Raw genomic sequence first — 115,343 nt, 5'->3', positions numbered from 1 at the left:
GCCATGGTAGCTGGCGGCCTTGTCACCGCTCAGGGTTTCCACGGCGGCCAGCATGCCGCCCTGGAACTGGTAGTAGTCGTTGGAGTCGAGCAAATCGTGCTCGCGATTGTCCTGGTTCTGCAACACCGCCTGCACCTGGCTCAAACGCTGGGCAAATTGCTCGCGGGCTGCGGTGCCTTCATCGGAGCCACCGTAGGCGTAGCCACCCCAGTTCAGGTAGACCTCGGCCAAGTCCTCGCGGCTCTGCCACAGGCGCCCGTCAATCGCGCCCTGCACGCCTGCGCCATAGGCGCCCGGCTTGGCGCCAAAGATGCGCCAGCCGGCCTGCTTGGCCGCTGCTGCTTCATCCAGGCCCGACTCAAGCAGCGCTTGGCGTTCACTGCGAACCTTGGCGGCCAGCGGGTTCATGTCGTCGGGTTCATCCAGGGCCGCTACCGCCTGCACCGCCGCATCGAACAGGCGGATCAGGTTGGCAAACGCATCGCGAAAGAACCCGGACACGCGCAGGGTCACATCCACACGCGGGCGGTCCAATAAGCTGATTGGCAGGATCTCGAAATCGTCCACCCGCTGGCTGCCGGTGGCCCATACCGGGCGCACGCCCATCAGCGCCATGGCCTGGGCAATATCGTCACCGCCAGTGCGCATCGTGGCAGTGCCCCACACCGACAGGCCGAGCTGACGCAGGTGGTCGCCGTGGTCTTGCAGGTGCCGCTCAAGAATCAGGTTGGCCGACTGGAACCCGATGCGCCAGGCCGTGGTGGTTGGCAGGTTGCGCACGTCCACGGTAAAGAAGTTACGCCCCGTCGGCAGCACATCGAGCCGCCCGCGACTCGGCGCGCCACTGGGCCCCGCCGGGACAAAGCGCCCACTCAAGGCATCGAGCAAACCACGCATCTCTGCGGGGCCGCAGGCATCCAGGCGTGGCGCGACGACAATGCGCAGGCTTTCGATCACCGACTTCACCTCGTGCCAGCCGGGCTCTTCCAACTGCTCGATAGGCCCTTCCAATGCCTGCTCGATCAAGCGCGCTGCGTACAACTCCAGACGTTCACGGGTATCCCCGGCGGTGCGCCACAGCTGATCGTCAATCTTCTGCAACACAAACGGGCGCCGCCCCGTCCAGGGCTCGGCCAATGCGCAATCGAGCGGATCAAACCCCAGCTCGAAAGCCTTGGCCAACACCCGCAACAGGCTCGACTGCGGGCCCCGGCCATCGCCCCGGGGAATGCGCAGCAGCGCCAGCAAGGTGTCGATACGCAAACGGCCTTCGGGCGACTCACCAAAGATATGCAGGCCGTCGCGGATCTGCGATTCCTTCAAGTCGCACAGGTAGGTATCCAGGCGCGGCAGCCACACCGCCGCGTCCGCCTCACTGCCCAATTCCAACTCCTGGTCGATACGGGTTTCGCGCACCAGCTTGAGGATGTCTTTTTGCAGCTCCTGGGCACGGCGCGGGTCGAGCAATTGCGCTTCGTAATACTCATCGGCCAGCAACTCAAGGTCACGCAGCGGGCCGTAGGTTTCGGCGCGGGTCAGCGGTGGCATCAGGTGGTCGATGATCACCGCCTGGGTGCGCCGCTTGGCCTGGGCGCCCTCACCCGGGTCGTTGACGATAAACGGGTAGATATTCGGCAGCGGCCCCAGCAGTGCATCCGGCCAGCAGTGCTCCGACAGGCCCACGCCTTTACCAGGCAGCCATTCCAGGTTGCCGTGCTTGCCCACATGGATCACGCCGTGGGCGCCGTAGGTATGGCGTAGCCAGAAATAGAACGCCAGGTAGCCATGGGGCGGTACCAGGTCCGGGTCGTGGTACACGGCGCTGGCATCTACCTGGTAACCCCTGGCCGGCTGGATGCCGACGAAGGTCAGGCCCAGGCGCAGGCCGGCGATCATCATGCGGCCATCGCGGCACATCGGATCGTTTTGCGGGGCGCCCCAACGCTCCAGCACAGCCTGGCGATTGGAGGCCGGCAAGCGATCGAACATCGCCTGGTATTCCACAAGGCCCAGGCTTTGATGGCAGGGGCGCAGGTCGAGGCTGTCGAGGTCGTTGGTGACGCCGCCGAGCAGTTCATGGATCAGCGCGGTGCCGCTGTCGGGCAGCACGTCCGCCACCGGATAGCCTTCGGCTTGCAAGGCGCGCAGGATATTCAGCGCCGCCGCCGGGGTGTCCAGGCCCACGCCGTTGCCGATGCGACCGTCGCGGGTCGGGTAGTTGGCCAGGATCAACGCAATCCGTTTCTGGGCATTGGGCACCCGCGCCAACTCGACCCAGCGGCGTGCCAGCTCAGCGACAAAATCCATGCGCTCGGGCGCTGCGCGATAGCACACCACATCCGACTGGCTGCGCTCGCTGCGCCAGGCCAGATCCTTGAAACTGATCGGCCGGCTGATGATGCGCCCGTCCAGCTCCGGCAAGGCTATATGCATCGCCAGGTCGCGGGGCCCCAGGCCTTGTTCGCTGGCCTGCCAGCCGGGTTGGTTGTCCTGGGCGCAGATCGCCTGGATCACCGGGATATTGCGGCGAAACGGGCGCAAATGTGGCGCTTCCGGGCTCGATTGGGCAAAGCCGGTGGTGTTCAGAATTACCGCGGCTTGCACATCATCCAGCAGGTCCTCGACCACCGTGAGGCAGCCGGGCTCTTTCAAACTGGCCACCGCAATCGGCAACGGGTTGAGGCCCGCCGCTTGTAAGCGCTGGCAGAACACATCGATAAAACCGGTATTGGCCGCCTGTAAATGGGAGCGGTAGAACAGCACCGCAGCCACGGGCCAGTCGGCCTGCCAATCGGCCTGCCAGTCATTGAGACGGGCATTGGCGGTGTGCGGGTGATAGATCGCCGTGCGCGGCAGCGCTTGCGGCTCGGCCCAGGCATAGTCGCGGCCCAGGTGGGCACTGGCCAGGCAGTGATAAAAATCCAGGGCATTGCCCAGGCCACCTTGGCGCAGGAAGTGCCACAGGCGCTCGCGGTGTTCGGCCGCAACGGTGCTCAGGCCGCTGAGTTCCGGGTCTGGGCGGTCGTCACCCGGCACCAGGATCAGGGTGACGCCGCGTTCGGCCAACTCCACCAGGCGCTCGATACCGTAGCGCCAATAGCCGATGCCGCCGTGCAATGACAGCAGGATGACCTTGGCGTGGCGCAATACCTCGTCGACGTACAGGTCGACCGAGGCATGGTTCTGCACCTGCATCGGGTTGGCCAGGCGCAGGCTGGGGTAATCCTCGGGCAATTGCTGGGCGGCTTCGGCGAGCAGCGCCAGGCTGGAATCGCCGCTGCACAGGATCACCAGTTCAGCGGGGGTCTGGCCAAGGTCGGCAATATTGTCGTCCGCGACGAAACCACCGGGTTGGGTCCTGAGCAGGTGCATGGTTAAACGCTGAGGGCAGCGCGCAATTGCGCTTCAAGGCCGGCGGCGTCCAGTTCCTGGCCGATCAGTACCAGGCGCGTGGTGCGTGCTTCGTCAGCGCCCCAGGCACGGTCGAAGTGCTTGTCAAAGCGCGTGCCCACGCCCTGGATCAGCAGGCGCATCGGTTTGTTGGGGATCGCGGCGAACCCTTTCACACGCAGGATGCCGTGCTGCACCACCAATTGGGTCAGGGCGTCGAGCAGCAGCGCCTCATCGGCTTGGGGCAAGTCGATGGAGATGGAGTCGAAGGCATCGTGATCGTGGTCGTCTTCACCTTCGTGGTGATGGTCGTGATGGCTGTGACGCCCGTCGATATGCTCCTCGGAACCGGCGCCCAGGCCGATCAGCACGTCCAGGGGCAGGCGACCGCTGCTGGCTTCGATGATCTTCACCGCGGGCGGCAGTTCTTCGGCGACTTCCAGGCGCACACGGGCCAGGTCTTCGGCGCTGATGAGGTCGGTTTTGTTGAGAATCACCAGGTCGGCGCTGGCCAACTGATCGGCGAACAGCTCGTGCAACGGCGATTCGTGGTCCAGGTTGGGGTCAAGTTTGCGCTGGGCGTCGACCTGGTCCGGGAAGGCGGCAAAGGTGCCGGCGGCCACGGCTGGGCTGTCGACCACGGTGATCACCGCGTCAACAGTGCAGGCGCTGCGGATTTCCGGCCACTGGAACGCTTGCACCAACGGCTTGGGCAGCGCCAGGCCCGAGGTTTCGATGAGGATATGGTCCAAGTCACCGCGACGGGCGACCAGTTCACGCATCACCGGGAAGAACTCTTCCTGCACGGTGCAGCACAGGCAACCGTTGGCCAGCTCGTAGACACGGCCATTGGCTTCTTCTTCGGTGCAACCGATAGAACACTGCTTGAGGATTTCACCGTCAATGCCCAGCTCGCCGAACTCGTTGACGATCACCGCAATGCGGCGGCCCTGGGCGTTGTCGAGCATATGGCGCAACAACGTGGTTTTGCCCGAGCCAAGGAAGCCGGTAACGATGGTGACGGGAAGTTTGGCCAGTGTTTTCATCGGATGCCCTTTGGGGCGGGCATACGGGACGACAGGCCCTGCGGCGGCGCGCAGCAGCGGATTTCGTCACCGGATCACCCCGCCCGGTTGAAGTGGAAAATCAGTCGCGAGGCAGGTCTCCTGGCTTGGGGTGTGCAGGTCTTGCGACCAACGCTGACTGCGCCTTCCCGCCCTATCGGCAGTGGCGTGGCAGTCAACTGAACCCTTCACAGTTGCGGGGGCAGCCGCGGCTTGAACCGCGTTCCCTTCTTAGCTTCGGCCTGGGCCGAAGAACCTCGAGGGTGCAAGGCTACAGGGGCTTGCAGCATTTGACTACCGTCCCCGGCCCATGCTCTCCTACACCTCTTGTTTCGGGTGCCCTTCACAGGGTGAAACGGGAAACCGGTGCGTCATAGTCCTATGACCAGTCCGGTGCTGCCCCCGCAACGGTAAGCGAGCGAAGCGTCATGGCCACTGTGCGTTTGCATGGGAAGGCGACGCTTTCAGGAGGACTCTTTGATGAGCCGCCCCTCGCAAGCCCGGAGACCGGCCCGAAAAAATCAGATAACAAACCCGCGGTGGGCGGGCGCTGTTCGAACCCTGCGTGCCTGGCGCGTGGGGTTTTCATGCGCTCGTTTCACCCTGACACTTCAAAGGGACGCGCCATGTCGATCATCAGCAGCACTTCGCACTCCGCCAGCAGCACCGCCACCCTCAGCCAACGCCTGACCGCCGCCATCGGTGCGTCGATCCTGGGCGCGTGCCTGGTGTATTTCGCCGGGTTCTCGCATATCGAGGCGGTGCACAACGCCGCCCACGATACCCGCCACAGCGCCGCGTTCCCGTGCCATTGAGAGCTGCCAACATGATCAAGCGTATTGCGCAAACCGCAGGGTTCACTGGGCTGTTGGCGGCCTTGCTGCTGACTCTGTTGCAAAGCTTCTGGGTCGCCCCGCTGATTCTGCAGGCAGAAAGCTTCGAAAAAGCCCCACCAGCCACCGAAGTGGTGCATGAGCACTCCGCTGGCGCCGCAGCCCACAGCCACGATGCCCAAGCCTGGGAGCCCGAAGATGGCTGGCAGCGCGTGCTGTCCACCACCGGCGGCAACCTGGTAGTGGCGGTGGGATTTGCACTGATGCTCGCCGGCCTCTACACGCTGCGCGCGCCGACCCGCACCGCCCAAGGACTGCTCTGGGGCCTGGCCGGCTACGCGACCTTTGTACTGGCGCCCACCCTGGGCCTGCCCCCGGAACTGCCCGGTACCGCGGCCGCTGACCTGACGCTGCGCCAGACCTGGTGGATCGGCACGGCAGCATCGACCGCCGCCGGCCTGGCGCTGATCGTGTTCGGTCGCAATTGGCTATTGAAAGGCCTTGGGCTGGCGATCCTTGCCATACCCCACTTTATCGGCGCGCCGCAACCGCAAGTGCATTCGATGCTGGCCCCGGAGGCGCTCGAAGCGCAGTTCAAGATCGCCTCGCAATTGACCAACGTGGCCTTCTGGCTGGCCCTGGGCCTGATCAGCGCCTGGTTGTTTCGCCGCAATCGCGACGACCAATACTCGGCATGATTCTGGTTGTCGGGCTTGGCTGCCAGCGCGGCTGTGAGGTTCACAGCCTGCTGGCACTGCTGGACAGCGCTCTGGCCGAGGCCGGCATTGAGCGCTCACGCGTGACCGCGTTGGCAAGCATTGACCGCAAACGCGATGAGCCTGGGCTGCTGGCGCTGGCCCAGCGGTTGAACCTGCCCTTGCAGTGCTTGAGTGCCGAACAACTGGTGGACTATGAGCATCGGCTGAGCCATCGCTCAGCGCTGGCCTTTGCCCATACCGGCTGTTACGGGGTGGCCGAAAGCGCCGCCCTGGCCCTGGCCGAGCACCTGTCCAATGGCCCCGCGCGCCTGCTGATCACCCGCCAGAAAAGCGCACAGGCCACCTTTGCATTGGCCTGCGCAGGTTAAAACCCCGATAATTGCCGTTCTCGATCATGAGCAATCTTCATGCTCGCCCGTTTTTCAACAGGACTTCTCCATGACCGTCTACTTTATCGGCGCCGGCCCCGGCGACCCGGAATTGATCACCGTCAAGGGCCAGCGGCTGATCCGCAGTTGCCCGGTGATCATCTACGCCGGCTCGCTGGTGCCCGCCGCCGTACTGGAAGGTCACCAGGCGCTCCAGGTGGTCAACAGCGCCGAACTGCACCTGGAACAGATCATCGAGCTGATCAAGACGGCCCATGCCCAAGGCCAGGATGTGGCGCGGGTGCACTCCGGCGACCCCAGCTTGTATGGGGCGATTGGCGAACAAATCCGCCATTTGCGTGAGCTGGGCATCCCGTTCCAGATCATTCCAGGAGTGACGGCTGTCGCGGCGTGCGCGGCCTTGCTGGAGACCGAACTGACCCTGCCGGACATCGCCCAAAGCGTGATCCTGACCCGTTACGCCGATAAAACCAGCATGCCCCCCGGTGAAGACTTCGACAGCCTGGCGCGGCATGGCACCACCATGGCCATTCATCTGGGGGTCAATCACCTGGAAAAGATCGTCGCCGAACTGCTGCCGCACTATGGCGCGGACTGCCCGATTGCCGTGGTGCACAGGGCGACCTGGCCGGATCAGGAGTGGGTGGTGGGTACGCTGAGTGACATTGCCGAGAAAGTCGCGGCCAAGGGGTTTCGGCGTACGGCATTGATCGTGGTGGGCCGGGTGTTGGCCAGTGACAGTTTCAGTGAGTCGTCGCTGTACCGCGCAGGGCATGCGCACCTCTATCGGCCCTGAAGAAACACATTTTGGCTAGAGAGCTTGCTGCCGTGACGATCCGACAGTCAGTGCATAACTCTGTAACGATCAACGGTAATCACGATGCGAAGCGAGCCGCTCTTGATCTGCTTTTGATCTTAGGCGCCCCGTTAAACCACGCTGGCCGAACGCAGGCTTGAATTCGTGGGTAACCCGGCAGGACGCCGGGTTAGCCGCCCCGCGCCATGGATGGCGCGTGGCGGCGGCCCACGGATTCAAGCCTGCGTTCGGGCACACCGAGCCTAGGCGAGGTGCCGAGTGGTGGGGCAAGAGCGTTTTGCTTACTTTTGCGCTGTTCAAAAGTGAGCCGCCGTCAGGGCGGAACCCCAGGTGGCCGTTACCGCAGCAATGGATATGTACACAATACAACTGGGTCGCCTGCCAGGCCGCCTTCGCGAGCAAGCCCGCTCCCACAGTTTGGATCGTGGGGCTTCAGGTGGATAGGCGTCGGCCGTGAGGCCGACATCGCAGGCAAGCCAGCACACACTTGATATATTTGTTAGATACATCTTATAACTAACTGAATTTCAAGCATAAAAAACGGCGCTCACGGGGCGCCGTTTCTTATGTTCGCAGTGAACACCTTACTCAATAGTAGGCGTTTTCTTTCTGCGTGTGGTCAGTCACATCTCGTACGCCCTTGAGCTCAGGAATACGTTCCAGCAGCGTGCGCTCGATGCCCTCACGCAAGGTCACGTCCGCCTGGCCACAGCCCTGGCAACCGCCGCCGAACTTCAGTACGGCGATACCGTCCTCCACCACGTCGATCAGGCTCACCTGGCCGCCGTGGCTGGCCAGCCCAGGGTTGATCTCGGTTTGCAGGTAGTAGTTGATGCGCTCATTGACCGGGCTGTCGGCATTGACGTTCGGCACCTTGGCGTTGGGCGCCTTGATGGTCAACTGGCCGCCCATACGGTCGGTGGCGTAGTCGACCACGGCGTCGTCAAGGAAGGCTTCGCTGAACGCGTCAATGTAGGCGGTGAAGCTCTTGAGCCCCAGGGCGGTGTCTTCAGGCTTCTCTTCGCCGGGCTTGCAGTAGGCAATGCAAGTCTCGGCGTACTGGGTGCCAGGCTGGGTGATAAAGACGCGGATGCCGATACCCGGGGTGTTCTGCTTGGACAGCAGGTCAGCCAGGTAATCGTGGGCGGCGTCGGTAATGGTTATGGCAGTCATGGAAACTCCTCACAGGCTTGCCCGCAGTTTACGCCAAATTATTACCCAGGTACAAAGTCCGAGTGTTTTTGTCGGGAAAGACCTGATCCTGCTGACCGAACCCGCTGGCGCTCCTATCGGTTTCTGCGAAAACCTATGCCTACCTATGTAGGCCACCTGCAAAACCGCGCTGAATATAGTGAATCCTCTTCGACCAAGGATTGTGAGGATTGCATGAACAACGCGTTGCAGAGTTTCTATTTCAACGGCTTGCCTGAACAGCAAGCGCACCTGGACCATCTGATTGAGTTCGTGACGGCGCACATTTCACGTTCAGTAACCGCCGCCGAGGTGTACTACTACCCTCCCCCGCATTCCGAGCTGAATCGTGAGTGCAAGGAAGCGTTTCGGGTCCTGGCAAAACTGGAAGCCGATGACGACTTTCAGCAGTTCCTGCGGGACAAGCCTGAACCGGATAATTCTCTGCTAGGCCGGGACTTTCTTTACGATCTGCTCTCCACCCTACTCAGCAGCGCCCGCTCGCCGGTACCCGACCCTCCCGAAACGTTCAGCATCGCCGACCGTTCGGTGATTCTGCGCCATGTGCCCACCTATTGGTACATCGACGTCGATGTGTTGCTGGATATCAACCGGCGCGTGGGTAATGGCCTTAAAAGTGACGGTTCGGTACGGTTCGACCTGGTGCTCAAGTATTACGCCATCCTCCCGTCCCATCCAAAAACCGGCGAACAATGGAAATCGGTTCTTTATGGCTTACAGGAACACTGCGCCCTGAAAAAACTCGGCCACGAAGGCAACATCAGCGATCTGCAGCATTTACTGGATGCGCCTGCTGACAAAAAGATCAAGTCTGTTATCCATGAGATCCAGACACATACCCGTAAATCACTGTTCCAATGCGTGCTGCCGCCGACCTTTTCCTCATCACAGCAGGCCATGCTCAGCACCACGCCGACAGTCTTGCTTGAGCAGATTCTCAACAGTCCGAGCAACCTGGCGCTGGCCGAGCGTATCGCCAAGGCGCTGGACTGGTACGGCAGCCAAAAGGCGCAAACCTGCCCACAACCGGTGCTGGTGAAGTTGCTGTGGCGCGCACTGTGGCTGACGATCATCCCCAACCCACGCTCGACGTTGGATAACGAATTGAAGTTATTCATCACGATGGGGGCGTCTTACAAGTCGATCCGCCAAGACCTGATCAGCCAGTATCACCACACCTTGTCGATCAGCACTGACGCGGCGCAACTGGCCATGTGCGTGGTCAGGGCCAATGTCGCCAGCGAAGTATGGGTGGCCGATATTCCCGATGACCTGCCCTACGCCGCCACCAGTACCTGGGTCAACTTCAGAAGCGGTTTTCTGCTGGCCGAAACACTTGCGCCCGGCTCATCGCGCCACATGAGCTTCGAGCAACTGCTCAACCTGACGGCGGAGCATTTTCGTGCCAGTGGCGATGACGTCAAGCAACAGGCTCTCGTCGCGGCGGCCAAGCTGGGCCCTACCGTGCAATGGGCGCAGGCCAACGGCCTGATTGCCAGCCGAAAGTCGGGCCACTCCCGCGAGGAGCTCGCTCAGGCCGTCACCGCGCTGGAACAGCATGAGTATGAGGTGTTCAACGCGGTCCAGAACCTTGCGCTCCATCTGCCCAGCCGTTGGCGCTCGGCGTCGGACGCGGAGTACGACAAAGCCTTCCGTGAAGCCCTTGAGCGCCCGAGAAACGCCTACAAGGTACTGATCCAGTCCCTGCTTGCCCATCTGGGCAGTTGGACCCTGGATGTGGACCGGGACGAAATCACGGTGTACTCATTGAGAGAGGCCCTGAACAAGGTGCCCATCGAATATGAAACCAAACGCAAGGCCGATGCCGTTCGCTACCGCACGGGTTTTATTCTGCGCATCGTCAAGGCTCGCGATCCTTTCAGCGCCCTCTACGTCGAGGTGTTCCCCCTCGCCGGCGTGATTCGTCGACGTGGCGATATCGATACCTTGCCGCTCAATGGCAAAGTGGTCGAACTGCGTGACGCCATGAGTTGGTGCAAATACAGATTGGCCACCGAAGTGCCCTTTGATCGCGAGGCCTACCGCGAGAACAAAGCGCCCAGGCGCGGCAAAAAAGCCGAGATGATCGTTGAACAAGTCGGCGAAACATTGCCTGGCATCGATTCGCACATATCGCGCCCCTCATCGTTCGCGCCCAACACGCTGTATGCGCCACGCAGTGAAGCGCTGGCGAGCATGATCGCCCGCGAGCTGTTTTTTTGCGACGAAGAAGCCCTGCTGGAAAAAACCCGCAAAGACACACGCGAAGTGGACATCGGCGCAGAGGTACTCGAAGATTTGGCGTTCTGGGGCAAGATATTTGTCCCGTTCTGGGCCGGTATCGAAGACATCGCCTCCGGCGATCCCCAGCGTATCAAATCCGGCGTCGCCAGCTTGTTCATCGACATCGTGGCTTTCGCATTGCCGGTGGGTCGGTATGTGGCCGGCTCTACCCGCCTGCTCATCCAGGCGGGCAAAACCGGGCTGCGCCTGGCGATGCCGAAACTGGCGAAACTCACGGGAAAACTGGTGATTGCCACCCTGCAGGAATTCAACCCCCTGGCCGCCCTGCCCAGCCTGCTCCGGCTGGCGCGCATGGGCATGCTCAAGTTGGGTCACAAACTGATGCGCCAGACGAAACGGGGCATCGCCCAACTGCGCGATGGGACAATCGCCGCCAGGCACATGCGTTCGGTCGATCCTGACAGTTGGAAGCCGCTGCTGGCTGGCGATCGACTGTTTACTGTCGACGGTTTTGCCAATATCCCGATGCGTAACGTCGGCAGTCTCGACGCGCCCGATTATCGCCTGATCGACGCCGCCTCAAATACCGCCTTCGGGCCACGTTATCGAGAGCCGATCACGGTCATCAGCAACAGCAGCCCGTTGATCCGTCGATACGCGGTCGACCCCGAGTTGATCAGGGGCCTGACGCCCGACGCTCGCGGCCTCTTCTCCCGAGCGGACTACAATCAAAAGTTCATCTGCAATATCGATGATAAGGGCAAGATCGCGGTGTACCAGGTACGCGACAATTCCTATGGGTTTATTCAGGAGACCGCCGCAGGCGCCGACAACAGCTTTTCGATCGTACTGGTCAATCCAAAGACCAACCGCGACTTATCGATCACGCTGTCCTCGGTCGAGCCCGGTCACTGGTACTCAAGCCAGATCAAACTGGCAGGCGGCGCGCCGGATGCACCCAACGTGGTAACGCCATCGATACTGTTGAAATGGACCGAGGCCAGCGAAGAGGCCCTGAAAAAAACCATGGACACCTTCGTCAGCACTTACAACCTGAACCCCACTGCATTTCGCCAGTTCGTCAACAGCCGCAACACCCTGACGCGCAGAGGCCAACAGATGCTGGACCGTGTGGGAACCGCCCGTTCCAGCGTGACCTACGACCACCTGGAGCGCTGGAGCAAGGTATCCCAACGTGAGCGCAACAGCCTCACCCTTGAAGGCTTCGCCGCCGACCACAACCTTGACCCGGTGGACTTTGCCGAGCATGTAAACCTGGACGGCAGCTACCGGGCGGCAGGCAAGGTGCTGGCCAAGTATGCCAGCGGCGGCGACTTCGATGTGCTGACGCCCGAGCACTTGAAAGCCTGGAACACACACTACAACGCCGCCAATTCACGGGTCTCGATGCTCTCGTTTGTCGAAGCCAAAAACCTCAACCCGGTGATATGGCGCAGTTACGTCAATGACAATGGCAGCATGACCCGCGCCGGTCGGGAGATGTGGCTGTTCGGACAAAGGAGCCCGCTGGACCAGCCGGTCGCCAGGAAACGGCCTGCACCGCCCCCTACCGCAGGCAGTTCAAAACGTCCGCGCCTAGAAGACAACACCCCACCCACGCGGCGCCGATCAACCTCGATCACAGGTTCTTTTGATCATAAAATCAACAACAACGCGGCAATTTTGCAAGATCCGACCGACATCAGGCGCAGCTTGACCCTCGAGCTTGAAGGCCCGCTGCACACCATCGAGATTACCGACGCCAACCGTTTTTTTGACGAGTTCACTGGCCTGCAACACGTCGAAGTCAAAGAAGCTGCGACCAAAAGTATCCGAGAATGGATCTCCAAAGAGGGCAGCCATCATCGCCGCCTTGATCGGCTGTTGGAGGTCAAGAAACTGGCAAATGGCCCGGAGCGCGGCCTGTCGGTGGTGGCCAAGACCGATATAAAGCGTTTCGATGTCCTTGGGCCGTACACCGGCAAGCTGCATCGGGATCAAGCCTCGATCAATGCCGAGATTCTCGAAAAAGGCGAGGCGGCCGTCGGTACGTATTTATTCCAGACCAACACCCAAGGCGCGACCATCAGCGGCCACGGCAACAGCAGTACGCTGAGCCTGATCAATGCGGTCAAGGTGCCGAACCTGCCCGATGTCGGCATTGAAAATGTCGGTGCCCTGTATGTAGGCAAGTACATGGTGTTTTTAATCGCCTGGCGAGATATCCCTGCCGGGACCGAGTTGCTGATGGATTACGGGAAAGCCTACTGGAAATACATGCGGCCCTGAGGCCCCAGCCCTAATGAGCTTGCCGAGAGGGTATCGCGTCATCAATGCCAAACCAGCGTTTGAGCCTGCGGTGCGTGCCCCTCTCCAACACGTGGTAGCTGGCGAATGCGCCCAGCGCAATGATGACGATACACACAGGCACCATGGTGTAGGGGTCTACCCCACGGTGCTCGATGGCCCAGCGTCCAGCGCATAGAACCAGGACATGAAGCAGGTACACCGAGTAGGAACAATCCCCCAGCATTTTTATACAGCGCGAGCCGCGCAAATACGGCTCCAGCGCCACACAACTGATCACCAGCACAGCGCTGGGCAGGCCCCATTCCAATGCACGGGGGACATCCGCGCCGTGATAGATCGCCGCCAGTGCCGCCATGATCCCCAGCAACGCCAACCACGGCCTGGCCCGGCACAGGCCGCGGCGATACAGCATGCCGATCGCCACGCCCATGAGAAACTCCAGGACAATATCATCATGGTAAAACCCATCAGCCAAATCGAAGGCGGGGCCGCTGAAGTACCACACCAGGTACAGCAACACCGCCACCACCCATAGCCGATAGGCTTCAGGCACTAGCAAGGCAACCGCAAACAGACAGTAGAACAGCATCTCGAAATTCAGCGTCCAGCCCACGTCCAGCAAGGGATAGACGCCATAGCCCGCGGGGTTTTGCGCCGGGATAAAGAGCATCGAAAGGAGTATATGGCCGAATTCGAGCTCAACGTCTGCAAACATCGAAGGCATGGCCGCCGCCAGCCCGGCCAACAGCACGGTATAGAACCAATAGGCCGGCGCAATCCTGGCTACGCGCATCAGCATGAAACGCCAAGGTGTCAGCGCTTTATCGGCAGTTGCGAGGAAAATCACCAAGCCGCTGATGACGAAGAACACATCCACGCCAGCGCCGCCCTTTTCGACTAACAGGTCCTCCAGCGCGTTGTGGGCCTCGAAGTTGAAAAACAGCTGCATGACGTGGTGCCCCACCACCAGCCATGCCGCCAACGCGCGTAGCAACTGCACTGAAATCAACATCGGCATCCCCTTTCCAGTCCGTAGGTAGATATCCGACTGCTTCAGCCCCCGCATGGAGAAATGACCGGATCAATAGCGGTAGTTATAGGTTCTCGTAGCGGTTCATGTCCAATACGCCCTCTTCCACCGGCGTGGTTTCGTGGATATATCGCGACAAGTCATGGAAGTACTGCCAGAACAGCGGGTGACTGCGACGTACACCCCAGCGATCGACGATTTTCTCGAAGCTCTTGGCGTCCTTGGCTTGCTCCATTTGCGCGACAAACTCAGGCACTTGCCGGGCGGGAATATTGAACATGAAGTTCGGGTAGCTGCTGAGCACACCCGGGTAGATGGTCACGGTATCCAGGCCTGGTTGATAGCGATACGCCTCTCCCAGCAGGAACGCCACGTTACTGTGGGCACGGTTGCGCAGCAGGCTGTAGACCTCGCGCTTGCCGCTGGCGGTTTCGATGCGCAGCATGGTGGCTTCGGGCAATTGCTCGATCACTTTGAGCCCTGCCGCCGGCCGTGAGGTCAGGCGGCTCAGGGCTTGTTCGGCATCCTGCAAGGCCGGGTCGATGCCGTCGCGGGAGCAGAACGCGCCGCTGCAGCGGTTGATCGGGTCGGGGCTGGCGTTCAAATGGCCGTAGCGGGTCAGCAACTGGTTGGCGAAGTCACGCTTGGGGTCCTTCTCGCTCAGGTGCAAACCACTGGCCTTGTCATCGTCAATCGCCTCGTAGTCCAGCCACAGCTTGAGCTTGCCGCTGTTCTGGTACCAGTCGTCCATGAAGTCTTCGCGGGTATCCGCTGGCATCAAGCGCAGGAAGTTCTGCTCGGCGCCGTTGCGGATCAGGTCGAAATACAGGCGAGTCTGGGCCTGGTGCGAGACGTTGCCGAACACATCGAAATTCACCGCCAACTGGTAATAGGTGCGCTCCAGCAGTGGGTAGTCGAACAACCACATCGTCTGCGGGACCTCGCCAATCAGGCCCTTGGTCACCGAGGCGCTGTCGAAATGGCGGAAAATGCTCAACAAGGCATTGTCATTGCCCGCCCACAATGTCGACCAGCTCGGCGCCGGCAGGTCTGCATAGTTGTCGCGGCGCAGGGCTTCGTACTGGTTGCGCTTGTCGCGATACGCCAGCCACAGGCTCAGTACACTGCCGACGTCGTCATTCTGCCCAGGCATGGCCAGCAACGGCGTGGCCTGGCCGCGATAACGGGCATCGGTGATGTACAGGTCGTGGTCGGGGTCCTGGAACAGCGTCCAGAAATTATCGCGGATCACGTCCGTGGCAATCTGCCCACGGCACACCGGCCCGCGAATGAAGGTACGCACGAAGTACTCGGCGTTATCGAGCATGAATTGGTAACGCGCTTTGGCCGGTATGGCTTCGAATGTCGCGAACGGGTTGGCACGGCTGCCAGGGCCGTAGCCTGGCAAGGCAGTGACCTGCCAGTCGCCGCCGTAGAACAGCGCCTTGATCCGCGCCATCTTCGCCGCGCTGAAGGGGTAAGTGATGTGGGTTTTATGCACGATCACACCCTGCACCGGCCACAGGCGGTAATACACCTGGGTGCCTGGGTCGTCGTTGGGGCGACGGGTGGCGATCAGGTCAATCGGCTGGCCACTGGGCGTGCGCGAACGCACCCACTGGAAGTAATGCCCCGGCTCGCCGTTCTCGAAATAGATATGCGCCAGGAACAAATGCTCGAACAGCCAGCGCGCCACCAGGCTTTCCCGGGCGCCCGGCTGGTTGAACAGGTTTTCCCACTGTTGCACTTGCAACGCTTCCCTGGCGCTCGGCGCCAGGCCCTGCTCGTCAATCGGCGCGCCGGAGGCCAGCCAGCGTTGCAGGGTCTGGTATTGCTGGTCGGTCAGGCCGGTGACGGCCAGCGGCATGCCTTCCTTGGGGTGAGCACCGGCATAGGCAGTGAACTCGCCGGGCGTTGCGCACATATTGTCGCGGTTGAGCCCAAGCACAATGTTCTCGGGCAGCTTGGCATTGGGCGCCAGCGGCGCGTTATGCCCCAGCTCCAGCATGCGCGCCATCAGCGCAGCCTGGCTGCCCTGGGCGTCCAGCACCGAATAGAAGCCCTTCTGCTGCCACGCCTGTTTGCCGAAGGCGTCATAAAACAAACGGGTGGTGGGCGTGGCCTGGCTGCGCTCACCGTCATACACCGGCATCTTGCTTGCGCCCCGCGCTGCGCCCTCGGCACTGCCCAGGTTGAGCTGGCAGGCGGAGTCATAGCAGGCATGGCAGGCCACGCATTTTTCAGTAAAGATCGGTTGGATGTCGCGGGTGTAGGAAATCGCCGAAGCGGGACCTGCCGCCTGAGCGCTGCTGGCTATCAAGGCCAGGACGGCGCTGACGATTAAACGAAGTGACATGTATCCGGTCCCGATTCAAGGCGTGCGGTGTTTGAAGTGGCGTGATTCTACCGGGCCATGCACCCCAGCAACATGAGCGATATTCATGCAAAAGCTCTACATGCTCCAAAAGCCCGCAGGTTTGTTATGATTCACGCCCTCCGAAATGCCTGACCAGAGTAGTCCCATGTCCGACCGAAGCGTTCGTCTGCAAGCCCTTCACCACGCCCTCAAGGAACGTATCCTGATCCTGGACGGTGGCATGGGCACGATGATCCAGAGCTATAAGCTCGAGGAGCAGGACTACCGTGGCAAACGCTTCGCCGATTGGCCGAGCGACGTCAAGGGCAACAACGACCTGCTGGTGCTCACCCGCCCCGACGTGATTGGCGGCATCGAGAAGGCCTACCTGGACGCTGGCGCCGACATTCTGGAAACCAACACCTTCAACGCCACGCGCATCTCCATGGCCGACTACGGCATGGAAGAACTGGCCTATGAACTGAACGTGGAAGGCGCACGCCTGGCGCGCAAAGTCGCCGACGCCAAGACCCACGAAAACCCGGCCAAGCCGCGCTTCGTGGCCGGCGTACTGGGCCCGACCAGCCGCACCTGCTCGCTGTCGCCCGACGTGAACAACCCCGGCTACCGCAACGTGACCTTCGATGAACTGGTCGAAAACTACACCGAGGCCACCCAGGGCCTGATCGAAGGCGGCGCCGACCTGATCCTGATCGAAACCATCTTCGACACCCTCAACGCCAAGGCCGCGATCTTCGCCGTGCAGGGCGTGTTCGAAGCCCTGGGTATCGAACTGCCGATCATGATTTCCGGCACCATCACCGACGCCTCCGGCCGTACCCTGTCAGGCCAGACCACCGAAGCATTCTGGAACTCCGTGGCCCACGCCAAGCCGATCTCGGTGGGCTTGAACTGCGCCCTGGGCGCCAGCGAATTGCGCCCCTACCTGGAAGAGTTGTCGAACAAGGCCAACACCCATGTGTCGGCGCACCCCAACGCCGGCCTACCCAACGAGTTCGGCGAGTACGATGAACTGCCGTCAGAAACCGCCAAGGTCATCGAAGAATTCGCCCAGAGCGGCTTCCTGAACATCGTCGGCGGTTGCTGCGGCACCACGCCAGGGCATATCGAAGCCATCGCCAAGGCCGTGGCCGGTTATGCACCGCGCCCGATCCCGGAGATTCCCAAAGCCTGCCGCCTGTCGGGCCTGGAGCCGTTCACCATCGACCGCAGTTCGTTGTTCGTCAACGTCGGCGAGCGCACCAACATTACCGGCTCGGCCAAGTTCGCCCGCCTGATCCGCGAAGACAACTACACCGAAGCCCTCGAAGTCGCCCTGCAGCAGGTGGAAGCCGGCGCCCAGGTGATCGACATCAACATGGACGAAGGCATGTTGGATTCGAAGAAGGCCATGGTGACCTTCCTCAATCTGATCGCCGGCGAGCCGGACATCTCCCGCGTACCGATCATGATCGACTCCTCCAAGTGGGAAGTGATCGAAGCGGGCCTCAAGTGCATCCAGGGCAAGGGCATCGTCAACTCCATCAGCATGAAGGAAGGCGTGGAGCAGTTCATTCACCACGCCAAGCTGTGCAAGCGCTATGGCGCGGCGGTGGTGGTGATGGCCTTCGACGAAGCCGGCCAGGCCGACACCGAAGCGCGCAAGAAAGAGATCTGCAAGCGCTCCTACGACATCCTGGTCAATGAAGTGGGCTTCCCGCCGGAAGACATCATCTTCGACCCGAACATCTTCGCGGTCGCCACCGGCATCGAAGAACACAACAACTACGCCGTCGACTTCATTAATGCCTGTGCCTATATCCGGGATGAACTGCCCTACGCGCTGACCTCCGGTGGCGTGTCCAACGTGTCGTTCTCGTTCCGCGGCAACAACCCGGTGCGCGAGGCGATCCACTCGGTGTTCCTGCTGTATGCGATCCGCGCGGGCCTGACCATGGGGATCGTCAACGCCGGCCAACTGGAGATCTACGACCAGATCCCGGCCGAGCTGCGCGATGCGGTGGAAGACGTAGTGCTCAACCGCACGCCGGAGGGCACCGACGCCCTGCTCGCCATTGCCGACAAGTACAAGGGCGACGGTAGCGTCAAGGAAGCCGAGACCGAAGAGTGGCGCGGCTGGGACGTCAACAAGCGTCTTGAACACGCGCTGGTCAAGGGCATCACCACGCACATCGTCGAAGACACCGAAGAGTCGCGCCTGTCGTTCGCGCGCCCGATCGAAGTGATCGAAGGCCCGTTGATGTCCGGCATGAACATCGTTGGCGATCTGTTTGGCGCAGGGAAGATGTTCCTGCCCCAGGTGGTGAAATCCGCCCGCGTGATGAAGCAGGCCGTGGCCCACTTGATTCCGTTCATCGAGCTGGAAAAAGGCGACAAGCCCGAAGCCAAGGGCAAGATCCTCATGGCCACGGTCAAGGGCGACGTGCATGACATCGGCAAGAACATTGTCGGCGTGGTGCTCGGTTGCAACGGCTATGACATCGTCGACCTGGGCGTGATGGTGCCAGCGGAGAAGATCTTGCAGGTAGCCAAGGAGCAGAAATGCGACATCATTGGCCTGTCCGGTCTGATCACCCCGTCCCTGGATGAAATGGTGCATGTGGCTCGCGAGATGCAGCGCCAGGATTTCCACCTGCCGCTGATGATCGGTGGCGCCACCACGTCCAAAGCGCACACGGCGGTGAAAATTGAGCCCAAGTACAGCAACGACGCAGTGATCTACGTCACCGACGCCTCCCGCGCCGTGGGCGTGGCCACGCAGTTGCTGTCCAAGGAGCTGAAGGCCGGTTTCGTCGAGAAAACCCGCCTGGAATACATCGACGTGCGTGAGCGCACCTCCAACCGCAGCGCGCGTACCGAGCGCTTGAGCTACGCCGCCGCCATCGCCAAGAAGCCACAGTTCGACTGGAGCGGCTACACGCCGGTGGTGCCGACCTTTACCGGCGCCAAGGTGCTGGACAATATCGACCTCAACGTGTTGGCCGAGTACATCGACTGGACACCGTTCTTTATCTCCTGGGACCTGGCCGGCAAATTCCCGCGCATCCTCACCGATGAAGTGGTGGGTGAAGCCGCCACCGCGCTGTACGAAGACGCCCGGGCCATGCTCAAGAAGCTGATCGACGAAAAACTCATCAGCGCCCGCGCCGTGTTTGGTTTCTGGCCGACCAACCAGGTGCAGGACGATGACCTGGAAGTCTACGGCGACGATGGCCAGCCGATTGCCCGGTTGCATCACCTGCGCCAACAGATCATCAAGACCGACGGCAAGCCGAACTTCTCCCTGGCTGACTTCGTCGCGCCTAAAGACAGCGGCGTGACCGACTACATCGGTGGTTTTATCACCACCGCCGGCATCGGCGCCGAAGAAGTCGCCAAGGCCTACCAGGACGCGGGCGACGACTACAACTCGATCATGGTCAAGGCCCTCGCTGACCGCCTGGCCGAAGCCTGCGCCGAATGGCTGCACCAGCAGGTGCGTAAAGAGCATTGGGGTTACGCCAAAGATGAGCAACTGGACAACGAAGCGCTGATCAAGGAGCAATACAGCGGCATCCGCCCTGCCCCCGGCTACCCGGCGTGCCCGGACCACACCGAGAAAGCCCAGCTGTTCCAACTGCTCGACCCCGAGGCCCGCGAAATGCAGGCCGGGCGCAGCGGAGTGTTCCTTACCGAGCACTACGCGATGTTCCCGGCGGCGGCGGTCAGTGGCTGGTACTTCGCCCACCCGCAGGCGCAGTACTTCGCCGTGGGCAAGGTCGACAAGGACCAGGTCACCAGCTACACCGCACGCAAAGGCCAGGACCTGGCCGTGACCGAGCGCTGGCTGGCGCCGAACCTGGGTTACGACAACTGACAGAGCGAGGCCGAACACGGTCAAAATGTGGGAGCGGGCTTGCTCGCGAAAGCAGAGTGTCAGTCACTGATAAGTTGACTGAAGCACCGCATTCGCGAGCAAGCCCGCTCCCACATTAGTCCTCAGCGAATGCTGGCCAGGCGTTGTATCTCCATGCGCGACAACTGCATCAACTTCAGGTTACGCGCGGTCGCCCGCTCCACCTCGAGCCGATTCAGCGCTTCTTCGTAGCGGCGCAGGCTCTGGGCATCGGCGCGCTCGGTGTGCTCGTCCTCCAGTGCTTCGTACTTCTGCGCAAGCTCCTTGTTTAGCGCATCAAACTGTTCGGGGTAGCGCTCTTGCAGGTACCGAGCCCAATGATCCTGGGCCACCAGATACTCGATGAACTCATCGGAGCCTTCCTGGGCGAGGATGCTGGCCTGGATCTGCGCGCGCCGTGTGCCCTCGATCGGGCGACCATAGGCCATGTACTCCGGTTGCCCCGGCAGTTCCAAACCGTCGGGCCAGCCACGGGTCAAGCCGATGCGATACCTCAAGCGCTCCTCGGCCCGGTCCAGGCCTGTGGCCGACGCTTCGGCCAGTTGATCGACCCGGTCGAGCCGGAACAACTGCCGCGATAAATCCAGCAGCGCTCGCCCTCGAAGATCAGGCCTTTGCAGCGGGATGCCGTGCAGGGCTCGGTACTCGAAGACCCGCACCTCCATCTGACTGAAGGTGAGGATACGCCCGTCAATACAGGTGCCATGGGTTTCAGCCTCGACGAACAACAGGCTGCGCAACTCGGCGTTTGTGGTGGCGGCCTCGATCACATCCCACACGCGCTGCGTCAGGCTGGCGCGGTTGAAGTTGAACTCCGAAGTCAGGCGCAGGCTCGATATCAACCAGAAAAACCGGTCATGGTCAGGGGCTTGCGCCAGCAGCACCCACAGCGCCGTGCGCTGTGTTATCTGCCCAGGGTTGGAACCTTCCAGCCAGGGCTCCAGCGAGGCATTGGCCACCGTGCGCTGCAGCTCGGGCACCGCCTCCACTGGCTCGACGGCAGCGCCCGGATCGCCACCGGAATCGCCGTCCGAGTCATCGGAATCGGGGTCGGAACCGGAGTCCGAATCGCTGTCGGAACCGGCGTCGAAGTGTTGATGCCAGGCATCAAGCTCTACGCGGTGAAACCCCATCAAATTGGTCAGTTGGTGCATTTTGGCGTACTGGTACAGTTCCTCCCGGGTAGCAAGCGTCAAGGTGTGGTTGCCCGACAAGTCGGTACCAGCCACCAACGCATCATGGGCGCCACTGAGCAGGCCGGGCGGTAAGCTGGTTAACACATTGCCGCTCAGGTCCATGCGGGTCAGGTGCGGGGCGGCCAACACCCCTTCAGGCCATGTCGACAGGCTGTTGTAGCTCAGGTCCAGCGTCTCAAGGCGACTGAACGCGCTGGCATCGAACGCCTCCAGGTCGTTGTGGCTCATGTCCAGCCAGCGCAAGCGCTCGGCGCCCGCCTGGGTGGGCAGAGCGGGTGCCTCTGTGAACAGGTTGGTGGCCAGTTCCAGCCGTTCAAGTTGCGTCATGCCTGCAACCGCATCAGGCAGTGCTGACAGTTGGTTACCGCTGAGTATCAGGCGGTTTGCCCGCGTGAAGGCGCCCAGAAATTCGTTACTGCCTTGGGCCGTCAGCCTGACGCCGGTTAAATCGAGCGTGCGGATATGGTCAAAGGCCAGGTTCAGCGCGGGCAGATCGCCGGTCCTCAGCGCCCTCAGGCTCAATGTGTCCCCCACCTCCCCGGTGCGTCCCGCCGTCACGCCTTGCTGCCAGGAAAAGCGGATAGACTCTGCCGCTCGCGTACGGGTGAACGCGACGGTGTCGCCATCGGCAATCCGTATTTCTCGACTGAATACCCAGCCATTCAAGGTTCGCGTGAGTGCCTCAAAGGTCCGCTGCCATTGACTGAGCAGCGTATCGAGTTGCGCGTCACTCATGCCGGATTGGCGCAACTGCTCGATCCTTGCCGCTCCTTGCTCATCGTTCAACATGGCATTCACACGGCGCAAGCGCACGACGAAGCTGAGGGGGTACCCAGGGTCTTCAGGTAGCTCCCGCCAAGGCAATAAATACCGGGACAACGACGCAGCCGTCTCCGGGGGCGGAAATGGCCAGGGCTCTTGAGCCAGGGCAAAACGGCTCAATGCGCCTTCTGGCAGCCCCCTCTGCCGCTCGATGCGGTTACGCGCCGCCGTCAATGCTGCCTCACCTTGCGTGCTCAGCGGGTTACCCGCCAGTTCAGTACGCAACAGCATATCCGCGTGGCTCAGGGCGCCTGGGGCCACACTCGTCATCGCGTTGTCACGTATGTCCAGGCAGGCTAACTGCGTAAGGTTTTCGGCACCGGTCGGCCATGCCTGTAACAGCGTTTCGCGCAGATTCAAGGCGGTCAGATTCGTCATCGCGCTGACATTCAAACGCCCCAGCCGGTTGTACTGCAGGTTCAACACCTGCAGATTCTTCATTCCATCAAATTGAGCCTGCACCGCTGGGGTCACCACGATATGGTTATCGGACAGGTTCAGGTGGGTCAGGGAAGGCAGCACGTCGGCGGCGACAGGCACGTCGCTGAGGTGGCTGTAGCGCACTTCCAGTTGCTCTACCCCGCCAAACGCGTGGACAAAGCCTTTGAGCTGGTCGGCGGGCACATCCTCGAGCCAGCTCAGCTTGAGCGTTTTCACATGGGAAAACGTACCGGCTGGCAACACCGGCAACTCGTCAATTTTATCGCTGCTCAACTCGGCAGCGGTAGGCAGGTCAAAGGCTGGCAGTTCGAACACCGAACCATCAAACGTATCGACCTGCCCGCTGAGCTCATCGTCGAGCTTGACCCCGTAGCGCTTACGCACGGCCCAGCTCCAGCTTTTCTCAAGCGCCGTCAGGATGCGCGCGTTATACCCCGCCTCCCAGTGCGCTACGCGAAACTTGTGCCTGACGCCCAGCAGCGTGGACGGCTGATAAAACTGCTTGAAGATACCCAGGTGTTCTTCGCGCAGTGCCTGGAGCGCATTCATGCGTGTTTGCGGGGTCTTCCAGGTGCTCATGAGCGCGTTGGTCACTCGCTCGGCGACCGTCTTTTCGCCCATCAGCAACGTCAGTTCTCCCTGGGCGAAACCTCTGACCATTTCATCCAGATTCACCAGGTGCGGACCCGCGGTGCCGGCGTAATTCTTGACGTGTTCGTAGGCCGGCTTGAATGCTTCATAGCTCAATTGCGACCAGTCCAGCGACAGCCCGCGCCACAGCCGCTCATACCCGGTGTAAAGGCTGTCCGGGAGTTTGAGGACCTTGGTTTGCGCCAGGTCCAGGCTCTCCAGCAGCGCCAGTTGCTGAACATAAGCCGGCCATTGCAACGTCACATTGGGCGCAACGACTTTCAACGTTTTGAGCTGGTTCAGCGGTGTTAGGTCCAGGCTGTCGAGGCGTGCGCTCTGATAGCCAAAGTAGCCGATCTCCAAGCGCTCAAGGCCGGTCAATGTTGCCAGCCTGGCGGGAAACTGCTCCGCCAGCTCCGACGCCCTGAAGGTCAGCTTCAAGTGCTTGAGGCCTTCCAGGCGCGCCAGCGAGAACGGCACGTTGGTCAACAACGGACGTGGCACGCGCTCAGCGCGCAAGCCTTGGGTGGCTTCGATGGACAGGCTTTCAAGCTTGGGAAAATAGCGCAGAAACTCGTCGATATTACCGTCATGCAAGGCGGCACCACTGACGTTCAACTCGCGCACATGGGAAAAATTCGCGGTCAGGGGCGGCAGCGGCGTATCCAGATTCAGCGACAAGACCTCGGCACCGGTCACCTTGCCGGCCAGCACGGCCTGGCGCCAACTGCGCTTGAGGGCCTGGGCGGCCAACAGGTGGTAATGGCGCTCGGCGGGCGCTGCGCGACTGATCCAGTCATCCAGTGTTGCCTGCATCTGGCGGTTTTCTTCAAACAACGCCCTGAGTCGCTCCGCAATCGCCCGGACGTCGTTGCCCGCCTGCCGCAGCTCAAGGATAAAGTCATCGACTTGGGCGTCGGTCAAATCCGGGTAGATCTTGCGGACTTCGCGGATAACCGCTTGACGATGGTCCGGCACGCGCCCACTGGCGTAATAGCCCTTGAGCACGCCGTTGACGCGCACAGGGGGTTTGAACCAGCGGGTCTTGGGTTCCAGCCACTCTACGGCTTGCATGCGATAGGCATCGGCCTGTTCGATGATTTTTGCCTGCAGCGCAGCGTGCTGGCTCACCTGCGGCACGCCCAGACTCTGGCGTGCATCATCAGGCAAGGCATGCATCAGCGAGGCGAAAAAATTATCGCCATGGCTGGGCAGGCTATTGAGGGCTTCACCGCGCTCATCGAAGGCTTGGTAGGCAGCCCCCTGTTTGACCAGGTACTTTTTCTCGCTCGCAGCCTCAGGCCCGGTGCTGTCTAGCAACGCACCGTCGACACGGCCATCACGCACTTGCAGGCGTAGCGTCGACGGCCAGCCCGGCAATGTCTGCAGGGTATGCAGCGCCAGCCGGCGCGTGTCCGCCGTGGCAATGGCTTCGCGGCGCAAGCCGGCATAGGCGCGCACCAGGCGCCCTTGGCGGGCATACCAGCGTGCTTCCTCCAGCATGTTCAAGGGCACGTGCGTTGCGCTATCGAACGCTGCCAGCTCGTCCGCCTGGGCGTGTTCGAGCACGGCGTGCGCCGCCGATTCACTGAGCCCGGGGCAATTACGCTGCAGCCGGCGCACACGCGGGTCCACCGCTTCGGTGCCGGTATAGATACTGTCAAAAATCGCCGGTTTGCGCTGGCGAGCATAGTCGGCCAGTTGCTTGCTGAATTCCAGCGTGCGCGCCTCGCTCACCCGCGCCGCCTCGGCGCCGAGCAGCTTCACGCGCTCGGACTCATCCAGGGCCTGCAGGATACGCTCGGGCAGTTCGCCGCCCAGGATATGCTCACGGCTGACCTTGATGGTCGCGCCAATGCGCGAACGCCCGGCGCCATATTTGACCGGTCTGGCCGTCAACGCCGGGCCGTCGATGACTTCCAGCGCGCGACCCTGGGGCCACCTCGGCATTTCCACAATCAAGGGCAGTGCATACAGGTACAGCTCATCAATGGGTTTGCTGCCCTCCAGTTGCTCGATCACGTCAGCGGCGGCGGTATCCGCCTTGAACAAGCGCATCGCTTCCAACAGCTCGGGCGGCGCGACCGTGCGCTCAACGTGCACTTTGCGCAGGGTGTTGTCGCTGACACCGCTGATATCCGCCAGCTTGAGCAATGCCTCGTCAGTGAAGCCTTCGGTGGCATGCCCGATACGCCGTAACAGCGTGAGGCGGTCCCATTCCAGCGGGCGCTCCAACGTGTGTTGCCAGGCCCCGTGGCCGTTATGCTCAAGGATCGGCTGGTAAGCCTGGGGATCGCTGGGGTGCTTGATCCGCCATTTGCGCAGCGACGTGTCGTACGTCTGCTCGTAAGCCTGGGCGCCGAGGCGGACATAGGTCTTGCCGTCTTTCACATATTGGCCCAGGGCATTGGGACTCAGCGTGTTCTCCAGCACCACCGGGCTGGCATAACGGTCCAGGCTGGCTCGCCACAGCCGGGTTCGACCATCGGGCAGCGTCACCTCGTTCAGCGTTTCGATCACAGGCTCCGCCTTGGCTGCCCGCCAACTGACCGCAGCGCCCACGCCGGCCATAATCGCGATCTGCGCGAGGTTTTCGGCGACGTCCACCAAGTGCGCCTTGGCCGCTTGCAAATCCCCTTCGCCCCACTCTACCGCGCCTTCGAGCGTCTCATAGAGCAACTGCCCGGCCATCACTCCCATCATCACCTCGCCGAGTACCGGCACGAACATCGAGGCGATGTTCAGCCCAAGCATGCCGATCTCCAGCAGGTGTGCGAGCTTGGCGTCACGCGCCTTGGCATCCACCTCAGCGGTGGGTACCGCGTGGGCGCGGGCGTCGGCGATCAACTGTTCGCGATGTTGCTCATAGAAATACTTCCAGGGGTCGATGTTCGCCGCCCAGATGCCCTTGCCGGCTCGGGTGCGTGTAGACGGCGCCAGATAGGGGTCGTTGTTGGGTTCCAGTTTGGCAGGCGCTTGGGGTGGCAACTCCTTGATGCCCGTGATGAACTGCGGCGTGGTGAAGTCCAGGAGTTTCTTCCATGGCGAGCGCCAGATGTCCGTCGGGGAGTCGGCGGCCTTCTGGGTGAACTGGCTGAAGTAGTAAGCCCGCTTTGCATAGGGCACGAACCGGCTGAAGAATGCCTGGTACGGCGTCGGCGCAGGGTCGGCGCGCTTGTCGGCATCGCGCTCGGTAAACAGGCGCTTGAACTCTTTTTCCATTTGCGCCCAGGTATAGCGCTTGAGCGGATGCACAGGGTCCTGGGGAACGTAGATGATCAGCTCATTGGGGTAGGTGTATTTCTTGCAGATCAAGAACACCATGCAGCCGGTCATCCTGAGCTTCATCAGGCCCAGGGTCCTGAACCACACTTGCTTGTCGCCCATCCACGGGTGAATTTCACCCTCGATCACCGACAGAATCATGCGCTGGTCGGCGGGCTGGATGTCTCCAGTCAACACGGCCTGCTCGGCGGCGGCCTTCAATGCAGCCTTCTGGCTGGCAATGAAGTGCTCGCGCAGGGTGACTTGTGCGGCGCCCTCCTGCGGGTAAAAAAACGACTGCAGATACGCTTGGTATTTGGCGCCGATGTCCAGGCTGCGGCACAGGCTGAGGAACTGGCTGACCTTGAGGTTGAGCGTCACCGAATGGTAGGTACCGGGTGTGCTGGTCGCCTCCATGAACCCCGAGGTCTTGTGGTACGCCCCTTCCTTGCACTCATAAGCTTCGAAGTTGTGCAGGGCCGCCTCCAGCATCGACAGCTTCAGGAACTGGAAGTCCGACACCTCGACTTCGAGAATTCCCACCGCCAGCGGCCGGCGCAGGCACAACAAGGTTTTATCGACGTCCACCTCCACCTGGTATTGGTCTTTCAACGCCTTGAGCAGCAAGGGCCTGGCGAAGGCGTCGATGTCCTGGAAGCTGGCCATGGTTTTGTCCAGCTGGGTCTGTGCGGTAAAGCTCGCCATGAAGCTGGCCGCCAATGCCTTGCGTTGCTCGGGCGAGGCTTTTTCGAGCCAGGCAGGCTGCGGCGTGGCGGCGTCCTTGAGCGCTTGCTTGCGCGCAGGTATGGCCTCGATCAGCCAGGAGGGGCTGGCGCGTTCGAGGAAGTCGCCGTGCAAGCTCTGCGTCGCGGCAGGCGAGGAAGGTTGGGTTACATCAGCCATCGGGTCACTCCTTTGATATGGAGTGCCAGAACACCATGCTGGGTGCCGCGCCAAGCGGTGCATATATGGCGCCCGGCGGCTCAAGCGCCGTCGGCGGTATCCCTATACCGTCTGTGCGGTGACGAAATTCGATTTGCTATGGCTGGCCCGCAGAACGGTGCCAACCACCCTCGAATTCAAACAGACAATGGATTTCGTCATGCCCAACCCCGCCCCGCCCCCTCCAATTGTTTTTGAGCAACTGCCTGCCCAGGCGGTCCACACCCGTTTCGCATCGCGTCCAGCCTTGTACTCGGTGGTATTCAACGCCCTGCGCAGGGGGATTCTGGAGCACTATCCAACGCTGCAACTGGACCTGCGCTCGGTCAAGCTCGCCACCCCCCATGCCGAGGGGCACTACACCTACCCCTCGTTGATGGAGTATGCGATCGCGCATGTGCTGAAACCACAGTTGATGGACCTGCATCCGCAGCGCGAGCTGCCGTACTACCTGACCCAGCAGCCCCCCAAGATACTCAAGCCACGGGCGCCGGCCCTCATCGACATGCAGGTCATCGCGCGCCTCCTCGATGAGCTGCCCGAGTCGCTGTACCTGCACTGGCAGCACGACCTGGCGGGCTACTGGAGCAGCGTCGACAGCCATGGCCGCAGTCGCTGGCAATGGCTGAGCGACTTTCTCCACGGTCAGATGACCGCCACCGCCGCACGCTCATCACATCTGGACGAAACCCAGCGCGACATGCTGGCGGTCGTCGCTGCCTGGCCGGTGTTGGCAGAGCGCCTGCCGCGCTCCACACCTGCCACCTATGTGTACTTCATCGAAAACACCTTCAACCGCGCCGGCCAAGAAGCGCTTCTGCTGACACCCGACCTGCTGTTGGTGCGCGATAAGCAGGTGCTGCTGTACAGCCTGGCCGGGCACATCGAGACCTTCGATTGCATCGATGCGTTCAGCCAATCCTGGGCGACGCGGATGCAAGCGCGCTTTACGTTCGACAGCATGACCTGGCGACGCAACGAACCGAACGGCAATGTATTCGACCAACAAGCGGGCCTGATCCTCAACCAGCAGCTGCAAGACCTCGCAACGCTGACGTTCCAGGGGCAAGACGAAATAACCCTGGGCCGGCGCCTGGAAACCCTCACCGACCCGGCGATTTTCTTTACCCCCGTGCCCGTCCCCCCCGCTCCATTTCTTCACCAGGTGAGCGCCCAATTGCCAGGTTGGCTCAGCCAGGCCGACAACGCTGACCGTTTTGCCTACCATCGCCACCTGCAGGACATGGCACTGGTGCTGCAACAGAGCGAGGGGCAATCCTTCAACCAGGGCATCGAAGACTTGCACAGCTTCAGCCGCGCCGCCTTGCGCAAACAGATGCAAGCTGATCATGGCGACTACGACCCCGACGACGTGGTGCTGGACTTCACGATCGGTGCCGGCTACCCAGGCGGCGCCGGTATTGTCGAGCATGTGCGCCTGTCACTGACCGAGCTGGCGGTAAAGAACCTGGCCGGCAAGCCCAGCGGCACGCTGGAAATACTGGCCAAGGGCGCCCAGGCCTTGCCGTCCTGGCTGACAGAGGACTATGTGCTGGGGGCCTCGGGATTGATCCAGCGCGTGGATATCGGCACGGCCTATCCGCAGAACATCAAGGACACGCTGTTGTCCGACACCGCCGATGCGCGCCGGCGAGAAGCGCTGTTTACCCGCGCGCTGAAGGTCAGGTTGCCGATGCAAGCGCTCGAACTCAAGATCCGTCGACAGCATGGCGTCAGCATCGCGGGTTATCGCTACGTAAAGGCGTTGATGGGTGAAAGCCCGTTGGAGCGTTTCGTTGACGGCCAGGAGATCGTCCTGCGCCCTCTGGCTCTGTGCCGCAAGCCCGGGGCCTCACCCGATGAAGTCAGCAATGCGTTTATCATCGAACCGCGCGATGCCAAAATTGGCCCGCACCTGCTGTACCAACCGCTGTACGCCGATGCGCTGCATGAGTACCCGACCCGCCAGGCGCTGCTGGATGCCCTCGCCAGCCCCGGCGCCTTGCAAGACAGCGTATTGACCTGGCTGAGCGACAAGGCGCGCCCGATCTACGATCACGGCGGTATCCGCGAACCCCACCTGATTCGCTTCCTGCCTGGCGACGAGCTCAGCGTGCTTGAAAAACCCGAGGCCGCTACCCTGGCGGTCGATGAGGGCGCGGGTGAATGGCTGCAATCGCAGGTCAACGGGCAACTGCTCAACCACCTGTTCGGCAGCACGGCGCGAGCGCTGGTGGACTTGGCGGACCGCGAGTCAGTGTCCAACAGTGAAAGCCGCTGGGCCCTTGTGATGGAAGGCGCCTGGTTGCTGTTCAATAGCCTGCTACTGCCGCTGGTGCGAGGACCGGCGATGCTGGCGGGTTGGTTGATGGTACTGGTCGGTAGCCTGGCGCAGGACCTGGCGGGCCTGGACAGCGATGACCCAACCACCCGTGAGGTGGCACTGATCGATCTACTGCTCAACACCGCGATGGTGCTGTTGCACGCTGCCTCGCCCTCGGCGCGGCCGTTGGCAGAACCTGGCGCACAAGACCACGCCCTGCATCTGCAAACCTGGCGCCGCCCGGTCGGCCTGCCACGCGTTCAGAGCACCGCGGTGGTGCGTCATGGCCCGGTCGCACTCCCCGGCGAGCCACCGGCCAGCGGCCATACCGCCCTGGACTTCAGCCGTTCGCTCGCCAGCCCCATGGCCAGTGCAACGTTACTCAAGGCGCTGGTCGAGGTGCATGTGCCCTGGCCCGCCATCTTACCCGCTGCGCAGCCAAGCGGTGCGTTGAAAGGGCTTTACCGCATCGACGGAGCCTGGCACGCCAGCGTCGGCGGGATGTTGTTTCAGGTGAGTGTGGTGCCGGGGTTTGGCGAGGTTTACCTGGTCCATCCGCAGCACCCACAGCGTCCGGGCTTCAGGTTGACCAGCGATGGCCAGGGGCATTGGCGTCTGGACCGACGAGCCAGGTTGAAGGGAGGGATGCCCAGAGAGAGTCTCAATAAGTGGCTGTCTGCACGTGAGCAACGAATACAGTCGTTAACGCAAGAATTCGCCGCGCTCCTTGTGGAAATGAACGCGTCAGTGAACGTTACCACCGGGTTTGAATCCGCCTTGAATACCGCCCGAGCCAATCTGGTCGACCAGGCAAAGCGCCTGAGGGATGACTGGCTACTGCTCGGCACCTCAACCGGCATCCCGCAACTGCACCTCAGGGTGACCCAACGGCATGCGGCCAGGCGCGTCAGTACGGCGCACGCCAGGGCCCAATGGGAAACGGCACTCGATAACTACCAGCAAAACGGCCGGGCATTGATCCCCTTGATGCAGCGAATCGAAGCCAAGGCCGATGAACTGATGCAAACCGATCGCACCAACCCCGCACACAAACCCGCACGAGATAAAGCCACAAGAATCATCTATAGCTACTGGAGTTCGGTCTTTGAATGCCTGGCGCAAAAAATGGCCGACACCCTGGCAAGCGACACCGGCGAAAACGCCAGCGAACTCGGTGAGCGCGCCAATCGTGAACTTGCTCAAAACATCACCCATGCCTACGACGAGTACATTGACACTAAAAAGCAGCAAGTAGAGGCGCTCAATCAAATGATTGAACCGGCTGAACACATCGAAACCCTTCTCAAGCAGGCTGATCCTGGGCAGCGCCGGCTGTTGCTGGAATATAATCCTTCCGATCAACACATCTCTTCAGTGGCCATCAAACAACATGTCATGCTGGTGTTCACCGATCTGGTGTTCAATCGCACCCATCGCCCTGTGAGGGTGATGGAGTTTCCTTTCATCCGTGTACTCACTGACGCCCAAATCGCCAGCCTCGTGCTTGCACATACCGAGATGCGCACTACCGCTGGCTATTCGACGGCGGAACAAATCGCTGTGCTAAAAGGCGTCCTAGAGCGCTATGAGCAGCTGGCGAACGCGGTCACCTCGTTGCACGACATGCGCTCCGGCTTTGTAAGGGAGGCTTACCGTGTTTCGTACCTGGCACATCTGAACGAGGCACGTTCGAGCCTGGAGGCGCAACTGGCCAACTTGATCCTGGCGCAAGAAAAGATTGCCCCGCAGCCTGCGCTCGATAAAGCCAAACGCCAAAAAGCCGCAACCCGACGGGTTATCAAAACCGCAGACAAGAAAAGCCTGGTGGGTGACGTGCGTGCGCAACAGCCCGATGAACCGGGCAATTATGTCGATATCACGGACCCGCTCACCAACACAATCATTGCCTCTTACCACGAACATGCCAGCGAAGGCGTGTGGAAAATCGTCGAGCCCGCCAGCGTGCCGACTAAAACGCCCGCGCCTGTGGTTCGATCCTTGAAGAGAATTAGAGCAGACGCACAAGCCATCAAAGACGAGCGGCAAGGTATTGATGAACGCATTCGCTACCAGCAACGAAAACTGCGCGACCCTGAGCAGCGGGAGGTCGTGAACCCCTATGATTGGGACGTGATGCTGAGTCAGCATGCGGCAAAATTCAAAGCGCTTGCCGAGGAGCTCAAAAACACGACTGACGAAAGCGCCATTGCCCTGCGCAAAAGTTACGATGACGAGGCAATAGCGGCCACTGAACAGGCTCGTCAACGCTGCGCAGAAGGCTACCTGTTACAGCGCCCCAAAGCCGCCAAAATCGACTATCTGTGGACCCACGGTTTTGTCGACATCAACCTGGTCAAAAAACGTGTGCCATTGAAGGCCGGTGACTACCTGACCGAATATGCCATACGTGACAAACGTAAAATCAAGGCCGGAATGAGGCAGGAAGACGCGGACCTGTGGTACGCGCATTTTCACTACTCCTCCGTCGAACAGCCCGTTTCAAAGCCTGATTTCGGGCACTTGAAGACCCCAGCGGAACGCCTATTCACGCGCAAGGAACTGATGGAGCAAGCCAGAGCCAATAACCGCTCTGTGATCAATCTGGAGAAAGCGTTGGTAGAGGCGCCGCTGGATCAGAAACTGTTCCTTGGCCTGGAAGTGTGAACGGTGCGAGGCACGTTCCGATAGGGTTGAACTATTCTCTGTAGGATGACCCGGCTCGCGAGGCAAGCATGGACGACCCAATCGACAATAAACCGCCGACCTTCTGGCAAATGCTGCACAGCGTCATGGCCGCAGCCTTTGGCGTGCAGAGCGGCAAGAACCGTGCGCGTGACTTCACCCACGGCAAGCCCAGCCACTTTGTGCTGCTGGGCATCCTGTTCACAGCGGTGTTTGCCTTGACCCTGTTTGGCATCGTCAAGCTGGTGCTGCACCTGGCCGGGGTTTAACGCAGCAACAGTTGCAGGCTGAACGGGTAACGGTAGGACGCAGGCTTGCCCACCGCTGATAATGCGCGGAAATTCACTGATGGCAGGGGGCCCGATAGCCGGCGTGCCTGGGCGGCGTCGATCAACTGAAACAACGCTTGCTGGCGGTTGCGACCGCCACGGGCACCGATATCGACCCCATTGGCTTCATCATGAATCAACACCATCGCCCAACCGCCCAAGGTGAAATGCCCCGCCACCAGGGTACTCAGGCGCCCATCAAGGCGTGCTGCGAGGATCTGCGGTGAGCTGTTGGCCGCACTGAACAACACGTCTTTGCCCGGTACGCGACCACTGTCTTGCAGGGCCTGCATGGCACCCAGCGCCATTTCATCATTGGCCGACCACACCAGTGCGGTTTGCGGGTAGCGCTTGAACAGCTGGCTGGCCTGCTCGAATGCGCGCTGGCGGCTCCACTCACCGTAGACCAACTGTCGCAGGCGCACTTCGGGGTGCTCGGCCAGGGCACGCTGCATGCCCTGCACGCGCAACTGTGCGACCGGCGTGGTCTTGGCGCCGGAAAACGCCAGCAGGTCAAGTGTGGTGCCCGCAGCGACCGGGCCGTGTTGGCGCAACAAGTCGGTGAGCATCAGGTAGCCCGCCTGCTCGTCGTCGGCAACCATCGTGCCGATCAAGCCGGTGTCGTTGTAGGCGTCCAGTAGCTGCACCTGGTCGGGCGTCAGCGCGTTGCTGACGATCAGTAACTTCACCCCGCTGCCCTGGGCCATGCGCATGATCTGCGGGGCGACGTACTGTTCATTGACCAGCACCAGGTAATCGGGCCGTTCAGTGCCCAGCAGTGCCTCCCGCGCATGGGCCAGGGTGACCTGGTTGTCACGCTCGGAATAGCGCACACGCAAATCCAGGCCGAGGTCCTTGGCGCCGGCCTGCATGAATTGCGCATAACTGACCCAGAAGGTTTCCGAAGACAAGCCAGGGTTGAGAAACACCACCGACGCAGCCTGGGCGATTGCCCCGTACGCCGACCCCAGCAACCACACACACGCCATCAGAACCTTCAACATGGTTGCCTGAACCTTGAATATTGATCGCCATGATAGTGGCAATTAGATATTCAATCGAGGCTCAATCCACGTGCTGCTTTTACTGGTGGCTGACCCAGAACACCGCGGTTCCAACCACCAGGATAATCAGGAACAAGATTGCCCAGGCGTCCACGGTACTGTCGGGTTTGCGGGCTTTGGTGGAATTACTCATCGCATCGCCTCTTGTCGGTTTTATAGGTGACTGCACTCAGACTCGATCACAGTAAAGACCACACTTGTCCCTATGACAAATGTGGGTATGACGATAACGGTTCTCATTAGTCAGTTTGGTTATTTACATATACCCAAACATCACTTTTGCGCATATACGCAAACTGTTATCGTGCGCCGGCTCCGTTGGGAGTGCGCGGCCGTGCGCGCAGATTTGCCGAGAACAGGACCTATATGTACGTATACGACGAATACGATCAGCGCATCATCGAGGACCGCGTCAAGCAGTTCCGTGATCAGACCCGACGCTACTTAGCAGGTGAACTGAGCGAAGAAGAGTTCCGCCCTCTGCGCCTGCAAAATGGCCTTTATGTGCAGCGCTTTGCGCCGATGCTGCGGGTGGCCGTGCCCTATGGCCAACTGACGTCGCGCCAGACGCGCATGATGGCCAAGATTGCCCGCGACTTCGACAAAGGCTATGCCCACATCAGCACCCGCCAGAACGTGCAGTTCAACTGGCCGGCGCTGGAAGATGTGCCGGATATCCTGGCTGAACTGGCCACTGTGCAGATGCACGCCATTCAGACCAGCGGTAACTGCCTGCGCAACGTGACCACCGACCAATTTGCCGGCGTCGCCGCCGATGAGCTGATCGACCCACGGCCATGGTGCGAGATCGTGCGCCAGTGGACCACCTTCCACCCCGAATTCGCCTACCTGCCGCGCAAGTTCAAGATCGCCATCAATGGCTCGACCTCGGACCGTGCGGCCATCGAAGTGCACGACATCGGCCTGGAGCCGGTGTACAACGCCGCCGGTGAGCTGGGCTTTCGTGTATTGGTCGGCGGTGGCCTGGGCCGTACCCCGGTGGTCGGCGCGTTCATCAACGAGTTCCTGCCGTGGCAGGACCTGTTGAGCTACCTCGACGCCATCCTGCGGGTCTACAACCGTTACGGCCGTCGCGACAACAAGTACAAGGCCCGGATCAAGATCCTGGTCAAGGCGCTGACCCCTGAGGTGTTTGCCCAGAAGGTCGATGCCGAAATGGAACACCTGCGCGGCGGCCAGACCACCCTGACCGAAGCCGAAGTACACCGCGTCGCCAAGCATTTCGTCGACCCTGAGTACAAGGCCCTGAGCAATCAGGACGCCGAGCTGGCCGCACTCGACCAGCAACACCCAGGCTTCGCCCGCTGGCGCACCCGCAACACCCTGGCGCACAAGAAGCCGGGCTATGTGGCAGTGACCCTGTCGCTCAAGCCCACCGGCGTAGCGCCAGGCGACATCACCGACAAGCAACTGGACGCGGTCGCCGACCTGGCCGAGCGCTACAGCTTCGGCCAACTGCGCACCTCCCACGAGCAGAACATCATCCTTGCGGACGTTGAACAGAGCCAATTGTTCACCCTGTGGGGCGAGCTGCGCGAAGGCGGGTTTGCCACGCCGAACATCGGCCTGCTGACCGACATCATCTGCTGCCCGGGCGGCGATTTCTGCTCCCTGGCCAACGCCAAGTCAATCCCGATTGCCGAGTCGATCCAGCGCCGTTTCGACGACCTGGACTACCTCTTCGACATCGGCGAGCTGGACCTGAACATCTCCGGTTGCATGAACGCTTGTGGTCACCACCACGTCGGCCACATCGGCATCCTGGGCGTGGACAAGAAAGGCGAAGAATTCTACCAAGTGTCCCTGGGTGGCAGCGCCAGCCGCGATGCGAGCCTGGGCAAGATCCTCGGCCCATCCTTCGCCCAGGAAGCCATGCCGGAGGTGATCGGCAAGCTGATCGACGTATACATCGAACAGCGTACCGAAGATGAGCGTTTCATCGACACCTACCAGCGCATCGGCATCGACCTGTTCAAGGAGCGCGTCTATGCAGCGAATCATTAAGAACAACGCCGTCGTCGACGAAACCTGGCACTTGCTGCCCAAGGACGCGAGCTTCGACGGCATCTCCAACTGCGACGACCTGATCGTGCCGCTGGCCCTGTGGCGCGAGCACGGCCACGCCCTCAAGGCCCGCGACGGCGGTTTGGGTGTGTGGCTGGACGCCGATGAAGAAGCCGAAGAAATCGGTGATGACGTGCAGCACTTCCAGGTCATCGCCCTGAACTTCCCGGCCTTCACCGACGGGCGCAACTACTCCAACGCCCGCCTGCTGCGTGACCGTTATGGTTACAAGGGTGAGCTGCGTGCCATTGGCGATGTGCTGCGTGACCAACTGTTCTACCTGCGCCGTTGCGGGTTCGATGCCTTCGCCTTGCGCGCCGACAAAGACCCGTACGAAGCACTGGAAAGCCTCAAGGACTTCTCGGTGACCTATCAAGCGGCCACCGATGAACCCCTGCCACTGTTCCGCCGCCGCTGACACCCTGTCCCTGTAGGAGCGAGGGGGACGCCTAGTTCTTGCTCGCGAAAAACCTGAACGATAACGCTGACATCCTGAATGAACGCGTTGTCCTCGCGTTCTTCGCGAGCAAGAACTAGGCGTCCCCCTCGCTCCTACAGTTCCATCGCCCGTCAATCCTTCGTGATCGACTCCCGCTTGACATTAAAGTTAACTTTAAGCTTAGCCTGAGGCCTCCCCTGCTCAGGAGTTAACCCATGTCACCGTTCGAACCGCTGCAACTGCCTAACGGCCAAGTCATCGCCAACCGCATCGCCAAGGCCGCGATGGAAGAGAACATGGCGGACCCGCATCAGGCACCGTCCCAAGCATTGAAGCAGCTGTACAAGACCTGGGCCGACGGCGAGCCCGGCCTGCTGCTCACCGGTAACGTGATGATCGACCGCCGCGCCATGACCGGCCCTGGTGGTGTCGCGCTGGAAAACGAGCAACACCTGGCCAGTTTTCGTGAATGGGCCAACGTAGCCCGCGCCAAGGGTGTGCACTTCTGGGTACAGCTCAGCCATCCGGGCCGCCAGACCATGGCCAACCTAGGTCAACAAGCGTTGGCACCCTCGGCTATCGCGCTGGATGTGGGCAGTTTTTCCAAGATGTTCGCCACACCCAAGGCCATGACCGAAGACGACATCCAGGACGTCATCAAGCGCTTCGCCACCAGCGCCCGCCTGGCCGAGCAAGCCGGGTTCACCGGGGCGCAGATCCACGGCGCCCATGGCTATTTGTTGAGCCAGTTCCTCTCACCCTTGAGCAACCATCGCACCGACCGTTGGGGCGGCTCCTTGGAAAACCGTGCCCGCCTGCTGCTGGAGGTCATCCGTGCCGTACGGGCCAGCGTCAGCCCTTCATTTTGTGTGTCGGTAAAGCTCAACTCGGCAGACTTTCAGCGTGGCGGCTTCGATGAAACCGATGCGCGCGCGGTGGTGGAGATGCTCAATACACTGCCGATTGATTTGCTTGAATTGTCCGGCGGCAGCTATGAAGCGCCGGCCATGCAAGGTGAGGCGCGGGACGGGCGCACCTTGGCCCGTGAAGCCTACTTTTTGGATTTCGCCACACAAATGGCGAGCATCGCCACCATGCCACTGATGGTGACCGGAGGTATTCGCCGCTTGCCGGTGGTCCAGCAAGTATTGGACAGCGGCATAGCCATGGCCGGCATCGCCACCGCCCTGACCCTGGAGCCGCAGTTGCTCAAGCAGTGGCGTGAAGGTCGCGACCTCAACCCACAACTGCGGCCCATGGAATGGAAGCGCAAACCCCTGGCCGCCCTCGCCACCCTCGCCGTGGTGCGCAACCAGATGCGCCGCCTGAGCCGCGGCCGCCTGCCCAACCCCAACGTCGCGCCCTGGCTGGCACTGGTGTGTGACCAGTGGTTTATCGCGCGGCGTACGCGGCAGTATCGCGCAAGCATGACGCAATCTTCACATTAAAGGCGGAGCATTCGCCGTGATTGAACTGTCCCCTACTGATCAGCAGTTTTTCAACCTCACTGACGATTGGAGTTCCTCATGGCGAAAATCAACTTGGCGCAGCAGTTGGCGACCACCCTGGAACAGGCAGGCATCAAGCGTATCTGGGGGCTGACCGGCGACAGCCTCAATGGCCTGACCGACGCCTTGCGCAGCATGGACAGCATCGAGTGGATGCATGTGCGCCACGAAGAGGTTGCCGCCTTCGCTGCCGGTGCCGAAGCGGCGGCCACTGGCGAATTGACGGTGTGCGCTGGCAGTTGCGGGCCGGGTAACCTGCATTTGATCAATGGGTTGTTCGACTGCCATCGCAACCATGTGCCGGTGCTGGCGATTGCCGCGCAAATTCCGTCCTCGGAGGTTGGCCTGAATTACTTTCAGGAAACCCATCCCCAGGAACTGTTCAAGGAGTGCAGCCACTTTATCGAACTGGTGAGCAACCCCGAGCAGATGCCTCAGGTGCTGCACCGTGCCATGCGTTCGGCGATCCTCAACCGAGGCGTGGCGGTGGTGGTGATACCAGGGGATGTGTCGCTGTTGGAAGTGGAAGATAAGCTCAAACCGTGGCCAGCCTTGCACGCACCGCGCACCGTGCCGGTTGAGCAGGACTTGCAGCGCCTCACCGACATGCTCCAGAACAGCGAGAAAGTTACCCTGCTGTGTGGCAGCGGCTGTGCCGGTGCCCACGATCAGGTAGTGGCGCTGGCCGACGCCCTCGGCGCGCCGGTGGTGCATGCACTGCGGGGCAAGGAGCATGTGGAGTGGGATAACCCGTTCGACGTCGGCATGACCGGCCTGATCGGTTTCAGCTCCGGTTACCACGCCATGCTCGATTGCGACACCTTGATCATGCTCGGCACCGACTTCCCCTATCGCCAGTTCTACCCCACCGACGCGAAGATCATCCAGGTGGACCGCAACCCGCAAGCCCTGGGGCGCCGTGCGACCTTGGACCTGGGCATCGCCGCCGACGTCAGTGAAACCATCGCCGCGCTGCTGCCACGCTTGACCCGCAAGACCGATCGCAGCTTCCTCGAAACCTCCCTGAAGCACTACGAAAAAGCCCGCCAAGGCCTGGATGACCTGGCGCAACCGTCCAAGGCTGGTAGGCCGATCCATCCCCAGTATGTGGCGCGCTTGCTCAGCGAGCTGGCCGATGATGATGCGATCTTCACCGCCGATGTCGGTTCACCCACCGTGTGGGCGGCGCGTTATCTGAAGATGAACGGCAAGCGCCGGCTGATCGGCTCGTTCAACCATGGCTCGATGGCCAACGCCATGCCTCAGGCTATCGGTGCGCAGGCGGCATTCCCTGGGCGGCAGGTGATCTCTATGTCTGGGGACGGTGGTTTCACTATGTTGATGGGGGATTTCATTTCCCTGGCGCAGCTGCAATTGCCGGTCAAACTGGTGGTGTTCAACAATTCGTCCCTGGGCTTTGTTGCCATGGAGATGAAGGCGGCGGGTTACCTGGACACTGGCACCGAGCTGAAAAACCCGGACTTCGCGGCCATGTCCAATGCCATGGGGATCTTGGGCATTCGGGTGGAGCAATCCGAAGACCTGGAGCCGGCCCTGCGCCGTGCGCTGGCCCATGATGGACCGGTGTTGGTGGATGTGGTGACCGCCACTCAGGAACTGGTGATGCCGCCGAGCATCAAGCTGGAACAGGCCAAGGGGTTCAGCCTGTATATGCTCAAGGCGGTGATGAGCGGGCGTGGGGATGAGGTCATAGAGCTGGCACGCACCAACTGGCTTCGATAAATCCATTGTGGGAGCGGGCTTGCTCGCGAAAGCGGTGTATCAGTCGATCATGTCTCTGCTGAACCGACGCCTTCGCGAGCAAGCCCGCTCCCACATTTAAGCGCATTGCCAAATCAAGCCTTCTGTTTTTCTACCCACTTGCCATAGGCATCGATGAACGCCTGCAGGAACGGCTTGGTTTTGTCCGACACCTTCCCCGCTTCATCGAACACACTGCCTGCCCCGCCCAGGTAGGCTTCCGGCTGCTGCATGCACCACACATCCAGGAACACCAGGGACTGGCGCAAATGGTGGTTGGCGCCAAAGCCGCCGATGGCACCCGGCGAGACACTGATGATCGCCCCGGGCTTGCCACTCCAGGCGCTTTGCCCGTATGGGCGCGAGCCCACGTCGATGGCGTTTTTCAAGGCGGCTGGCACAGAGCGGTTGTATTCGGGGGTGACGAACAGCACCGCGTCGGATGAACTCACTTGTTTGCGCAAAGTGCTGTAGGCTGCTGGCGGTGTTGCACCGTCGATGTCCTCGTTGTAGAGCGGCAAGTCGCCGATTTCAACCATGTTCAACTTGAGATTGGCAGGGGCCAGTTCGGCCAGGGCCAGCGCGACCTTGCGGTTGATCGACTCTTTTCTCAAGCTGCCCACCAGGACGGCAATCGTGTAGACCTTGCTCATTGAGGTTTCCCGACTTCTGAATAAAGGAGCTTGTAGTTATAGAGGCTTCGCGGCGCGTTCACCAGAGGGTTATGCGGATTCCCTCGACGTTTTCCTGGCAAGCGTTTGCGTAGGAAGCGTCTGAAAATATCAGCGAATAGTATTTTTTTCTTATAGGTAAACTACCCCGCTCCCTGACGGTCTACAGAACCGCAAATCGAGTGTTTATCTCCAGAGGTTCTAAACAGATGGCTGCAGTACTTGTTGGACAGTTTCATGCCAGAGACGCGGAAGGCCGCGTGTATTCGGTGCATGAGTTCCAGGAATCCAACCCGGCGCAAGGCGACCTGGCGGGATCGACACCCACCGTGACCTACAAGCTGGCCATTGGCGACCGTGTAGAAAAACTGGAAGGTGATGAATTCAAACTGATCCAGTCGGGCACCATTCTCGTGCGCGAGTCAGAAACCACGCTGGCATCGTAAGCGCTTGCCTTGTTCACCCGCTCAGTCCTGGCGACTGGGCTGGGAACGCTCATGGGTGGCGGATCTGCGTTACCTCTATGCCCTGCTCGTCTTGCTTGAGCGTCACCAGCAATTGGCCGCGCTCCCCTTGCACCGTATACATCGAGCGCTTGTAACCCGGCGCGTTGTACGCGGGGTAAGCCTCGACCTCCCTGACCAGGGTAATCCCCACTACTGCGCCCACCTGCTCGTCCACCTGTTGTTGGGTGCGGATAAAGGCTTGCAGTGCGAGATCGTCCGGCGTCGGTTCATCCAGATGATTGAAGAAGTAAGCCGCCAGGCCTCCCACGGTCACCAGGACCAGGAGTTGCTTGGCCGTTACCCCGAAGAACGTCGAGGGCAGAGGCATATGAGACCAGACCTGTTTTTTATTTTAAGTACCGGCAAACCGGCAGGGGTCGTTGCTGATCAGAGCGGTCATTCTAGTGGGGTCGTGGCTGAACGCCATAGCCCGGGACGACCCCGGCAGTCTTTTTTACGCACGAAGGCCTGCGCCATTGAATCCCCTGCGCACTGCACATAGACTCCGGCCATGCGTTTACGTCATATCGAAGTGATTCAGGCCATCTTGCAGACCGGCCACCTCGGCACCGCCGCCGAGTGGTTGCAACTCTCCGTGGGCGAAGTAGACGCCACCCTCAAGGACGCTGAGCAGCAACTGGGCTTTATGCTGTTCGCCAGCGTGCGCGGGCGCTTGCAAGCCACCCGGGAAACCTTGGAGTTGCAGGCGCAAATCACTGCTCTGTATGAAGCCCTGGAGCCGCTGCAACGCCTTGCCAGCCGTTTGAAACACCACCACGCGCCGCCCTTGCGCGCCCTCTGCACGCCGCCGCTGGCCAACCAACTGTTGCCCCAGAGCATTGCCGCGCTGCGTCGACGCTTCCAGGACATGCCGTGCAACCTGTCGAGCCAAACCACTGGCGAGATCATCAACAGCCTGCTGTTGCATGAAGCCGATGTGGGCCTGAGCCTGCATGACCCTGAGCATCCACAGATCCAAAGCACGGTGCTGGCCCAAGGCAAATTACAGTTGCTGGCCCCCCATGGCTGGCTCAAGCCCAAGCAAAAATACATTGCGCTGCAGGACCTAGCCGGCCAGGCGCTGATCGGCCTGGAAGGCCATGACCCGCTCAGCCGCTTGCTGGATGCCAAGCTGCAAGCCCTGCGACCACTGCCCGTGGTGCAGACGCGGGTGCAAACCTACCCGATGATGCGCGGCCTGGTGGAAGCCGGAGAAGGCTTGGCGATTGTCGACCCGTTCACCGCCTTCGGTGCGCAGGAGTCCGGGCTGGATACCTGCCCGTTATCACCGCCCATTCCGGTCAGCCTATACGCACTGACGTTGAAGAATGCCGCGTCCACACCCGCGCTGAATTCGCTGCTGGAAATCGTCGCGCAAAAAGCCCAGCCCCTGCTCGCGGGCTCGCCGGCACTGTAACGGGCTCCGCGCCCCTCCCTTCCTGGTACCGACACACGGCCTTAAAGAAACGACAGGAACCCCATCCTGTGCGCAAGGCACTCATCCAGCGCAAAGCTCAGGCTTTCTACCGGATGAACAGCGCAACCAAGGATTGATACCCATGCTCCCACTACCCAATGCACTGGCGCACTTGCCGCTGCTGCACCCTGCTGCCCTGACTCAAGCACCGCCCCTGCAGCCTGCGCCCCCAACGCAGTCCTTGCCGGTGGTGGGCTCCACCAACGATGTGGCCCCTGACGAGCTCGACAACCCGGCAGCCCTTAAACAAGCCTTCAGTGAGCGCTGTAACTGGCAGCTACTGGCAGACAACCTGAGTGAACTCCTCAAGGAACTCAACGACGCCTTCCCCGGCGACGTGTCGGACCGCCAACGAGGCGCGCTCGAAGCCCGGCTCGCCACGCATCTGGCAACCTCCACGCTACCGGTGTGCGAGGGCTCACGGTACTCGCGGCAACACAACCTGGCGCCCAACAGCCGGGTCAAGCTAGGTACATTCCTCAGCGGCAGCGGCGTGCCCGCACCCAAGACCCTTGAGGCGTTGCTGGCGCTTTATCAAGTGGCGACCAAGCAGGTGCAGACGTTTCCCCTGGGCAATTACGGTGGCGCCCTGTCGTGGCCGATCCCGCTGTCGGCGCAGGACCGACAAGCCCTCATTGACCTGTTGAACACACCAGACCCCGCGTTGCCAGAACTGCCATTGACCGACAAACAGGGGGTACTGGGCTACCTGTGCTCTGTCACTCACCTGTCGAGCAACGATTTCAAATTCCCGGCCAGCGCCATGGAAATGCTGCTGGGATCGACCAAGGCGCAAGCACTGGGCCAGTTCCTTCAAGCGCGACTGGGCGGCATCGCAACCAACACCAGCGTCAATGACTACTTGCTGGCAGCCATTGCACTGGGGCTGGACCCGCAAGCCCTGGGAACACCGGCCCGCAACAGCGTGAGTGGCTTTGATCTCGGCCAACGGGCGCTATGGAACCAGCCGCCCAACGTGGCGATCGAGGGCTTGAGCCGCCATCTGGTCAAGGAAGGTCGAGCGTCCAAGGCATCGGCCGACCTGGCAGCGCGCCTGTTGCTGGCACGTACCGCACCGCAGTATCTGGTCAAGGACATACCGCCCAACGTGACCTACGCCAGCGTGGCCTGGACTCAATTGGAGATCGCCGTGGCCAAGCTGGAGGTCGAATCGCCGGGACGTGCGTTCACCATGACCTACAGCGAGGTACTGGCAGCCGCCGAGACCACCGATGTCGGCGCAGCGCTGACGCAGACGATCCATCGCGAAGCCTTGCACAACTGGGGAATCGTCAACGGTTACTTGAAAGCGGACACCTCCCCCAGCGATACGCAGATGCGCGCCACGCAAACCGCCTTCAGCAATCAGCAACAATCGTTGCAGGCCACCGCCCAGGCACTGGAAACCCCCATTCCGATGCGTGAGGAGATGGGCATGCAATTGCTGCGGGAAAAATTTCCCGATGTGCCGGACGACGTCTTCAGGGCAAAGCACCTGACCAAGGCCCGACTGGTTCCAGGACGGCCAGGACGCTTCCCCGGTACCCACTCGATGCTGGATGTGGTCATGCAGGGGGCCAAGGTCGACAACAGTGACAGCGAGCATTGGGTCACCCAGGACAAGCGCATCCCCATCATGGCGTTCTGCGCGCTTTCCGATAGCGGCGTACTGTCGGTCGCAGACGCCTTTGACCAGCGCTACAAACCTGCAATGGAGGCACTGGAAAAAGGTCATGCGGGAATGACTCAGCACCTGATATCGACGTTACCACCGCAAGATCGGGAAAATTTCGAATATGGCCAGCTCGAATTTTTTCATACCAACGACTACTTCATAGAAGCCGATTTTTCGAGCAAAACCCTGATCAAGAAAGGCCATACGCTGGATGTGAAAATCACCCGCAACGGGCAGGTCAATATTTATCGGATCGACACCCGCGCCGGGAACATTACAAAACACAATTACCTCACGCATATTTATTCGCCGCCCTATTCCCGGCTCGATATGCGCGACGCAAACACCTTGCACAGGACCGTGCGCTTCAACCCGTTCGCAGACGAGCACGCCCAACGGTCCAAGGAAACGCCGGCACGCGTTGAAACACCGCAGGTGTTCGACTCCGAGCGCACCCGCTACATCGCCAAAGTGCTCACCCAACGTCTGGACCTGCACGGCGATGACCTGCTCCAGCACGCCCGCGGAAGCACTTCATACGATAGAACCAGCGCCGCCAACCAGGCCATCGGCGAGTTTTTTCTCAACATGATTCCTTTCAGGTCGGCGATTGTTAATTTCATGCAGGGCAATATCGGCGACGGCTTGATGGACCTCGGCCTCGATGTGATCGGCCTGGTGACACTGGGCGCCGGCAAAGCCGCTCAGGCCGGCAAAGTGCTGAGCAAGGGCGTGTTTGGGGTCAAAGGCGTCGCCAGAACTGCACGGTTCGTCGGCACCGTCGCGCTCGATGCGCTTAACCCATTGGGCGGCGCAGGCGATTTGCTCAAGGGTATCAGCCGCTGGGCCTGGTCCAAGGGCGCGAAAGCCTTCAATACGCTCAGGGGCGCCACCGGCAGCTACGACCTGCTCAAAGCCGCCAGTACCCAGCATGGCCTGGTTTGCACAGGTACCGCCAGGATTGCCGGGCATGACCTTGAAATGGGGGCGGTGTTCCAAGGTGGCAACTGGCACGCCTTTGATGCAGCAAAGGGCTTGCCCTATGGGCCGCCACTCCAGCATTTCCAACCCTCGGTGGTGGCTGCCAACGGCGAGCTCAAGGTGCTCAATATACCGTCGCTGCAGGGTTACGAGGCCACGGTCTCTGCGGACCTGCTGCAGGTCAAAGGCTTGCAGGGCAACGTCTACGTGGGCCCGAACAATAAAGAATATGTGAAGGTTGACGGCACGCTGTATGAGTCCAACCTGAAAGAGGGCCAGCGCTTTATAAGGCATCCGTCTGGAACCGGCGTCGACCTTCCAGTCAAGGAGGTGGGCGTTGCAGGTTGGGAACCGATTTCACGCGGTCACCGTTTGCTCGGAGGCGCCCCCACTACAACCCATTGGCGATTAGCCGACGACACGTTCGTCGTCCCCCTTGATGATGTAAAGATAACGCGTACGGGGGCTTCCCCCTACGCCGTCCACTACAAAGGCCGTGATCATACGGTGACGTTTGATACGCAGGTCGGCGCATGGAAACGCGAGATGTCGAATACTCACGTTCCCGGCAGCCAAGCGAACCCAGGCGCCTTGTATTTTTGGCGGGCCGGCAAGGGGAAATGGAGGCTGGGTAGTGTCGATGAGTTCAATCACGCCAAAAAAATCAAAACCCACAAACATATCTTTGTTAACGCGCCGTCTATTTCTCTGACGGTCCCCCATAACGCCAAGCCAATTCCCAAAGAGATTCACTACTTCTGGGCCGGCGGCCATATGAATCCTCACTTGCAGGACAACATAAGGATCAATGCGGTCAGCGCACCTGGCTATAAATCTATCGTTCATGTTGATGCGAACGACCAGAGGACGTTTGTCAAACTCAAAAATCAACTGGAGGCCAACAAGTCAGGCATTGAGGTCAGAAACCTTCATAAAGACGACGTTTTCCAACAGTTAAAGTCATCCGACATGTATGCCTATTTCCGCCAAGGCCAGGGAACCAACCTTGCTGCAGCCTCGGATGTGGCGCGCTATCCGATCATGAAGAAATACGGCGGCATTTACCTTGACACTGACGACAGCATTGTCACCACCGTCAAAGACACTGAATTGCGCGCGGCGCCCAACGACATTCTGTTAAACAGCCCCGTCGCCATTGAATTCACTGACTACAAAAATTTCTACAACACCAGCAACTTCGCCACCCAACCTGACAACCCCATCATCGACACCATTATCAGTGAGATGCGCACCCGCTTCGCTAATAACAAAGACTACTTCACCGCACACCGCCCCACCGTTCAACAAGGCGAGGCACCCAATGCTGAGTTCTACCAGTACGAGCGTAAAATTTTTGAGACGGTTGGCCCCGATATGTTTAACGACATACTCAAGGCGCGCAGGCCTGACATGTATGACCTTGGTTTTGATAGATTAAAAGAAGTCACACTGGTTGATAATAAACCCGTGCGCAACGGGCCGGCTATCAACATAGAAGCGGTCATACACGAGCAGTATAAAGCGCACGGCATCGTCCCACCGAGCGATACGCGAGACAAAATGAACGCGGTAAAAACCCATTACTTTCCGTTCGCCTTGGATTTTAAAATCAAAACCGGCAACGAACACTCTTGGATGTACACCTGAGCATTGAGATAGCGGGACGGGCCGGCATAAATGCCGCCTGGTCCCCGCCAGGGTCAACATCGTCAGCCGTTCATACCGCTTCGCGCTCCGATTTGAACAACCGATACCAGAAAATTGCGACCTCGCGGGTGTGCGGGTCGATCCCGCGATAACGCAACTGATCGATACCGCCCATCACATAGCCACAGCGCTCATACAGGCGACAGGCGCCGAGGTTGTTGTTCTGGGTCTCGAGCATCATGCCCGGCAGGTTTTTCTTGCGGGCCCAGAATTGCGCCACGTCCAGCAGTGACTTGGCCACGCCATGTCGGCGCGCCGGCAACGCCACGGCCAACTCGTCAACGTGGGCAAAGCCGTTCCAGTTGGTGCTGACCACGATATGCCCTACGGCACAGTCATCCAGGTACGCCATGAAGATCGAGCTGTCGGCGGCGTCACGGAAACTGGCGAACTCCTCTGGGTCGATGCCATAGCACTTGCGGTACGGCAGCACGCGGTCCACTGGCCATTGGTCAACGCGCTGGCCCATTTGCGGCACCCCATAGGCGCTGACTTCAAAGCTGAAATCATTGCCCCACACATAGGCGTCAAAACCTTCGTCGGCGACTCGCACACTGAGTCCTGGATACTTCGGGTTCATTACAGCTTGCATAACCTTCCTTAACCCTTGATGCAGTCGACGGTATAACGACGGCCACTGCCGTCATCTTCGTGTTGCAGCCCATGCACATCCGCGACAAAACCGGGGAAACTGCTATCGAACGTGCGGGCAAATGCCAGGTAATCGATGATCGAACGCGTTGACTCGGTGAAGCGTTCGCCAGGCATGATCAGTGGAATGCCCGGCGGGTAAGGCACCAGCATCACGGCGGCGATGCGTCCTGCCAAGGCATCGATAGAGACCGCCTCCACTTCGCCCCTGACCAACTGGTCGTAGGCGTCGGCAGGCTTCATCGCGATTTGCGGCAATACCGTATACATACGCTTGAGGTGCCTGGCCGTGGCATTGCTACGGTAACAGCTGTGCAACTGGTCGCAAAGGTCGCGCAGCCCCAGGCCTTGATAACGCGCCGGGCCTTGGGCATACACCGACGGCAAGCAACTGGCCAGGCTGACATTGGCATCGTAGCTACGCTTGAACTCCAGCAGCTCGGTGAGCAAGGTGCTCCATTTGCCTTTGGTAATGCCCATGGAAAACAGCACGAGGAACGAATACAGCCCAGTCTTCTCCACCACCAGCCCGCGCTCCCACAGGAACTTGCTGACCACTGCGGCGGGAATCCCGCACTCGCTCAAGGCTCCGCCGGCGTTGAGGCCAGGCATCACCAGCGTGACTTTGATCGGGTCCAGCAGCACGTAGTCTTCGACCACGTCGCCAAAGCCATGCCATTCATCCCCGGGGTGCAACAGCCAATCCACCGTGGCGACCCGGTCGATGCCTGCGACCGAGGGTGGTTGCCAGATGGAAAACCACCAGTCCTCGGCCGCGATATGTTGGCGCAAGTTAGCCAGGGCGCGACGAAAACTTAAGGCCTCGTCGAACATTTCCTGGAGCAGCGAGCGCCCGGCCGGGCCCTCCATCATCGCCGAGGCCACATCCAGCGACGCGATGATGCTGTATTGCGGCGAGGTGGAGATATGCATCATGAAGGCTTCATTGAAGCGGTCACGGTCCAGTTGCCGTGCGCCGCCGTCCTGCACGTGGATCATCGACGCCTGGCTGAAGGCGGCCAGCAATTTATGCGTACTGTGGGTGGTGAACACCAAGGGGCTGTCCGGCGTGCGCGAGGTGCCCATGCCATAGCGCCCGGCGAAGAACTCGTGAAAGGCGGCGTAGGCGTACCAGGCCTCATCGAAGTGCAGCACCTCGACACTGCTGCCCAACTGCTGCTTGATCAGTTCGGCGTTGTAGCACAGGCCGTCGTAGGTGGAGTTGGTCACCACCGCCAATTTCACTTTCGGTGGTCGCCCACGGGTCAAGGGGCTGGCGTCGATCTTGGCGCGGATCGACTCAGGGCTGAATTCGCTCAGGGGGATCGGGCCGATGATCCCCAGCTCGTTGCGCTCCGGGCACAGGTAGAGAGGGATCGCGCCGGTCATGATGATCGAATGCAGCACCGACTTGTGGCAATTGCGGTCCACCAGCACCAGGTCATCGCGCCCCACCATGGAATGCCAGACGATCTTGTTGGCGGTGGACGTGCCGTTGATCACGAAGAACGTATGGTCGGCGCCGAAGTTACGCGCAGCGCGGGCCTCGGCTTCGGCCAAGGGCCCGGTGTGATCGAGCAGCGAGCCCAGTTCGGGCACCGATACCGACAAGTCCGAGCGCAGGGTGTTCTCCCCAAAGAACTGATGAAACGCCTGCCCCACCGGGCTTTTGCGATAGGCCACGCCACCGCCATGGCCGGGGGTGTGCCAGGAATAATTGGAGTCGGCGGTGTGTTGCACCAAAGCCTTGAAGAACGGCGGTAACAGGCCATCCAGGTAAGTGCGTGCGGCGCGGGCGACTTGGCGCGCCAGAAACGGCACGGTGTCTTCGAACAGATAAAGGATGCCGCGCAGTTGGTTGAGCTCGCTCATGGCATCGGCAGGGGCGTTTTCCAGGGTGACTTGCTCGCCCAGCGCAAAGATCGGCAGGTTGGGTGCGCGCAGCCGCGCCAGGCGAATCAGCTCTACCATGTTTTGCAACAGATGGGTGTTTTCCCCGGCGCCTTCGGCGGCGATCAACATGCACGCCAGACCGTGATGGGTGGCGGCCACCAGTCGCCCCTCGGCGTAGTCCACCGCAGAAAAAATACTGAAGCCCTCCTGTTCCAACTCCCTGGCGATGCCTCGAACCCGGTCACCGGCAACGGTGTCGGCCTTGATGTCACGGTGCACGATCAGAACGGGGAACTTCAGGTCTTTATACATGAGCACTCTTACTCCGGAGGCTTTGCACAAGGGTAGAAGCTGGAAGCAAAAGTGGCGAATGAAGATTTCACAGGTGGTCGAGAGGTATCTCTAACTTCGGTACGGGGCTTAACCTGTGGCGAGGGAGCTTGCTCCCGTGACGGCCTGCCTGCCGACGCCTATCTGCCTGACACCCCACAATCCAAATGTGGGAGCTGGCTTGCCTGCGATGGCGGCCTCCCAGCCGATACCTATCTACCTGACACCCCGCTATCCAACTGTGGGAGCGGGCTTGCTCGCGAAGGCGGCCTAACAGGCGACGCAGTTATACCGGGTACATATCCATTCCTGCGGTAACGGCCGCTTAGGGTTCCGCCCTGACGGCGTCTTACTTTTGAAAAGCGCAAAAGTAAGCAAAACGCTCTTGCCCCACCACTCGGCACCTCGCTTAGGCTCGGTGTGCCCGTAATTCGCCAGTGATTTGGGGGGCCGCCGCCACGCGCCATCCATGGCGCGGGGCGGCTAAACCGGCATCCCTGCCGGTTTACCCCCCAAATCACTGTCGAATTACGGCCAGCGTGGTTTGACGGGGCGCTTGAGATCAAAAGCAGATCAAGATCAAGAGCGGCTCGCTTCGCATCGTGGTTACCGTCGGCTGTCAGGCCGCCATCGCAGGCAAGCCCACATTTGGATCGCGGGGCGTCAGATAGATAGGTGAACGCTGTTATTGCTGAGTGAGTTGCGTCCACAACGCCGGCGCGCCCGCCGCCTTGGCGATCGCCTCCAGCCGCGCCGCATGCTCGGCCAGGTCCTGCTCGCTGGCGCGGATGATCGGCGTCGGCTTGCGATCAGCCGGCAAGCGGCGGATTTCTGAAGGGCGGTTGCCCGAGCCCTCCGCCGAACCGCTGCCATCGGACGCATTACCGGCCAGGGACAGGCTGGTCTGCCCACCGGTCATGGTCAGGTAAACGTCGGCCAGAATCTCGGAGTCGAGCAAGGCGCCGTGGAGTTCACGGCCGGAGTTGTCGACGCCATAACGCTTGCACAAGGCGTCGAGGCTGTTACGTTGGCCCGGGTGACGCTCGCGGGCCATCATCAAGGTGTCGAGGATCGTGCAGTGCTGGGAGATGTCCGCACGGTCGGTCTGCCCCATCAGGGCAAATTCGTTGTTGATGAAACCGATGTCGAACGCCGCGTTATGAATGATCAACTGGGCGCCGTTGATGAACTCGAAGAACTCATCGGCCACTTCGGCAAAGCGCGGCTTGCCCTTGAGGAATTCATCGGTGATGCCGTGGACGCCAATCGCCCCTTCGTCACTGTCACGGTCCGGTTGCAGGTAGACGTGGAAGTGGCGGCCGGTAAGGCGGCGCCCCATCAGTTCGACACAACCGATTTCGATGATCCGGTGACCATCGGTCACCGGCATGCCGGTGGTTTCGGTATCGAGTACAACAGATCGGATGGCCATCAGGGTTCAGCTCTCAACGGTTCGGTACAGTTCAAGGGGCGGGATATTAGCACGCTCTGTAAACGAAGCGCCCCATGGCACCCAGCCACCGGTGAACACCCAACAGTTTTTTACAAGGTTTAGCAAACGTGCTGCTGATTCAGCTCTGCTTGTAGCCGCGCACTTCATCCACGCCACGGTTGGCCAACTGGTCGGCACGTTCGTTGCCTGGATGGCCAATATGCCCGCGTACCCATTTCCAGGTGATGTCGTGACGGTTGCACTGCTCATCGAGCAATTGCCACAGGTCGGCGTTCTTGACCGGCTCCTTGGCCGCCGTCTTCCAGCCGCGTTTTTTCCAGTTGACCATCCACTCGTTGATGCCCTTCATCACATATTGCGAGTCGGTCACCAGCAGTACGTTGCAGCGCCGCTTGAGTTCTTCGAGGCCGCGAATGGCGCCCATCAGTTCCATGCGGTTATTGGTGGTATTGGCTTCGCCGCCCCACAGTTCCTTCTCCACGCCCTTGCACACCAGCAAGGCGCCCCAGCCACCTGGGCCCGGGTTGCCCTTGCAGGCGCCATCGGTGAAGAGTTCTACGCTATCGGTCATCGGTTATTCGGCCTGAAATCAAAAAAAGGTTTACGGTTCGCTTTGTTCGCGGTTGACCTTGGCCAACGGCATCGGCACGAGCTTGCCGATCGGCTCGCGGCGTACTTGTTGCACCGGTCGCAGCCCGACCACGATCTTGCGTGCAACCAGTAAATAGAAGCCGCCACCCGACAGCTGCCAGGCCCCTGCGCGGCGTTCCCAACCGGCCAGGCGGCCCTGCCACTTGGCAGTCGCAAGCGGCGGACGATAGCACCCGAAGCGGCGTTTCTCCAGCGCGAAGCCCAGCAGGTTGAGCCAGTCGCCCACCCGTGAAGGCGCAATGCAACGCGCCTGGCGCAGCCCGTCATGGGCGAACACACGGCGCAGGCCCCAACTGCTCCAGGGGTTGATGCCGACAATCAGCAAATGGCCACCAGGGCGCACGCTGCTGGCCGCTTCGCGCAGCAAACCGTGGGGTGAGAGGCAAAAATCCAGGCCGTGCTGCAACACCACCACATCGGCGGCGTGCTCGCTCAAGGGCCAGGCCTGTTCCTCGCAGACGATTTCCACCCCCGGCAACGGCGCGCCCAGGCGCACATTGCGTTGCACCTGCGGCGCCGAGGGCGGCGTGTCGGCTGACGGCCCGTAATGCACCAGGTAGCCACCAAAGAACCGGCCCAGCTCGTCTTCGAGCATGCGCCGCTCTTCTTCCAGCAAAAACTGCCCAATCGGCCCGGACAACCATTCGCGGGCCGCGCTGATCAGGGCCAGCCACTCAGGATCGGCCTGGGCGAACGCTTTATCAGTCATTGCATTCTCCAACTCGCCTAGACGTTCTAAGATGCACCAATGTGTTCAGCTTGGCGAATCGAAGAATGATACAGATCAGTGCCCTACCCGCCTTCACCGACAACTACATCTGGTTGTTACAAGACCCCGCCACCCAGCGCTGCGCCGTGGTCGACCCCGGCGATGCCGCGCCAGTGCTGGCCTGGCTCAAGCAGAATGCGGCGTGGACCCTCAGCGACATCCTGGTCACCCACCATCACCATGATCATGTAGGCGGTGTCGAGCAACTGAAAAATGCCACCGGCGCCAAGGTCTACGGCCCGGCCAACGAAAAGATCCCGGCGCGGGATGTGGCCTTGCACGATAACGACCGTATCAGCGTGCTGGGCTGGGACTTCGACGTGTACGCGGTGCCAGGCCATACCCTGGGCCACATCGCCTTTTACCACCAAGGCGTATTGCTGTGTGGCGATACCTTGTTTGCTGCCGGCTGCGGCCGCCTCTTTGAGGGCACGCCCGAACAGATGTACAGCTCCCTGGAACGCCTGGCCGCCCTGCCCGCCGATACGCAGGTGTACTGCACCCACGAGTACACACAAAGTAACCTCAAGTTTGCCCAAGCCGTGGAGCCGCACAACGCCGACATCGCCGAACGCGTGGAAAATGTCGCCCAACTCCGCGCCCGTGGCGAGATGACGCTGCCATCCAACCTGGCCCTGGAAAAACGTACTAACCCATTTTTGCGCACCGCTGAAACATCCGTTAAACAAAAAGCGGACGAACGGAACGGCCGCGACAACCGCTCTGGGGCCGAGGTGTTTGCTAGCTTGAGGGCTTGGAAAGATAAGTTCTAACCAGATGCAATCTGATACGTAATTTCTGAATGGTTGACCGGAACCACAGCGCTTTCTAGAATCGCCCGACATTTTTGCCCGGAACTTACTTCCAGCCAATGTCGTCATCTATTCGTAAATCCATTTCTTCAGACGCATTGACCCGCCTGGCTCAAGCCGTGGCGGTGGCCGTTTCCGCAACTCTGGCGGGCTGCCAATCGACTCATTACGCTGCACAATCCACCGTGCAACCCAAACCGAATCTTGCTGCCAAGATCAAGCAAAAACCTATTTGGCTATCAGAGAAGCCTAGCCCCGAAGTGCCCCAGGATGTCTGGGAACGCATGCGTCGGGGCTTTCAATTGCAGGACGGTGTCGGCGTCAACCCGCGTATCGAGCAACAGCGCCTGTGGTTCGCCAGCAACCCGTCCTTTCTGGAGAATGCCGGCGAACGCGGCAGCCTCTATATTCATTACATCGTCGAACGCCTTGAAGAACGCAACATGCCCCTGGAGCTGGCGCTCCTGCCAGTGATTGAAAGTGCCTACAACCCAATGGCCTATTCGCGCAGCGATGCGGTCGGCTTGTGGCAGTTCATTCCCTCCACCGGGCGCTACTTCAACCTGCGCCAGACCCGCGCCTACGACGGCCGCCGCGACATCACCGCCTCCACCACCGCCGCCCTGGACTATCTGACGCGTCTGCATGACATGTTCAACGGCGACTGGCTGCTGGCCCTGGCGGCTTATAACGCCGGCGAAGGCACGGTCAGCCGGGCAATCGAGCGCAACGAAAAACTCGGCCTGCCCACCGATTACTGGAACCTGCCCCTGCCCCAGGAAACCAAGGACTATGTGCCCAAGTTCCTGGCCTTGTCCCAGGTGGTACTGGCGCCTGAAGCCTACGGCGTCAACCTGAACCCGATTGCCAACACGCCGTACTTCGAAGTGGTTGAAGTCAAGCAAAGCATGGACCTGTCACGGGTTGCCGCGCTGGCCGAGATCGACGAAGACGAGCTGTTCCAGCTCAACCCGGCCTTGAAACAACGCACCACCCTGGACGGCCCCCAGCATCTGCTGGTGCCGACCTCCAAGGCCCAGTTGCTGACCAGCACCCTTTCGACGATGAAGCCGGAAGAATTGCTGAGCATGCGCCCGAAAAAGCCGGTGTTCGACGAAGTCGAGACCAAGGCCGTTGCAGGGCGCACCCGCAACTACAAGGTACGCAGTGGCGACAACCTCACGCTGATCGCCAAGGCCAACAAGGTCGATGTGCATGACCTGCAGCGCTGGAACAAGCTCAACGGCCAGGCCCTCAAGGTCGGCCAGACCCTGGTGATGCAGGACACGCGCAAAGTTGCGGCGAAAAAACCGGTGCAGTACAAGGTCAAGAAAGGTGACTCGCTGTACATGGTGGCAAAGCGCTTCAACGTCGAGATGCAACATCTCAAGCGTTGGAACCCGCGCACCGGCCAGGCACTGAAGCCAGGCCAGATGCTGGTGGTTTCCGGGCCGCGCTAAGGCCTCAGGCATTGTGGGGAACCCATGTGGGAGCGGGCTTGCCCGCGAAGGCGGCCTTACAGCCGACCAGAACGTTGGGTCTGACCGGGTATATATCCGTTATTTAGGTAACGGCCACCTAGGGTTCCGCCCTGACGGCGGCTCACTTTTGAACAGCGCAAAAGTAAGCAAAACGCTCTTGCCCCACCACTCGGCACCTCGCCGGGGCTCGGTGTGCCCGAACGCAGGCTTGAATCCGTGGGCCGCCGCCACGCGCCATCCATGGCGCGGGGCGGCTAACCCGGCGTCCTGCCGGGTTACCCACGAATTCAAGCCTGCGTTCGGCCAGCGTGGTTTAACGGGGCGCCTGAGATCAAGATCACAAGCAGATCAAGAGCAAGAGCGGCTCGCTTCGCATAGTGGTTAGCGTTGAGCACTACAGCGTTGTGTAGAGACCGATGCACATGGGCCTATAGCCAATTTCAAGATGCTTTTTCCAACCGGAACAAGCTGTTACTGTACCGATCATAAAGCCCAAGCCGCCCGGATCGGATCTCTGACTTGAAGCGTCCCCTCCTTCTACTAATAAGCCTGGCCTTGAGCTTTGCGGCGAACGCGACGATCACCGAGAGCCACGGTTATGCGCAGTTCGGCACACTCAAGTACCCGGCCAAATTCACCCATTACGATTGGGTAAACCCTGCAGCGCCCAAAGGCGGGACATTGCGGGTGATGGCATTTGGCACCTTCGATACGCTCAACCCCTATACCTTCAAAGGTTCAAGCCCGGTTTCCACCGCCAACTTCCTGCAGTACGGCGTCAACGAGCTCAATGAACCCTTGATGGTGGGCACCGGGCAATACGCGCCGTCCGGCGATGAGCCCACCTCCAGCTATGGCCTGATTGCCCAATCGGTGGAATACAGCGAGGACCGCAGTTGGGTGGTGTTCAACCTGCGCCCCGAAGCGCGCTTTCACGACGGCAAGCCGATTACCGCCGATGATGTGGCGTTCTCCTATCGCACCCTGCTGACCGAAGGCCACCCGCAATACCGCACCAACCTGCAGGAAGTGGCCCGGGTCGACATTCTCAACCCACACCGTATCCGCTTTGTGTTCAAGCGTGCCGGCAACCCCTTGCTGATCCTGCGCCTGGGCGAGTTGCCGGTGCTGCCCCAGCACTATTGGAAAAACCGTGACTTCAAGGCCACCACTTTCGAACCGCCCCTGGGCAGTGGGCCTTACCGCATCACCAAGGTGGCGCCTGGGCGGCAACTGGTGTTTGAACGGGTCAAGGATTACTGGGGCAAAGACCTGCCGGTCAACCAGGGTTTCTATAACTACGACAAAGTCGAAGTGGAGTTCTATCGCGACAGCGACGTGGCCTTTGAAGCCTTCAAGGCCGGTGAATTCGATATTTATATCGAGCATCAGGCCAAGAACTGGGCCACAGGCTACAACTTCCCGGCGGTCAACCGCGGCGATGTGATCAAGGCGCAGATCGCCCATCAGATCCCCACCCAGAGCCAGGGCCTGTTCATGAATACTCGGCGACCGGCATTCAGCCAGGCCAAGGTCCGTGAAGCCCTGGGGTTGATGTTCGATTTTGAATGGACCAACCGCACGCTGTTCAGCAGCGCCTATAAGCGCTCGGTGAGCTATTACCCCAACAGTGAATTCTCGGCCACCGGCCTGCCCGTGGGCCATGAGTGGTTGATGCTCTCGCCCTACCGCGACCAACTGCCGGCCGCGCTGTTTACCCAGCCGTTCAACTTGCCGCACACCGACGGCCGCGGCATCCCCCGCGAAACCCTGCGCCAGGCTCTGGCCCTGCTCAGCGAGGCCGGCTGGAAACTGTCGGGGCAGCGCCTGCTGGACAAGGACGGGCAACCGCTGCGCCTGGAAATCCTGCTGGTCAACCCGAACCTTGAGCGCATCCTGCAACCTTATGTCGAAAATCTGACCCGCATCGGCGTCGACGCCCGCTTGCGCACCGTTGACCGCGCACAGTACAAACAGCGCCTCGATCAATTCGATTTCGACATGATTCTGATGACCCTCAACCAGACCTTGAGCCCCGGCCTTGAACAGTGGCAGTACTTCCACTCCAGCCAGGCCGCGATCAAGGGCAGCAAGAATTACGCCGGTATCGCCAACCCGGTGGTCGACCACCTGCTGGACCAACTGCTGGCGGCGCAGACCCGCGAAGAACAACTGGCCGCCGGCCGCGCCCTGGACCGTGTGCTGCTGTGGCAGCACTACAGCATTCCCAACTGGTACCTCAACTATCATCGCCTGGCGTACCGCAACCGGTTCGCCTTCGTCACCACGCCGCCCTATAGCCTGGGCCTGAGCGCGTGGTGGCTGAAAGCTTCGGAGAAAGCCCAATGATGTCCTTGCGTACTACCCTGCTCGCCAGCCTGTTGCTGTGCACCGCGGCGCACGCCGCGCCACAACATGCGCTGACCCTCTACAACGAGCCCCCCAAGTACCCCGCCGACTTCAAGCATTTTGACTACGTAAACCCCGACGCCCCCAAGGGCGGCACCTTCCGCGAATCGGCCATGGGCGGCTTCGACAGCCTCAACCCCTACATCAGCAAAGGCGTGCCAGCGGACAACCTGCCGCTGATCTACGACACCCTGGCCACGCAGAGCCTGGACGAACCCATCACCGAATACGGCCTAGTGGCTGGCAAAATCGAAAAAGCCCCGGACAACAGCTGGGTGCGCTTCTACCTGCGCCCCGAAGCGCGCTTCCATGACGGCCACCCGATCCGCGCCGAAGACGTCGTATTCACCTTCCAGACCCTGATCAAGGAAGGCAACCCGCTGTACCGCAACTACTACGCCGACGTCGATGAGGTGGTGGCCGAAGACCCGTTGCGCGTGCTGTTCAAGTTCAAGCGCACCAACAACCGCGAGTTGCCGTTGATCCTTGGGCAGTTGCCCGTGCTGCCCAAACATTGGTGGGCGAGCCGGGATTTCTCCAAGGGCAACCTGGAAATCCCCCTGGGCAGCGGGCCTTACCAGGTGGCGGAGGTCAAGCCGGGCCGCATGATTCGCTACGAGCGCGTCAAGGATTATTGGGCCAAGGACCTGCCGGTCAATAAGGGCTTCTATAACTTCGATACCCGCATCACCGATTACTACCGCGACAGCACCGTCTCCCTGGAAGCCTTGAAGGCCGGGCAGTTCGACTACTGGCTGGAGTTCAGCGCCAAGAACTGGGCCAATGCCTACAACATTCCAGCGGTGAAAGAAGGCCGCTTGATCAAGGAAGAAATCCCCAACGGCAACCCCACCGGCATGCAGGGTTTTGTGTTCAACATGCGCAAGCCGATGTTCCAGGACGTGCGGGTGCGCAAGGCCATCAGCCTGTTGCTGGATTTCGAATGGAGCAACAAGCAGCTGTTCAACGGTGCCTACACCCGTACCCGCAGCTATTTCGAAAACTCGGAAATGGCCGCCACCGGCTTACCCGGTCCGGACGAGCTGGCGATCCTTGAGCCGCTGCGTGACAAGATCCCTGGCGAAGTCTTCACCCAGGCCTTCGAACCGTCCCACACCGACGGCAGCGGCATGATTCGCACCCAACAGCGCGAGGCCTACCAACTGCTGCAAGAGGCAGGCTGGAAGATTGTCGACGACAAAATGGTCGACAGCACCGGCAAGCCCGTGACCATCGAGTTCCTGCTGGCCCAGACCGAGTTCGAGCGCATCCTGCTGCCGTTCAAGCGCAACCTGGCAGACCTGGGCATCGACCTGGTGATTCGTCGCGTGGACGTCTCGCAGTTCATCAACCGCCTGCGCTCGCGCGACTTCGACATGCTGGTGGGCAGCTTCCCGCAATCCACCTCGCCGGGTAACGAGCAGCGCGAGTTCTGGAAATCCTCCAGCGCCGACAAGCCCGGCAGCCGCAACTACATGGGCCTCAAGGACCCCGCCGTCGACCAGTTGGTGGAAGAGTTGATCGACGCCGGTTCGCGCCAGAGCCTGATCGCCCACGCCAGGGCGCTGGATCGTGTGCTGCAGTTCGGTTACTACGTGATCCCCAACTGGCACATCAAGACCTTCCGTGTTGCGTACTGGGACCACCTGGGCCACCCCAAGGTCTCGCCACGCTACGACGTCGGCACCGCAACCTGGTGGGCTAAACCCGACGTCAAACCGGCGGTATCCCTCGACACCACGCAGAACGCCGATGCGGCGAGCGGAGGCAATTGAATGCTGGCCTATATTGCTCGCCGCCTGTTACTGATCATCCCCACGCTGTTCGGGATCCTGCTGATCAACTTCGTCATCATCCAGGCCGCGCCCGGCGGCCCGGTGGAGCAAATGATCGCCAAGCTCGAAGGCTTCGACGGCGCCACCAGCCGCATTGCCGGCGGCGGGGCCGAAGTCGCGGTGGCCGGCTCCAGCTATCGTGGCGCCCAAGGCCTGGACCCGGCGCTGATCAAGGAAATCGAAAAGATGTACGGCTTCGACAAGTCGGCGCCGGAACGCTTGTGGATCATGGTCAAGAACTACGCCCAGCTGGACTTCGGTGACAGCTTTTTCCGCGACGCCAAGGTCATCGACCTGATCAAGGAGAAGATGCCGGTGTCCATTTCCCTGGGGTTATGGAGCACCCTGATCATGTACCTGGTGTCCATCCCCCTGGGGATCGCCAAGGCCACGCGCCACGGCAGCCATTTCGATGTGTGGACCAGCTCGGCGATCATCGTCGGCTATGCGATCCCGGCGTTCCTGTTCGCGATTTTGCTGATTGTGGTGTTTGCCGGTGGCAGTTATTTCGACTGGTTTCCCTTGCGCGGGCTCACCTCCAACAACTTCGACGAGTTGAGTTGGGGCGGCAAGATCCTCGATTACTTCTGGCACCTGGCGCTGCCCGTCACCGCCCTGGTGATCGGCAACTTCGCGACCATGACCCTGCTGACCAAGAACAGCTTTCTCGACGAGATCAACAAACAGTACGTGGTCACCGCCAAGGCCAAGGGCCTGACCAACCGCCGCGTGCTGTATGGCCACGTGTTCCGCAACGCCATGCTGTTGGTGATCGCCGGTTTCCCTTCGGCCTTCATTGGCATCTTCTTTACCGGCTCGTTGCTGGTGGAGGTGATCTTCTCCCTCGACGGCCTGGGCCTGATGAGCTTTGAAGCGGCGATCAACCGTGACTACCCGGTGGTGTTCGGCACGCTGTTTATCTTCACCCTGCTGGGGCTGATCGTGAAACTGATCGGCGACCTCACTTACACCCTGGTCGATCCGCGTATCGACTTTGCCAGCCGGGAGCATTGAGATGAACCTGTCCCCCCTCAATCGCCGCCGGTTCGAGCGGTTCAAGGCCAACAAGCGTGGCTGGTGGTCGCTGTGGCTGTTCCTGGTGTTGTTCGTGCTGAGCCTGGGCGCCGAGTTGATCGCCAACGACAAGCCCCTGGCAGTGCACTTCGACGGCGGCTGGTACTTCCCGGCGCTCAAGCGCTACCCGGAGACCACCTTCGGCGGTGAATTCCCGCTGGAAGCCAACTACAAGAGCCCGTACATCCAGGAACTGCTCAAGGCCAAGGACGCCTGGACCCTGTGGGCGCCGATTCCGTTCAGCTACCAGAGCATCAATTACGACCTGAAAGTGCCGGCCCCGGCGCCGCCGTCCTCGGTCAACCTGCTGGGCACCGATGACCAGGGGCGCGATGTGCTGGCGCGGGTGATCTACGGCTTTCGCGTGTCAGTGCTCTTCGCCCTGACCCTGACCATCCTCAGCTCGATCATCGGCGTGATTGCCGGCGCCTTGCAGGGCTTTTATGGCGGCTGGGTCGACCTGGCCGGGCAGCGTTTCCTGGAAATCTGGTCCGGCTTGCCGGTGCTCTACCTGCTGATCATCCTGGCCAGCTTCGTGCAGCCCAACTTCTGGTGGCTGCTGGGGATCATGTTGCTGTTTTCGTGGATGAGCCTGGTGGATGTGGTGCGCGCCGAGTTCCTGCGTGGGCGCAACCTGGAGTACGTGCGAGCGGCGCGGGCGCTGGGCATGCAGAACGGCGCGATCATGTTTCGCCACATCCTGCCCAATGCGATGGTCTCGACCATGACCTTCCTGCCCTTCATCCTCACCGGCGCCATTGGCACCCTCACCGCCCTGGACTTTCTCGGCTTCGGGCTGCCGGCAGGTTCGCCGTCGCTGGGTGAGCTGGTGGCCCAGGGCAAATCCAACCTGCAAGCGCCGTGGCTGGGCATGAGTGCCTTTGCGGTGCTGGCGATCATGTTGAGCTTGTTGGTGTTTATCGGCGAGTCCGCTCGCGATGCGTTCGACCCGAGGAAATGAGATGAATCCGGACAATCTGATCGAAATCCGCGACCTCAGTGTCGAGTTCGTCACCGGCGAGCATCATCACCGCGTGGTCAACCACGTCAGTTTCGACATCAAGCGCGGCGAAACCCTGGCGCTGGTGGGTGAAAGCGGTTCGGGTAAATCGGTCACCGCCCATTCGATCCTGCGCCTGCTGCCCTACCCGTTGGCCAGGCATCCGTCTGGCACCATCGAATATTCCGGGCAAGACCTGCTGACGCTCAAAGAGAAGACCCTGCGGCATATACGCGGCAATCGTATTGCGATGATCTTCCAGGAGCCGATGACCTCGTTGAACCCGCTGCACTCCATCGAAAAACAGATCAACGAAGTGCTCGGGCTGCACAAGGGCCTGACTGGCAAGGTCGCCACCCAGCGCACGTTGGAGTTGCTGGAACTGGTGGGCATCCCCGAGCCCCACAAACGCCTCAAGGCGTTGCCCCATGAGCTGTCCGGCGGCCAGCGCCAGCGGGTGATGATCGCCATGGCCTTGGCCAACGAGCCTGAGCTGTTGATTGCAGACGAGCCGACCACCGCCCTCGACGTCACCGTACAGTTGAAGATTCTGGAATTGCTCAAGGAGCTGCAGGCGCGGCTGGGCATGGCGCTGTTGCTGATCAGCCACGACCTCAACCTGGTACGGCGTATCGCTCACCGCGTTTGCGTGATGCAGCAAGGTTGCATCGTGGAACAGGCCGATTGCGAGACGCTGTTCCAGTCGCCCCAGCATCCCTACACCCAGGAATTGCTCGCGGCGGAGCCCAGTGGCGGTCCGGCCAACAACACGGTCGGCCCACCGCTGCTGGAAGTGGACGACCTGAAAGTCTGGTTTCCGATCAAAAAAGGCTTTTTGCGCAACACCGTGGATTACGTCAAGGCCGTGGACGGCATCAACTTCAGCCTGCCCCAGGGGCAAACCCTGGGCATCGTGGGTGAAAGTGGCTCGGGCAAATCCACCCTGGGCCTGGCGATTTTGCGCCTGATCGGCAGCCAGGGCGGGATTCGCTTCGAAGGCCAGCAACTGGACCGCCTCAGTCAACAGCAGGTGCGCCCGTTGCGCCGGGAAATGCAGGTGGTGTTCCAAGACCCGTTCGGCAGCCTGAGCCCGCGCATGTGCGTCAGCGAGATCGTTGGCGAAGGCCTGCGCATCCACAAGATGGGCACGCCCGCCGAGCAGGAAGCGGCGATTATCGCGGCGCTCAAGGAAGTGGGCCTGGACCCCGAATCCCGGCATCGCTACCCCCATGAATTCTCCGGTGGCCAGCGCCAACGCATCGCCATTGCCCGAGCGCTGGTGCTCAAGCCGCGCCTGATCCTGCTGGACGAACCCACCTCGGCCCTGGACCGCACGGTACAACGCCAGGTGGTAGAGTTGCTGCGCGGCTTGCAGGCCAAGTACAACCTGACCTACCTGTTTATCAGCCATGACCTGGCGGTGGTGAAGGCACTGAGTCACCAATTGATGGTGGTCAAGCAAGGCCAGGTGGTGGAGCAAGGCGACGCCCGGGCTATTTTTGCCGACCCGCAGCATGCCTATACCCGGCAGTTGCTCAAGGCGGCTTTTCTGGTACCGGCCTGACGTAACGCGGATGCAAATGCAGGAGTACTAACGCTATGTCGCCGAGCCCTATCGCCCGCCCCGCAGACACGCCGCGCTTCTGGCGCGACGAACGCCTGCCGTTCATCGAAGCGCGCACCATCGCCGACGGGCGCAAGGTCACCTACATCCGGCACGCCCACGAGCATTTTTCCATCGGCGCGATCACCACCGGCTGCAGCTATTACCACTACGGCGCGCACACCTTCGACATCAGCGCCGGCACCGTGGTGCTGATGAACCCCGGCGATGTGCATGCATGCAACCCCATCCATGACCAGCCCTGGTCCTACCACATGCTGTACCTCGACACGCCTTGGCTGACCGACCTGCAATACCAGTTGGGGTTCAGTACCGACCAGGGCTACCGGCCCTTCGACACGCCCCATACCCGCGACACCGCGCTGTACCACGGCTTGCTAGACCTGTACCGCACACTGGTGGATGAACAGGCCGAGTTGCTGCAAAAACAGAGCGCGCTGGTGAGTTACTTCACCGAGGTACAACAGCGCCTGAACCCTTCGTTGGCGCCGGTGCGCGAGGTCAATCACAAACTGGAACGCGCCGCCGACTACATCCGCGCCCACTGCACACAAGCCTTGAAACTCGAAGACATCTGCCAGGCCGCCGACTTGTCGCCGTCTTACCTGATCCGCGCGTTCAAACAGTATTACGGCTTGACGCCCCACGCCTACATGGTCAACCGACGCATCCAGTTCGCTCGCAGCCAACTGCGCAATGGCGCACTGATTGCCGACGTCGCCCTGGCCGCGGGCTTTGCCGACCAGGCGCATTTCCAGCGCACCTTCAAACAACACTTCGCGGCCACGCCGGGGCAATACCGCGAGAACCTCAAGCCATCAGCAAATAACCCACACTGGCCACCAGCAACGCGGCCATTGAGCGGTTGAACAGGCGCACACCTTTGGGGTTGTTCAAGTAGCGGCGCAAAAACGTCCCCGCATACGCCCAGCACGCCACCGACAGGTAGCAGATCACCAGGTAAAGCGCGGCAAACAACCACACCTGCGCCGCATCGCCATCGGCCACAAACAAGCCCATGCCTGCCACACACGCCAGCCAGGCTTTCGGGTTGAGCCACTGCATGATCGCGCCGTACAGCATCGACGGCGCGGTCTGTGCACCATCAGCGTCCAACCGGCCATCATCCACCGCCAGCTTCCAGGCCATATACAACAAGAACGCGACTCCGCCCCAACGGATCAATCGGATCAGGATCGGCCAGCGCACCAGCACTTCATGCAGCCCCAGGCCAATCAGTACCAACAACAAGGTGAAACCTACGGCGGCGCCCAACACATGTTTCTGGCTGGCGACAAAACCGAAACGCGCGCCGGCACTTAAAGCAACCACATTAACGGGGCCCGGGGTGATGGACGTGGCCAGGGCAAAAGCGGCCATGGAGAGAATCAAACTCATTACAGTTCCTTGTGTGATGCCAACGATATTGAGATCACGGTAACGCGCACAAAGACGGGAGGTATTGAAGAAAATGCCCCTTTGTCTTTCAGAATGGGGGCTGTTCATTTGCACACCACCGGACCTGCTCTACCGGTAACCACGATGCGAAGCGAGCCGCTCTTGATCTTGCTCTGCTTTTGATCTTAGGCGCCCCGTCAAACCACGCTGGCCGGAATTCGACAGGGATTTGGGGGGTAAACCGGCAGGGATGCCGGTTTAGCCGCCCCGCGCCATGGATGGCGCGTGGCGGCGGCCCCCCAAATCACTGGCGGATTACGGGCACACCGAGCCTAAGCGAGGTGCCGAGTGGTGGGGCAAGAGCGTTTTGCTTACTTTTGCGCTTTTCAAAAGTGAGCCGCCGTCAGGGCGGAACCCTAAGTGGCCGTTACCGCAGGAATGGATATGCACCCGGTACAACTGCATCGCCTGTCTGGCCGCCTTCGCGAGCAAGCCCGCTCCCACAGTTGGGTCGCGGGGGGTCAGGTAGGTAGGCGTCTGCTGGCAGGCCGCCATCGCAGGTCAAGCCACAGTTTGATTGCGGGGCACCAACGTTGAACCTCCCGCTTGAGCCTTCAGGGCCAGAGGCCTTACGGTGCCAAAGGAGCAACGTTTCTCTATGATGTGGCCTTTGACTGAACATCCCTGGAACCGCCCATGCCCACCCTCACCTTGCGCAACGCCCTGCCCACCGACGCCGCACGCTGCTTTGAAATCGAAACCACCGCCTACGAGGGCGACGAAGCCGCAACGCTTGAAAAGATCACCACGCGCATCGCGCAGTACCCCGAGGGCTTTTTGATCCTGGAGGAAGATGGCGCAGTGGTGGGTTTCATCAACTCAGGGTGCGCCCATGAGGTGGTGATGTCGGACGAGGCCTTCAAGGAGTTGGTGGGCCATGTGGCCGAGGCGCCGAATGTGGTGATCATGTCGGTGGTGGTCGACCCGGCCCATCAAGGCAAGGGGTATGCGAAAAGGCTGATGACCGAGTTCGTGCAACGCATGCAAGCGATGGGCAAGCGCACCCTCCACCTGATGTGCAAGGAGCAGCATGTGCCGTTGTACAGAGCAATGGGCTACACCTATGTGCGCCCTTCGCCGTCGGATCATGGGGGTATGGCGTGGCATGAGATGGTGAGAATGCTTTGATGCAAGCCGTTACACGAGTGATTGCAAAAGTGTTTCCAAGCGTGAAGCCGCCAAAAAACCTGCAACGACCCAGTGTGTTTCAGTGAGTGAAAACCTGGCACTGCGCTGCCCTATCTGACAGCCAGCCTGACTTTTCGGCGCGTGGGCCGGACTGCACCTATAGCCTTTTCACTCACTCGAAAACCCACGCCCGATGCGGTTTTACGTTGTTACACCCAGCCAAAACAGACCTCGTTGAGCGCCTGCCCCTGGCGCTGTAGCCTGCGAAACGCCCTGTCAGGATCCCTTCCTGGCAGGGTCAACTTCCTAGTGATCATAGAGGTGCAATCATGTCTTCAATCAGTGACTCCATCCCATTCGTACCCGCGTACCAGCCCGCTGGCAAACACCCTATCGATAACGATGTACCCAGGACAAACCCTCTGGACAAACAGGCGGGAGAAGATGCCGAAGTGTCCAATGGCAAGGGCGGCTGGAAGAGCATTGGCAATGCGACGCGCGACCACGCCAACCGCACTCGGTTGGATCGCAACTTCTTGCCTTCGGACAAAAAGATCGTCGATGACTCCAAGGTCAATACCCATATCCAATATCACGGCAGCGGCACCCTGCCCGCCTTCTCAACTTCGGATTACAAGGCCTTAGACGACTCCCCGTCCAATACCCATCGTGAACCGATCGACTTCGAAATAAAACCTGACGGCATCGGCGGTTGGACCAAGGCGTGACAACTCCTCTGCTTTTGACCTAAGCCGCCGTAGTACCCAGGGCTTTGCCGAACACCCCATACCCATTAGCTTCAACTGGTATGGTGGGCGGCTGTTCCGCTATGGGACAGCCGCCGAACCATCTACCAACTGCCGGAAGCCCCCCCGCCACCGCTGGAACCGCCACCGCCCGACGAACTGCTGCTGGAGCTGGAGCCGCTGGAACCTGAACTGGACCCGCCACCGGAGCCAGAACCTTCGCCGACCTTGCCAAAGATAATCAGCGCAACAAACGATGCGATAGGAAACGCCAGCAACCAGGCGTCGCGATCACCGTCCATCACCCGCCCCGCCACCCCATACACGGCCATCACCGCCAGCAGCTGTACGGCAAAACCTGCGCGGCTGGTGCGCCAGGTCTCCCTCATGATCAGCAGCAGCACCAGGTACAAGCCCAGTACCACCAAGACGCCCAATGGCCACAGCAGCCAATGGATGAAACTGACGTCCACGTACTGGTTTGCCACCACCAACCCGAGGATATAAGCCAGCAGCCCGATCACGCCGTAAAACAGCGTACGTACCTGCCACAACGCGCCGAATATCGCGCCGCCAATCAACAACGTCAGCGGCACTACAAACAGAAACATCGGCCAATCCCGACCACCTGCCAGCAGCGCCAACAACAGCGTGGCCGCTACTGCGATGATCAAGGCCCTGCGCCAGTGCAACTTACCGGCAGCGATCAGTACACCGGTGAGCGCCCCCAGGAAAAACGCCGCCAATATCGCGATAAATTGGGGGTTGAGCCCCGGCCCGGCCCTTTCAGGCAAGTCGCCGCCGTCCACCAAGACGACCAGCGCGTTCACGCCTTGCTCGATGCCTGCGGCAAAGTCACCCGTCCGAAACGCCGGCGTGATCTGTTCTTCAATGATGCGATGGGCCAGCAGGTCGGTGACAATGCCTTCCAGGCCGTAGCCCACTTCGATGCGCACCTTGCGGTCGTTCTTGGCCACCACCAGCAGGATGCCGTCGTTGACGTCGTGGCGTCCCAGTTTCCAGGCGCGAAACAGTTGGTTGGCGTAGCTTTCGAGATCGGCGCTGCCGGTGGTCGGCACCAGCAATACAGCAACCTGCGCGCCTTTGCGTTGTTCAAGGTCGGCGAGTTGTTGCTTGAGGCGCTCGGCGGTGCCCGAGTCGAGAGTGTTGGTCAGGTCAATGACCCGTTGATCAAGGGCAACCCCAATGGGCGAGGTGTCCGCATGCGCGGCGATCAACAGGCTGGAAAATACCAGGGCCAGTAGGCTGAACACCGATTGCCGCACAAGTACGATCATGTATGGTTACCTGAAGTCTCTCCCTGAAGGCGCCGACTTTACCTTATCTGCACGCAAACGCGTGACCCAGGGCCTGCGACTATCTAAACTGCCGACAAGCTGCATAGCAATTAGCCATCTACGGGACCCCCATGGACCTACGTCACCGAAACCATGTACATGTGATGGGCAACGGTCCCTCGACGCTGGTGTTTTCCCACGGCTTTGGTTGCAACCAGGCCATGTGGAATGCTCTGGCACCGCACTTTCTCGAACGCTTTCGCGTGGTGCTGTATGACCTGGTCGGCGCCGGCCTGTCGGACTTGAGTGCGTTCGACAAAGCCAAATACAGCCGCCTGGATGGCTACGCCCATGACCTGAACGAGATTATCCACGCCTACGCCCAAGGCCCGGTGATTCTGGTGGGTCACTCGGTCAGCGCGATGATCGGCACCCTCGCCGACCGTTTCATCCCGGGCCGCATTGCCGCGCACGTGATGATTGGCCCATCGCCGCGCTATATCGACACCGATGAGTATGTCGGCGGTTTCCAGCACCGCGACATCGACGACCTGCTCGACACCCTCGACAGCAACTACCTGGGCTGGTCCAGCGCCATGGCCCCGGTGATCATGGGCGCGCCGACGCAGCCGCACCTGAGCGAGGCGCTCACCGAGAGTTTCTGCCGCACGGAGCCGGACATCGCCAAGCAGTTCGCCCGCGTGACCTTTCTGTCGGATAACCGCCAGGATGTGTTCGGCCTGACTACCCCGGTGCTGATCCTGCAATCGACCGAAGACCTGATCGCTCCCGTGGCCGTGGGTGAATACCTGCACGCCGTATTACCTAACAGCACTTATTGCCTGGTCGAGAATGTCGGCCATTGCCCACACATGAGCGCCCCCCAGGCGTGCGCAACAGCGATGGACCGCTTCCTCGCCCCTTGGGCGGCTGCCGATGCCCGCTGATTCACTGTTTGACAGCGCGGCCTGCGCGCTGGCGGTGACGCAGGAAGATGGCACGATCCTGCACGTCAACCCGCGCTTGTGCGATTGGCTGGGCTTTACCGCCGCCCAACTGCTGGGCCGGCGTTTCCAGGACCTGCTGGCCATGGGCGGGCGGATTTTCTACCAGACGCACCTGGCACCGATGCTGCGCATGCACGGCAGCGTCACCGAGGTGAAGCTCGACATCCGCCATTGCGACGGGCACAAGGTCACCGTATTGCTCAATGCCACCCGGCGCCAGCAGCCCGACGGCGTGATGTACGACCTGGCGCTGTTCGGCACCACCGACCGTGACAAGTACGAGCGCGAACTGCTCAATGCCCACAAGCAGGCGGAAGCCCTGCTGCAGGAAAAAACGGCTACGGAACTGGCCCTGCAACAGGCCCAGGCCGAACTGAGCGAGGCCTATGCCATTGCCCAGCGCCGGGCGTTGTTTGCCGAACAGATGGTGGCGATTGTCAGCCATGACCTGAAAAACCCTCTCACGGCGATCCGCATGGCGTCCGACTTTCTCCAGCGTGGCGAGCGCACGGCCAAGGAGCGCCAGTTGTTGGGGCACATCGGCCAGTCGTCCGAACGCGCCCACCGCATGATCGCCGACCTGCTGGACTTCACCCAGGCCCGGGTCGGCCAGGGCATTATCATCAAGCCGCAACCGCTGGACCTGCACAGCGTTATTCATCGCAGCGTCGACGAACTGCGAGTGGCCTTCCCCAAGGCCACGCTGGTGCATCACGCCGAGGGCCAGGGCGACGCCTGCCTGGACGCCGACCGCGTGCAACAGATGATCGGTAACCTGGTGGCCAACAGCGTGGCCTATGGCGACTTGCTGCAGCCGATCACCATCACCTCGCGCCTGGGCGACAACACCTGCGAGGTTGCGGTGCACAACCACGGCCCCGCGATACCCCAAGCCTTGCTGGCCGGGTTGTTCGAACCCATGACCCGTGGCACCGACCAGGGCAGCGACGTGCGCAGCGTGGGCCTGGGCCTGTATATCGTGCGTGAACTGGCCAGGGTGCATGGCGGCGATGTGGCGGTGAGTTCCTGTGCGAGTGCCGGCACCACGTTTACGGTGAAGTTCTAGTACAGGTACGCGGTGCCCTGCATGATCGGCTCGACACGGCCGGTCAATATCACCCCGCCCTGCCCGTCCCATTGCACCGTGACCGCACCACCATCGCATTCGACTTCCACACACTCATCAAGCAGCCCGCGCCGGATGCCGTTGACCACCGCCGCGCAACAGCAGGAACCGGACCCCTGCGGCACACCGCCGCCACGCTCCCAGATACGCAGGCGGATATGGCTGCGGTCCAGCACTTGCACGAAATGCACATTGGTCCTGACCGGAAACAGCGGGTGAACTTCCAGCGTCGGGCCCATGGCCTCAATATCGAGCGCCGTCACATCCTCCACAAAAAACGTGCAATGCGGGTTGCCCATGCTGCACGCCGCCGGCTGGCCGTCGATAGGCAACACACAGGTGTCCATCGCCCTGTCCAGGGGCACCGACGCCCAGTCCAAGGAGGGTGGGCCCATGTCCACCGACACCCGCTGCCCATCAGCACGTGTGCATCTCAGCAAGCCACGGTCGCTGCGCAGCACGATGGTGTCAGTGCCAGCCTCATGCATCAGGCGATCAGCCACGCCACGCGTCGCGCTGCCGCAGGTGTGCAGGCGTGTCCCGTCCGGGTTCCAGAACTGAACGCGCGCGGCGGCCTCCTCACAGTCGAGCACCACCGCCAGTTGATTGAAACCGATGCCGAAGCGGCGGTTACCCAGGTAGCGGGCAATCTGCGCAGTAATGGGGTTATCCTCGCCACGGCGGTCGACGATGATGAAGTCGTCGCCGTGGGCGTGCATCTTCACGAACGGCAGGGTCATGGGCGCTCCTGTGAGTGAAATGAGCCGAGCGGTTCTAATACCACTGTAGGAGCGAGCTTGCTCGCGAAAAACTCACAGGCGCCGCGTTTATTCAGGGAGTAGGCGTTATTGTTGGCGTTTTTCGCGAGCAAGCTCGCTCCTACAGGGGGTTGATGGTCATGCTTATTGTATTCAGCGGCTTGCCCGGCAGTGGCAAGACCACGATTGCCAGGGAGCTGGCGCGACAGGTGGGCGCGGTTTACCTGCGTATCGATGTGATCGAGCAGGCGCTGCGCGAGGCTGGGGTGTTGGCGGGGGATGTGGGGGCCAGTGGCTACGCTGTGGCGAATGCGCTGGCGCTGAGTAACCTGCGCCTGGGGCAGCGGGTGATCGCCGATTGTGTGAACCCGGTGAAGGAAAGCCGTGATGCCTGGCAAGCGGTGGCGACAGCCGCCGGCGTGGCGCTGATCAATATCGAAGTGGTGTGTTCCGATCAGCAGGCGCATCGGCGTCGAGTCGAAGGTCGTGTGGGCGATATCCCGGGGCTGGTGCCGCCGACCTGGGAATCGGTGCAGGTGCATGAGTATGAACCCTGGGAAGCGCCGCCGTTCAGGCTGGATACGGCGCAGTTGACGCCGGCAGAGGCTGTCGCGGCAGCCCTGCTCCATATAGGCTAAAACCCACCTGTGGCGAGGGAGCTTGCTCCCTCACCACACTCTTTAGAAGTTACCGCGCAGTGCCTCAAGCCCGCCTTCGTAGACACCGGTAAACAACTCCTCTACCTGCGCATCAGTGGTACCCGCTGCCGGCGTGAACACCCCGGACCAGGTCACTTTCGCCGAGGTGTCCGTCAACGCTTCAACCTGCAAGGTCGACAGGTAAGCACTCACCGGAAACGGCGACGCTTCAATGGTGTAGCTGTAGGTGCGCGCCACGTTGTCGAAAGTCTGCAAGCGCTCGACAATCGTGCCGCCGTCAGCGGCGGTCAGGTGACGCACACGGCCACCCTCGCTCGGCTCGCTCTTGGCAATAAAAGGCAGCCAGTCGGGCAGGCTGTTGAAGCCGCCAATCAGTTGCCAGACCTGGTCGGCCGACACCGCTATTTCAATCACAGAAGACGCTGTTGCCACGATCAATACTCCAGTCAGGAAAAATCAGATTGCCATGCTGTCGACAACGCCACCGTCGACTCGCAGCGCGGCACCGGTTGTCGCCGAAGACAGCGGTGAAGCAATGTACGCCACCAGGTTCGCCACTTCATCCACATTGGCCGCACGCTGGATGATCGAGGTGGGCCGCGCGTGGCGTACAAACACATCCGCTTCTTCTCGGGCACTGCGCCCGGATTCGGCCGTGGCGTCCTTGAGCATGTGTTCCAGGCCATCGGTAAAGGTCGGCCCCGGCAAGATCGCATTCACCGTCACCCCGGTCCCCGCCAGGCGCTTGGCCAGGCCGTGGGACACCGCCAGGTTGGCGCTTTTGGTCACCCCGTAATTGATCATGTCGGCCGGCGTCGCCACACCGGACTCCGACGACACGAAGATCACCCGGCCCCAGCCTTGCTCAACCATACCCGGCACATAATGGCGCGCCAGGCGCACACCGGAGATCACATTGACCTCATAGAAGCGCGCCCACTCACTGTCCGGCGCGTCGAAGAAATCCACCGCATCGAAGATGCCCAGGTTGTTGACCAGAATGTCGGCGCGGGGTTCGGCGGCGAAGAGTTTCTGTGCGCCTTCAACGGTGCCGAGGTCGGCCACCACACCACGCAGTTGGGCAGCCGGAACCGCTTGGCGAATGCTGGCCAAGGCGTCGTCCACCTTGCCTGCATCCCGCCCGATCACCACCACCGTGGCACCCGATTGCGCCAGGGCCTGGCTGATGCCCAGGCCGATACCAGCGGTGCTGCCGCTGACAATAGCCACTTTGCCACTTACATCAATTTTCATGCTCAAGCTCCTTAACGTGAGAGAGGCAAAGGTGCACGATCCGAGATCAAGCGGGCCTCGCGCAACGCCTGCCAGAAGGCGGCTGGAATCTGTTCAGACAACGCCGCAACGTCTTCGGCAATCCGCCCCGGACGACTGGCACCGGGAATCACCGCCGCCACCGCCGGATGGGCCAGTGAGAACTGTAGCGCAGCGGCCTTGATACTGACGCCAAACGCCTGGGCAATCGCCTTGATCTGCTCGACCTTGGCAATGATCGCCGGGCTGGCTTGCTGGTATTCAAAGTGCGCACCGCCAGCGAGGATGCCGGAGCTGTACGGGCCACCGACGACGATCTCGACCTGCTGGGCGTGGGCCGCGTCCATCAGGCGCTGCAAAGCGCGGTCGTGGTCCAGCAGCGTATAGCGCCCCGCCAGCAGAAAGCCGTCGGGCTGGGCTTCGGCCAGGTCCAGGGTCAACTCGCAAGGTTCGACGCGGTTGACGCCAAGGCCCCAGGCCTTGATCACCCCTTGCTCGCGCAAACGGGTGAGTACTTTGAAGGCGCCAGTGCGGGCCTGGTTGAAGTATTCCAGCCATTGGTCGCCGTAAAAATCCTGGGCAATGTCGTGAACCCACACGATGTCCAGGCGATCGGTTTGCAGGCGTGTCAGGCTGTCTTCAATGGAACGCAGGGTGGCGTCGGCGCTGTAGTCATTGAGTATTTTATTGCGGCGGCCGTGTTCGAATACGCCGCTTTTTTCGCCAAGGTCACGGACGGTTTCTTCGACTTCATCGAGAATCACGCGGCCGACCTTGGTGCTGAGCACGTAGTCGTCGCGGTGGTAGTTGGACAGCGCCTGGCCCAAGCGCATTTCCGACAGGCCCGAGCCGTAGAACGGCGCGGTATCGAAGTAACGCACGCCCTGGCTCCAGGCGGCCTCGACGGTGGCCTGGGCTTCTTCTTCGGGGATGGCGCGAAACATATTGCCCAAGGGGGCGGTGCCAAAGCCCAGTACGCCGGGCAGTGTGTCTTTCAAGCTCATGGTGGATCCTCAATCGGTGCGAGGTCGCGGTGACCGTTGAGCAGATGCTAGATTGCGCTGATCAGACCGTCCAAGACATACTGCGACCAACTTGAGTCCTTGCAGGTCTTACATGATTGATCTACGCCAGTTGCGCTACTTCGAAGTGGTGGCTGAAGAAGAACACGTTGGCCGCGCCGCCGAGCGCTTGCACATTTCTCAATCGCCCCTGAGCCGGCAGATCGCCCAGCTCGAGGAGCGCCTGGGCCTGACCCTCTTCGAACGCAGCCAGCAGCGCATCCGCCTGACCCGCGACGGCCAGACCTTCCTGGCCGAGACCAAGGCATTGCTGACCCACGCCAACCGCCTGGAGTCACTGGGCAAGCGCCTGGGCCGTGGGGAAGAAGGCGGTTTGTGCATCGGTTATATCGAGAACGCCATGCACGCCGGCGTCTTGCCCAACGCCTTGCGCATACTGCGCGACGACCGGCCCGCCGTGCATATCAAGCTGTATAACCTGCCCTCCCTGGAACAACTCGAAGGTTTGCGCCAACGCAGCCTGGACATCGCTCTGGTGAGCGAACCACCCGCCGCCGACGACCCGGACCTGAGCGCCTGGCAAGTCCTCGACGACCCGATGCTGCTGGCCCTGCCCGAACAGCATCCGCTGGCTCGACACCGCGAACTGTTGCCCGAACACCTGGCTGACCAACAATGGATCGGCGTGCAGCGCAAACCTGGCGCCCACCCGGCTGACGATTTCGTCGCCGCCTGCATCCGCGCCGGTTTCACCCCGCAGATCCCCATGGAGGCCAGCGAGCCCTTTACCGCATTGGGCCTGGTGGCGTCCGGGCTGGGGGTGGCGATGGTGCAAAAAGGCCTGAGCCGCAACGCACCGCCTGGCGTGGTGTTGCGCGCGCTGCCGTGGCTGGCCTACACCACCCCCCTGTGGGCGGCCTGGCATCGCGTCAACTTGAGGCCATTAGTGGAAACCTTTCGCAAAGTGCTGACCGAACCTGAGGCTATCTGACTGACGCCCTGCAGTTTGAGTGTGGGAGCGGGCTTGCTCGCGAAGGCGTCGGTTCACCAACATTGAGGGTGACTGACCCACCGCTTTCGCGGGCAAGCCCGCTCCCACAGGGGATCTGTGCCGGGTGATGATTTTGTGGGCAATGCAGAACCCGTGTGGGAGCTGGCTTGCCTGCGATGGCGGTGGTTCAGTTGAAGATCAGTGACTGACCCACCGCTTTCGCGGGCAAGCCCGCTCCCACAGGGGATCTGTGCCGGGCGCTGATTTTGTGTGCAATGCAGAACCCGTGTGGGAGCTGGCTTGCCTGCGATGGCGGTGGTTCAGTTGAAGATCAGTGACTGACCCACCGCTTTCGCGGGCAAGCCCGCTCCCACAGGGGATCTGTGCCGGGCGCTGATTTTGTGTGCAATGCAGAACCCGTGTGGGAGCTGGCTTGCCTGCGATAGCGGTGGTTCAGTTGAAGATCAGTGACTGACACACCGCCTTCGCGAGCAAGCCCGCTCCCACAGGGGATCTGTGCCGGGCGCTGATTTTGTGGGCAATGCAGAACCCGTGTGGGAGCTGGCTTGCCTGCGATAGCGGTGGTTCAGTTGAAGATTCAGGCAAGCCCGCTCCCACATTGGATCTCAGAGCACTTCGCGCAACCGATACCACAACATCCCCAACGCCAGCAGTGGCGAACGCAGCGCCTTGCCACCCGGAAAGGTCATATGTGGCACCTGGCTGAAGATATCCAGACCCTGGCTTGCACCCGCATGTATCCCCTCAGCCAGCAACCGTGCGCACCAGTGCGTCACGTTCAAGCCATGGCCGGAGTAGCCTTGGGCATAGAACACATTCGGGTACTGCTTGAGCCGCCCGACCTGGGGAAAACGGTTGGCGGTGATGCCGATCTTGCCGCCCCACTGGAACTCGATGGCGGTGTTGGCCAACTGCGGGAACACCTTGAGCATTTTCGGGCGCATGTACGCGGCGATGTCCTGAGGGTCCCGCCCCGAGTAATGGCAGGCACCGCCGAACAACAGGCGCCGGTCGGCGGTCAGCCGATAGTAATCCAGGCCGACTTTCTGGTCGCACAGCGCCAGGTTCTGTGGAATCAACTGCTGGGCCACAGGCTCAGGCAGTGGCTCGGTGGCGATGATGTAGCTGCCCGCCGGCAGTACCTTGCCGCTCAAGCGCGGCTCCAGCTCTTCAAGATGGGCATTGCATGCCAACACCAGGTTGGCTGCGCGCACGCTGCCGCCCGCGCAGCGCACCTGCACGGTATCGCCGTGGATCAACTCCAGCACCGGGCTGTGCTCAAAGATACGCACCCCAAGGGCCTCGGCCGCCTGCGCTTCACCCAGCACCAGGTTGAGCGGGTGCAGATGCCCGGAACCCATGTCGACCAGGCCGCCAGCATACACCGTTGAACCCACTACTTGCGCCATGTCGTGCGGGCCGACCAGTCGCGTTTCAGGGGCATACCCCATGGCTGCCAGGTGCGCCTGTTCACCCTTGAACGCCGCGAACTGCGCCGGGGTATTGGCCAGTTCGCAGAAGCCCCAGCGCAGGTCGCAGTCGATACCGTGCTCGGCAATGCGCTGACCCACCAGGGCCACCGAGTCGATACCGGCCCGCTCCATATAGCGCACGCCCTCCTCGCCCACGTATTTGGCAAACCCGGAGACGTCATGGCCGATGCCGCGGATCAATTGCCCGCCGTTGCGCCCGCTGGCGCCCCAGCCAATGCGGCGCGCCTCCAGCAGCACCACCGAGAGCCCGCGCTGGGCCAGTTCGATGGCGGTGTTGACCCCGGTAAAACCACCACCGATCACACACACATCGGCGCTCAGGTCTGCCTCAAGTACGGGCCGCTGCGCCATGGCATTCGCCGAAGCGCGGTAATAGGACGGGGCATGTTCGTTGGACGGCATCATCGGTTGGACTTCACTTTACTCCAGGCGCGGGTCATCACGCGCATGGTGGCCGGCGTGGGCGTGGTGGAAATATAGAGTTTGTCGAGAACCTCCTGGGGCGGATACACCTCAGGGTTGTTCACCAGTTCCGGGGCCATGAACGGCTTGGCGGCCGGGTTGGCGTTGGCATAGCCCACCGAAGCGCTGACCTTGGCAATCACCTCAGGCTCCAGCAGGTAGTTGATGAACGCATGAGCTTCTTTAGGGTTGCTCGCGTCGGCCGGAACCGCCAGCAGGTCGAACCACAGGTTGGCGCCTTCCTTGGGGATCGAATACGCAATGTTCACCCCGTTCTTGGCTTCCTTGGCGCGGTTGGCGGCCTGGAACACATCGCCGGAATAACCGAAGGCCACACAGATATTGCCGTTGGCCAGGTCCGAGATGTACTTGGAGGAGTGGAAGTAAGTGATATACGGCCGCAGCGTCAGCAGCTTGGCTTCGGCCTGCTTGTAGTCCTCGGCGTTCTCGCTGCGTGGGTCCTTGCCCATGTAGTTGAGGATCGCCGGGAACAACTCATCCGCCGAATCGAGGAAAGCCACGCCGCATTCATGCAGCTTCTTGATATTTTCCGGTTCGAACAGCACGGCCCACGAATCGATGCGGTCGATACCCAGCACTTGCTTGACCTTGTCGACGTTGTAGCCAATGCCATTGGTGCCCCACAGGTACGGCACCGAGTGCGTATTACCGGGGTCGTTCTGTTCCAGTAACTTGAGCAGCTTGGGGTCCAGGTTCTTGAAGTTGGGCAACTGCGCGCGGTCGAGCTTGAGGAACGCACCGGCCTTCACCTGGCGCGCCAGGAAGTGGTTGGACGGCACCACCACATCATACCCGGTGCGCCCGGCCAGCAACTTGCCCTCCAGGGTTTCGTTGGAGTCGAACACATCGTAGACCACCTTGATACCGGTCTTGGCCTGGAAGTCCGCCAAGGTGGTCTCGCCAATGTAATCGGTCCAGTTGTAGACACTCACCGTCGGTGCCGCCTGGCCGGCACTGCTGAACACAGCGGCCAGGGCCAGTGGGAGAAGCTTGTTCACAAGACGCATATCGTCACCCCTTTTATGCTTGTTTTTAGACGCTCAACAGCAGGAACTCACGCTCCCAGGAACTGATCACCCGCTTGAAATTCTCATGTTCGGCGCGCTTGACCGCCACATAGCCGCGCACGAATTTCTCGCCCAGGTACTGCTTGACCGTGTCGCAATCCTCCATGCGCGCCAGCGCATCTTCAAGGGTGAACGGCAAGCGCAGGTTGCGGCGCTCATAGGCGCGACCTTCCACCGGAGCACTGGGTTCGATGTGCTCGATCATCCCCAGATAACCACACAACAGGCTCGCGGCAATCGCCAGGTACGGGTTGGCATCAGCCCCCGGCAGACGGTTTTCCACGCGCATCGCCTCCGGGCTGGAAGTGGGCACACGCAGGCCGACGGTGCGGTTCTCTTCGCCCCATTCGACGTTGACCGGCGCCGAGGTGTCCGGCAGGAAGCGGCGGAACGAGTTCACATTGGGCGCGAACATCGGCAACAGCTTGGGGATGTACTTCTGCAAGCCGCCGATGTGATGCAGAAATAACGGGCTCATGTTGCCGTCAGCATCGACGAACACCGGCTTGCCGGTGGCAATCTCCACCACGCTCTGGTGCAAATGCATGGCACTGCCCGGCTCATCGGCCACCGGCTTGGCCATGAAGGTGGCGGCGACGTTGTGCTTGAGGGCGGCCTCGCGCAAGGTGCGCTTGAACACCGTGATCTGGTCGGCCAGATCCAGCGCGTCGCCATGACGGAAGTTGATTTCCATCTGCGCCGGGCCGTCTTCATGGATCAGCGTATCGAGGTCCAGGCCCTGGGCTTCGCACCAGTCATAGACGTCTTCGAACAGCGGGTCGAATTCGTTGGCCGCGTCAATGGAGAACGACTGGCGGCCGGTTTCGGCACGGCCGGAACGGCCAATCGGGGTTTTCAACGGCAGGTCCGGGTCTTCGCAGCGCTGGGTGAGGTAGAACTCCATTTCCGGCGCCACGATCGGCTGCCAGCCTTGGTCGGTGTAGAGCTGCAGGACTTTCTTCAACACATTGCGCGGTGACAGCTCGATGGGGTTGCCCTGCTTGTCGAAGGTGTCGTGGATCACGATGGCCGTGGGTTCGATGGCCCACGGCACTACGTAAGTGGCGTTGGCTGCCGGGCGGCAGATCATGTCGATATCGGCCGGGTCCAGCAGGTCGTAATAGATATCGTCGTCGACGAAGTCCCCGGTTACCGTTTGCAGCAACACACTTTCCGGCAGGCGCATGCCTCGCTCATGCAGGAACTTATTGGTGGGCGCAATCTTGCCGCGTGCGATGCCAGTCAAGTCACTGATCACGCATTCGACTTCGGTAATCTTGTGTTCTTTCAGCCAAATGGAGAGCTGATCGAAGGGGGCGTTCATAAGGACCTCGTCTTGGGTGGGATGCGACGCTGGCTTGTACTCCCAGCGCATTGAGGTCTATCTTGGGCCAGCCGTGAAACGGCATCTATCCACTTTGCACGCGGCACAACGCACCAATAGAGTGCGCACGGATCACCCATGACACAGGCAACCGCTTTGCGCGTACAGGCCTTCGCCACCGGCGATGTGGCCACCCAATGCAGTGCGACACCCGGCTGGGTGCAGCAGTATCAGCAGATGTCCCCGGGGCATTTTGCCGGGCAGGTGCGCTACCTCGACCTGCAAGGGGTGCAGGTCTACGAAGAGTGCATGAACACCCGGGTGGAGCAGCATTTCAACGCACCTGCCGGCGCCCTGGCGTTCTGTTTCGACGCCAGTGACAACGCGCTGTACCTGCTCAATGGCGAGAGCCGCAACACCTGGATCACCCCGGTCAACTACCGCGAAGTCGCGGTGGTATTCGGCCCGCAGTTCGTTCAGCGCCAGGGCCTGGATATAGCCAAACTCGAAGGCTTGTTCATGGCGCCGCTGACCGGCCACCAGAACGCGCTGTTCACCCGTTGGCTCAGTGGCACGCTCACGCGCTTGTCGGCACTGACCGACCCCATCAGCCGCGATGCCCTCACCCAGCAACTGCTCGACGACTGCCTGTTTATCCTCGATAACGCCTGCGTGTGTCTGGACCGCAGTTCGCTACAAAAGCGCAGCGAAGAACGCCGCTTGATGGCGCGCATCGGCGAATGGGCGGCGGATGCACCGGACGAAACCGCCAACCTGTTGGAACTGGCGCAGATTGCGGGTGTGCCGTTGCGCCACTTGCAGCAAGGGTTCAAGACCTACACAGGGATGAGCCCGGCGCAGTGGTTAAGGTTGCGTCGGTTGAATGGAGCGCGGCGTGAGCTATTGAGTGGCGCGGATACCACCGTGGCCGAGGTGGCGATGAATTGGTCGTTTTGGCATTTGGGGCGGTTTTCCAACAGCTATCGGGCTTTGTTCCGGGAGCTGCCCAGCGAGACGCTGAAGCGCTTTGGTTGAAACGCTATGCCCTGTGGGAGCTGGCTTCTACACAACTTTCTGAGCTGTAGCAGCAGACGGTAACCACGATGCGAAGCGAGCCGCTCTTGATCTTGATCTCAGGCGCCCCGTTAAACCACGCTGGCCGGAATTCGACAGGGATTTGGGGGGTAAACCGGCAGGGATGCCGGTTTAGCCGCCCCGCGCCATGGATGGCGCGTGGCGGCGGCCCCCCAAATCACTGGCGGATTACGGGCACACCGAGCCTAAGCGAGGTGCCGAGTGGTGGGGCAAGAGCGTTTTGCTTACTTTTGCGCTGTTCAAAAGTGAGCCGCCGTCAGGGCGGAACCCTAGGTGGCCGTTACCGCAGCAATGGATATGTACACAATCCAACTGTGTTGACTGTCAGGCCGCCTTCGCGAGCAAGCCCGCTCCCACAGTTTTGACCGCGGGGTGTCAGGGAGATAGGTGTCGGCTGGCAGGCCGTCATCGCAGGCAAGCCAGCTCCCACATTCGATCAACGGTGAGGCAGAGCCCCTCTGCATAACTTGTAAAATCCCGCCGTTATGCCTAGCTTATGCGCCCCCCGCCCAGCGCTTTAAGGCCTTGCCCCATGGTTTTGCGTTTCCGCCCCATCGTCACCTCACGTTTCGCCCTCGGCCTGTTACTCAGTGGCGGCATCGGCAGCAGCCTGGCCGCCGAGATCGAGTTGCCGACGGTAAAGGTCCAGGGCCAGGATGAGTCTGGCTACCGCAGTGAAACCGCGTCGGTGGGTGGTTTTGATGAAGCGCCGCTGTTGGACACCCCCGCCTCGATCACCGTGATCAACGCCACGCTGATCAAGGACCAGCAGGCACGCCTGCTCAGCGAAGTGCTGCGCAACGATGCCTCGGTGGGCGACAGTTACGCGCCCATTGGCTATTACGAAAATTTTGTGGTGCGTGGCTTTTCGCTGAACGCGGCCAGCAGTTACAAGATCAATGGGCGCACGATCACGGGCGAGCAGAATGTCGCGCTGGAAAACAAGCAGCAAGTGGAAGTGCTCAAGGGCCTGGCCGGGTTGCAGAGCGGCATTTCCGAACCCAGCGGAGTGATCAACTACGTGACCAAGCGCCCCCAGGATGTGCGCTCGGTGACGGTGTCCACCGATGATCGTGGCAGTGGTTACATCGCCACCGATGTCGGCGGCTGGTTTGGCAGCGAGCAGCAGTTCGGCCTGCGCGCCAATGTCGCCCATGAAGACCTCAATTCCTATGTGGAACACGCCAACGGCCAGCGCGATTTCGTGTCCCTGGCCTTTGACTGGAACATCAGCCCCGACGCCGTGTTGCAACTGGATGCCGAATACCAGAACAAACAACAGCGCTCAGTACCCGGTTATCAACTGCTGGGCGGCACCGAAGTGCCCCACGGCGCTTCACCGAAGAAGCTGTTGGGGCACCAGACGGGCGGCAAGCAGGTCGGGATTGATTCGCTGAACCTCAACGGCAAGTTCGAGTACCGTTTCAGCGATCAATGGAAAGGCAGTGTCAGCGCGGCGCGTAGCAAGGTGGTGATTGATGACTACAGTTCGTTTGCCTACGGCTGCTTCTACGTGGCCGATTGCGGAACTGCAACCTTCAGCCCAACGGGTGACTACGACGTCTACGACTACCGCAGCCCCGATGACACTCGTCGCGACGACGAGGTACAGGCAGCCCTGACCAGCTTGTTCAACACCGGCAGCTTGGGCCATGAACTGACCTTTGGTACCAGCGCCTTTCGCCGGGTGATCGACAAACGTGACTCAGTCAACGAGCGAATCGGCAGCAGCAATATCAATCAGGATGCGCCGAGCTTTCCACCTACTAGCGAGCCGCTTAAAGACAGCCATCGCAACCTCGACAGCCGCCAGTACGGCCTGTTCGTGACTGATCGAATCCAGATCAACGAGCAATGGCAGACCATTCTCGGCGGCCGTGAAGTACGCTTGGACGAAAAAGCCTTCGACAAAAACGGCGTTCAAGACCGTCATACCAAGAGATATGAATTTCTACCCCAGGCATCATTGATCTACAAACCTGTAGAGAACATTTCGCTGTACACCAGCTATAGCAAAGGCCTTTCTCTGGGCGGTGAAGCACCGTGGACAACCAACAATGACGGCGAAACCCTCGCCCCCACCGTCTCGCGCCAGCTCGAAGCCGGGGTGAAATACGACTGGCGCCGTATCAGCTTCGCCGCCGCCGTGTTCCAGACGCGCCAGGCTTACCAGTACGCCAAGCCCGAAGGTGGCACGTTCAACTACGTGCAACAGGGCCAGCAGAAAAACACCGGGATTGAATTGTCCGCCAACGGCTGGGCCACCGACCGTCTGCAGATCGCCACCAGCGTGGCAGCGATCCGAGCGCGGGTGAGCGGCAGCGGCACGCCGGAGTACGAAGACCATCAGGCGATCAACGTGCCCAAGCTGCGCGCCAGTGTGTACGCCGACTACGCCCTGCCCTGGGTCAATGGCCTGGCGGTATTGGGCGGCGTGCAATACAGCGCGAAGAAGTCCGCCAATCGCACCGGCAACGTGGAAGTGGGCGACTACGCGGTGGTCAACGTCGGGAGCCGCTACACCACCAAGGTCGATGGCTACGAAACGGTGTTTCGCCTGAGCGTCGATAACCTGTTCGACAAGCGCTACTGGCGCGACGCCGGCGAATACATGGGCGATGACTACCTGTTCCAGGGCGCGCCGTTGACGGCGCGTTTGAGTGCGTCGGTCAACTTCTGAGTAGCCGCGACATAGCCAGCCACAACGCTGCCAAGCCGCACACCAACAGGCTCCAGCCTAAATCCTGGGACCAGGTCACCAAGGCCAGCCCGCCGCCAATCACCAGGTAGTACAGCAAGCCAAACAGGGCGGCGGCGGTGCCAAGGCGGTCTCGGTAATCGACCAGGGCCGCCCCCAGTACGTTGGGAATCGCCATGCCGAAGGCCAGCACCACCAACAGCATCGGCCACACCAACAGCCAGCTGTGCTGCAGGGCCAACACCAACAGGCTCCCCACCACGGCCACCGCTGCGGCGACAACCACCAACCGCTCACCGCTCAACCCACGCTTGAGCAAGGCTTTGTTCAGCCACGCCCCCAACCCGGAACCCAGCGCCAGCAACACGCCGCTGTAACCGAACTCGGCGGTGGAACGCCCCTGCTGCGCGAAGACAAACGGCCCCACGCTGTAATAGCTGAACAGCGCGATATTGAACGCCGCGACCAACCCGACCGAGCGCCATACTCCGGCATCCTTGAGCATCAGGCCGAGCGTCTGGCCAAGGGCGGCGGTGGGCAAGGAGGCCGGACGGGTTTCCGGTAAGGCCCACCAGCACCAGCCCCACAACACCGCCGCGAGCAGCAACAACGCGCAGAGCACGCCGCGGTAACCGAAAAATTCCACCAGGCTCGCGCCGCTGAACAGGCCGACAGCAGGACTGGCGGCCAGCGCAATACCCATCACGGAAAACACCTGGGCCAGGTCGGCACCGTGGAAACGGTCACGCAACACCGTCTGCGTGACCACCGACCCCACCGCCGCGCCAAAAGCAGCACAGGCCTGGGCCAGCAGCAAGGCGTCGAATGTCGTCACCGTCAAGGCCAGCGCCGAAGCGCCCACATAGATCGCCAGCCCCATCAGCATCACCGGCCGCCGCCCCAGACGATCACTCAGCCGGCCCCACACCACCACGCCCAGGGCGAAGGCGAGGAAATACACCGACAAGGTCTGCCCTGCACGCTCCGGCGCGACGTCAAAGGCGCGGCCGATATCGCCCAGGGCCGGGCTGTACAGGGTTTGGGCCAACTGCGGGAACATCAGCAGGGCCATGGTCAGCGGCAGCAATTTTTTAAATGTCATCACACGATCCATCCATAAACACAACGGACGGATTCTAGGGCGCGCCAGCTGGGCTATTATCCGGACTTCGACACTTTATCCATCAAATCGGACAACCCATGGCCTGGCTTGCCGCTACCGCGTCTTTCAACCCCGATGCCTTCGCAGCGCCCGTGATCGGCATCGCGGCGGTGCTGGGCAATCACGATTCGGGCCTGCATGTGCACCAGCGCGGGCAACTGTTGTTCACCCAGCAAGGTTGCACGCGCATCACCCTGGACAATCAACTGTGCCTGTTGCCACCTAGCCGCGCAGCCTGGATCCCCGGCGGCCTGCCCCATCGTGCGGTGATGCAGCAGGCGGTGGATTATCGGTCGGTGTATGTGAGTGCGGCCCTGGCCGAGCAATTGCCGGCCCAGGTGCGGGTGATCCAAGTGAGTGCCTTGCTCAGGGCAGTGCTGGAACCCATGGCCCTGGCGCCGTTCGAGACCGACTGGCAGGCAGGTCGCTATGCCCATTTGCTCGGGCTGTGCCTGGATGAAATCCGCCACGCGGCGGCGCAACCCTTCCTGTTGCCGTTGCCACGGGACAAGCGCCTGGCGCCGCTGCTGGCCCAGCTTGACCGCTTGCCCCCCACGCTGCAGGACCTGGAACAGCACATTGGCGCCAGCACCAAGACCATCGGCCGGATTTTCCTCAAGGAAACCGGCCTGGGGTATCAGCAATGGCGCCAACAGTGGCGTCTGATGCGCATGATCGAACTGCTTGCCATCGGGCGCAGCCTGAGCTACTGCGCCTTTGAACTGGGCTTTGCCAGCGACAGTGCACTGATCGCCTTTTTCAAAGGCATGACCGGCACCACGCCGCGAAGCTATTTCAAAGCCAACTGACGGGCTTACTTGGGCATCTTGCGAAAGCCCACTGCCAGGCGGTTCCAGCTGTTGATAGTGGCGATGGCGACGCTCAGGTCCACTTGTTCCTGGGGGCTGAACTGGGCGGCCAGTGCGTCGAAGTCTTCATCCGGGGCGTGGGTCTGGCTGAGCAGGGTCAGGCTTTCGGCCCAGGCCAGGGCAGCGCGCTCGCGTGGGGTGAAGAACGGGGTTTCACGCCAGGCCGACACGGTGTACAGGCGGCGCTCGGTTTCGCCGCCCTTGCGGGCATCGGCGGTGTGCATGTCCAGACAGAACGCGCAGCCATTGATCTGCGAGACGCGCAGGCGCACCAGTTCCAGCAGTGGCAGTTCGATGGAGAGTTTGCCGACTGCCGCTTCCAGGGCGAGCATGGCTTTCATAGCGTCTGGGGAAGCGGTGTAGAAATCGGTACGGGTTTGCATGGTGTTGCTCCAGGACAGTGGGATTGGTGAGCAGGTTAGTCACCCCGGCGTCCTGGAGAAATAGCCAATCCGGGCGAAGAACAGGTGACCAATCTACAGGCCACGGTTCCTCAGCCACTGTATGAAGCCCTTCTTCACCGGCACCACGGGTGCGTCTTCGGTCAGGGCCTGGGCGGCATGGCGGCGGAAATCCAGCAGCGCCTTCATGGCTTCACCAATATCATGCCGGGCGTCCAGGCACGGCTTGAGGTATTCATTTTCGATGCGGTAGAGCGTGCAGTAGGTCTTGGCCGAGAAATCCGCCAGCGCCGCCTGGTCGGAGAGGATGCCGGACTCACCGATCACCTCCCCAGGGCCCATGCGCCCAGCCTCGAACTTGTGCCCGTCCTTGATCAACAGCACCGAGACCACGCCGGACTCGATGATGAACAGGTGATCGCTGACCTCCCCCGCCGCCAGGATCATCTCACCGGCGCGGTAGGTGTGCAGGGTCATGTTCTGGCTGAAGGTGTCTTTTTCGTCCTGGCGCAAGGTCGAGAAGATCGTCGAGCGCTCCAGCAAAGCGCGGGCGCCAGACACCGCAGGCGGCGTGCTGCCTTCGGTGGCGGACAACAGCCCCACACCCGCCGCCTGCAAATGCCGGTAGGCCAGGTCGTAAAGCTGGTTGCGGGTTTCGCGCTTGAGGCCCATGGCCGGCACAAAGCCGCTGATCTCATATTCCACGCCACTGCCGGTGGATGCCTTGAACGCGACGCTGGGCGCCGGCTGGGCCAGCAACGGCCGGCAGCCCTGCATCGCACGCTCCAGGGCTTCGATCACGGTTTGGGGGCGCGCGTGGGGGCTGACTTGCAGGCTGACCGCCAGGCCGAACATGTCTGCCGGGCGCGAGAAGTTGATGATCTTGGCCTTGGCCGCCAGTGAGTTGGGGATCACCGCCAGGCTGCCCTGGGAGGTTTGCAGGCGCGTGGCGCGCCAGTCGATATCCGTAACACGGCCTTCGGTGCCGTCGATGGAGATCCAGTCATCGATCTGGTAAGGCTTGGTGGTATTGAGGACGATCCCGGAAAACACATCGCTCAGGGTGCTTTGCAAGGCCAGGCCGACGATGATTGCCACGGCGCCGGAGGTGGCCAGCACGCCCTTGACCGGCAGGTCGAGCACGTAGGCCATGGCGGCGATGATCGCAATGAGGAAAATCACTGCGCCCATCAGGTCCTGCAACAAACGCCCGGTATGGCCGACCCGCTGCATCATCACCGCGCCAAGCAACACCGTGAGGGTGCGCGCGGCGAACAACCACCAGCCGATCTGCAGCGCCGTGGCGGCCAGGTGCAGGGTGGTGTCATCGGCATAGGGCGCCGCTTGCATGGGGTTCATGCCGTCGTTGAACAGCACGGCGCTGAACACCGCGAAAATCACCAGCCGTGCCGCGAGTTTCCAGTTGGCCAGGTTGGGTGAAATAAGGCGCCACACGGCGATGTCGATCAGGATCAACGCCACGGCGCACAGCATCGGGTGATCAGCGATAAATGAGGGCATCCAGGCGACTCCAGGGCGAATGCCGAGAAGATCGCATGAAATCAGAACCCTGGAAACAAAATGTAGGAGCGAGCTTGCTCGCGAAAAACCACAACGATGACGCGTGCTGTCTGATTGAACGCGGTATGTTGAAGTTCTTCGCGAGCAAGCTCGCTCCTACAGGGGTTTGCGGTGAATCGTCAGGCGTGCATCTGCCCGAATTTGCCCGACTGGAAGTCGGCAAACGCCTGGTGAATCTCCTGCTCGGTGTTCATCACGAACGGACCGTGGCCGACGATGGGCTCGTCGATGGGTTCGCCGCTGAGCAGCAGCACCTTGGCGTCGTCGTTGGACTCCAGGGTCAGTTGCTTACCGTCGCGCTCGAACAGCGCCAATTGCCCTTGGCGTGCGACCTCTTCGCCGTTGATCAACAACGTGCCGCTGAGCACCACCAAGGCGGTGTTACGCCCGGCGTGCAGGTCCAGCGTGACTGCTTTACCGGCGTTGAGGCGCAAGTCCCACACGTCTATAGGCGTGAAGGTGCGGGCCGGACCTTGAGTACCGGCAAATTGCCCGGCGATCAGGCGTAGTTGGCCGGCGTCGTTCGCCAGTGGCAGCACCGGAATGTCGCCATCGACGATGGTCTGGTAACCGGCATCCGCCATTTTGTCCTTGGCCGGCAGGTTGACCCACAGTTGCACCATCTCCAGTGCGCCGCCGCGACGGGCGAAGTCTTGGGAGTGAAACTCCTCGTGAAGAATGCCCTTGGCCGCCGTCATCCACTGCACATCGCCTGGGCCGATCTTGCCGCCGGCACCGGTGGAATCGCGGTGCTCGACTTCGCCGTCGTAGACGATGGTCACGGTTTCAAAGCCGCGGTGCGGGTGTTGGCCGACGCCACGGCGCTGTTCGGTGGGGGTGAATTCGGCGGGGCCTGCGTGATCCAGCAACAGGAATGGGCTGATGTGCTTGCCCATGGTGTCGTAGGAAAACAACGTGCGTACCGGGAAGCCATCGCCGACCCAGTGGGCGCGGGGGCTGGTGTAGATACCAATCAGCTTTTTCATGGTGTACCTCCAAAGTGAGTACACCTTAAATCGTCTCACCCTTGAACACTAGCCGGTAAAAATGGCCCTGATCGTTCTACATATAGAACAATGCTTTAACCTGTGGGAGCGGGCCTGCGACAGCCGACGCCTATCTACCTGACACCCCGCGATCAACCTGTGGGAGCTGGCTTGCCTGCGATGACGGCCTGCCAGCCTACACCTATGTACCTGACACCCCCGCAATCCAACTGTGGGAGCGGGCTTGCTCGCGAAGGCGGTCTGACAGTCAACACAGTTGGATTGTGTACATAGCCATTGCTGCGGTAACGGCCACTTAGGGTTCCGCTCTGACAGCGGGTCACTTTTGGAAAAGAGCCCCAAAAGTAACCAAAAGGGCTCTTGCCCCACCACTCGGCACCTCGCCTTGGCTCGGTGTGCCCGTAATCCGCCAGTGATTTGGGGGGCCGCCGCCCCGCGCCATCCATGGCGCGGGGCGGCTAAACCGGCATCCCTGCCGGTTTACCCCCCAAATCCCTGTCGAATTCCGGCCAGCGTGGTTTGACGGGGCGCTTGAGATCAAAAGCAGATCAAGATCAAGAGCGGCTCGCTTCGCATCGTGGTTACCGTTGGCTGCTACAACCTACAAAAATGTGTAGATGGTTCGGTTGACTCATCAGTGACTGGCACTCCGCTTTCGCGAACAAGCCCACAGGAGATCTGCGCATAGCTGACTGGGATTATCGGGGGCTGGATTAATTTATATTTCAACCATAATATAAGCAGAAAATTACGCCCGTAATTTTTTGCACAATGGTTTCCGGAGTTTGCCATGCCCCCTCTCCCCCTGCGTCTTCTCACGCCCCTGGCTCTGCTGATGATTCTCAATGGCTGCAACAGCAAGGCCGATACTGCCGAGGCGCCCGTTTCACGTCCGGTACTTGCCGCCAAAGTCGAAGCAGCCGGCACCCAGCAAAGTGCCTACACCGGCGTGGTGGCGGCTCGCACTGAAAGCAACCTGGGCTTTCGGGTCAGCGGCAAGGTGATCGAGCGCAAGGTCGACCCCGGCCAGCATGTCTCCCGTGGCGACACCCTGTTGGTGCTGGATATCGGCGACTTCGAACTGGCGCTGCGTTCGGCCAAGAACCGCGTCAACGCCGCCGAGGCGCAACTGCGCCAGCGTCGTGACGATGAAAACCGTTACCAGCGCCTGGCCAGTACCGGCGCGGTGTCGCGGCAGATCTTCGACCAGTCGGCCACCAACCTGCGCGTTGCCCAGGCCGAACTGGCCGCGGCGCAATCGGACGCCAGCCAGATCGAAAACCGCCGCACTTATTCGGTACTCAAGGCCGATGGCGATGGCATCATCACCGACGTGCTGGCCGATCGCGGCCAAGTGGTGGCCGAGGGGCAAATCGTCGCGCGCCTGGCCCATGACGGTGCCCGTGAAGCCATCGTCAACTTGCCGGAAAACCAGCGCGACCTGGCCGCGCAAAAAGCCTTGGCACTCCCCTTCGGCGCAGCGGACCAGGCCGTGACCGCCACCCTACGCGAGCTGTCCGCCAGCGCCGACCCGGTCACCCGCACCTACCGCGCACGTTATGTGCTGCAGGGTTCGGTCGAGCGTTTCGCCCTCGGCTCCACCATCACCGTGCGCCTGCAAGGCAACGGCCAGCCTCTGCAAACCCGCGTGCCCATTGGCGCCTTGCAGGATGCGGGGCAAGGCACGGGCGTCTGGCTGATTGGCGATGACCAAAAGATCAGCTTCGCCCCGGTGAAAGTCGCCAGCCTCGGCCAGGAAGACGCCTTGCTCGACAGCGGCGTAACACCCGGCCAAACCATCGTCGCCCTTGGCGCCCACCTGCTGCACAGCGGCGACACGGTGCGCTTGCTGCCCGCCCAGGCGCTGGCCCTCAACCGTCAGCAGGATCAATGAGTATGCGCGGGATCAACCTCTCCGAACTGGCCGTCAAACACCGCGCCGTCACCCTGTTTTTGCTGATTGCGATCCTCGTTGCCGGGGTCTTCGCGTTCGGCAAGCTGGGCCGCGCCGAAGACCCTTCGTTTACCGTCAAGGTCATGACCATCACCGCTGCCTGGCCCGGTGCCACCGCCCAGGAGATGCAGGAGCAAGTGGCCGACCGCCTGGAAAAACGCCTGCAAGAGCTGGACTACTACGACCGCGTCGAGACCATCGCCCAGCCGGGCTTTGTGTCGATGCGCATGACCTTCCTCGAATCCACCCGCCCGAGCGAGATCCAGGCGCTGTTCTATCAGACGCGCAAAAAGCTCAGCGACGAAGCCGCGCAATTGCCCAAGGGCGTGATCGGGCCGTTTTTCAATGATGAATATTCCGATGTGTACTTTGCGTTGTATGCCCTGGAAGCCGAACACCTGCCCCACCGCCAGCAAGTGCAAATGGCCGAGCAATTGCGTCAGGGCCTGCTCAACCTGCCCGGGGTGAAGAAGGTCAATATCCTCGGCGAACAGGCCCAGCGTGTGTTTGTGGAGTTTTCCTATGAGCGCCTGGCGACCCTGGGCATCAAGCCCGAACAGATTTTCGCCGCCCTCGCCGCACAAAACGCCGTGGCGCCCTCAGGCTTCGTCGAAACGGCGGGTGCCCGCGCCTATATCCGCATCGACGGCGCGTTCGACAGCCTGGCCCTGATCGAGAATGTGCCCCTGCAAGTCAATGGCCGCGTATTGCGCATCGCCGATGTGGCCACCGTGAGCCGGGGTTATGAAGACCCGCCCAGTTACCGCATCCGCCACCAGGGCGACCCGGCGCTGATGCTGGGCGTGATCATGGAGAAGCACTGGAACGGTCTTGAACTGGACAAGAGCCTGCACGCCGAAGAAGCGCGGATCCAGGCCGACCTGCCCCTGGGCGTGAATTTCGCCAAGGTGTCCGACCAGGCGAAGAACATCAGCCTGGCAGTCAATGAATTCATGCTCAAGTTCTTCGTCGCCCTGGCGGTGGTGATGCTGATCAGCCTGTTGGCCCTGGGCTTTCGCGTGGGGCTGGTGGTGGCGGCCGCCGTGCCGCTGACCCTGTCGATCGTGTTTGTGATCATGCTGGTCACGGGCCGTGAATTCGACCGCGTCACCCTCGGCGCGCTGATCATCTCCCTGGGTTTGCTGGTGGACGACGCCATCATCGCCATCGAGATGATGGTGGTGAAACTTGAAGAAGGGTTTGACCGCATTCACGCGGCGACCTATGCCTGGAGCTCCACCGCCGCGCCCATGCTCACCGGTACGCTGGTGACCATCATTGGCTTTTTGCCGGTGGGGTTTGCGCGCTCCGGTGCCGGCGAGTACGCCGGCAATATCTTCTGGATCGTCGGGTTTGCATTGATTTCGTCGTGGCTGGTTGCGGTGGTGTTCACGCCTTACCTGGGCGTAAAGATGCTACCGCAGATCAAGCCAGTGCCCGGCGGGCATGATGCGATTTATGCCGGGCGCTACTACCAGAAACTGCGCGGCCTGGTGGAGGCCTGCGTGCGTAGGCGCTGGCTGGTGACAGGGTTGGTGGTGGCCGCGTTTGTGCTGTGTGGCCTGGGCATGGCCGTGGTGAAGAAACAGTTCTTCCCCGATTCCGACCGCTCGGAGCTGATTCTGGAAGTGTATATGCCGCCCGGCAGCGCGTTCAAAAGCACCGAGGCCGTAGCGGCTCAGGTGGAGAAGGCGCTGTTGCAGGAACCCCAGACGAGCATGGTCGACACCTATGTGGGCGGCGGCGCACCACGGTTTTTCCTGTCGTTGAACCCCGAAATGCCGGACCCGGCGTTTGCCAAGTTGATCGTGCAAACGCCGGATTCCCACGCCCGCGACGCACTGAAACTGCGGATGCGTGAGCGCATTGCGGCAGGCGAATTCCCTTCGGCGCGGGTTCGGGTCACACAGCTCGTCTTCGGCCCGCCAGTGCCGTTCCCGGTGGTGTTCCGCGTTTCCGGGCCGGACCTGAATGTGCTGCGTGGGTTGTCTGAAGACGTGCGTCAGGTGGTGGCCGGCAACAAGCTGACCCGCGACACCTTCCTCGAATGGGGCGAACGTGCCAGCGGTTATCGCCTGGTGCTGGATCAGGATCGCTTGCGCCTGCTGGGGTTCACGCCGGACGAGGTCAAGTCCCAACTCAACGCTTTGCTCAGCGGCAACCCGATCACCGAAGTGCGCGAAGGCAACCGCACCGTGTCGGTGGTGGCCCGTGCCCAGGGCAGCCAGCGTGAAGACCTGGGCAACCTCAACAACATGACCCTGACCAACAGCGCCGGCACCTCGGTGCCATTGGCCCAGGTCGGGCATTTCCAGGCGGTAATGGAAGAGCCGATCCTCAAGCGCCGCGACCGCGCCACCACCGTGGAAGTGCGCGCCGACATCATCGACGGCGTACAACCGCCCGACGTGGAAATGGCCGTGTACAAAGACCTGCAACCGCTGATCGCCAAGCTGCCCAGCGGTTACAAAATCGACATCGGCGGCCCGGTTGAGGAAAGCGCCAAGGCCAACGTCGCCCTGGCGGCGCTGTTCCCGATCATGATCCTGCTGACCCTCACGGTGATCATGTTCCAGGTGCGCTCCTTTGGCGTGATGTTCATGGTGTTCGCTACCGCGCCTTTGGGCCTGATCGGCGCAGTGCCCACCTTGTTGTTGTTCAACCAGCCGTTCGGCTTTAACGCGATCCTGGGCCTGATTGGCATCGGCGGCATTCTGATGCGCAACACGCTGATATTCACCGACCAGATCCGCCAGAACCAGGACCACGGCATGGCGATTCGCGAGGCCATTATCGAAGCCACGGTGCGGCGTGCCCGACCGGTGATCCTTACGGCACTGGCGGCGGCGTTGGCGTTTATTCCGTTGACGTTGTCGGTGTTCTGGTCGTCCCTGGCCTATGTGCTGATTGGCGGGGTGTTGGTGGGCACGGTGTTGACGCTGTTGTTCTTGCCAGCGCTGTGCAGCTTGGTACTGCGCGACAAGGTTGCTGAAATGTCCCACGTAACGGCCGGATAAGCGCTACTCCCCTCCCCTGTAAACCTCTGCAAAGTCCCTCGCCTGATCAAACAGTGCGAGGGATTGCAGATGGTTTCTCCTGTGAGTGCCTTGGTTACCTGGCCCTCCCCCGTGGGGAGCCGCCGCGGATGACCCAAGCAGCCCAAATTACCTTTATCGAACACGAGCTGGATGGTTTCCATCAGAGCCTGGCGGAGTACCGCCAGCAGATGGGCGCCTGGTATTCGCGCGCGCTGGATACGGTCAGTCATGCAGCGGACATGCCGTCGTTGCTGGGTATGGATCGGGTGTTGCGGGCTGGGGATGCGCAGCAGTCGGTGAGTCTTGGCGATACGGATTTTTCCACCGTGACCCGCTGTCCGGCGGGTGGTGTGCTGAAGATCCAGAGCAGGTTCGAGTCAGCGTACGACGTGCCGATCGGCAATATCCCGGTTGAGGTGATCGGGCTGGATGACGGCAGTTCCAGAGTCATCCTGCTCGACGAGCACGGCGAAGGTTCCCACGACTGCGCCGCTGGCGGGCGTTATCAGGTGAGGGTTCAAGGCGGTGTTTCAGCGCAGCAAGTCGACGCCTTGTTTGCTTCCTATGCGGGGCTGACAGCGGATCTGGAGCAATGGCTGCGCGAGCAGTGGCAAGGCTTCAAGCCACACTGGCAGCAATCCACCGCCAGCGCGATTGGCAACGGCGTGCTGGCCGGCAGTTGGGCAGCGATCCGTGACGCGTGGGACAGCATCAAGCAGGTGCAGGCGATGCTTGAAGACCCGCTCAAGTACGTCGAGCAACTGGGTAGCGAGGCGGCCAGGTTGGCGCAAATCGCCACTGATGCGCCCAAGGTCATGGAACAGGCGATGTTGCTGGCCAGTGATGAGGCGGCGCTGTACCTGTTACTGCGCACCGCCATGATCTGGCTGGAGGCGTTACCGCCCAGTGAAGTCGCACAAGCAGCCGCCGGTTTTATGGTGTCGCTGCTGATTGACCTGGTGATTGGCGTGGTGTTGACCATCGCGCTGCCGGCAGCGGGCGTGGCGTATTTGAGTATGCGCCTGGTCAAGTACGGTGCGTGGGTGCTTCAGTCAGCCGTGGGCTTCGTGACCGGTGTGCTGACGCCCCTCACGAAGTTCATGCAGGCGGTGGACCGCTACAAAGCGGTGGCGGTTCGCGGGGTGGTGGGTGGGCTGAAGCAAGGCACGATGCAGATGCGCTGGCGGGCGCGGCAGAACGCGGTGCTGACGCAGAAAGAGCATGTGGATGATGTACCGGCTGTGGCTTCAAATCCCAAAGGAGATGCGGCGGCTTCTGCGGATAAAACGGTCACTCACGGTTGCCCGGTGTCGATGGTCACCGGGGAAGAATTGCTCACCCTCACCGATGGCGCGCTGGACGGGGTTTTGCCGTTTGAGTGGACGCGGCTGTATCGCACCAGTGCGGTGGATGTGGATTGCGGGTTGGGGTTTGGCTGGAGTCATGCGCTGGCGCACAGGCTTTGTGTGTCGGGCGATTCGGTGGTGTGGACCGACCATGAGAACCGCTCGACTACCCTGCCCTTGCCCACATCTGCCCGACCCGCGATCACCAATAGCCTGGCGGAAGCAGCGATCTACTTGGGCTCGGCTCCTGATGAGTTAGTGCTGGCCCAGGCCTCGCGCTTCTATCACTTTCGCGATGGCGTACTGGTCTCGATCAGCGATGCGTATGACAACCGGCTGCGCCTTTGCCGGGATCGTTCAGGGCGGATTGAGCGGCTGGATAACGGTGCGGGCCGTTCGCTGCTTTTGCGTTATGAGCTGGATCGCATCGTCGCGGTGGACTACCAGGTGCATCGCGCCAAAGGGCGTGAGCCCTACGTGTGGGAGACCGAGCAGAACGTTGTTTCCTACGCCTATGACGAAGCTGGACGACTGGTTTGCGCGACCAATGCTGTCGGGGAAAGCGAGCGTTATCGGTATGACGATCAGCACGTCATTCTTGAACGCCAACTGGCCGGTGGGGCGAGTTTCTTTTGGGAATGGGAACACGCTGGCAAGGCGGCGCGATGTGTGCGGCATTGGGCGAGTTTTTCGCAGATGGACACGCGTTATGCCTGGGGCGATGACGGGCGTGTCACGGTGCATAACGCCGATAGTAGCCAGGAGGTGTATGTCCATGATCAGAGGGCGCGGTTGGTGCAGCGCGTCGATCCTGATGGCGCCACGCATTTCAAATCCTACGACGATCAAGGCCGGCTGACCGTCGAGCAAGACCCGATGGGCGCGGTGACGGCCTATCAGTATGACGACGCCGGACGCCTGGTGGCGCTGTTTCCGGGGGATGATGAGCCGACGTCCTACGAGCATGACAATGGCTTCGTACGGGTTGTGCGCCGTGGGGAGGCGGTCTGGAAATATGAGCGTAATGACCAAGGCGATGTCATCCGCAAGACAGACCCGGATGGCCATTCGACTGACTACAGCTACAACAAACATGGGCAACTGACCGGGATTTGGTACCCGGACAGCAGTTGTCATCGGCTGGTGTGGAACGAGCGTGGGCAGTTGCTTGAGGAGCAATTGCCCCATGGTGGGATCAAGCGTTATCGCTATGACGACTTGGGGCGACAGGTTGCCCGTGAGGATGAGCATGGCGCACAGACCGTTTATGAATGGGACAGCGTCGGTAGGTTGATTCGCCTCGTCTTGCCAGGCGGCGCCACCCGCGAATTCAGCTACAATCCCTACGGCAAAATCATCGCCGAACGCGATGAACTCGGCCACGTCACCCGCTACGAATACGCAGACGGCCTGCACCTGATCAGCCGCCGCCTCAACGCCGACGGCACCCAGGTCAAGTACCGCTACGACAACGCCCGGCTGCTGCTCACCGAGATCGAAAACGAAGCCGGCGAAACCTACCAACTCGACTACCACCCCAACGGCCTGATCCGCCAGGAAACCGGCTTCGACGGCCAGCGCACCGCGTATGCCTACGACCTCAACGGCAACCTGCTGGAAAAGACCGAATACGGCGACGATGACAGTCAGCTAATCACCCGTTACGAGCGCGACCACGCCGGACGCCTCGTAAGAAAAACCCTGCCCGATGCCAGCGTTGTCGACTACGCCTACGACCGCCAGGGCAACCTGCTCAGCGTCGACGACGGCCACTGGGCGTTGGCCTACGAATACGACCGCCAAAACCGCCTCACCGCCGAACACCAAGGCTGGGGCACCCTGCGCTACGGCTACGACGCCTGCGGGCAACTGAAAAACCTGCGCCTGCCGGACAACAACCGCATCACCTTCAACCACGACAAAGGCGGCCACCTCGCCACCGTCGAACTCAACGGAGAAGTGCTCACCTCACATCTCTTCAACAGCGGCCGCGAACACCAGCGCCAGCAAGGCCAACTGCTCAGCCACTACCACTACGACGATCAACACCGCCTGCATGCCCATGCGGTGACCCAGCAACAGAACCACCTCTACCAACGCCAATACGACTACGACAAAGCCGGCAACCTCACTCGCCTGCTCGACACCCGCAAAGGCGAGCACTGCTACCACTACGACCCCCTCGCCCGCCTGACCCGCGCCGACCATTCCCAAGACATACAGGAACGCTTCGGCCACAACCCCGCCGGCAACCTGCTGATGCAAGACCGTCCCGGTCCAGACATCGTCGCGGCGAATCGTCTGATGATCCAGGGCGACCGCCATTACGACTACGACGCCTTTGGCAACCTCATCCGCGAACGGCGCGGCAAAGGCCAGCAACTCATCACCGAATACCGCTACGACTGCCAGCATCGGCTGATCGGCATCACCCAACCAAACGGCCAAACCGCCAGCTATCGCTATGACCCGTTTGGGCGGCGCATCAGCAAAACCGTCGACGGCAAGACCACCGAGTTTTTCTGGCAAGGCGACAAGCTGATTGCCGAGCACCATGCTGACTGCCATCGCAGCTACCTCTACGAACCCGACAGCTTCCGCCCACTGGCGCTGCTGGAAGGCTTCGGCCCACAGGCCACAACGCCCTACCACTACCAACTCGACCACCTCGGCACTCCGCAGGAACTCACCAACCCCGAAGGCAAAATCGTCTGGTCCGCCCACTACCGCGCCTACGGCCAGATCGCCCGGCTCGACGTAGGCAACATCGACAACCCGCTGCGCTTTCAGGGTCAGTATTTCGATCAGGAAAGCGGCCTGCACTACAACCGCCATCGCTACTACAATCCGGATATTGGTCGCTATCTGACGCCGGATCCGGTGAAGTTGGCGGGTGGGATCAATGGGTACCAGTACGTGCCAAACCCTACAGGGTGGGTGGATCCATTAGGCTTAAGTACCTGCCCAGGTGACCAATGCAAGCCTAACGCTCCTCCTATTCTTCCGAAGCCTAGTGTAAATGAAGGCGCGCCCGCTTTACCTCAACTGGGGCGTACTCAGCGACAGGCGAGAATAGATGAACTGGTAGAGGCAAATGCAAAACGAAAAGTGCTGGGTTGGGAGCAGGAATATGATATGCATTCGGTTGAAAAGCATAGCCCAGAGATACCAGATAACGCTTTAAGGCAACGATCTATTGATGGAACAAATCCGACCACTGGGGAGAGAGAAGCTATCAATTCCAGCTCTCAATTTAAAACCTGGGTGATGCAGCTTAATGCTATAAATAAAGCCATGGGCAGGATGCAGGGCGATTCACCACTTCCTACAGGTTTTGATAGAAGGGGTAACCCTGTGGTTATAGTCGAGCTACCCGGAGCCGGACGAGGCTACAAGCCTAACCACCGAAACTTAAACGACCCTAAGTACATTGAAAATATGGACAGAGCAGAGATCAGATTTGATAGAAACAATCCGACTCGGCCATTTACCGCATTCCCAAAGTGAGCAGACAATGCTGAAGTGCCCATTCATGAACACCCCTTACACCCCTAATATCTCTCATATATTGGGAGCCTTATCGATATACGACCTTGAGGATACAGTTGGAAAAGAACTATGGAAGTACGACCCTAACAATGAGAAAGACAGAGAAAAAATCATAATTTCTTTTGTTCTGAAGGACCTTATGTATTTGTCATACAGACATCGCTTCGTATTAATGGCTGCACTTAGAGATGTGCTAGACAAACCCGACTTCGACTTTTCGAAAGAATTTGAAAGCGATTATGATGAGTACATAACAATGGCTTGGGACGAAACAGAAATAGACGACCCCCGAGGTTTCTTTGCGGACATTTATCGACTGGCCAACGAGGTCTGGAAAGACGACCTTCAAAAAGCCAGTCTCGAAGACCCTTCCACATGGTGACTTCCGCATTGAACGCAGTACTCGATGTCGGAGGGGCTGCCCCAATGCGAGTTACTCAAGCAAACACAACGCTCAAATCAACAAAGATCAAATGTGGGAGCTGGCTTGCCTGCGAAAGCGGTAGTGCAGTAACACATGCAGCGACTGACACACCGCCTTCGCGGGCAAGCCCGCTTCCACAGGGGATCTGCGTTTGCCGGACGGGCATTCCTCCCCCATTCAAATCTGCTTCGTTCGATCATCCAGTGTTCTGATCAGCGCTTGGAAAGCTCCATGATCATCCGACTCAACAAATAAACCCGCGGCACCACACTCTCCACCTCGGCATATTCCTCCGCCGTGTGAATATTGCCCCCCACTATCCCAAACCCATCCAGCGTCGGCGTGCCTACACCGGCGGACAAGCTGGCATCCGCCGCGCCGCCGCTGCCTTCGATGGTCAACTTGCGTCCCAGTTCGCCATAAATCCCTTGGGCAATCGCTACCAACTTATCCGACTCGGCCGTCTGCGGCATCGGTGGCAGGCCACGCTGCAGGCTGGTTTTTACTTCGGTTTCCGGGATCAATTTGTTGGCTGAAACCCGGGCCAGGTCTTTCTCGATCCGGTCGAACTCTTCCGGCAAGGCCGCACGCACGTCGGCCTTGGCGGTGGCCTGGTCAGGGATGACGTTGGTGCGGTCGCCAGCCTTGAGCACGGTGAAGTTGATGGTGGTTTTCTTGTCTTCATCGCCAAGTTTGCCCAGTTGCAGGATCTGGTGCGCGGCTTCCATGGCGGCGTTGCGTCCCAGTTCCGGGGCGACGCCGGCGTGGGCGGCTTTGCCTTTGACTTCGACCACGGCGGTGGCGCTGCCTTTGCGCCACACCACCAGGCCGTCGGCGGGACGGCCGGGTTCCAGGTTCAGGGTCACGTCGTGGCCCTTGGCGGTGTTGCGGATCAGTTCGGAGGCAGACTCGGACCCGGTTTCTTCGCTGGCGTCGAGCAGGAAGGTGATCTGCGCGTAGTCCTTGAAGCCCTGGCTTTTGAGGACTTTGAGCGCGTAGATGCCGGCGACGATGCCGCCCTTGTCATCCATCACGCCGGGGCCGTAGGCGCGGCCGTCCTTGATATGGAAGGGGCGCTCGGCAGCCGAGCCTTCCTTGAATACGGTGTCCATATGGGCCATCAGCAGAATCTTGGCCTTGCCGGTGCCTTTGAGGGTGGCAACCACATGGCTGTTGTTGGCGGCTTTATCCGGCACCCGCTCGATGGTGAAACCCAACTGTTTCAACTCATCCACGGCGATATCGCGCACTTGGGTCAGGCCGGGCTCGTAGCCTGAGCCCGAGTCGATATTCACCAGGCGCTCCAGCAGCTTCAAGGCTTCGGCCTTGTATTGTTCAGCCTGTTGCTGGATCTGTTTATGGGGCTCGGCGCTGTAGGCCGGCAGGCTGAAAGACAAGGCCAGGGTGGCGGCCAACAGGGTTTGCGGGAAGGAGAAGAGCATGGACCGATCCTTGTTTTTTGTTGGAGGGTGCCCGGCCACCCTACCCCACTAAACTGACCGCAACCAACTGCCCTGTACCGAACTGACCCGGTTGCGCCCGCTGCTCTTGGCCTCGTACAGCGCCTGATCGGCATCGTTGAGCCAGCTGATGGAGTCGGCGTGGCTCGGCTGGTAAGGCGCCAGGCCGATGCTCAAGCTCACTCGCAGTGTCGGGTCCTGGGCGTAGGCCAAGGCGTTGAAGCGACCGCGCAGGGCCTCCATCACCTCGGTGGCACGGTTGAGGGGCATGTCTGGCAGGATCACGCAGAACTCATCGCCGCCATAACGCCCGGCCAGGTCGGTGGTACGCAGGTTCTGGCGCAGCACCTTGCTTAGTTGGCGCAGGACGATATCGCCGGTCACATGGCCGTAGGTGTCGTTGATGGTCTTGAAGTGGTCGATGTCGATCAACGCGATGGCGGCACCTGCCGGGCCTTGGCGGCAACGTTGAAACTCGAGGTCCAGGTGGTCCTTCCAGGCGCCGTGGTTGAGCAGGCCCGACAGGCTGTCGGTGCGGCTCAAGGCCAGCAGCTCACGCTTGTGGCGGGCCAAGGTGACGGCCTGGCGGTAGCAGATCCAGCCCAGGGCCAGGGGATACAGCATCAGGATCGGCAGGCAGGCATACAGCTGGGCCTGGGTGGTCACGGCGATAAACCCAGGCGTGAACAGCAGCAGCGCGGTGCCCAGCCCCAATGCCTGCGCCGCCCAACCCGCGAATAGGAAGCGCGGCCCGCCGATGGCGACGTTGTTCATGCTCATCATCGACAGGGTGGTGACGCTGGGCAGCGGGTTGAAGTGCATTGCGCCAACCCAGAACCCACCGCAAAAGGAATCGAACAGCAGGCTGCGGCGTTCGCTGCGCAAGGTATTGGCCGAGTGCAACGAGCATTGAAAAGCCAGGTGCGGCCACGCAAAGGCGTTGATCAGCATCCAGGCCCACACCCACAGGGGCGGGTTCAACGGATACATGCCGAACGCCACGCACACAAAGCCGAGCGTCAGCCCCAACAGGCGGGATTTGTACAAGCGCAAAGCGAGCGGAAGTCCTTTTCCTCCGACGGCTGGCATGGTGGGGGCGATCCTGGGTGATTGCCTGGAGTCTAACAGGGCAACGTCAAATCGCCACTACCGCTTATTGGCTAATACTTCAGTGCGAAAACCCACGCGCCAGCATCAAGGCCACGCCCAGCAGCAACACGGCTGTGATCCGCTGCAACAGCACGCGCCGCTTGGGGTTTTCCAGCACATGCTTGATGCGCTGGCCGAAATAGCAATACAGGCAGCCGCTGGCAAATTGCAGCAGCAGGAAAGTCAGGCCGAGGATGGCGATATCCGCCGCCGAGCTGTGTTCACCGGCACCGGCAAACTGCGGGAACACGGCGCTGAACATGATGATGGTCTTGGGGTTGGAAAACCCGGTCAACAGCCCTTTTCCGAACAGACTACGCGCCCCCTCAACCGTGCCGGCGTTGTTGATCGATACGCCACTGCTGGTCCACTGCTTGTAGGCCAGGTAAAGAATGTAGGCCACCCCGACAAACTGGATGGTCTGGGTAATGGCGAGGTTGCCCTTGATCAACTCCGAAAAGCCCACGGCAAAGATCAGGATCGAAATCAGGTACGACACACTGGCGCCGACCTGCGCCGGGATCGAACTGCGCAGGCCGTCCTTCAAGCCCAGGCTGAGCAACAGCAGGGTCATGGGGCCCGGGCTGAAGGTCATGGTGGCGCAAAACAACAGGAAGTAGAGAAATGAAGACAGGGTTAACGCACTTGTCATGGCCAGCACCTTGAATAAAGAGAAACAGCAGCAAAGGGGCGAACGCAGCCAGCGCCCGCCCCAGGCCGATCAGGCGACGGCGATTTCGGTGGTCAGGGAGTCGCGGTACATCACCGCCAGGTCAGCCAGGGCGGCCTTGGCGGTCTGGTTGCGGGTTTCAAACGCGACCAGGCCCTTCCAGTTGGTCTCGACAATGGCCTGCAGCACATCGGCGTAATCGCAGTTGCCGTCATGGATGCCGAAGTGCTGGTCTTGCACGCCGTTGTTGTTGCTGAAGGAAATGCCCTTGATCAGGTGGTGGTACTTGCGCACCACTTCTGCCGGCAGGCCGTTCTCGATGTTGGCGTGGCCGGCATCGAGGAAGAAGTACACATTGCTGTGGGCTTGCAGGCGCTCGAACACAAAGGCGTATTCCGCTTCATGGGTGAAGATGTAATGGAATGGCCGATAGTTGACGTAGTTGGACAGGTTTTCCAGGTAGATATCCGTGCCCTTGGCCTCGGCGTACAACGCCAGTTCCTGCACCGACTTGAGGTAATGCTCCAGGGCAACCTTCTTGGCCATCAAAACCATTTTCGGCTCGACGATGCAACCACCGTGAATGATCAACGGCGCGCCCAGGCGGCTGGCGATGTCGATTTCCTTCTTCACGTACTCCACGGCCGCGCTACGGAAGGCTTCGACATCACTGCCCAACGGCGCCTTGAAGTTGCCGTGGAAAACCGGCTTGACCCCCGTGGCCGCGATTTGCGCTTGCAGGCTTTCGATACGCGCCTCGGTCCAGTCATCGACCATTTCGCCGAACAGGCTGCCGTCGATGTACCAGTGGGTGCAGTCACCTTCGAGGGCGGTTTGCAGGCCCTTTTCGGCGCCCAGGTATTTCTGGTGGGCCACACCGGTGCAGAACGGGACGGTGGCGTTGATCAGTTTGCTGTCCATGGGACGATTCCTTTCGTTGATGGCGGGTCAGGCTTCTTGAGGTTCGGGTAGGTTGATGGCCATGAAATCGGCCTTGGTCACGCCGCAATCCGGGCATGCCCAGTCTTCAGGCACCTCTTCCCACGGGGTGCCTGCGGGAATTCCGTCCTCCGGAATGCCCAGTTCTTCTACGTACATAAAACCGCAGGGTGCGCACATATAAGTCTTCATGGAAATGCAAAATCCATTGCTCAGGTGTAGGAAATTTCGCCATCTCCTGGCGAGATGGCGCGCAGTCTAGGGGAGTGGCATTGCGCAAGGCAGGTAAAGTGATGCCTAATCCGGCCTAACTTCACCGGTAAAAGCACCGGCAAACACAAGGACGCGTCATGTTTGTATCCGCCATCGCTTTTGTAGAGGGCACGCCCAAGGTCCAGCAGATCGTCGAGGCGTTCAGCCACGCCATCGAAAAGGGCGAATGGGCACCGGGCAGCAAACTGCCATCCGTGCGTGAACTGACCCAGATCCTCGGCGTCAGCAAGTTCACCCTCAACGAGGCACTGGACCGTCTGCGCGGTCGCCACCTGCTCACCTCGAGCCAGGGCCGCGGCTACTTCGTGGCGATGGACAGCACCCGCCCAGCCTCGGCGACCTGGGTGGACCTGTTGCCCCAAGACCTGCTCAGCGTTTTGCGCCGGCCCTTGGCCACTGCCAGTGGCGAACTGCGCCCTGGCGGCGGGCACTTGCCGGAGGATTGGCTCAATGGCGAAGCGATCCGCCAGGCGATGCGCAGCGTAGTGCGTGCGCCGTCACTGCGCATCGCCGGGCTAGGCACGCCGGCGGGGCTATTGCCGTTGCGCCAGGCGCTGCAACAGAAACTGCACGGCGAAGGCTTGTCGGTGCCAGTGGAACAAATCATCACCACACCCAATACCGTGCAGGGCCTGGACATGCTCATGCGCCTGCTCGCCCGCCCCGGCGACACGGTGCTGCTCGATGCACCGTGCTACTTCAACTTCCACGCCAACCTGGCGCTGCACGGCGTCAAAGTCATCACCATTGCCCGCCGCCCCGACGGCTTTGACTTCACCGCCCTCGAACAACTGCTGGCCGAACACCGCCCCAGCCTGTACCTGACCACCAGCGTGTTGCACAACCCCACCGGCCACTCCTTCAGCCCCAGCCAGGCGTTCCGCCTGTTGCAACTGACCCAGCACTATCACTGCCACATCGTCGAGGACGACCTCTACGGCGACCTGCACCCCAACCCACCCCCACGCCTGGCCGCCGTCGCCGGGCTGGACCAGGTCACCTACCTGTCGGGTTTCTCAAAGATCCTGAGTGCCAACACCCGCGTCAGCTACGTCGTCGCCGCCCCGCAACTGGCCGCCAACCTGACCAACATGAAATTGATGAGCGGCGGCGTCACCTCCGAACTGTTCGAACAGATCGTCTACCGCATGCTCAGCGAAGGCAGCTACGCCAAGCACCGCAAACGCATGGTGCAGCGCCTGATGGAAGCCGGTGGGCGCGTCGAACAATGGCTCAAACGCTGCGGGTGCGAACTGCCCATGGCGTATGAAGGCGGGATGTTCATCTGGGCGCGCCTGCCACCCGGCGTAAACGGCGAACTCCTGGCCCAGGAAGCCCTGAAACGCAGCATGGTGCTGGCCCCCGGCGCCCTGTTTGGCTACGACCCGGCCCACCGCGACTCAATGCGCTTCAATGTGGCACACAGCGACGAACCACGCGTGCAGCGAGTGTTCGAGGCGCTGCTGCTGCACGGTGTCGCCCAAAAAAGCAAAAGCCCCCCAACCCCAACCTAACCTAACCACGATGCGAAGCGAGTAGCTCTTGATCTGCCGGTAACCACGATGCGAAGCGAGCCGCTCTTGATCTGCTTGTGATCTTGATCTGCTTGTGATCTTGATCTCAAGCGCCCCGTTAAACCACGCTGGCCGAACGCAGGCTTGAATTCGTGGGTAACCCGGCAGGACGCCGGGTTAGCCGCCCCGCGCCATGGATGGCGCGTGGCGGCGGCCCACGGATTCAAGCCTGTGTTCGGGCACACCGAGCCTAGGCGAGGTGCCGAGTGGTGGGGCAAGAGCGTTTTGCTTACTTTTGCGCTGTTCAAAAGTGAGCCGCCGTCAGGGCGGAACCCCAAGTAGCCGTTACCGCAGCAATGGATATATATCCAATCCAACTGTGTCGCCTGCCAGGCCGCCTTCGCGAGCAAGCCCGCTCCCACAGTTGGATTGTGGGGTGTCAAGTAGAGAGATGTCGGCTTTCAGGTCGCCATCGCAGGCAAGCCAGCTCCCACAGTTGAATTGTGGGGTGTCAGGTAGAGAGATGTCGGCTTTCAGGTCGCCATCGCAGACAAGCCAACTCCCACAGCTGGATCGCGAGGGTGTCAGTAGGTAAGGCGCCGTAAGCCCCCCGTCAACCCGGCAATGGAATCACCCGCAACGGCCGCACCGACTTGTACGAAAAACTCGAATAAATCTCCTTGACGCAGGGCAACGTCTGCAAAACCTCCCGCGCAAACTCACCAAACGACTCCAGGTCCTTGGCCACCACCTCCAGCAAAAAGTCATAGCGCCCCGAAACGTTATGGCAGGCCACAATCTCCGGAATCGCCAACAGCCGCTGCTCGAACGCCCGGGCGATTTCCTGGGTGTGGCTCTCCATCATGATGCTGACAAACGCAGTCACCCCATACCCCAGCGCCTTGGGAGAAAGGATCGCCTGATAGCCACTGATCACCCCGCTCTCCTCCAGGGTGCGCACCCGGCGCCAACAGGGTGACGTGGTGAGGGCCACCCGCTCGGCCAACTCGGCCACGGTCAGGCGGGCATTGCCCTGCAAGGCGTTTAAAAGGGCTTTATCCGTGCGGTCCAGCTTGATGGGCATAACGTGCCTCTAATCATTATTTTTATCGGTGTTTGATCCACAAACGCAGGTTTTTCCGGGCTTTTTAGCAAGGTTCGTCTGTGGTTATGAGCATAGCATTGTAGGAAATAAGGAGCGCCCGACATGCACACTAAACACACCAGCTTCGGCTTTTCTACCCGCGCTATCCACCACGGCTATGACCCTGTTGACCACCACGGCGCCCTCGTCCCGCCCATCTACCTGTCGGCCACCTTCGCCTTCCCCACTGTCGAATACGGCGCCGCCTGCTTTGCCGGCGAAGCCAGCGGCCACTTCTATACGCGCATTTCCAACCCCACCCTGGCCCTGCTGGAGTCACGCATGGCCAGCCTGGAAAACGGCGAGGCCGCCGTAGCGTTCAGCTCCGGCATGGGCGCGATTGCCGCAACATTCTGGACCCTGTTGCGCCCGGGCGACGAGATCATCGTCAGCCAGACGCTGTATGGCTGTACCTTCGCCCTGTTGCACCACGGCCTCGGCGAATTCGGCATCAAGGTGCGGCATGTCGACCTGAGCGACCTCACCGCCCTGCAAGCAGCCTTGTCCCCGGCCACCCGCATGCTCTACTGCGAGACTCCGGCCAACCCTAACCTGCGCCTGATCGACATCGCCGCCGTGGCCGAGCTGGCCCATCAACAGCCGAACGTCACCGTGGTGGTCGATAACACTTACTGCACCCCCTACCTGCAGCGTCCCCTGGAACTGGGCGCCGATGTGGTGGTGCACTCGGCCACCAAATACCTCAGCGGCCATGGCGACATCACCGCAGGCATCGCGGTGAGCAACCAGGCCCTGGCCCATCGCATTCGCCTGCAAGGCCTCAAGGACCTGACCGGCGCGGTGATGTCACCCCAAGACGCCGCGTTGTTGATGCGCGGCCTCAAGACCCTGGGCCTGCGCATGGACCGCCATTGCAGCAACGCCCAAGCGGTGGCCGAGGCGTTGCAGGCACACCCGGCCGTACAGTGGGTGACCTACCCGGGGCTGCGTTCTTTCCCACAGTACGAACTGGCAAACCGGCAAATGAAACTGCCCGGCGGCATGATCGCCTTTGAACTCAAGGGTGGCATCGAGACCGGCCAGCGCTTCATGAACGCGCTGCAACTGTTCACCCGTGCGGTCAGCCTGGGGGATGCCGAATCGCTGGCCCAACACCCGGCAAGCATGACCCACTCCACCTACACCCCCGAGCAACGGGCGCAGCATGGTATCAGCGAGGGGCTGGTGCGGTTGTCGGTGGGGCTGGAAGACGTCGCCGACCTGCTGGCCGATATCCACCAGGCCCTGGCCAAGTGCAACGGTGCCAACCTGCGGCCCACCACGACAGCGGCGTACGCGATGAAATAGCGCCCAAACCCACGCGTTTTGCGGTGCCTGGGCGGCGGTCGGAAGGATCCGACTGCCGCTGTACCTGCTTAATGTTTTTTTTCGCAGATTGGATCCCCCTCCTTCAGCCAGCCTGTACTAGCATGTCAGCGGCGGGACGCACTATCACTGCAGGTTATTCACATTAGTTACCTTCTTAATCCCCGTCGCTATAAGGCCCAATACCTGCACGAAACTCATGGACGAATTGATGAACTCACACCTGTTCCCACAGATAGGCAAGGTCATCGCCAGCACCGGCAGCCGCCATTTCCCACGCATGCTGCATGACCTGATCCTTACCCAACTGGCAGTGGACGCCACCCATATCACCCAATTGCACGTCAGCCGTGAAGGCCTTGGCCGTCGCAAGATCAGCCCGGTGTACACCGATTCGGTGGCGACCCTGGACAGCGAGCAACTCGCCGCACAACTGCACCTCACGCGTCGCAAGGACGATGTGCGCTATGTACTGTCGGTGTACCGCTCCCACCCGTCCGAGAGTTTTTCTGCGCAAGAACGCAGCATGCTCCAAGACTTCTCCACGCTGTTGCTGCCCATGGTGGAAAAACACATCACCGCGCTGCAGCCATCGCTCCCGGACAGCCCGTCGGCAGAACCGCAACACCAGGGCATCGATACCTTGCGCCGACGTATCCAGGAGCGCCTGGTGCAATCGGGGCTGACCTTGTCCAACCGTGAACTGGAAGTGTGCGTAGGCCTGCTGGCCGGGCGCACCGCGCCGGAACTGGCCGAACAACTGGCGTTGAAGGTCAACACCATCGAGAGCTACCTCAAGCGTGCGGCGATCAAGTTGGGGATCAGCGGGCGGCATTCGTTGTTGCGCTGGATGTACTCGACCGAGTCTGACACGGCTCCATAGGCCAAGCAAAAATCCCCGCGGGAGCTGGCTTGCCTGCGATAGCGGTGGGTCAGCAACCCTGGGGAGACTGTCACACCGCTATCGCAGCATAGGTATCTACACAACTGTGCAGTTCGCCGCAGCCACCGGTAACCACGATGCGAAGCGAGCCGCTCTTGCTCTTGATCTGCTTTTGATCTTAGGCGCCCCGTCAAACCACGCTGGCCGGAATTCGACAGGGATTTGGGGGGTAAACCGGCAGGGATGCCGGTTTAGCCGCCCCGCGCCATGGATGGCGCGTGGCGGCGGCCCCCCAAATCACTGGCGGATTACGGGCACACCGAGCCCAAGCGAGGTGCCGAGTGGTGGGGCAAGAGCCTTTTGCTTACTTTTGGGCTCTTTTCAAAAGTGAGCCGCCGTCAGGGTGGAACCCTAAGTAGCCGTTACCGCAGCAATGGATATGTACACAATCCAACTGTGTCGCCTGTCAGGCCGCCATCGCAGGCAAGCCAGCTCCCACATTTGGATCCTGGGGCGCCAGGGAGATAGGCGCCGGCTGTCAGGCCGTCACGGGAGCAAGCTCCCACAGATCAGTCCCTTGCCAATGCCTCTATCGGGTCCAACCGCGCCGCATTCCGCGCCGGTACAAAACCAAACACAATGCCGATCAACGTCGAACAGGCAAACGCGGTAACGATCGAGCCCACCGAAAACACCATTTCCCACTCCTTCACAAACAACGAAAACAGGTAGCCGATGGCGTAGGACAGCGAGATCCCGATGATCCCGCCGATCAGGCACACCATCACCGCCTCCACCAGAAACTGTTGGCGAATATCCGATTGCCGCGCCCCCACCGCCATGCGAATCCCGATCTCACGGGTGCGCTCGGTGACCGACACCAGCATGATGTTCATCACGCCAATACCCCCCACCAGCAAAGAAATCACCGCAATCAATGACAGCAACAGCGCCAGGGAGCGGCTGGTTTTCTGTACCGTCTGCATGATGCTGTCGAGGTTGTTGGTGAAGAAATCCTTGGTGCCGTGGCGTTGCAGCATGAGCTTATTGACGTTGTCTTCCACCACCTTGCTCGGCTGGCCGTCCTTGATGCGCACGGTGATGCTGTCCAGATGACGCTGGCCCAGCAGACGCCCCGCCGCGGTTTCATACGGCACCCACACGTTCAGGGCCTTGCTGGCGGCGAACATGTTCTTGTTGTCCGCCGTCACCCCGATCACCGTGCACGGCAGGTTGCCTATCAGGATCACCTGGCCCAACGGGTCGATGTTGGGCCCGAACAGGCGCTGGCGGGTATTGTGGTCGATCACCACCACCTGGGCCTGGCGCCGCGCATCGCTTTCGCTGAAGGCAATGCCGGCTTCAAGCTTGAGGCCCTTGACCTTGAAGTAGCGGTCACTGACACCATTGACCTGTGCATCCACGTCGATGTTGCCAAAGCGCAGCATCAGGTTGCGGCCCACCACCGGCGTGGCGCTGTCGACGTAATACAGCTGATTCAGCGCGTCCACATCCGAGGGCATCAGCGTCTGGATCGCCGAGGCTCGACTGTCGCCAAAGCTGGTGCCGGAAAAGATATCGATGGTGTTGCTGCCAATCGCCTGGATGTCCTTGAGCACATAGCGCTTGGCGCCTTCGCCGATGGCCGAGATCGACACCACCGAGGTGATGCCGATGACAATCCCGAGCATGGTCAGCAAGGTGCGCATGCGGTGGGAGATCAGCGCCACCCACGCCATGTTGAACGCTTCCTTGAACAGCCCCAAGCTCGCCACCAGGCGCCGCGCCCCGCTGCGTCGGGGCTCGACCGGCGCCTCGACGGGCAACTCCAGGCCGACGCTGTCGTTGGCCTTGTCGCTGATGATCTCGCCATCACACACCTCGACAATGCGCTGGGCGTTCGCCGCGACCTTGGGGTCGTGGGTGACGATAATCACCGTGTGCCCCGCCGCGTGCAGCTCGGCGAGGATGCGCATCACCTCCTTGCCGCTGTGGGTGTCGAGGGCGCCGGTGGGTTCGTCGGCCAGGATCACTTCGCCGCCGTTCATCAAGGCCCGCGCAATACTTACCCGCTGCTGTTGCCCGCCGGACAGCTGGCTGGGCCGGTGGCTGGTGTGGCCCGACAGGCCCAGGCGTGCCAGCAATTCCCCGGCGCGGCTGTGGCGCTGGCTTTGCGGGGTGCCCGCGTAGATCGCCGGCATTTCCACGTTATGCAAAGCGCTCAGGTGCGCGAGCAAATGGTAACGCTGGAAGATAAACCCGAAGTAATCACGCCGCAGCTCCGCCAGTTGCTCATCGCCCAGGGAGCGGGTTTCGATGCCATTGATCTTGTAGCTGCCGGCGGTGGCGTAATCCAGGCCACCGAGGATGTTCATCAGGGTCGATTTACCCGAACCGGAGGCGCCGATGATCGCCAGCATTTCCCCGGCATGGATGCTCAGGTCGATGCCCTTGAGCGCGATGAATTCACGCTCGCCGGCCATGAAGCTGCGGGTGATGCCCTTGAGTTCCAACAGAGGCTGGCTCATGACTCAACTCCCCGCCACGGCAGGTGTAGCATCGCCGATCACCACGGTGTCGCCCTCGGCCAGGCCGTCAAGGATCTGCACCTTGACGTTGTTATTGATACCGGTCTTCACCGTGCGGGCCACCGCCTTGCCCTTGGCATCCAGCACCCGCACTTCGTAGCGGCCATCGGCATTGCGCACGCCCAGCGCCGCCACGGGCACCATCAGCGCGGCCTCGGCGGTGTCGAGCACGATGCGCACCTGGGCGGTCATGGCGATGCGCAGGCGGTGGTCGGGGTTGGGCACGTCGAACAGCGCGTTGTAGAACACTGCGGTGTTTTGCTTTGGTGTACCAGCGGTCTGGGTTTCCAGAAAGTTCTGCGGCGCCGGCTCAGTGCCGCGCAGCTTGGCGTAATAGCGCTTGTCCGCCTCGCCGAGAATGGTGAAGTACACCTGCTGGCCGGGGCTGATATGAATCACATCCGCTTCCGACACTTGGGCCTTGACGGTCATGGTGTCCAGGTCTGCGAGCTTGAGCAGCACGGGCGCCAACTGGCTGGCGATCACGGTCTGGCCTTCCTGGGTGACGATGCCCACCACATCACCGTCGATGGGCGCGTTGATGCGGGTGTAGGCCAGGTTGACCTTGGCGGTGTCGATCTGGATGTGTGCGCTTTTGATCTGCGCGTCCAGGGACAGCAGGTTGGCCTGCTGTACCTGGTAGGTCGATTCGGCGTCTTCAAAATCCTGGCGTGACACCGACTCGTCGGCCTGCAATCCCTTGTAGCGCTCATACACGGACTTGGCCTGCTTGAGTTGCGCGGCGGTCGCGCGGCGTTGGGCCTGGAGGTTTTCTTCATCGACCTGGGCTTTGCGCAGGGTGTTCTGCAGGATCAACGGGTCGATTTCGGCCAGCCATTGGCCCTTCTTTACCTTGTCGCCGACTTTGACTTTCAGCGACTTGAGCTGGCCGGAGACTTGGGCGCCGACGTCGACTTGTTTGACGCCTTCGAGCAGGCCGGTGGCCAATACCGCGTTTTCGATATCGCCGCGTTCGGCGGTGGCGGTGAGGTACTGGGGGGCGTCGGCGGGGGCGTTTACGGTGTAGATGGCCAGGCCGATTGCGACGGCCGCTATAGCCAGAATGCCGATTTTGCGGAATTTAGACGTTTGCATGGTTGGCTTCTTGATTGAGTACAAATGCGTGGCTAGGGCCCTTGGTGTGGGAGCTGGTTTGCCGGCGATGGCGGCCTGACAGCCGACCCCTGTCTACCTGACACCCCGCGATCAACCTGTGGGAGCGGGCTTGCTCGCGAAGGCGGCCTTCTGGTCGACCATTTAGTTGGGTTGGAATGAGTACATATCCATTGCTGCGGTAACGGCCACTTAGGGTTCCGCTCTGACAGCGGCTCACTTTTGAAAAGCGCAAAAGTAAGCAAAACGCTCTTGCCCCACCACTCGGCACCTCGCCTAGGCTCGGTGTGCCCGTAATCCGCCAGTGATTTGGGCGGCTAAACCGGCATCCCTGCCGGTTTACCCCCCAAATCCCTGTCGAATTCCGGCCAGCGTGGTTTAACGGGGCGCCTGAGATCAAAAGCAGATCAAGATCAAGAGCGGCTCGCTTCGCATCGTGGTTACCGGGGGCATGCCTGCCCCCACATATCTCACCGAGTTCACCTTCAAAAACCGGTCGGCTATAAGGCCGCCGCGCTCTGCTTTTGATCTGCAATCGCCCCGTTAAACCACGCTGGCCGAACGCAGGTTTTGCAGCGTGGGTAACCCGGCAGGACGCCGGGTTAGCCGCACTGGGCCATGGATGGCCCATTGCGGCGGCCCACGCTGCAAAACCTGCGTTCGGGCACACCGAGCCTAGGCGAGGTGCCGAGTGGTGGGGCGAAGGCCTTTTGGTTACTTTTGGGCCTTTCCAAAAGTGACCCGCTGTCAGAGCGGAACCATAAGTGGCCGTTACCGCAGAAATGGATATGTACACAGACAACCCCCTATTGCCCCCACATTTGGATCGGTGCCCCCCCCTCAAGACACCACCTCCCCAACCCTGACATCTTCCAACCACCACCTGGCCAACCCCAAAACATTCGGCGCCTTGAGCAACGTAAAGTGATTCCCCAAGCCATACCAAACCTGCAACCCACCCCCCTGCCCACGCCACCCCTCAACCATCAACCCCTGCTCCCGCTGGTTCCCCGCCGCATCCAGCGCCGGGTCCTGCGCCAACACCAGGCGCACCACCCCCTCATACCGCCCTTGCGGCTGATACACCGTACGCAACGCCGCCGCGTAAGTGCGCGCCGGCCCAACCATCGCCTCCACCGCCGCACGCGCCGGCAACAACCCCACATTCACCATCCCCGCGTGTAACGCTTGCCGCTGCGCCACCTCATCGCGCCCGGCAAAGTCCACCGCATCAATCCCCAGCGACTTCCCAGCCGCCAACTGCATCGCCTCGATCAACCGCAACAACGCCGCCGTCGAGGTATAAGCCTTGCCCGCACGCCCCGGCGCCTCGCTGTCGATCACCGTCAAAGAGCCCACCTCACGCCCCATCGCCTGCAAGCGCAGCGCCATTTCCAGCGCCACCCAGCCGCCGAACGAATGCCCCACCAGATGCACCGGCCCCTCGGGGCACTCCTGTTCCAGCGCCGTCAGGTAACACTGGGCCGCCGCTTCCACCTGGCTATGGGGCACCGCTTCGCCATCCAGCCCGCGTGGCTGCAAGCCATACAACGGCCAGTCGCGCCCCAAAGCTTCGCTCAAACCGACAAAGCCGGTGACGCTGTCTCCCGCGCCCGGCACGCAGAACACCGGTGCATAACCGGCGCGCCCGCTCTGGATGCGCAGCAAGGGTGAGTGCGCCGCGCAACTCACCGGGGTGCTCGCCGCCAGCGCTTGGCTCATGGCCTGGCCAAGGCTCTGGATATGCGGCGCCTGCATCATGCTCTGGTGATCCCCCGGCACCTGCACCTGGCGCAGTTGCCCAGGCGCCAGGGCGGTGTCCCAACCCAGCGCGGCACTGCGCCGCGACAGTTCGGTGGGCCGCTGCTCGGCGCTGAACAGGTGCACCGGGATCGGCAGCGGGAACAGGCTGTAATGGGCCAAGGCATGCCCGTGCCCGACTTCCCGTTGCAAAAAGCTCAACAGATCGGCGTCCGTCGCCGCTGCCATTTGCGCGTATAGCAAACCTTGATCGCGACAGCGTTGCAGCAGAGCCGCAATGTCCAGCTGTCCAAGGCCTGCCTCCAGTTGTTCCAGGCTCGCCAGCTCATCCACACCTCCCTGTGCCTTCCAATAGGCCGTGCACTGCAACAACAAATGCCGCTTGAGGGCGTCCGGCCCGCTCCAGCGGGCCTTGCCCTGGTCGGTCATGCGCGGCACGTAACTGTCGATCAAGCCGAGAAACGCCACGGCCTCATCCTGCCCCAGCAACTGCATGGCAACTTCATAGGCCAGCACCCCCCCAAACGACCACCCCGCCAGGCGGTAAGGGCCGTGGGGCTGGATCTGGCGAATCAGCCCAACCATGCGCGCGGCCAAGCCTTCCATGCTGTCCAGATGCGCCTCGCCCAGCGCCAGGCCCGGCAGGCCATAAATCGGGTAATCGCCCGGCAGGTGCTGGCCCAGCGCCGGGAAGTACACGTCCATACCACTGAACTCATGCACCAGAAATAACGGCGCCTGCGACCCACGGCAGCGCACCGTGATCACCGCCGTTTCAGGCAGCGCCTCGTCACCGCGTAGGCGCAGCAGCGCCGCGACCGAGGCCACGCTGGCATGCTCGAACAGCTCGGCCAGCGACACCGGCAACCCGGCCTCGTCCAGCCGATTGACCAGGCGAATTGCCAACAAGGAATGCCCGCCCAGTTCGAAGAAACTGTCATGGCGCCCCACCTGCTCAAGCTTCAACACCTCGGCCCACAGCTGGGCCAAGGTCTGCTCCAGTGCATCAATTGGCGCTTCGAATGTGCCGCTGGCCGCAGCGTCCCAGGTCGGCGTCGGCAAGGCTTTGCGATCGACCTTGCCATTGGCCGTCAACGGCAAATGCTCCAGTGCCACAAAGGCCGAGGGCACCATGTAGGCCGGCAAGTGCGCCTGCAGATAAGCGCGCACCGGCTCGATGCCGACCGGCTCGCCCGCCCAGGTGAAGTAGGCCACCAGGCGCTTGTCCCCCGGCACGTCTTCGCGGGCCAGCACCACCCCTTCGCGAATGCCGGCGAATGTGGCCAAGCGTGCTTCGATCTCACCCAGCTCAATGCGGAAGCCGCGGATCTTCACTTGATCGTCATTGCGCCCGATGCACTCCAGCAAGCCGTCTGCGCTCCAGCGCCCGAGGTCGCCGGTGCGGTACAGCCAGGCAGCTGGGTTGAACGGGTTCTGCACGAACTTTTCAGCCGTCAATTCAGGTCGGTTCAGGTAGCCCTGGGCGACACCGTCGCCGCCGATGCAGATTTCACCGGTCGCCCCCACGGGCAGCAGCTGCAACTGCGCATCCAGCACGTAGACCTGCGTATTGGAAATGGGTCGCCCTACCGGCACGCTGTCGGCATCAGCGGTAAGCGCGTGCACCTCATAAGTGGTGGCGTAGGTGGTGGTTTCGGTCGGCCCGTAGCAATGCACCAGGCGCAACCCCGGTGCCAATGCCAGCAGGTTGCGGAACGCCGCCGGGTCGGCACGCTCGCCGCCGCACAGCAAAATACGCAAGCCGGCCAGGGCCTGGGGAATCAGTTGCACATACTGGTTGAACAGCGCGGTGGTGACGAACAGCACCGTCACGCCCTGAAGTGCCGCGCCAAACGCCAGCGGGTCGAGCAAGGTGGCGTGGTCGATCACCTGCACCTGACCGCCGTTGAGCAATGCCCCCCACACATCCATGGTGCTGGCATCGAACGCCGGGTTCGAGGCGAAGGCTACGCGGTCATCGGGATTGAAATCGGCGTAGCCGTTGTTGAGCACCAAGCGCGTGATGCCACGGTGCGGCACCAATACGCCTTTGGGCATGCCGGTGGAGCCGGAGGTGTACATGATGTACGCCACGTTCTGCGTAGACTGCGGCAGGCCCGGGTTGTGCTCGGGGTATGAGTCGAGGGCCAGGGTGTCCAGATCCAGGCGCTGCACCGCACTCTCCACGCTGCAGTCGCTGCGGGTCAACAGCCAGGCCGCGCCGCTGTCTTGCAGCATGAAAGCCTGGCGTTCGGCCGGCGCGTTGATGTCCAGCGGTACATAGGCGGCGGCGCATTTGAGAATCGCCAGTTGGCTGACCAACAACGCCACCGAGCGTGGCAGCAGGATCGCCACGTTATCGCCGGGGCACACACCCAGGCCGAGCAGGTGATGGGCCAGGCGGTTGGCGCGGCGGTTGAGCTCGCCGTAGCTCACCCGTTGCTCGCCGTGCCGCACCGCCACCGCATCGGGGCGCGCCTGGACCTGGGCTTCGAACAGGTGTTGCACGCTGCGTTCACGGGGGAACGCGCGGGCTGTGGCGTTGAAGCCCTCAAGCAGTTGCTGGCGTTCGGCCTGAGGCAGGATCGACAAGCAATTGAGCGCGATGTCGCTGCGCTCTTCCAGTGCCTGCACCACCTGCACCAAGGCGTTATGCAGGTAGTCACCCAAGCGTCGGGCCCCCTGCCCCATGGCCGTGAGGCTGAAACCTTCACCCAGGTCATCCACGCTCACCGACACGCCGTAGTGGGTGTGCTCTTCGGTCTTGAGCACTTCGATCCC

Annotated in this window: 75 protein-coding genes and 2 riboswitches (2 of these 77 only partly in view); of the genes, 39 read left to right on the top strand and 36 right to left on the bottom strand. The window is 61.2% G+C overall.

Going from position 1 to position 115,343, the window contains the following annotated elements:
* Window positions 1-3,372 carry the 5' portion of a cobaltochelatase subunit CobN gene (cobN, locus tag N2A98_RS11095; protein WP_275623420.1) on the bottom strand. It extends 390 nt beyond the left edge of the window, so 3,372 of the gene's 3,762 nt are visible here — the first part of the coding sequence; its start codon is at window positions 3,370-3,372; its stop codon lies beyond the left edge, outside the window.
* A gap of 2 nt (window positions 3,373-3,374) precedes the next feature.
* A complete protein-coding gene (cobW, locus tag N2A98_RS11090; protein ID WP_047710668.1) occupies window positions 3,375-4,436 on the bottom strand; it encodes a cobalamin biosynthesis protein CobW in 1,062 nt (353 codons plus the stop codon).
* A gap of 92 nt (window positions 4,437-4,528) precedes the next feature.
* Window positions 4,529-4,729: riboswitch (cobalamin riboswitch) on the bottom strand.
* 42 nt (window positions 4,730-4,771) lie between these two features.
* A riboswitch (cobalamin riboswitch) is annotated at window positions 4,772-4,985 on the top strand.
* 95 nt (window positions 4,986-5,080) lie between these two features.
* On the opposite strand from cobW, the gene N2A98_RS11085 reads away from it, so the two are divergent.
* From N2A98_RS11085 to cobM, 4 genes are all read left to right on the top strand, one after another.
* Window positions 5,081-5,269 carry a CbtB-domain containing protein gene (locus tag N2A98_RS11085; protein WP_032875937.1) on the top strand — a complete coding sequence of 63 codons (189 nt, stop codon included), beginning with the start codon at window positions 5,081-5,083 and terminating at the stop codon, window positions 5,267-5,269.
* Window positions 5,270-5,280: 11 nt separating this feature from the next.
* The gene (locus N2A98_RS11080; protein WP_275623419.1) at window positions 5,281-5,985 is read left to right on the top strand and encodes a CbtA family protein; all 705 of its coding nucleotides are present in this window, start codon (window positions 5,281-5,283) and stop codon (window positions 5,983-5,985) included.
* Entirely contained in the window at window positions 5,982-6,374 is a 393-nt protein-coding gene (locus tag N2A98_RS11075; protein ID WP_153475680.1) for a cobalamin biosynthesis protein, read from the top strand. The genes N2A98_RS11080 and N2A98_RS11075 overlap by 4 nt, the downstream gene beginning before the upstream one ends.
* Before the next feature lie 70 nt (window positions 6,375-6,444).
* Window positions 6,445-7,191, top strand: a complete 747-nt coding sequence (cobM, locus tag N2A98_RS11070) for a precorrin-4 C(11)-methyltransferase (RefSeq protein WP_069558666.1) — start codon at window positions 6,445-6,447, stop codon at window positions 7,189-7,191.
* Window positions 7,192-7,800: 609 nt separating this feature from the next.
* Here the strand turns inward: cobM and nfuA are convergent.
* Entirely contained in the window at window positions 7,801-8,385 is a 585-nt protein-coding gene (nfuA, locus tag N2A98_RS11065; RefSeq protein ID WP_003173594.1) for a Fe-S biogenesis protein NfuA, read from the bottom strand.
* Window positions 8,386-8,598: 213 nt separating this feature from the next.
* Between nfuA and N2A98_RS11060 the strand changes: the two genes are divergently transcribed.
* Complete coding sequence (locus N2A98_RS11060; RefSeq protein WP_275623418.1) at window positions 8,599-12,957, top strand: SET domain-containing protein-lysine N-methyltransferase; 4,359 nt, start codon at window positions 8,599-8,601, stop codon at window positions 12,955-12,957.
* 10 nt (window positions 12,958-12,967) lie between these two features.
* Here the strand turns inward: N2A98_RS11060 and N2A98_RS11055 are convergent, their stop codons facing one another.
* Window positions 12,968-13,990 carry an acyltransferase gene (locus tag N2A98_RS11055; RefSeq protein WP_044273425.1) on the bottom strand — a complete coding sequence of 341 codons (1,023 nt, stop codon included), beginning with the start codon at window positions 13,988-13,990 and terminating at the stop codon, window positions 12,968-12,970.
* Between the two features lie 82 nt (window positions 13,991-14,072).
* A complete protein-coding gene (locus tag N2A98_RS11050; RefSeq protein WP_078467415.1) occupies window positions 14,073-16,364 on the bottom strand; it encodes a fatty acid cis/trans isomerase in 2,292 nt (763 codons plus the stop codon).
* Between the two features lie 166 nt (window positions 16,365-16,530).
* Between N2A98_RS11050 and metH the strand changes: the two genes are divergently transcribed.
* On the top strand, window positions 16,531-20,241 hold the full coding sequence (gene metH / locus N2A98_RS11045; RefSeq protein ID WP_275623417.1) for a methionine synthase: 3,711 nt from the start codon (window positions 16,531-16,533) through the stop codon (window positions 20,239-20,241).
* A 122-nt stretch (window positions 20,242-20,363) separates the two neighbouring features.
* Here metH and N2A98_RS11040 read toward each other — a convergent pair whose 3' ends face one another.
* A complete protein-coding gene (locus N2A98_RS11040) occupies window positions 20,364-27,536 on the bottom strand; it encodes an NEL-type E3 ubiquitin ligase domain-containing protein (protein ID WP_275623416.1) in 7,173 nt (2,390 codons plus the stop codon).
* A 199-nt stretch (window positions 27,537-27,735) separates the two neighbouring features.
* On the opposite strand from N2A98_RS11040, the gene N2A98_RS11035 reads away from it, so the two are divergent.
* Both N2A98_RS11035 and N2A98_RS11030 read left to right on the top strand, forming a co-directional pair.
* Window positions 27,736-32,562: a DUF6543 domain-containing protein gene (locus N2A98_RS11035; protein ID WP_275623415.1), complete on the top strand. Its 4,827-nt coding sequence runs from the start codon at window positions 27,736-27,738 to the stop codon at window positions 32,560-32,562.
* A 68-nt stretch (window positions 32,563-32,630) separates the two neighbouring features.
* Window positions 32,631-32,849 carry a DUF2970 domain-containing protein gene (locus N2A98_RS11030; protein ID WP_032892193.1) on the top strand — a complete coding sequence of 73 codons (219 nt, stop codon included), beginning with the start codon at window positions 32,631-32,633 and terminating at the stop codon, window positions 32,847-32,849.
* On the opposite strand, the gene N2A98_RS11025 is transcribed toward N2A98_RS11030, so the two are convergent.
* A complete protein-coding gene (locus N2A98_RS11025; RefSeq protein WP_275623414.1) occupies window positions 32,846-33,913 on the bottom strand; it encodes an ABC transporter substrate-binding protein in 1,068 nt (355 codons plus the stop codon). The two genes, N2A98_RS11030 and N2A98_RS11025, sit on opposite strands and share 4 nt — an antisense overlap.
* Window positions 33,914-34,339: 426 nt before the next feature.
* Here N2A98_RS11025 and N2A98_RS11020 point away from each other — a divergent pair, with 426 nt between their 5' ends.
* From N2A98_RS11020 to poxB, 4 genes are all read left to right on the top strand, one after another.
* Window positions 34,340-35,998 carry a nitrite/sulfite reductase gene (locus N2A98_RS11020; protein WP_003190712.1) on the top strand — a complete coding sequence of 553 codons (1,659 nt, stop codon included), beginning with the start codon at window positions 34,340-34,342 and terminating at the stop codon, window positions 35,996-35,998.
* A complete protein-coding gene (locus N2A98_RS11015) occupies window positions 35,982-36,476 on the top strand; it encodes a DUF934 domain-containing protein (RefSeq protein ID WP_044273390.1) in 495 nt (164 codons plus the stop codon). The genes N2A98_RS11020 and N2A98_RS11015 overlap by 17 nt, the downstream gene beginning before the upstream one ends.
* A gap of 236 nt (window positions 36,477-36,712) precedes the next feature.
* Window positions 36,713-37,945 (top strand): NADH:flavin oxidoreductase/NADH oxidase family protein, encoded by a 1,233-nt coding sequence (locus tag N2A98_RS11010; RefSeq protein WP_275623413.1) that lies wholly within the window; start codon window positions 36,713-36,715, stop codon window positions 37,943-37,945.
* Window positions 37,946-38,023: 78 nt separating this feature from the next.
* Entirely contained in the window at window positions 38,024-39,748 is a 1,725-nt protein-coding gene (poxB, locus tag N2A98_RS11005) for a ubiquinone-dependent pyruvate dehydrogenase (RefSeq protein ID WP_069558062.1), read from the top strand.
* 113 nt (window positions 39,749-39,861) lie between these two features.
* On the opposite strand, the gene N2A98_RS11000 is transcribed toward poxB, so the two are convergent.
* Window positions 39,862-40,419 (bottom strand): NAD(P)H-dependent oxidoreductase, encoded by a 558-nt coding sequence (locus N2A98_RS11000; protein WP_275623412.1) that lies wholly within the window; start codon window positions 40,417-40,419, stop codon window positions 39,862-39,864.
* A gap of 227 nt (window positions 40,420-40,646) precedes the next feature.
* Here N2A98_RS11000 and N2A98_RS10995 point away from each other — a divergent pair, with 227 nt between their 5' ends.
* Window positions 40,647-40,883, top strand: coding sequence for a hypothetical protein (locus N2A98_RS10995; protein ID WP_032892208.1), 237 nt, complete (start codon window positions 40,647-40,649; stop codon window positions 40,881-40,883).
* 49 nt (window positions 40,884-40,932) lie between these two features.
* On the opposite strand, the gene N2A98_RS10990 is transcribed toward N2A98_RS10995, so the two are convergent.
* A complete protein-coding gene (locus N2A98_RS10990) occupies window positions 40,933-41,271 on the bottom strand; it encodes a hypothetical protein (RefSeq protein ID WP_153475691.1) in 339 nt (112 codons plus the stop codon).
* 183 nt (window positions 41,272-41,454) lie between these two features.
* On the opposite strand from N2A98_RS10990, the gene N2A98_RS10985 reads away from it, so the two are divergent.
* The gene (locus N2A98_RS10985) at window positions 41,455-42,360 is read left to right on the top strand and encodes a LysR substrate-binding domain-containing protein (protein ID WP_275623411.1); all 906 of its coding nucleotides are present in this window, start codon (window positions 41,455-41,457) and stop codon (window positions 42,358-42,360) included.
* Window positions 42,361-42,502: 142 nt separating this feature from the next.
* Window positions 42,503-46,723, top strand: a complete 4,221-nt coding sequence (locus N2A98_RS10980; protein WP_275623410.1) for a TcdA/TcdB catalytic glycosyltransferase domain-containing protein — start codon at window positions 42,503-42,505, stop codon at window positions 46,721-46,723.
* A 70-nt stretch (window positions 46,724-46,793) separates the two neighbouring features.
* Here the strand turns inward: N2A98_RS10980 and N2A98_RS10975 are convergent, their stop codons facing one another.
* From N2A98_RS10975 to N2A98_RS10955, 5 genes are all read right to left on the bottom strand, one after another.
* Window positions 46,794-47,375 (bottom strand): GNAT family N-acetyltransferase, encoded by a 582-nt coding sequence (locus N2A98_RS10975; protein WP_080751072.1) that lies wholly within the window; start codon window positions 47,373-47,375, stop codon window positions 46,794-46,796.
* A gap of 8 nt (window positions 47,376-47,383) precedes the next feature.
* On the bottom strand, window positions 47,384-49,639 hold the full coding sequence (locus N2A98_RS10970) for an Orn/Lys/Arg decarboxylase N-terminal domain-containing protein (RefSeq protein WP_275623409.1): 2,256 nt from the start codon (window positions 49,637-49,639) through the stop codon (window positions 47,384-47,386).
* A 703-nt stretch (window positions 49,640-50,342) separates the two neighbouring features.
* Window positions 50,343-51,083 carry a DNA polymerase III subunit epsilon gene (dnaQ, locus tag N2A98_RS10965; RefSeq protein ID WP_164692278.1) on the bottom strand — a complete coding sequence of 247 codons (741 nt, stop codon included), beginning with the start codon at window positions 51,081-51,083 and terminating at the stop codon, window positions 50,343-50,345.
* A 145-nt stretch (window positions 51,084-51,228) separates the two neighbouring features.
* Window positions 51,229-51,681, bottom strand: coding sequence for a ribonuclease HI (gene rnhA, locus N2A98_RS10960; RefSeq protein ID WP_003173571.1), 453 nt, complete (start codon window positions 51,679-51,681; stop codon window positions 51,229-51,231).
* 30 nt (window positions 51,682-51,711) lie between these two features.
* The gene (locus N2A98_RS10955; protein ID WP_275623408.1) at window positions 51,712-52,470 is read right to left on the bottom strand and encodes a methyltransferase domain-containing protein; all 759 of its coding nucleotides are present in this window, start codon (window positions 52,468-52,470) and stop codon (window positions 51,712-51,714) included.
* A 65-nt stretch (window positions 52,471-52,535) separates the two neighbouring features.
* Here N2A98_RS10955 and gloB point away from each other — a divergent pair, with 65 nt between their 5' ends.
* From gloB to N2A98_RS10915, 8 genes are all read left to right on the top strand, one after another.
* Entirely contained in the window at window positions 52,536-53,303 is a 768-nt protein-coding gene (gloB, locus tag N2A98_RS10950) for a hydroxyacylglutathione hydrolase (RefSeq protein ID WP_069558993.1), read from the top strand.
* 98 nt (window positions 53,304-53,401) lie between these two features.
* Window positions 53,402-54,802 (top strand): transglycosylase SLT domain-containing protein, encoded by a 1,401-nt coding sequence (locus tag N2A98_RS10945; protein WP_044270010.1) that lies wholly within the window; start codon window positions 53,402-53,404, stop codon window positions 54,800-54,802.
* 540 nt (window positions 54,803-55,342) lie between these two features.
* On the top strand, window positions 55,343-57,172 hold the full coding sequence (locus tag N2A98_RS10940) for an extracellular solute-binding protein (RefSeq protein WP_044270012.1): 1,830 nt from the start codon (window positions 55,343-55,345) through the stop codon (window positions 57,170-57,172).
* The gene (locus tag N2A98_RS10935) at window positions 57,169-59,007 is read left to right on the top strand and encodes an extracellular solute-binding protein (protein WP_044270014.1); all 1,839 of its coding nucleotides are present in this window, start codon (window positions 57,169-57,171) and stop codon (window positions 59,005-59,007) included. The genes N2A98_RS10940 and N2A98_RS10935 overlap by 4 nt, the downstream gene beginning before the upstream one ends.
* On the top strand, window positions 59,008-60,081 hold the full coding sequence (locus tag N2A98_RS10930; protein WP_034135393.1) for a microcin C ABC transporter permease YejB: 1,074 nt from the start codon (window positions 59,008-59,010) through the stop codon (window positions 60,079-60,081).
* Between the two features lies 1 nt (window position 60,082).
* Window positions 60,083-61,102, top strand: a complete 1,020-nt coding sequence (locus tag N2A98_RS10925) for an ABC transporter permease (protein ID WP_003190688.1) — start codon at window positions 60,083-60,085, stop codon at window positions 61,100-61,102.
* A 1-nt stretch (window position 61,103) separates the two neighbouring features.
* Window positions 61,104-62,705, top strand: a complete 1,602-nt coding sequence (locus N2A98_RS10920) for an ABC transporter ATP-binding protein (RefSeq protein WP_044270018.1) — start codon at window positions 61,104-61,106, stop codon at window positions 62,703-62,705.
* A gap of 35 nt (window positions 62,706-62,740) precedes the next feature.
* Complete coding sequence (locus N2A98_RS10915) at window positions 62,741-63,634, top strand: AraC family transcriptional regulator (RefSeq protein ID WP_044270020.1); 894 nt, start codon at window positions 62,741-62,743, stop codon at window positions 63,632-63,634.
* On the opposite strand, the gene N2A98_RS10910 is transcribed toward N2A98_RS10915, so the two are convergent.
* Window positions 63,576-64,163 (bottom strand): LysE family translocator, encoded by a 588-nt coding sequence (locus N2A98_RS10910; RefSeq protein WP_044270022.1) that lies wholly within the window; start codon window positions 64,161-64,163, stop codon window positions 63,576-63,578. The two genes, N2A98_RS10915 and N2A98_RS10910, sit on opposite strands and share 59 nt — an antisense overlap.
* Before the next feature lie 696 nt (window positions 64,164-64,859).
* Here N2A98_RS10910 and N2A98_RS10905 point away from each other — a divergent pair.
* Window positions 64,860-65,351, top strand: coding sequence for a GNAT family N-acetyltransferase (locus tag N2A98_RS10905; RefSeq protein ID WP_044270023.1), 492 nt, complete (start codon window positions 64,860-64,862; stop codon window positions 65,349-65,351).
* 329 nt (window positions 65,352-65,680) lie between these two features.
* Entirely contained in the window at window positions 65,681-66,079 is a 399-nt protein-coding gene (locus N2A98_RS10900) for a hypothetical protein (protein WP_044270025.1), read from the top strand.
* Between the two features lie 122 nt (window positions 66,080-66,201).
* On the opposite strand, the gene N2A98_RS10895 is transcribed toward N2A98_RS10900, so the two are convergent.
* Window positions 66,202-67,395, bottom strand: a complete 1,194-nt coding sequence (locus tag N2A98_RS10895) for a YgcG family protein (RefSeq protein ID WP_275623407.1) — start codon at window positions 67,393-67,395, stop codon at window positions 66,202-66,204.
* 131 nt (window positions 67,396-67,526) lie between these two features.
* On the opposite strand from N2A98_RS10895, the gene N2A98_RS10890 reads away from it, so the two are divergent.
* Window positions 67,527-68,342 carry an alpha/beta hydrolase gene (locus N2A98_RS10890; RefSeq protein WP_078802937.1) on the top strand — a complete coding sequence of 272 codons (816 nt, stop codon included), beginning with the start codon at window positions 67,527-67,529 and terminating at the stop codon, window positions 68,340-68,342.
* Window positions 68,332-69,468 (top strand): PAS domain-containing sensor histidine kinase, encoded by a 1,137-nt coding sequence (locus N2A98_RS10885; RefSeq protein WP_275623406.1) that lies wholly within the window; start codon window positions 68,332-68,334, stop codon window positions 69,466-69,468. Before N2A98_RS10890 ends, N2A98_RS10885 begins: the two co-directional genes overlap by 11 nt.
* Here the strand turns inward: N2A98_RS10885 and dapF are convergent.
* Window positions 69,465-70,268, bottom strand: a complete 804-nt coding sequence (dapF, locus tag N2A98_RS10880; protein ID WP_044270033.1) for a diaminopimelate epimerase — start codon at window positions 70,266-70,268, stop codon at window positions 69,465-69,467. The two genes, N2A98_RS10885 and dapF, sit on opposite strands and share 4 nt — an antisense overlap.
* Before the next feature lie 158 nt (window positions 70,269-70,426).
* On the opposite strand from dapF, the gene N2A98_RS10875 reads away from it, so the two are divergent.
* Window positions 70,427-70,924, top strand: a complete 498-nt coding sequence (locus N2A98_RS10875; protein WP_044270174.1) for an AAA family ATPase — start codon at window positions 70,427-70,429, stop codon at window positions 70,922-70,924.
* Window positions 70,925-70,966: 42 nt separating this feature from the next.
* Here N2A98_RS10875 and N2A98_RS10870 read toward each other — a convergent pair whose 3' ends face one another.
* Genes N2A98_RS10870 through N2A98_RS10860 form a run of 3 tightly spaced genes read right to left on the bottom strand, consistent with a single transcriptional unit; the run spans window position 70,967 to window position 73,221 of the window.
* Window positions 70,967-71,377, bottom strand: coding sequence for an SRPBCC family protein (locus N2A98_RS10870; protein ID WP_044270035.1), 411 nt, complete (start codon window positions 71,375-71,377; stop codon window positions 70,967-70,969).
* 24 nt (window positions 71,378-71,401) lie between these two features.
* The gene (locus N2A98_RS10865; RefSeq protein ID WP_020301857.1) at window positions 71,402-72,199 is read right to left on the bottom strand and encodes an SDR family oxidoreductase; all 798 of its coding nucleotides are present in this window, start codon (window positions 72,197-72,199) and stop codon (window positions 71,402-71,404) included.
* A gap of 11 nt (window positions 72,200-72,210) precedes the next feature.
* Window positions 72,211-73,221 carry an aldo/keto reductase gene (locus tag N2A98_RS10860; RefSeq protein ID WP_044270039.1) on the bottom strand — a complete coding sequence of 337 codons (1,011 nt, stop codon included), beginning with the start codon at window positions 73,219-73,221 and terminating at the stop codon, window positions 72,211-72,213.
* Window positions 73,222-73,333: 112 nt separating this feature from the next.
* Here N2A98_RS10860 and N2A98_RS10855 point away from each other — a divergent pair, with 112 nt between their 5' ends.
* Window positions 73,334-74,230: a LysR substrate-binding domain-containing protein gene (locus tag N2A98_RS10855; protein ID WP_125969908.1), complete on the top strand. Its 897-nt coding sequence runs from the start codon at window positions 73,334-73,336 to the stop codon at window positions 74,228-74,230.
* Window positions 74,231-74,856: 626 nt separating this feature from the next.
* Here the strand turns inward: N2A98_RS10855 and N2A98_RS10850 are convergent.
* Genes N2A98_RS10850 through N2A98_RS10840 form a run of 3 tightly spaced genes read right to left on the bottom strand, consistent with a single transcriptional unit; the run spans window position 74,857 to window position 78,618 of the window.
* A complete protein-coding gene (locus tag N2A98_RS10850; protein WP_078802933.1) occupies window positions 74,857-76,149 on the bottom strand; it encodes an FAD-binding oxidoreductase in 1,293 nt (430 codons plus the stop codon).
* Entirely contained in the window at window positions 76,146-77,234 is a 1,089-nt protein-coding gene (locus N2A98_RS10845; RefSeq protein WP_078467439.1) for a polyamine ABC transporter substrate-binding protein, read from the bottom strand. Before N2A98_RS10845 ends, N2A98_RS10850 begins: the two co-directional genes overlap by 4 nt.
* A 25-nt stretch (window positions 77,235-77,259) precedes the next feature.
* Complete coding sequence (locus N2A98_RS10840; protein WP_044270176.1) at window positions 77,260-78,618, bottom strand: glutamine synthetase family protein; 1,359 nt, start codon at window positions 78,616-78,618, stop codon at window positions 77,260-77,262.
* A gap of 138 nt (window positions 78,619-78,756) precedes the next feature.
* Between N2A98_RS10840 and N2A98_RS10835 the strand changes: the two genes are divergently transcribed.
* Window positions 78,757-79,653 carry a helix-turn-helix domain-containing protein gene (locus N2A98_RS10835; RefSeq protein WP_047710642.1) on the top strand — a complete coding sequence of 299 codons (897 nt, stop codon included), beginning with the start codon at window positions 78,757-78,759 and terminating at the stop codon, window positions 79,651-79,653.
* Between the two features lie 592 nt (window positions 79,654-80,245).
* Window positions 80,246-82,393, top strand: coding sequence for a TonB-dependent siderophore receptor (locus tag N2A98_RS10830; protein WP_275623405.1), 2,148 nt, complete (start codon window positions 80,246-80,248; stop codon window positions 82,391-82,393).
* Here N2A98_RS10830 and N2A98_RS10825 read toward each other — a convergent pair.
* Window positions 82,383-83,513 (bottom strand): MFS transporter, encoded by a 1,131-nt coding sequence (locus N2A98_RS10825; protein WP_275623404.1) that lies wholly within the window; start codon window positions 83,511-83,513, stop codon window positions 82,383-82,385. The two genes, N2A98_RS10830 and N2A98_RS10825, sit on opposite strands and share 11 nt — an antisense overlap.
* A 98-nt stretch (window positions 83,514-83,611) precedes the next feature.
* Here N2A98_RS10825 and N2A98_RS10820 point away from each other — a divergent pair, with 98 nt between their 5' ends.
* Window positions 83,612-84,382 carry a helix-turn-helix transcriptional regulator gene (locus N2A98_RS10820; RefSeq protein WP_275623403.1) on the top strand — a complete coding sequence of 257 codons (771 nt, stop codon included), beginning with the start codon at window positions 83,612-83,614 and terminating at the stop codon, window positions 84,380-84,382.
* Window positions 84,383-84,387: 5 nt separating this feature from the next.
* On the opposite strand, the gene N2A98_RS10815 is transcribed toward N2A98_RS10820, so the two are convergent.
* The 3 genes from N2A98_RS10815 to N2A98_RS10805 all read right to left on the bottom strand — a co-directional run bounded on the left by N2A98_RS10815 (window position 84,388) and on the right by N2A98_RS10805 (window position 87,410).
* Complete coding sequence (locus N2A98_RS10815) at window positions 84,388-84,825, bottom strand: carboxymuconolactone decarboxylase family protein (protein ID WP_003190655.1); 438 nt, start codon at window positions 84,823-84,825, stop codon at window positions 84,388-84,390.
* Between the two features lie 93 nt (window positions 84,826-84,918).
* Window positions 84,919-86,364, bottom strand: a complete 1,446-nt coding sequence (locus N2A98_RS10810; RefSeq protein WP_275623402.1) for a mechanosensitive ion channel family protein — start codon at window positions 86,362-86,364, stop codon at window positions 84,919-84,921.
* 179 nt (window positions 86,365-86,543) lie between these two features.
* On the bottom strand, window positions 86,544-87,410 hold the full coding sequence (locus tag N2A98_RS10805) for a pirin family protein (RefSeq protein ID WP_275623401.1): 867 nt from the start codon (window positions 87,408-87,410) through the stop codon (window positions 86,544-86,546).
* Window positions 87,411-88,221: 811 nt separating this feature from the next.
* Between N2A98_RS10805 and N2A98_RS10800 the strand changes: the two genes are divergently transcribed.
* From N2A98_RS10800 to N2A98_RS10785, 4 genes are all read left to right on the top strand, one after another.
* Window positions 88,222-89,325 carry an efflux RND transporter periplasmic adaptor subunit gene (locus tag N2A98_RS10800; protein ID WP_275623400.1) on the top strand — a complete coding sequence of 368 codons (1,104 nt, stop codon included), beginning with the start codon at window positions 88,222-88,224 and terminating at the stop codon, window positions 89,323-89,325.
* A 2-nt stretch (window positions 89,326-89,327) separates the two neighbouring features.
* Complete coding sequence (locus N2A98_RS10795; RefSeq protein WP_275623399.1) at window positions 89,328-92,402, top strand: efflux RND transporter permease subunit; 3,075 nt, start codon at window positions 89,328-89,330, stop codon at window positions 92,400-92,402.
* A gap of 128 nt (window positions 92,403-92,530) precedes the next feature.
* Entirely contained in the window at window positions 92,531-97,276 is a 4,746-nt protein-coding gene (locus tag N2A98_RS10790) for an RHS repeat-associated core domain-containing protein (RefSeq protein WP_275623398.1), read from the top strand.
* A gap of 7 nt (window positions 97,277-97,283) precedes the next feature.
* Window positions 97,284-97,700, top strand: a complete 417-nt coding sequence (locus N2A98_RS10785; RefSeq protein ID WP_054897067.1) for a hypothetical protein — start codon at window positions 97,284-97,286, stop codon at window positions 97,698-97,700.
* A gap of 254 nt (window positions 97,701-97,954) precedes the next feature.
* Here the strand turns inward: N2A98_RS10785 and N2A98_RS10780 are convergent, their stop codons facing one another.
* From N2A98_RS10780 to N2A98_RS10760, 5 genes are all read right to left on the bottom strand, one after another.
* Complete coding sequence (locus tag N2A98_RS10780) at window positions 97,955-99,184, bottom strand: M20/M25/M40 family metallo-hydrolase (protein WP_044273552.1); 1,230 nt, start codon at window positions 99,182-99,184, stop codon at window positions 97,955-97,957.
* 48 nt (window positions 99,185-99,232) lie between these two features.
* Complete coding sequence (locus tag N2A98_RS10775; RefSeq protein ID WP_078467672.1) at window positions 99,233-100,291, bottom strand: diguanylate cyclase; 1,059 nt, start codon at window positions 100,289-100,291, stop codon at window positions 99,233-99,235.
* 79 nt (window positions 100,292-100,370) lie between these two features.
* The gene (locus N2A98_RS10770) at window positions 100,371-101,003 is read right to left on the bottom strand and encodes a LysE family translocator (RefSeq protein WP_032892247.1); all 633 of its coding nucleotides are present in this window, start codon (window positions 101,001-101,003) and stop codon (window positions 100,371-100,373) included.
* A 69-nt stretch (window positions 101,004-101,072) separates the two neighbouring features.
* Window positions 101,073-101,942, bottom strand: coding sequence for a sugar phosphate isomerase/epimerase family protein (locus N2A98_RS10765; protein ID WP_044273549.1), 870 nt, complete (start codon window positions 101,940-101,942; stop codon window positions 101,073-101,075).
* A 27-nt stretch (window positions 101,943-101,969) separates the two neighbouring features.
* Complete coding sequence (locus tag N2A98_RS10760) at window positions 101,970-102,152, bottom strand: rubredoxin (protein WP_003190641.1); 183 nt, start codon at window positions 102,150-102,152, stop codon at window positions 101,970-101,972.
* A 158-nt stretch (window positions 102,153-102,310) separates the two neighbouring features.
* Between N2A98_RS10760 and N2A98_RS10755 the strand changes: the two genes are divergently transcribed.
* Entirely contained in the window at window positions 102,311-103,747 is a 1,437-nt protein-coding gene (locus N2A98_RS10755) for a PLP-dependent aminotransferase family protein (protein WP_098951868.1), read from the top strand.
* A 613-nt stretch (window positions 103,748-104,360) separates the two neighbouring features.
* Here N2A98_RS10755 and N2A98_RS10750 read toward each other — a convergent pair.
* Window positions 104,361-104,831: an Lrp/AsnC family transcriptional regulator gene (locus N2A98_RS10750; protein WP_014718112.1), complete on the bottom strand. Its 471-nt coding sequence runs from the start codon at window positions 104,829-104,831 to the stop codon at window positions 104,361-104,363.
* 123 nt (window positions 104,832-104,954) lie between these two features.
* On the opposite strand from N2A98_RS10750, the gene N2A98_RS10745 reads away from it, so the two are divergent.
* On the top strand, window positions 104,955-106,199 hold the full coding sequence (locus tag N2A98_RS10745; RefSeq protein ID WP_275623397.1) for a methionine gamma-lyase: 1,245 nt from the start codon (window positions 104,955-104,957) through the stop codon (window positions 106,197-106,199).
* A gap of 229 nt (window positions 106,200-106,428) precedes the next feature.
* On the top strand, window positions 106,429-107,100 hold the full coding sequence (locus N2A98_RS10740) for a helix-turn-helix transcriptional regulator (RefSeq protein ID WP_275623396.1): 672 nt from the start codon (window positions 106,429-106,431) through the stop codon (window positions 107,098-107,100).
* A 569-nt stretch (window positions 107,101-107,669) separates the two neighbouring features.
* On the opposite strand, the gene N2A98_RS10735 is transcribed toward N2A98_RS10740, so the two are convergent.
* The 3 genes from N2A98_RS10735 to N2A98_RS10725 all read right to left on the bottom strand — a co-directional run.
* On the bottom strand, window positions 107,670-109,628 hold the full coding sequence (locus N2A98_RS10735; RefSeq protein ID WP_047710633.1) for a MacB family efflux pump subunit: 1,959 nt from the start codon (window positions 109,626-109,628) through the stop codon (window positions 107,670-107,672).
* 3 nt (window positions 109,629-109,631) lie between these two features.
* Window positions 109,632-110,783, bottom strand: coding sequence for a macrolide transporter subunit MacA (gene macA / locus N2A98_RS10730; protein WP_034135256.1), 1,152 nt, complete (start codon window positions 110,781-110,783; stop codon window positions 109,632-109,634).
* Between the two features lie 858 nt (window positions 110,784-111,641).
* On the bottom strand, window positions 111,642-115,343 hold the 3' portion of the coding sequence (locus N2A98_RS10725; protein ID WP_275623395.1) for a non-ribosomal peptide synthetase. It continues 7,626 nt past the right edge of the window; only the last 3,702 of its 11,328 coding nucleotides appear in the window; the start codon falls outside the window, past its right edge; its stop codon occupies window positions 111,642-111,644.

The sequence above is a fragment of the Pseudomonas sp. FJ2-5-13 genome (assembly GCF_029201605.1).
Classification (GTDB): domain Bacteria; phylum Pseudomonadota; class Gammaproteobacteria; order Pseudomonadales; family Pseudomonadaceae; genus Aquipseudomonas; species Aquipseudomonas lactis.
This window is presented reverse-complemented; position numbering and strand designations above follow the sequence as displayed.

Excerpts from the sequence above, each read along its gene's own strand:
- cobW (WP_047710668.1), bottom strand. The coding sequence starts at position 4,436 with ATGAAAACACTGGCCAAACTTCCCGTCACCATCGTTACCGGCTTCCTT.
- N2A98_RS11085 (WP_032875937.1), top strand. The coding sequence starts at position 5,081 with ATGTCGATCATCAGCAGCACTTCGCACTCCGCCAGCAGCACCGCCACC.
- N2A98_RS11080 (WP_275623419.1), top strand. The coding sequence starts at position 5,281 with ATGATCAAGCGTATTGCGCAAACCGCAGGGTTCACTGGGCTGTTGGCG.
- N2A98_RS11075 (WP_153475680.1), top strand. The coding sequence starts at position 5,982 with ATGATTCTGGTTGTCGGGCTTGGCTGCCAGCGCGGCTGTGAGGTTCAC.
- cobM (WP_069558666.1), top strand. The coding sequence starts at position 6,445 with ATGACCGTCTACTTTATCGGCGCCGGCCCCGGCGACCCGGAATTGATC.
- nfuA (WP_003173594.1), bottom strand. The coding sequence starts at position 8,385 with ATGACTGCCATAACCATTACCGACGCCGCCCACGATTACCTGGCTGAC.
- N2A98_RS11060 (WP_275623418.1), top strand. The coding sequence starts at position 8,599 with ATGAACAACGCGTTGCAGAGTTTCTATTTCAACGGCTTGCCTGAACAG.
- N2A98_RS11055 (WP_044273425.1), bottom strand. The coding sequence starts at position 13,990 with ATGTTGATTTCAGTGCAGTTGCTACGCGCGTTGGCGGCATGGCTGGTG.
- N2A98_RS11050 (WP_078467415.1), bottom strand. The coding sequence starts at position 16,364 with ATGTCACTTCGTTTAATCGTCAGCGCCGTCCTGGCCTTGATAGCCAGC.
- metH (WP_275623417.1), top strand. The coding sequence starts at position 16,531 with ATGTCCGACCGAAGCGTTCGTCTGCAAGCCCTTCACCACGCCCTCAAG.
- N2A98_RS11040 (WP_275623416.1), bottom strand. The coding sequence starts at position 27,536 with ATGGCTGATGTAACCCAACCTTCCTCGCCTGCCGCGACGCAGAGCTTG.
- N2A98_RS11035 (WP_275623415.1), top strand. The coding sequence starts at position 27,736 with ATGCCCAACCCCGCCCCGCCCCCTCCAATTGTTTTTGAGCAACTGCCT.
- N2A98_RS11030 (WP_032892193.1), top strand. The coding sequence starts at position 32,631 with ATGGACGACCCAATCGACAATAAACCGCCGACCTTCTGGCAAATGCTG.
- N2A98_RS11025 (WP_275623414.1), bottom strand. The coding sequence starts at position 33,913 with ATGTTGAAGGTTCTGATGGCGTGTGTGTGGTTGCTGGGGTCGGCGTAC.
- N2A98_RS11020 (WP_003190712.1), top strand. The coding sequence starts at position 34,340 with ATGTACGTATACGACGAATACGATCAGCGCATCATCGAGGACCGCGTC.
- N2A98_RS11015 (WP_044273390.1), top strand. The coding sequence starts at position 35,982 with ATGCAGCGAATCATTAAGAACAACGCCGTCGTCGACGAAACCTGGCAC.
- N2A98_RS11010 (WP_275623413.1), top strand. The coding sequence starts at position 36,713 with ATGTCACCGTTCGAACCGCTGCAACTGCCTAACGGCCAAGTCATCGCC.
- poxB (WP_069558062.1), top strand. The coding sequence starts at position 38,024 with ATGGCGAAAATCAACTTGGCGCAGCAGTTGGCGACCACCCTGGAACAG.
- N2A98_RS11000 (WP_275623412.1), bottom strand. The coding sequence starts at position 40,419 with ATGAGCAAGGTCTACACGATTGCCGTCCTGGTGGGCAGCTTGAGAAAA.
- N2A98_RS10995 (WP_032892208.1), top strand. The coding sequence starts at position 40,647 with ATGGCTGCAGTACTTGTTGGACAGTTTCATGCCAGAGACGCGGAAGGC.
- N2A98_RS10990 (WP_153475691.1), bottom strand. The coding sequence starts at position 41,271 with ATGCCTCTGCCCTCGACGTTCTTCGGGGTAACGGCCAAGCAACTCCTG.
- N2A98_RS10985 (WP_275623411.1), top strand. The coding sequence starts at position 41,455 with ATGCGTTTACGTCATATCGAAGTGATTCAGGCCATCTTGCAGACCGGC.
- N2A98_RS10980 (WP_275623410.1), top strand. The coding sequence starts at position 42,503 with ATGCTCCCACTACCCAATGCACTGGCGCACTTGCCGCTGCTGCACCCT.
- N2A98_RS10975 (WP_080751072.1), bottom strand. The coding sequence starts at position 47,375 with ATGCAAGCTGTAATGAACCCGAAGTATCCAGGACTCAGTGTGCGAGTC.
- N2A98_RS10970 (WP_275623409.1), bottom strand. The coding sequence starts at position 49,639 with ATGTATAAAGACCTGAAGTTCCCCGTTCTGATCGTGCACCGTGACATC.
- rnhA (WP_003173571.1), bottom strand. The coding sequence starts at position 51,681 with ATGACCGATAGCGTAGAACTCTTCACCGATGGCGCCTGCAAGGGCAAC.
- N2A98_RS10955 (WP_275623408.1), bottom strand. The coding sequence starts at position 52,470 with ATGACTGATAAAGCGTTCGCCCAGGCCGATCCTGAGTGGCTGGCCCTG.
- gloB (WP_069558993.1), top strand. The coding sequence starts at position 52,536 with ATGATACAGATCAGTGCCCTACCCGCCTTCACCGACAACTACATCTGG.
- N2A98_RS10945 (WP_044270010.1), top strand. The coding sequence starts at position 53,402 with ATGTCGTCATCTATTCGTAAATCCATTTCTTCAGACGCATTGACCCGC.
- N2A98_RS10935 (WP_044270014.1), top strand. The coding sequence starts at position 57,169 with ATGATGTCCTTGCGTACTACCCTGCTCGCCAGCCTGTTGCTGTGCACC.
- N2A98_RS10930 (WP_034135393.1), top strand. The coding sequence starts at position 59,008 with ATGCTGGCCTATATTGCTCGCCGCCTGTTACTGATCATCCCCACGCTG.
- N2A98_RS10925 (WP_003190688.1), top strand. The coding sequence starts at position 60,083 with ATGAACCTGTCCCCCCTCAATCGCCGCCGGTTCGAGCGGTTCAAGGCC.
- N2A98_RS10920 (WP_044270018.1), top strand. The coding sequence starts at position 61,104 with ATGAATCCGGACAATCTGATCGAAATCCGCGACCTCAGTGTCGAGTTC.
- N2A98_RS10915 (WP_044270020.1), top strand. The coding sequence starts at position 62,741 with ATGTCGCCGAGCCCTATCGCCCGCCCCGCAGACACGCCGCGCTTCTGG.
- N2A98_RS10910 (WP_044270022.1), bottom strand. The coding sequence starts at position 64,163 with ATGAGTTTGATTCTCTCCATGGCCGCTTTTGCCCTGGCCACGTCCATC.
- N2A98_RS10905 (WP_044270023.1), top strand. The coding sequence starts at position 64,860 with ATGCCCACCCTCACCTTGCGCAACGCCCTGCCCACCGACGCCGCACGC.
- N2A98_RS10900 (WP_044270025.1), top strand. The coding sequence starts at position 65,681 with ATGTCTTCAATCAGTGACTCCATCCCATTCGTACCCGCGTACCAGCCC.
- N2A98_RS10895 (WP_275623407.1), bottom strand. The coding sequence starts at position 67,395 with ATGATCGTACTTGTGCGGCAATCGGTGTTCAGCCTACTGGCCCTGGTA.
- N2A98_RS10890 (WP_078802937.1), top strand. The coding sequence starts at position 67,527 with ATGGACCTACGTCACCGAAACCATGTACATGTGATGGGCAACGGTCCC.
- N2A98_RS10885 (WP_275623406.1), top strand. The coding sequence starts at position 68,332 with ATGCCCGCTGATTCACTGTTTGACAGCGCGGCCTGCGCGCTGGCGGTG.
- dapF (WP_044270033.1), bottom strand. The coding sequence starts at position 70,268 with ATGACCCTGCCGTTCGTGAAGATGCACGCCCACGGCGACGACTTCATC.
- N2A98_RS10875 (WP_044270174.1), top strand. The coding sequence starts at position 70,427 with ATGCTTATTGTATTCAGCGGCTTGCCCGGCAGTGGCAAGACCACGATT.
- N2A98_RS10865 (WP_020301857.1), bottom strand. The coding sequence starts at position 72,199 with ATGAAAATTGATGTAAGTGGCAAAGTGGCTATTGTCAGCGGCAGCACC.
- N2A98_RS10860 (WP_044270039.1), bottom strand. The coding sequence starts at position 73,221 with ATGAGCTTGAAAGACACACTGCCCGGCGTACTGGGCTTTGGCACCGCC.
- N2A98_RS10855 (WP_125969908.1), top strand. The coding sequence starts at position 73,334 with ATGATTGATCTACGCCAGTTGCGCTACTTCGAAGTGGTGGCTGAAGAA.
- N2A98_RS10850 (WP_078802933.1), bottom strand. The coding sequence starts at position 76,149 with ATGATGCCGTCCAACGAACATGCCCCGTCCTATTACCGCGCTTCGGCG.
- N2A98_RS10845 (WP_078467439.1), bottom strand. The coding sequence starts at position 77,234 with ATGCGTCTTGTGAACAAGCTTCTCCCACTGGCCCTGGCCGCTGTGTTC.
- N2A98_RS10840 (WP_044270176.1), bottom strand. The coding sequence starts at position 78,618 with ATGAACGCCCCCTTCGATCAGCTCTCCATTTGGCTGAAAGAACACAAG.
- N2A98_RS10835 (WP_047710642.1), top strand. The coding sequence starts at position 78,757 with ATGACACAGGCAACCGCTTTGCGCGTACAGGCCTTCGCCACCGGCGAT.
- N2A98_RS10830 (WP_275623405.1), top strand. The coding sequence starts at position 80,246 with ATGGTTTTGCGTTTCCGCCCCATCGTCACCTCACGTTTCGCCCTCGGC.
- N2A98_RS10825 (WP_275623404.1), bottom strand. The coding sequence starts at position 83,513 with ATGACATTTAAAAAATTGCTGCCGCTGACCATGGCCCTGCTGATGTTC.
- N2A98_RS10820 (WP_275623403.1), top strand. The coding sequence starts at position 83,612 with ATGGCCTGGCTTGCCGCTACCGCGTCTTTCAACCCCGATGCCTTCGCA.
- N2A98_RS10815 (WP_003190655.1), bottom strand. The coding sequence starts at position 84,825 with ATGCAAACCCGTACCGATTTCTACACCGCTTCCCCAGACGCTATGAAA.
- N2A98_RS10810 (WP_275623402.1), bottom strand. The coding sequence starts at position 86,364 with ATGCCCTCATTTATCGCTGATCACCCGATGCTGTGCGCCGTGGCGTTG.
- N2A98_RS10805 (WP_275623401.1), bottom strand. The coding sequence starts at position 87,410 with ATGAAAAAGCTGATTGGTATCTACACCAGCCCCCGCGCCCACTGGGTC.
- N2A98_RS10800 (WP_275623400.1), top strand. The coding sequence starts at position 88,222 with ATGCCCCCTCTCCCCCTGCGTCTTCTCACGCCCCTGGCTCTGCTGATG.
- N2A98_RS10795 (WP_275623399.1), top strand. The coding sequence starts at position 89,328 with ATGCGCGGGATCAACCTCTCCGAACTGGCCGTCAAACACCGCGCCGTC.
- N2A98_RS10790 (WP_275623398.1), top strand. The coding sequence starts at position 92,531 with ATGACCCAAGCAGCCCAAATTACCTTTATCGAACACGAGCTGGATGGT.
- N2A98_RS10785 (WP_054897067.1), top strand. The coding sequence starts at position 97,284 with ATGCTGAAGTGCCCATTCATGAACACCCCTTACACCCCTAATATCTCT.
- N2A98_RS10780 (WP_044273552.1), bottom strand. The coding sequence starts at position 99,184 with ATGCTCTTCTCCTTCCCGCAAACCCTGTTGGCCGCCACCCTGGCCTTG.
- N2A98_RS10775 (WP_078467672.1), bottom strand. The coding sequence starts at position 100,291 with ATGCCAGCCGTCGGAGGAAAAGGACTTCCGCTCGCTTTGCGCTTGTAC.
- N2A98_RS10770 (WP_032892247.1), bottom strand. The coding sequence starts at position 101,003 with ATGACAAGTGCGTTAACCCTGTCTTCATTTCTCTACTTCCTGTTGTTT.
- N2A98_RS10765 (WP_044273549.1), bottom strand. The coding sequence starts at position 101,942 with ATGGACAGCAAACTGATCAACGCCACCGTCCCGTTCTGCACCGGTGTG.
- N2A98_RS10760 (WP_003190641.1), bottom strand. The coding sequence starts at position 102,152 with ATGAAGACTTATATGTGCGCACCCTGCGGTTTTATGTACGTAGAAGAA.
- N2A98_RS10755 (WP_098951868.1), top strand. The coding sequence starts at position 102,311 with ATGTTTGTATCCGCCATCGCTTTTGTAGAGGGCACGCCCAAGGTCCAG.
- N2A98_RS10750 (WP_014718112.1), bottom strand. The coding sequence starts at position 104,831 with ATGCCCATCAAGCTGGACCGCACGGATAAAGCCCTTTTAAACGCCTTG.
- N2A98_RS10745 (WP_275623397.1), top strand. The coding sequence starts at position 104,955 with ATGCACACTAAACACACCAGCTTCGGCTTTTCTACCCGCGCTATCCAC.
- N2A98_RS10740 (WP_275623396.1), top strand. The coding sequence starts at position 106,429 with ATGAACTCACACCTGTTCCCACAGATAGGCAAGGTCATCGCCAGCACC.
- N2A98_RS10735 (WP_047710633.1), bottom strand. The coding sequence starts at position 109,628 with ATGAGCCAGCCTCTGTTGGAACTCAAGGGCATCACCCGCAGCTTCATG.
- macA (WP_034135256.1), bottom strand. The coding sequence starts at position 110,783 with ATGCAAACGTCTAAATTCCGCAAAATCGGCATTCTGGCTATAGCGGCC.